The organism is Janibacter sp. DB-40, assembly GCF_029510815.1.
In the GTDB taxonomy this organism is placed as follows: domain Bacteria; phylum Actinomycetota; class Actinomycetes; order Actinomycetales; family Dermatophilaceae; genus Janibacter.
This window is the reverse complement of sequence record NZ_CP120360.1, coordinates 1,700,213-1,812,550: the sequence shown is the minus strand read 5'-3', so window position 1 is coordinate 1,812,550 and position 112,338 is coordinate 1,700,213. Positions and strand designations below refer to the sequence as shown.

At 70.9% G+C, this 112,338-nt stretch carries 115 protein-coding genes, 1 tRNA gene and 1 pseudogene (1 of these 117 running past the window's edge); 73 read left to right on the top strand and 44 right to left on the bottom strand.

What is annotated here, in order from left to right:
- Positions 1-135: the 5' end (the start) of a class I SAM-dependent methyltransferase gene (locus tag PVE36_RS08595; protein WP_277451611.1), read on the bottom strand. Its footprint begins 696 nt before the window's first position; the window shows 135 of its 831 coding nt (coding positions 1-135); the start codon lies at positions 133-135; its stop codon lies off the left edge, out of view.
- A 123-nt stretch (positions 136-258) separates the two neighbouring features.
- Here PVE36_RS08595 and rpsA point away from each other — a divergent pair, with 123 nt between their 5' ends.
- Positions 259-1,779 carry a 30S ribosomal protein S1 gene (gene rpsA / locus PVE36_RS08590; RefSeq protein WP_277451609.1) on the top strand — a complete coding sequence of 507 codons (1,521 nt, stop codon included), beginning with the start codon at positions 259-261 and terminating at the stop codon, positions 1,777-1,779.
- A gap of 73 nt (positions 1,780-1,852) precedes the next feature.
- On the opposite strand, the gene PVE36_RS08585 is transcribed toward rpsA, so the two are convergent.
- Positions 1,853-3,136: a hemolysin family protein gene (locus PVE36_RS08585; protein WP_277451608.1), complete on the bottom strand. Its 1,284-nt coding sequence runs from the start codon at positions 3,134-3,136 to the stop codon at positions 1,853-1,855.
- A gap of 63 nt (positions 3,137-3,199) precedes the next feature.
- On the opposite strand from PVE36_RS08585, the gene coaE reads away from it, so the two are divergent.
- The 4 genes from coaE to PVE36_RS08565 all read left to right on the top strand — a co-directional run bounded on the left by coaE (position 3,200) and on the right by PVE36_RS08565 (position 8,097).
- Positions 3,200-4,399, top strand: coding sequence for a dephospho-CoA kinase (gene coaE / locus PVE36_RS08580; RefSeq protein ID WP_277451607.1), 1,200 nt, complete (start codon positions 3,200-3,202; stop codon positions 4,397-4,399).
- Positions 4,372-4,719, top strand: a complete 348-nt coding sequence (locus tag PVE36_RS08575; RefSeq protein ID WP_277451605.1) for a hypothetical protein — start codon at positions 4,372-4,374, stop codon at positions 4,717-4,719. Before coaE ends, PVE36_RS08575 begins: the two co-directional genes overlap by 28 nt.
- A gap of 80 nt (positions 4,720-4,799) precedes the next feature.
- Entirely contained in the window at positions 4,800-6,890 is a 2,091-nt protein-coding gene (uvrB, locus tag PVE36_RS08570) for an excinuclease ABC subunit UvrB (RefSeq protein WP_277451604.1), read from the top strand.
- Between the two features lie 220 nt (positions 6,891-7,110).
- Positions 7,111-8,097, top strand: a complete 987-nt coding sequence (locus PVE36_RS08565; protein ID WP_277455795.1) for a TerC family protein — start codon at positions 7,111-7,113, stop codon at positions 8,095-8,097.
- Between the two features lie 56 nt (positions 8,098-8,153).
- On the opposite strand, the gene PVE36_RS08560 is transcribed toward PVE36_RS08565, so the two are convergent.
- Genes PVE36_RS08560 through PVE36_RS08550 form a run of 3 tightly spaced genes read right to left on the bottom strand, consistent with a single transcriptional unit; the run spans position 8,154 to position 11,555 of the window.
- On the bottom strand, positions 8,154-9,041 hold the full coding sequence (locus PVE36_RS08560) for an EamA family transporter (RefSeq protein ID WP_277451603.1): 888 nt from the start codon (positions 9,039-9,041) through the stop codon (positions 8,154-8,156).
- Positions 9,035-9,703: an MBL fold metallo-hydrolase gene (locus PVE36_RS08555; protein ID WP_277451601.1), complete on the bottom strand. Its 669-nt coding sequence runs from the start codon at positions 9,701-9,703 to the stop codon at positions 9,035-9,037. The genes PVE36_RS08560 and PVE36_RS08555 overlap by 7 nt, the downstream gene beginning before the upstream one ends.
- Position 9,704: 1 nt before the next feature.
- Positions 9,705-11,555 carry a glycoside hydrolase family 15 protein gene (locus tag PVE36_RS08550; RefSeq protein ID WP_277451600.1) on the bottom strand — a complete coding sequence of 617 codons (1,851 nt, stop codon included), beginning with the start codon at positions 11,553-11,555 and terminating at the stop codon, positions 9,705-9,707.
- Positions 11,556-11,629: 74 nt separating this feature from the next.
- Here PVE36_RS08550 and uvrA point away from each other — a divergent pair, with 74 nt between their 5' ends.
- From uvrA to PVE36_RS08495, 11 genes are all read left to right on the top strand, one after another.
- Entirely contained in the window at positions 11,630-14,707 is a 3,078-nt protein-coding gene (gene uvrA / locus PVE36_RS08545) for an excinuclease ABC subunit UvrA (protein ID WP_277451598.1), read from the top strand.
- 61 nt (positions 14,708-14,768) lie between these two features.
- Positions 14,769-15,158, top strand: a complete 390-nt coding sequence (locus PVE36_RS08540) for a Rieske 2Fe-2S domain-containing protein (protein WP_277451596.1) — start codon at positions 14,769-14,771, stop codon at positions 15,156-15,158.
- Between the two features lie 3 nt (positions 15,159-15,161).
- Positions 15,162-17,126 carry an excinuclease ABC subunit UvrC gene (gene uvrC, locus PVE36_RS08535; RefSeq protein WP_277451595.1) on the top strand — a complete coding sequence of 655 codons (1,965 nt, stop codon included), beginning with the start codon at positions 15,162-15,164 and terminating at the stop codon, positions 17,124-17,126.
- A complete protein-coding gene (rapZ, locus tag PVE36_RS08530; RefSeq protein WP_277451593.1) occupies positions 17,123-18,040 on the top strand; it encodes an RNase adapter RapZ in 918 nt (305 codons plus the stop codon). The genes uvrC and rapZ overlap by 4 nt, the downstream gene beginning before the upstream one ends.
- Positions 18,041-18,042: 2 nt before the next feature.
- Positions 18,043-18,993, top strand: coding sequence for a uridine diphosphate-N-acetylglucosamine-binding protein YvcK (gene yvcK / locus PVE36_RS08525; RefSeq protein ID WP_277451590.1), 951 nt, complete (start codon positions 18,043-18,045; stop codon positions 18,991-18,993).
- Between the two features lie 34 nt (positions 18,994-19,027).
- Positions 19,028-20,008: a DNA-binding protein WhiA gene (gene whiA, locus PVE36_RS08520; RefSeq protein ID WP_277451587.1), complete on the top strand. Its 981-nt coding sequence runs from the start codon at positions 19,028-19,030 to the stop codon at positions 20,006-20,008.
- Between the two features lie 116 nt (positions 20,009-20,124).
- Positions 20,125-21,132 (top strand): type I glyceraldehyde-3-phosphate dehydrogenase, encoded by a 1,008-nt coding sequence (gene gap, locus PVE36_RS08515; RefSeq protein WP_277451586.1) that lies wholly within the window; start codon positions 20,125-20,127, stop codon positions 21,130-21,132.
- 37 nt (positions 21,133-21,169) lie between these two features.
- Complete coding sequence (locus PVE36_RS08510) at positions 21,170-22,378, top strand: phosphoglycerate kinase (protein WP_277451585.1); 1,209 nt, start codon at positions 21,170-21,172, stop codon at positions 22,376-22,378.
- 2 nt (positions 22,379-22,380) lie between these two features.
- Entirely contained in the window at positions 22,381-23,172 is a 792-nt protein-coding gene (gene tpiA, locus PVE36_RS08505) for a triose-phosphate isomerase (protein WP_277451584.1), read from the top strand.
- 100 nt (positions 23,173-23,272) lie between these two features.
- Entirely contained in the window at positions 23,273-23,518 is a 246-nt protein-coding gene (gene secG / locus PVE36_RS08500) for a preprotein translocase subunit SecG (RefSeq protein ID WP_277241170.1), read from the top strand.
- 29 nt (positions 23,519-23,547) lie between these two features.
- A complete protein-coding gene (locus PVE36_RS08495) occupies positions 23,548-23,898 on the top strand; it encodes an RNA polymerase-binding protein RbpA (RefSeq protein ID WP_277451582.1) in 351 nt (116 codons plus the stop codon).
- On the opposite strand, the gene pgl is transcribed toward PVE36_RS08495, so the two are convergent.
- From pgl to tkt, 7 genes are read right to left on the bottom strand one after another with little or no spacing between them, the layout of a single operon-like run.
- On the bottom strand, positions 23,888-24,628 hold the full coding sequence (gene pgl, locus PVE36_RS08490) for a 6-phosphogluconolactonase (RefSeq protein ID WP_277451581.1): 741 nt from the start codon (positions 24,626-24,628) through the stop codon (positions 23,888-23,890). The genes PVE36_RS08495 and pgl overlap by 11 nt on opposite strands.
- A gap of 2 nt (positions 24,629-24,630) precedes the next feature.
- A complete protein-coding gene (locus tag PVE36_RS08485) occupies positions 24,631-24,825 on the bottom strand; it encodes a hypothetical protein (RefSeq protein WP_277451579.1) in 195 nt (64 codons plus the stop codon).
- Between the two features lie 32 nt (positions 24,826-24,857).
- The gene (locus PVE36_RS08480; protein ID WP_277451577.1) at positions 24,858-25,751 is read right to left on the bottom strand and encodes a glucose-6-phosphate dehydrogenase assembly protein OpcA; all 894 of its coding nucleotides are present in this window, start codon (positions 25,749-25,751) and stop codon (positions 24,858-24,860) included.
- Positions 25,748-27,289: a glucose-6-phosphate dehydrogenase gene (zwf, locus tag PVE36_RS08475; protein WP_277451576.1), complete on the bottom strand. Its 1,542-nt coding sequence runs from the start codon at positions 27,287-27,289 to the stop codon at positions 25,748-25,750. The genes PVE36_RS08480 and zwf overlap by 4 nt, the downstream gene beginning before the upstream one ends.
- Entirely contained in the window at positions 27,286-28,908 is a 1,623-nt protein-coding gene (locus PVE36_RS08470; RefSeq protein ID WP_277451572.1) for a glucose-6-phosphate isomerase, read from the bottom strand. Before PVE36_RS08470 ends, zwf begins: the two co-directional genes overlap by 4 nt.
- Positions 28,905-30,038, bottom strand: coding sequence for a transaldolase (tal, locus tag PVE36_RS08465; protein ID WP_277451571.1), 1,134 nt, complete (start codon positions 30,036-30,038; stop codon positions 28,905-28,907). Before tal ends, PVE36_RS08470 begins: the two co-directional genes overlap by 4 nt.
- Before the next feature lie 6 nt (positions 30,039-30,044).
- Positions 30,045-32,135: a transketolase gene (gene tkt / locus PVE36_RS08460; RefSeq protein WP_277455794.1), complete on the bottom strand. Its 2,091-nt coding sequence runs from the start codon at positions 32,133-32,135 to the stop codon at positions 30,045-30,047.
- 322 nt (positions 32,136-32,457) lie between these two features.
- Here tkt and PVE36_RS08455 point away from each other — a divergent pair, with 322 nt between their 5' ends.
- Positions 32,458-33,408, top strand: coding sequence for a heme o synthase (locus tag PVE36_RS08455; RefSeq protein WP_277451569.1), 951 nt, complete (start codon positions 32,458-32,460; stop codon positions 33,406-33,408).
- 163 nt (positions 33,409-33,571) lie between these two features.
- Here the strand turns inward: PVE36_RS08455 and PVE36_RS08450 are convergent, their stop codons facing one another.
- From PVE36_RS08450 to PVE36_RS08440, 3 genes are read right to left on the bottom strand one after another with little or no spacing between them, the layout of a single operon-like run.
- The gene (locus PVE36_RS08450) at positions 33,572-34,477 is read right to left on the bottom strand and encodes a COX15/CtaA family protein (RefSeq protein ID WP_277451568.1); all 906 of its coding nucleotides are present in this window, start codon (positions 34,475-34,477) and stop codon (positions 33,572-33,574) included.
- Between the two features lie 47 nt (positions 34,478-34,524).
- Positions 34,525-35,292: an ABC transporter permease gene (locus PVE36_RS08445; protein ID WP_277451567.1), complete on the bottom strand. Its 768-nt coding sequence runs from the start codon at positions 35,290-35,292 to the stop codon at positions 34,525-34,527.
- Positions 35,282-35,992, bottom strand: a complete 711-nt coding sequence (locus tag PVE36_RS08440) for an ABC transporter ATP-binding protein (protein WP_277451565.1) — start codon at positions 35,990-35,992, stop codon at positions 35,282-35,284. Before PVE36_RS08440 ends, PVE36_RS08445 begins: the two co-directional genes overlap by 11 nt.
- A gap of 87 nt (positions 35,993-36,079) precedes the next feature.
- Here PVE36_RS08440 and PVE36_RS08435 point away from each other — a divergent pair, with 87 nt between their 5' ends.
- From PVE36_RS08435 to PVE36_RS08395, 9 genes are read left to right on the top strand one after another with little or no spacing between them, the layout of a single operon-like run.
- Complete coding sequence (locus tag PVE36_RS08435) at positions 36,080-36,805, top strand: metalloregulator ArsR/SmtB family transcription factor (protein WP_277451563.1); 726 nt, start codon at positions 36,080-36,082, stop codon at positions 36,803-36,805.
- Complete coding sequence (sufB, locus tag PVE36_RS08430) at positions 36,802-38,223, top strand: Fe-S cluster assembly protein SufB (RefSeq protein WP_277451562.1); 1,422 nt, start codon at positions 36,802-36,804, stop codon at positions 38,221-38,223. The genes PVE36_RS08435 and sufB overlap by 4 nt, the downstream gene beginning before the upstream one ends.
- Positions 38,223-39,407, top strand: coding sequence for a Fe-S cluster assembly protein SufD (gene sufD / locus PVE36_RS08425; RefSeq protein WP_277451561.1), 1,185 nt, complete (start codon positions 38,223-38,225; stop codon positions 39,405-39,407). The genes sufB and sufD overlap by 1 nt, the downstream gene beginning before the upstream one ends.
- Positions 39,404-39,754: a non-heme iron oxygenase ferredoxin subunit gene (locus PVE36_RS08420; RefSeq protein ID WP_277451560.1), complete on the top strand. Its 351-nt coding sequence runs from the start codon at positions 39,404-39,406 to the stop codon at positions 39,752-39,754. The genes sufD and PVE36_RS08420 overlap by 4 nt, the downstream gene beginning before the upstream one ends.
- Before the next feature lie 48 nt (positions 39,755-39,802).
- Entirely contained in the window at positions 39,803-40,582 is a 780-nt protein-coding gene (sufC, locus tag PVE36_RS08415; protein WP_277451559.1) for a Fe-S cluster assembly ATPase SufC, read from the top strand.
- A gap of 2 nt (positions 40,583-40,584) precedes the next feature.
- Positions 40,585-41,865, top strand: coding sequence for a SufS family cysteine desulfurase (locus tag PVE36_RS08410; RefSeq protein ID WP_277451557.1), 1,281 nt, complete (start codon positions 40,585-40,587; stop codon positions 41,863-41,865).
- Positions 41,865-42,335, top strand: coding sequence for a Fe-S cluster assembly sulfur transfer protein SufU (gene sufU / locus PVE36_RS08405; protein WP_277451556.1), 471 nt, complete (start codon positions 41,865-41,867; stop codon positions 42,333-42,335). The genes PVE36_RS08410 and sufU overlap by 1 nt, the downstream gene beginning before the upstream one ends.
- On the top strand, positions 42,332-42,661 hold the full coding sequence (locus PVE36_RS08400; RefSeq protein WP_277451554.1) for a metal-sulfur cluster assembly factor: 330 nt from the start codon (positions 42,332-42,334) through the stop codon (positions 42,659-42,661). The genes sufU and PVE36_RS08400 overlap by 4 nt, the downstream gene beginning before the upstream one ends.
- 3 nt (positions 42,662-42,664) lie before the next feature.
- On the top strand, positions 42,665-43,225 hold the full coding sequence (locus PVE36_RS08395; protein WP_277451552.1) for an acVLRF1 family peptidyl-tRNA hydrolase: 561 nt from the start codon (positions 42,665-42,667) through the stop codon (positions 43,223-43,225).
- A gap of 14 nt (positions 43,226-43,239) precedes the next feature.
- Here the strand turns inward: PVE36_RS08395 and PVE36_RS08390 are convergent, their stop codons facing one another.
- Positions 43,240-44,160: a neutral zinc metallopeptidase gene (locus PVE36_RS08390; RefSeq protein WP_277451549.1), complete on the bottom strand. Its 921-nt coding sequence runs from the start codon at positions 44,158-44,160 to the stop codon at positions 43,240-43,242.
- Positions 44,161-44,273: 113 nt separating this feature from the next.
- Here PVE36_RS08390 and PVE36_RS08385 point away from each other — a divergent pair, with 113 nt between their 5' ends.
- From PVE36_RS08385 to PVE36_RS08360, 6 genes are all read left to right on the top strand, one after another.
- Complete coding sequence (locus tag PVE36_RS08385) at positions 44,274-45,872, top strand: ABC-F family ATP-binding cassette domain-containing protein (RefSeq protein WP_277451546.1); 1,599 nt, start codon at positions 44,274-44,276, stop codon at positions 45,870-45,872.
- Positions 45,873-45,948: 76 nt separating this feature from the next.
- Entirely contained in the window at positions 45,949-47,607 is a 1,659-nt protein-coding gene (locus tag PVE36_RS08380) for a nitrite/sulfite reductase (protein ID WP_277451544.1), read from the top strand.
- On the top strand, positions 47,604-48,341 hold the full coding sequence (locus PVE36_RS08375; protein WP_277241130.1) for a phosphoadenylyl-sulfate reductase: 738 nt from the start codon (positions 47,604-47,606) through the stop codon (positions 48,339-48,341). The genes PVE36_RS08380 and PVE36_RS08375 overlap by 4 nt, the downstream gene beginning before the upstream one ends.
- Before the next feature lie 10 nt (positions 48,342-48,351).
- Positions 48,352-48,750, top strand: coding sequence for a CbiX/SirB N-terminal domain-containing protein (locus tag PVE36_RS08370; RefSeq protein ID WP_277451542.1), 399 nt, complete (start codon positions 48,352-48,354; stop codon positions 48,748-48,750).
- Between the two features lie 64 nt (positions 48,751-48,814).
- Entirely contained in the window at positions 48,815-48,997 is a 183-nt protein-coding gene (locus PVE36_RS08365; protein ID WP_277451541.1) for a hypothetical protein, read from the top strand.
- An 81-nt stretch (positions 48,998-49,078) separates the two neighbouring features.
- Entirely contained in the window at positions 49,079-50,980 is a 1,902-nt protein-coding gene (locus PVE36_RS08360) for an ABC transporter ATP-binding protein (protein ID WP_277451539.1), read from the top strand.
- Positions 50,981-50,984: 4 nt separating this feature from the next.
- On the opposite strand, the gene PVE36_RS08355 is transcribed toward PVE36_RS08360, so the two are convergent.
- From PVE36_RS08355 to PVE36_RS08345, 3 genes are read right to left on the bottom strand one after another with little or no spacing between them, the layout of a single operon-like run.
- The gene (locus PVE36_RS08355) at positions 50,985-51,755 is read right to left on the bottom strand and encodes an SURF1 family protein (RefSeq protein WP_277451537.1); all 771 of its coding nucleotides are present in this window, start codon (positions 51,753-51,755) and stop codon (positions 50,985-50,987) included.
- Positions 51,755-51,967, bottom strand: coding sequence for a hypothetical protein (locus PVE36_RS08350; protein WP_277451535.1), 213 nt, complete (start codon positions 51,965-51,967; stop codon positions 51,755-51,757). The genes PVE36_RS08355 and PVE36_RS08350 overlap by 1 nt, the downstream gene beginning before the upstream one ends.
- The gene (locus PVE36_RS08345) at positions 51,964-52,245 is read right to left on the bottom strand and encodes a DUF3099 domain-containing protein (RefSeq protein WP_277451534.1); all 282 of its coding nucleotides are present in this window, start codon (positions 52,243-52,245) and stop codon (positions 51,964-51,966) included. Before PVE36_RS08345 ends, PVE36_RS08350 begins: the two co-directional genes overlap by 4 nt.
- Before the next feature lie 133 nt (positions 52,246-52,378).
- Between PVE36_RS08345 and fabG the strand changes: the two genes are divergently transcribed.
- Both fabG and fabI read left to right on the top strand, forming a co-directional pair.
- Complete coding sequence (fabG, locus tag PVE36_RS08340; protein WP_277451533.1) at positions 52,379-53,089, top strand: 3-oxoacyl-ACP reductase FabG; 711 nt, start codon at positions 52,379-52,381, stop codon at positions 53,087-53,089.
- A gap of 41 nt (positions 53,090-53,130) precedes the next feature.
- On the top strand, positions 53,131-53,886 hold the full coding sequence (fabI, locus tag PVE36_RS08335) for an enoyl-ACP reductase FabI (protein WP_277451531.1): 756 nt from the start codon (positions 53,131-53,133) through the stop codon (positions 53,884-53,886).
- Between the two features lie 10 nt (positions 53,887-53,896).
- Here fabI and serB read toward each other — a convergent pair whose 3' ends face one another.
- Together serB and glgC are read right to left on the bottom strand one after the other, a co-directional pair.
- A complete protein-coding gene (gene serB, locus PVE36_RS08330; protein WP_277451528.1) occupies positions 53,897-54,592 on the bottom strand; it encodes a phosphoserine phosphatase SerB in 696 nt (231 codons plus the stop codon).
- Between the two features lie 10 nt (positions 54,593-54,602).
- Positions 54,603-55,850 (bottom strand): glucose-1-phosphate adenylyltransferase, encoded by a 1,248-nt coding sequence (gene glgC, locus PVE36_RS08325; RefSeq protein WP_277451527.1) that lies wholly within the window; start codon positions 55,848-55,850, stop codon positions 54,603-54,605.
- Between the two features lie 58 nt (positions 55,851-55,908).
- Between glgC and glgA the strand changes: the two genes are divergently transcribed.
- A complete protein-coding gene (glgA, locus tag PVE36_RS08320; RefSeq protein WP_277451525.1) occupies positions 55,909-57,105 on the top strand; it encodes a glycogen synthase in 1,197 nt (398 codons plus the stop codon).
- On the opposite strand, the gene PVE36_RS08315 is transcribed toward glgA, so the two are convergent.
- Together PVE36_RS08315 and PVE36_RS08310 are read right to left on the bottom strand one after the other, a co-directional pair.
- A complete protein-coding gene (locus tag PVE36_RS08315; protein WP_277451524.1) occupies positions 57,078-57,269 on the bottom strand; it encodes a hypothetical protein in 192 nt (63 codons plus the stop codon). The genes glgA and PVE36_RS08315 overlap by 28 nt on opposite strands.
- A gap of 70 nt (positions 57,270-57,339) precedes the next feature.
- Positions 57,340-58,095, bottom strand: coding sequence for a hypothetical protein (locus PVE36_RS08310; protein WP_277451522.1), 756 nt, complete (start codon positions 58,093-58,095; stop codon positions 57,340-57,342).
- A gap of 37 nt (positions 58,096-58,132) precedes the next feature.
- Between PVE36_RS08310 and PVE36_RS08305 the strand changes: the two genes are divergently transcribed.
- The 4 genes from PVE36_RS08305 (at position 58,133) to PVE36_RS08290 (ending at position 61,307) form a co-directional block, all read left to right on the top strand.
- Positions 58,133-58,918, top strand: coding sequence for an ABC transporter ATP-binding protein (locus tag PVE36_RS08305; protein WP_277451521.1), 786 nt, complete (start codon positions 58,133-58,135; stop codon positions 58,916-58,918).
- Positions 58,919-58,992: 74 nt separating this feature from the next.
- Positions 58,993-59,766: a sulfite exporter TauE/SafE family protein gene (locus PVE36_RS08300; protein WP_277451520.1), complete on the top strand. Its 774-nt coding sequence runs from the start codon at positions 58,993-58,995 to the stop codon at positions 59,764-59,766.
- On the top strand, positions 59,763-60,488 hold the full coding sequence (locus PVE36_RS08295; RefSeq protein ID WP_277451519.1) for a sulfite exporter TauE/SafE family protein: 726 nt from the start codon (positions 59,763-59,765) through the stop codon (positions 60,486-60,488). Before PVE36_RS08300 ends, PVE36_RS08295 begins: the two co-directional genes overlap by 4 nt.
- Before the next feature lie 9 nt (positions 60,489-60,497).
- Positions 60,498-61,307 (top strand): RNA methyltransferase, encoded by an 810-nt coding sequence (locus tag PVE36_RS08290; protein ID WP_277451518.1) that lies wholly within the window; start codon positions 60,498-60,500, stop codon positions 61,305-61,307.
- 45 nt (positions 61,308-61,352) lie between these two features.
- Here PVE36_RS08290 and PVE36_RS08285 read toward each other — a convergent pair whose 3' ends face one another.
- Positions 61,353-61,889 carry a YbhB/YbcL family Raf kinase inhibitor-like protein gene (locus tag PVE36_RS08285; RefSeq protein ID WP_277451516.1) on the bottom strand — a complete coding sequence of 179 codons (537 nt, stop codon included), beginning with the start codon at positions 61,887-61,889 and terminating at the stop codon, positions 61,353-61,355.
- 114 nt (positions 61,890-62,003) lie between these two features.
- On the opposite strand from PVE36_RS08285, the gene PVE36_RS08280 reads away from it, so the two are divergent.
- Positions 62,004-63,629: an HNH endonuclease signature motif containing protein gene (locus PVE36_RS08280; RefSeq protein WP_277451515.1), complete on the top strand. Its 1,626-nt coding sequence runs from the start codon at positions 62,004-62,006 to the stop codon at positions 63,627-63,629.
- On the opposite strand, the gene PVE36_RS08275 is transcribed toward PVE36_RS08280, so the two are convergent.
- On the bottom strand, positions 63,626-64,006 hold the full coding sequence (locus tag PVE36_RS08275; RefSeq protein ID WP_277451513.1) for a DUF3037 domain-containing protein: 381 nt from the start codon (positions 64,004-64,006) through the stop codon (positions 63,626-63,628). The genes PVE36_RS08280 and PVE36_RS08275 overlap by 4 nt on opposite strands.
- Positions 64,003-64,770: a HipA family kinase gene (locus PVE36_RS08270; RefSeq protein WP_277451512.1), complete on the bottom strand. Its 768-nt coding sequence runs from the start codon at positions 64,768-64,770 to the stop codon at positions 64,003-64,005. The genes PVE36_RS08275 and PVE36_RS08270 overlap by 4 nt, the downstream gene beginning before the upstream one ends.
- Before the next feature lie 102 nt (positions 64,771-64,872).
- Between PVE36_RS08270 and PVE36_RS08265 the strand changes: the two genes are divergently transcribed.
- The 5 genes and pseudogenes from PVE36_RS08265 to PVE36_RS08250 all read left to right on the top strand — a co-directional run bounded on the left by PVE36_RS08265 (position 64,873) and on the right by PVE36_RS08250 (position 66,723).
- A tRNA-Leu gene (locus PVE36_RS08265) sits at positions 64,873-64,958 on the top strand.
- A 265-nt stretch (positions 64,959-65,223) separates the two neighbouring features.
- Positions 65,224-65,736, top strand: a complete 513-nt coding sequence (locus tag PVE36_RS08260; RefSeq protein WP_277451510.1) for a hypothetical protein — start codon at positions 65,224-65,226, stop codon at positions 65,734-65,736.
- A gap of 151 nt (positions 65,737-65,887) precedes the next feature.
- Positions 65,888-66,073 (top strand): annotated as a pseudogene (locus PVE36_RS08255) (3-deoxy-7-phosphoheptulonate synthase); the annotation flags it as partial.
- A gap of 24 nt (positions 66,074-66,097) precedes the next feature.
- Entirely contained in the window at positions 66,098-66,151 is a 54-nt protein-coding gene (locus PVE36_RS16225) for a hypothetical protein (protein WP_346780643.1), read from the top strand.
- 56 nt (positions 66,152-66,207) lie between these two features.
- Positions 66,208-66,723, top strand: a complete 516-nt coding sequence (locus tag PVE36_RS08250) for an SMI1/KNR4 family protein (RefSeq protein WP_277451509.1) — start codon at positions 66,208-66,210, stop codon at positions 66,721-66,723.
- A 104-nt stretch (positions 66,724-66,827) separates the two neighbouring features.
- Here PVE36_RS08250 and PVE36_RS08245 read toward each other — a convergent pair whose 3' ends face one another.
- From PVE36_RS08245 to PVE36_RS08220, 6 genes are all read right to left on the bottom strand, one after another.
- On the bottom strand, positions 66,828-67,529 hold the full coding sequence (locus tag PVE36_RS08245; RefSeq protein WP_277451507.1) for a TetR/AcrR family transcriptional regulator C-terminal domain-containing protein: 702 nt from the start codon (positions 67,527-67,529) through the stop codon (positions 66,828-66,830).
- A gap of 128 nt (positions 67,530-67,657) precedes the next feature.
- Positions 67,658-68,038, bottom strand: coding sequence for a DUF2267 domain-containing protein (locus PVE36_RS08240; RefSeq protein WP_277451506.1), 381 nt, complete (start codon positions 68,036-68,038; stop codon positions 67,658-67,660).
- Between the two features lie 90 nt (positions 68,039-68,128).
- A complete protein-coding gene (thpD, locus tag PVE36_RS08235) occupies positions 68,129-68,995 on the bottom strand; it encodes an ectoine hydroxylase (protein WP_277451505.1) in 867 nt (288 codons plus the stop codon).
- A gap of 210 nt (positions 68,996-69,205) precedes the next feature.
- On the bottom strand, positions 69,206-70,597 hold the full coding sequence (locus PVE36_RS08230) for an amidase (protein WP_277451504.1): 1,392 nt from the start codon (positions 70,595-70,597) through the stop codon (positions 69,206-69,208).
- Position 70,598: 1 nt separating this feature from the next.
- Entirely contained in the window at positions 70,599-70,787 is a 189-nt protein-coding gene (locus tag PVE36_RS08225) for a hypothetical protein (protein ID WP_277451503.1), read from the bottom strand.
- Between the two features lie 128 nt (positions 70,788-70,915).
- The gene (locus PVE36_RS08220; RefSeq protein ID WP_277451502.1) at positions 70,916-71,401 is read right to left on the bottom strand and encodes a hypothetical protein; all 486 of its coding nucleotides are present in this window, start codon (positions 71,399-71,401) and stop codon (positions 70,916-70,918) included.
- Positions 71,402-71,490: 89 nt separating this feature from the next.
- Here PVE36_RS08220 and PVE36_RS08215 point away from each other — a divergent pair, with 89 nt between their 5' ends.
- Both PVE36_RS08215 and PVE36_RS08210 read left to right on the top strand, forming a co-directional pair.
- Positions 71,491-72,273 carry an alpha/beta fold hydrolase gene (locus PVE36_RS08215; RefSeq protein WP_277451500.1) on the top strand — a complete coding sequence of 261 codons (783 nt, stop codon included), beginning with the start codon at positions 71,491-71,493 and terminating at the stop codon, positions 72,271-72,273.
- 43 nt (positions 72,274-72,316) lie between these two features.
- Positions 72,317-73,642 (top strand): M20/M25/M40 family metallo-hydrolase, encoded by a 1,326-nt coding sequence (locus PVE36_RS08210; RefSeq protein ID WP_277451499.1) that lies wholly within the window; start codon positions 72,317-72,319, stop codon positions 73,640-73,642.
- Between the two features lie 6 nt (positions 73,643-73,648).
- On the opposite strand, the gene PVE36_RS08205 is transcribed toward PVE36_RS08210, so the two are convergent.
- Positions 73,649-73,855: a DUF5703 family protein gene (locus tag PVE36_RS08205; protein ID WP_346780572.1), complete on the bottom strand. Its 207-nt coding sequence runs from the start codon at positions 73,853-73,855 to the stop codon at positions 73,649-73,651.
- A gap of 38 nt (positions 73,856-73,893) precedes the next feature.
- Here PVE36_RS08205 and PVE36_RS08200 point away from each other — a divergent pair, with 38 nt between their 5' ends.
- Positions 73,894-74,223, top strand: coding sequence for a primosomal protein (locus PVE36_RS08200; RefSeq protein WP_277451497.1), 330 nt, complete (start codon positions 73,894-73,896; stop codon positions 74,221-74,223).
- Here the strand turns inward: PVE36_RS08200 and PVE36_RS08195 are convergent.
- Positions 74,196-75,359, bottom strand: a complete 1,164-nt coding sequence (locus PVE36_RS08195; protein ID WP_277451496.1) for an MFS transporter — start codon at positions 75,357-75,359, stop codon at positions 74,196-74,198. The two genes, PVE36_RS08200 and PVE36_RS08195, sit on opposite strands and share 28 nt — an antisense overlap.
- 104 nt (positions 75,360-75,463) lie before the next feature.
- On the bottom strand, positions 75,464-76,465 hold the full coding sequence (locus PVE36_RS08190) for a magnesium and cobalt transport protein CorA (protein ID WP_277451494.1): 1,002 nt from the start codon (positions 76,463-76,465) through the stop codon (positions 75,464-75,466).
- A gap of 40 nt (positions 76,466-76,505) precedes the next feature.
- Between PVE36_RS08190 and PVE36_RS08185 the strand changes: the two genes are divergently transcribed.
- Genes PVE36_RS08185 through mshC form a run of 4 tightly spaced genes read left to right on the top strand, consistent with a single transcriptional unit; the run spans position 76,506 to position 79,793 of the window.
- On the top strand, positions 76,506-77,219 hold the full coding sequence (locus PVE36_RS08185) for an MSMEG_4193 family putative phosphomutase (protein WP_277451492.1): 714 nt from the start codon (positions 76,506-76,508) through the stop codon (positions 77,217-77,219).
- Complete coding sequence (locus tag PVE36_RS08180) at positions 77,216-77,734, top strand: DUF3090 domain-containing protein (RefSeq protein ID WP_277451490.1); 519 nt, start codon at positions 77,216-77,218, stop codon at positions 77,732-77,734. Before PVE36_RS08185 ends, PVE36_RS08180 begins: the two co-directional genes overlap by 4 nt.
- Before the next feature lie 20 nt (positions 77,735-77,754).
- Positions 77,755-78,528: an SCO1664 family protein gene (locus PVE36_RS08175; RefSeq protein WP_277451489.1), complete on the top strand. Its 774-nt coding sequence runs from the start codon at positions 77,755-77,757 to the stop codon at positions 78,526-78,528.
- Positions 78,529-78,551: 23 nt separating this feature from the next.
- Positions 78,552-79,793: a cysteine--1-D-myo-inosityl 2-amino-2-deoxy-alpha-D-glucopyranoside ligase gene (mshC, locus tag PVE36_RS08170; protein WP_277451485.1), complete on the top strand. Its 1,242-nt coding sequence runs from the start codon at positions 78,552-78,554 to the stop codon at positions 79,791-79,793.
- A gap of 19 nt (positions 79,794-79,812) precedes the next feature.
- On the opposite strand, the gene PVE36_RS08165 is transcribed toward mshC, so the two are convergent.
- Entirely contained in the window at positions 79,813-80,670 is an 858-nt protein-coding gene (locus PVE36_RS08165) for a PAC2 family protein (RefSeq protein WP_277451484.1), read from the bottom strand.
- Between the two features lie 34 nt (positions 80,671-80,704).
- Here PVE36_RS08165 and PVE36_RS08160 point away from each other — a divergent pair, with 34 nt between their 5' ends.
- Positions 80,705-81,388 carry an HAD family phosphatase gene (locus tag PVE36_RS08160; protein WP_346780571.1) on the top strand — a complete coding sequence of 228 codons (684 nt, stop codon included), beginning with the start codon at positions 80,705-80,707 and terminating at the stop codon, positions 81,386-81,388.
- An 89-nt stretch (positions 81,389-81,477) separates the two neighbouring features.
- On the opposite strand, the gene PVE36_RS08155 is transcribed toward PVE36_RS08160, so the two are convergent.
- Both PVE36_RS08155 and metH read right to left on the bottom strand, forming a co-directional pair.
- Positions 81,478-82,278, bottom strand: coding sequence for a PD-(D/E)XK nuclease family protein (locus tag PVE36_RS08155; protein ID WP_277451482.1), 801 nt, complete (start codon positions 82,276-82,278; stop codon positions 81,478-81,480).
- Complete coding sequence (metH, locus tag PVE36_RS08150; RefSeq protein WP_346780642.1) at positions 82,275-85,925, bottom strand: methionine synthase; 3,651 nt, start codon at positions 85,923-85,925, stop codon at positions 82,275-82,277. The genes PVE36_RS08155 and metH overlap by 4 nt, the downstream gene beginning before the upstream one ends.
- A 147-nt stretch (positions 85,926-86,072) precedes the next feature.
- Between metH and PVE36_RS08145 the strand changes: the two genes are divergently transcribed.
- Genes PVE36_RS08145 through arc form a run of 3 tightly spaced genes read left to right on the top strand, consistent with a single transcriptional unit; the run spans position 86,073 to position 89,946 of the window.
- Entirely contained in the window at positions 86,073-87,179 is a 1,107-nt protein-coding gene (locus PVE36_RS08145; RefSeq protein ID WP_277451478.1) for a site-2 protease family protein, read from the top strand.
- 11 nt (positions 87,180-87,190) lie between these two features.
- Positions 87,191-88,219 (top strand): tRNA (adenine-N1)-methyltransferase, encoded by a 1,029-nt coding sequence (locus tag PVE36_RS08140; protein ID WP_277451475.1) that lies wholly within the window; start codon positions 87,191-87,193, stop codon positions 88,217-88,219.
- Between the two features lie 56 nt (positions 88,220-88,275).
- A complete protein-coding gene (arc, locus tag PVE36_RS08135) occupies positions 88,276-89,946 on the top strand; it encodes a proteasome ATPase (protein ID WP_277451474.1) in 1,671 nt (556 codons plus the stop codon).
- Positions 89,947-89,948: 2 nt separating this feature from the next.
- Here arc and PVE36_RS08130 read toward each other — a convergent pair whose 3' ends face one another.
- From PVE36_RS08130 to PVE36_RS08120, 3 genes are read right to left on the bottom strand one after another with little or no spacing between them, the layout of a single operon-like run.
- Entirely contained in the window at positions 89,949-90,332 is a 384-nt protein-coding gene (locus PVE36_RS08130; protein WP_277451472.1) for a DUF3054 domain-containing protein, read from the bottom strand.
- Positions 90,333-90,334: 2 nt separating this feature from the next.
- Entirely contained in the window at positions 90,335-91,327 is a 993-nt protein-coding gene (locus PVE36_RS08125) for an alpha/beta hydrolase (RefSeq protein WP_277451470.1), read from the bottom strand.
- A complete protein-coding gene (locus PVE36_RS08120; protein WP_277451469.1) occupies positions 91,324-92,295 on the bottom strand; it encodes an alpha/beta hydrolase in 972 nt (323 codons plus the stop codon). The genes PVE36_RS08125 and PVE36_RS08120 overlap by 4 nt, the downstream gene beginning before the upstream one ends.
- Positions 92,296-92,353: 58 nt before the next feature.
- Between PVE36_RS08120 and dop the strand changes: the two genes are divergently transcribed.
- The 12 genes from dop to PVE36_RS08060 all read left to right on the top strand — a co-directional run bounded on the left by dop (position 92,354) and on the right by PVE36_RS08060 (position 104,715).
- Positions 92,354-93,850 carry a depupylase/deamidase Dop gene (dop, locus tag PVE36_RS08115; protein WP_277451467.1) on the top strand — a complete coding sequence of 499 codons (1,497 nt, stop codon included), beginning with the start codon at positions 92,354-92,356 and terminating at the stop codon, positions 93,848-93,850.
- A gap of 53 nt (positions 93,851-93,903) precedes the next feature.
- Positions 93,904-94,098, top strand: coding sequence for a ubiquitin-like protein Pup (locus tag PVE36_RS08110; RefSeq protein ID WP_277451464.1), 195 nt, complete (start codon positions 93,904-93,906; stop codon positions 94,096-94,098).
- A 38-nt stretch (positions 94,099-94,136) separates the two neighbouring features.
- Positions 94,137-94,922 (top strand): proteasome subunit beta, encoded by a 786-nt coding sequence (gene prcB / locus PVE36_RS08105; protein WP_277455789.1) that lies wholly within the window; start codon positions 94,137-94,139, stop codon positions 94,920-94,922.
- A complete protein-coding gene (gene prcA, locus PVE36_RS08100; RefSeq protein WP_277451461.1) occupies positions 94,919-95,614 on the top strand; it encodes a proteasome subunit alpha in 696 nt (231 codons plus the stop codon). Before prcB ends, prcA begins: the two co-directional genes overlap by 4 nt.
- Before the next feature lie 9 nt (positions 95,615-95,623).
- Positions 95,624-96,994 carry a Pup--protein ligase gene (pafA, locus tag PVE36_RS08095; RefSeq protein WP_277451459.1) on the top strand — a complete coding sequence of 457 codons (1,371 nt, stop codon included), beginning with the start codon at positions 95,624-95,626 and terminating at the stop codon, positions 96,992-96,994.
- An 80-nt stretch (positions 96,995-97,074) separates the two neighbouring features.
- Positions 97,075-98,133, top strand: a complete 1,059-nt coding sequence (locus PVE36_RS08090; protein ID WP_277451457.1) for an FKBP-type peptidyl-prolyl cis-trans isomerase — start codon at positions 97,075-97,077, stop codon at positions 98,131-98,133.
- Between the two features lie 127 nt (positions 98,134-98,260).
- Complete coding sequence (locus tag PVE36_RS08085; protein WP_277451456.1) at positions 98,261-98,647, top strand: FKBP-type peptidyl-prolyl cis-trans isomerase; 387 nt, start codon at positions 98,261-98,263, stop codon at positions 98,645-98,647.
- Positions 98,648-98,722: 75 nt separating this feature from the next.
- Positions 98,723-99,712, top strand: coding sequence for a WYL domain-containing protein (locus tag PVE36_RS08080; protein WP_277451455.1), 990 nt, complete (start codon positions 98,723-98,725; stop codon positions 99,710-99,712).
- The gene (locus PVE36_RS08075; protein ID WP_277451454.1) at positions 99,709-100,671 is read left to right on the top strand and encodes a YafY family protein; all 963 of its coding nucleotides are present in this window, start codon (positions 99,709-99,711) and stop codon (positions 100,669-100,671) included. Before PVE36_RS08080 ends, PVE36_RS08075 begins: the two co-directional genes overlap by 4 nt.
- Before the next feature lie 71 nt (positions 100,672-100,742).
- Positions 100,743-101,015, top strand: coding sequence for a Sec-independent protein translocase subunit TatA (gene tatA / locus PVE36_RS08070; RefSeq protein ID WP_277241036.1), 273 nt, complete (start codon positions 100,743-100,745; stop codon positions 101,013-101,015).
- A 25-nt stretch (positions 101,016-101,040) separates the two neighbouring features.
- Positions 101,041-101,901 carry a twin-arginine translocase subunit TatC gene (gene tatC / locus PVE36_RS08065; protein WP_277451453.1) on the top strand — a complete coding sequence of 287 codons (861 nt, stop codon included), beginning with the start codon at positions 101,041-101,043 and terminating at the stop codon, positions 101,899-101,901.
- A gap of 9 nt (positions 101,902-101,910) precedes the next feature.
- The gene (locus PVE36_RS08060) at positions 101,911-104,715 is read left to right on the top strand and encodes a DEAD/DEAH box helicase (protein WP_277451452.1); all 2,805 of its coding nucleotides are present in this window, start codon (positions 101,911-101,913) and stop codon (positions 104,713-104,715) included.
- 15 nt (positions 104,716-104,730) lie between these two features.
- On the opposite strand, the gene PVE36_RS08055 is transcribed toward PVE36_RS08060, so the two are convergent.
- On the bottom strand, positions 104,731-105,669 hold the full coding sequence (locus PVE36_RS08055) for a 5'-3' exonuclease (RefSeq protein WP_277451451.1): 939 nt from the start codon (positions 105,667-105,669) through the stop codon (positions 104,731-104,733).
- 35 nt (positions 105,670-105,704) lie between these two features.
- Here PVE36_RS08055 and PVE36_RS08050 point away from each other — a divergent pair, with 35 nt between their 5' ends.
- Genes PVE36_RS08050 through PVE36_RS08035 form a run of 4 tightly spaced genes read left to right on the top strand, consistent with a single transcriptional unit; the run spans position 105,705 to position 108,973 of the window.
- On the top strand, positions 105,705-106,127 hold the full coding sequence (locus PVE36_RS08050; RefSeq protein ID WP_277241028.1) for an AsnC family transcriptional regulator: 423 nt from the start codon (positions 105,705-105,707) through the stop codon (positions 106,125-106,127).
- Complete coding sequence (lnt, locus tag PVE36_RS08045) at positions 106,118-107,695, top strand: apolipoprotein N-acyltransferase (RefSeq protein ID WP_277451448.1); 1,578 nt, start codon at positions 106,118-106,120, stop codon at positions 107,693-107,695. Before PVE36_RS08050 ends, lnt begins: the two co-directional genes overlap by 10 nt.
- Entirely contained in the window at positions 107,676-108,476 is an 801-nt protein-coding gene (locus PVE36_RS08040) for a polyprenol monophosphomannose synthase (protein WP_277451446.1), read from the top strand. The genes lnt and PVE36_RS08040 overlap by 20 nt, the downstream gene beginning before the upstream one ends.
- Entirely contained in the window at positions 108,473-108,973 is a 501-nt protein-coding gene (locus PVE36_RS08035; RefSeq protein ID WP_277451445.1) for an FxsA family protein, read from the top strand. Before PVE36_RS08040 ends, PVE36_RS08035 begins: the two co-directional genes overlap by 4 nt.
- Before the next feature lie 70 nt (positions 108,974-109,043).
- On the opposite strand, the gene PVE36_RS08030 is transcribed toward PVE36_RS08035, so the two are convergent.
- Positions 109,044-109,400: an RNA polymerase-binding protein RbpA gene (locus PVE36_RS08030; protein ID WP_277451444.1), complete on the bottom strand. Its 357-nt coding sequence runs from the start codon at positions 109,398-109,400 to the stop codon at positions 109,044-109,046.
- 254 nt (positions 109,401-109,654) lie between these two features.
- Between PVE36_RS08030 and PVE36_RS08025 the strand changes: the two genes are divergently transcribed.
- Entirely contained in the window at positions 109,655-111,010 is a 1,356-nt protein-coding gene (locus PVE36_RS08025) for an MFS transporter (protein ID WP_277451443.1), read from the top strand.
- Positions 111,011-111,019: 9 nt separating this feature from the next.
- Here PVE36_RS08025 and PVE36_RS08020 read toward each other — a convergent pair whose 3' ends face one another.
- Positions 111,020-112,312 carry a D-alanyl-D-alanine carboxypeptidase family protein gene (locus PVE36_RS08020; protein ID WP_277451441.1) on the bottom strand — a complete coding sequence of 431 codons (1,293 nt, stop codon included), beginning with the start codon at positions 112,310-112,312 and terminating at the stop codon, positions 111,020-111,022.
- Between the last annotated feature and the right edge of the window lie 26 nt (positions 112,313-112,338).

Genomic DNA, 112,338 nt, shown 5'->3' with positions numbered 1-112,338 from the left:
GAGGAAGTCCCCGTGCTCGTCGAGGTAGTCCTCGGCCTCGCGGTCCCACCAGGACCGGTTCGCGGCCACCGTCTCGGCCTGCCCGCTCTCGCGCCGTGCCACCGAGTTCGTCCCGTCGGACCAGCCATCACCCATGGACGGACCGTAACCCGGAAGGGGGTTTTGTCCGCATGGCCCACGGCGACTAGCATGGGTGGGCACTCTTTGTGTATCCACCTGTCCGTACGATCAACTGTCCACAATCGGAGTTCCTACTACATGACTGCCAGCACGGTCGACACGACCGCCCCTCAGATCGCCGTCAACGACATCGGCTCTGAGGAAGATCTTCTCGCCGCCATCGACGCCACGATCAAGGACTTCAACGATGGCGACATCGTCGAGGGCCACATCGTCAAGGTCGACCGCGACGAGGTGCTCCTCGACATCGGCTACAAGACCGAGGGCGTCATCCCCTCGCGCGAGCTGTCCATCAAGCACGACGTCGACCCCGCCGAGATCGTCGCCGTCGGCGACGAGGTCGAGGCCCTCGTCCTCCAGAAGGAGGACAAGGAAGGCCGCCTGATCCTGTCCAAGAAGCGCGCTCAGTACGAGCGTGCCTGGGGCACCATCGAGAAGATCAAGGAAGAGGACGGCGTCGTCACGGGCACCGTCATCGAGGTCGTCAAGGGTGGTCTCATCCTCGACATCGGCCTGCGTGGCTTCCTCCCCGCCTCCCTCGTGGAGATGCGTCGCGTCCGCGACCTCCAGCCGTACGTCGGCAAGGAGATCGAGGCCAAGATCATCGAGCTCGACAAGAACCGCAACAACGTCGTGCTCTCGCGCCGTGCATGGCTCGAGCAGACGCAGTCCGAGGTGCGCACCACCTTCCTCAAGGAGCTGCAGAAGGGCCAGGTCCGCACGGGCGTCGTCTCCTCGATCGTCAACTTCGGTGCCTTCGTGGACCTGGGTGGCGTCGACGGTCTCGTCCACGTCTCCGAGCTGTCCTGGAAGCACATCGACCACCCGTCCGAGGTCGTCGAGGTCGGCGACGAGGTCACGGTCGAGGTCCTGGACGTCGACATGGACCGCGAGCGCGTCTCCCTCTCGCTCAAGGCGACGCAGGAGGACCCGTGGCAGCACTTCGCCCGGACCCACGCGATCGGCCAGGTCGTTCCGGGCAAGGTCACCAAGCTCGTCCCGTTCGGTGCGTTCGTGCGCGTCGAGGACGGCATCGAGGGCCTCGTGCACATCTCCGAGCTGGCCGAGCGCCACGTCGAGCTGCCCGAGCAGGTCGTCAACGTCGGTCAGGAGATCTTCGTCAAGGTCATCGACATCGACCTCGAGCGTCGCCGCATCTCGCTGAGCCTCAAGCAGGCCAACGAGGACGGCGCCAACCTCACCGAGTTCGACCCGACCCTCTACGGCATGGCCGCGGAGTACGACGAGCAGGGGAACTACAAGTACCCCGAGGGCTTCGACCCCGAGACCAACGAGTGGCTCGAGGGCTACGAGGCCCAGCGCGAGGCCTGGGAGAAGCAGTACGCGGACGCGCACGCCCGCTGGGAGGCGCACCGCGCCCAGATGGAGAAGGCTGCGGCGGACGACGCCGCCGCCGCCGAGGGTGGCGACGACGTCGCGACCACCTCGTACAGCTCCGACAGCAGCACCCCGGCCCCGAGCAGCAGCAGCAGCAACAGCAGCTCCGGCGCAGCGGCCCCCGCCGCGCCGACCAACGAGGGCACGCTGGCCTCGGACGAGGCGCTGGCCGCGCTTCGCGAGAAGCTCACGGGCAACTGACCCGAGCAGCACCCTCGAAGGGGGCGTCGCACCGAACCGGTGCGGCGCCCCCTTCGTCATGGGATGGGGCCGGTCAGTCGATCGGGGTGATGCGCAGCCGTGCCACGCGACGGCCGTCGACGGAGAGCACCTCCAGTCGCTGCCCGGCCACCTCGACGACGTCGCCGACCACGGCCAACCGCCCCAGCCGGGACATGACGAGCCCGCCGGCCGAGTCCACGTCCTCGTCGGAGACGTCGGTCCCGATGAGCTCGGACAGCTCCTCGACGTTGAGCGACCCGTCGACGACGAGGGTCTCCCCGCGGCGCCGGGCGGTGTCCTCGGGGTCGGGGCCCCGGTCGTGCTCGTCGTAGATCTCGCCGACGAACTCCTCGACGAGGTCCTCCATCGTGATCAGTCCGTCGGTCCCCCCGTACTCGTCGACGACGATGGCCAGGGGCTGTTTCTCCGACCGCAGCCGGGACAGCGCGGCCAGGACCTCCAGGCTGTCGGGCACGGCGAGGATCGTGCGGGTGAGGTCGCGCACGCGGGTGGCCCCGCTCTCCGGCGACGTGAGCAGGTCACGGATGTGGACGAAGCCGATGATGTCGTCGAGGTCCCTCCCGGTGACGGGGAAGCGCGAGTGCGGGAGGTCGAGCACCCGCTCCCTGGCCTCCTCGAGCGTGAGGTCCGCGGCGAGGAACTCCACGTCCGTGCGCGGGCGCATCACCCGCGTCAGCGACCGCTCGCCGGCCCGGAAGACGTCGGTCAGGATCCGTCGTGGGTAGGGGCGCAGCCCCTGATGCCCCTCGATGAGGTCACGGATCTCCTCGGGAGTCATCTCGTCCTCCGAGGCCGAGGGGTTGCCTCCCGCGAGCCGGACGACGGCATTGGTGGAGACCGACAGCAACCAGATCACGGGCCGGACGACCGTGGCGAAGAGCCGCAGGGGGGTCCCCAGGACCCGGGTGAAGGCCAGGTTGTTCTGCATCGCCAGGCGCTTGGGCGCCAGCTCGCCGAAGACGAGGGACAGGTAGGCGATGAGCAGGGTCATCGCGACGAGGGCGAGGGTGGCGGCGGCGGTCTCGGGGATGCCGATGGCGACGAGGCCGGGCACGAGGTCCGGGGCGATGGTGGACCCACCGTAGGCAGAGGAGAAGAAGCCGGCCACGGTCACGCCGATCTGCACCGCGGACAGGAACTGGTTCGGGTTGCGCACGAGGCCGGCCAGTCGCTGCTCGCGCCCACTGCCCTCCTCGAGGGCACGGACCTGGCCCTCGCGCAGGGTCACGATCGCCATCTCGGTGGCGGCGAAGACACCCCCGACGAGGACGAAGACCATCACGAGCAGCAGGTTGACGAGTGTCTGGGAGTCCACGACGTCGACGCTACCCACGACATGCGCGGGTGTGGTCCACCGAGCGCGGTTAGGATCGCCGGCATGCTGCGCGTGGGCCTCACCGGTGGGATCGGTTCCGGCAAGTCGACCGTCTCGAGGCGTCTGGCCGAGCTCGGGGCGGTCGTCGTGGACGCCGACCTCATCGCCCGGGAGGTGGTCGAGCCGGGGGAGCCGGCGCTGGAGCTGATCCGGGCGCGTTTCGGGGACGAGGTCTTCGACGCGAAGGGGGCCCTGGACCGGCCGGCGCTGGGCCGGGTGGTCTTCGGTGACCCCGATGCGCTGGCAGCGCTGGAGGGGATCACCCACCCGGCCATCTGGGAGCGCACGGCGCAGCGGTTCGAGGCGGCGGAGTCGGGAGGCAGCCGGGTCGCGGTGCACGACATGCCGCTGCTCGTCGAGAAGCGGATGGCGGGGGAGTACCACCTCGTCGTCGTCGTCGACACCGCGGAGGAGGAGCGCGTGCGGCGTCTCGTCGAGCTGCGTGGGACGCCGGAGCACGAGGCCCGATCGCGGGTGGCGGCCCAGGCGAGCGACGAGGAGCGACGGGCGGTTGCCGACGTCCTGCTGGACAACAGCGGCTCGCCCGAGACCCTCCTGGGGGCGGTGGACCGGCTCTGGGAGGAGCGGCTGACCCCCTTCGCCGACAACCTCGCCGCGATGCGGCCGGTGACCGCTCCCGACGGGCTCGTCCTCACCGAACCCGATCCCGCGTGGGCAGCGCAGGGCGCGCGGGAGATCGCCCGCCTGCGGCACCGCCTGGGCGACCTCGCCCTCACCGTCGACCACATCGGCTCGACGGCGGTGCCGATGTACGCCAAGCCGATCATCGACCTGCAGGTCGGTGTCGAGTCCCTCGAGGTGGCCGACGGGGCGGACTTCCTGCGGGCCACGGCGGACGGGGGATGGCCGCGGCGGGAGGACATCAGGGAGGACAACCCGAAGGGGGTCGGGCCCTGGCCCAAGCGGTACCACCACGGGTGCGACCCGGCCGTCCCGATCCACCTGCACGTGCGGGAGGTCGGGTCCCCGGGGTGGCGGTGGGCGCTGCTCGTCCGGGACTGGCTGCGCGCCGAGCCCGGCGCGCGAGCCGAGTACCGCGCGGAGAAGGAGCGGCTCGCGACGACGGGTCGCTCCCGCGGGGAGTACGCCGCGGCCAAGGAGCCGTGGTTCGACGGCATCCACGCGCGCCTGGAGGCCTGGGCGCGCGAGACCGGGTGGACACCACCGCGCGGTGGTTCCTGATGCCCTCCTACCGGGTCGCCCTCGACGTGCTGGGCGTCCCTGCCGGGGTGGAGCCGCCGACCGTCCTGCCGCGGGCGGAGGAGCTGCTGGCGCGCACGCAGCTGGTCGAGGACCGCTCCGTGGAGGTCGTGCGGGGCCAGCCGCAGCTGCACCTGCGCTTCCTCGTCCCGGCCAGCCACGACACCCGGGAGGACGATCTCGCCGAGGGGGCCGTCCGGGCGATGGCCCGTGACCTGGGTGCGATCGCCCACCTCGGCCGGTGGACGTTGCGCCGGGGGCCGGGTCGGCACTGGCGCACGGTCCGCTCCGGCCGGGCGTGACGGCGGGGGGAATCCGGGGAACCCGGTCGGCGTTGGTCGGAGGGACTGCCCTGTCACCCCCCTGACATACCGTGAGGACCATGCGCCCGGTAACCGACCTGCAACGCACGGTGGCTCCCTTCGAGGTCGTCTCGGAGTTCGAGCCCGCCGGCGACCAGCCCACCGCGATCGCCGACCTCGCCGCGCGCGTGCGTGCGGGCGAGCAGGACATCGTCCTGCTCGGCGCCACCGGTACCGGCAAGTCGGCGACGACGGCCTGGCTGATCGAGGAGGTCCAGCGACCGACCCTCGTCATGGCGCCCAACAAGACGCTCGCGGCCCAGCTGGCCAACGAGTTCCGTGACCTGCTGCCGAACAACGCGGTCGAGTACTTCGTCAGCTACTACGACTACTTCCAGCCCGAGGCGTACGTCCCGCAGAGCGACACCTACATCGAGAAGGACTCCTCGGTCAACGAGGAGGTCGAGCGCCTGCGCCACTCGGCGACCAACAGCCTGCTCACCCGGCGGGACGTCGTCGTCGTGGCCTCCGTGTCCTGCATCTACGGCCTGGGCACCCCGCAGGAGTACGTCGACCGGATGGTGCCCTTGCGCCTCGGGGACGAGATCGAGCGCGACGACCTGCTGCGCCAGTTCGTGACGATGCAGTACACCCGCAACGACCTGGCCTTCACCCGCGGGACCTTCCGCGTGCGGGGGGACACCGTCGAGATCATCCCCATGTACGAGGAGCTCGCGGTGCGCATCGAGTTCTTCGGCGACGAGATCGAGCGGATCCACACCCTGCACCCGCTCACCGGCGAGGTCGTGCGCGAGGAGAGCGAGATCTACATCTTCCCCGCCACCCACTACGTCGCCGGGCCGGAGCGGATGGAGCGCGCGGTCGCCGGGATCGAGAAGGAGCTCGGCGAGCGGCTGGAGGACCTCGAGCGCCAGGGCAAGATGCTCGAGGCCCAGCGCCTGCGCATGCGCACCACCTACGACATCGAGATGATGCGGCAGATCGGCTCGTGCGCCGGGATCGAGAACTACTCGATGCACATCGACGGGCGCTCGCCCGGCAGCGCGCCCAACTGCCTCCTCGACTACTTCCCGGAGGACTTCCTCCTCGTCATCGACGAGTCGCACCAGACGGTGCCGCAGATCGGGGCGATGTACGAGGGGGATGCCTCCCGCAAGCGCACGCTCGTCGAGCACGGCTTCCGCCTGCCGAGCGCCATGGACAACCGACCCCTGACGTGGGAGGAGTTCCTCGAGCGCATCGGGCAGACCGTCTACCTCTCCGCGACACCGGGCGACTACGAGCTGGCCAAGGGCGACGGCCACGTCGAGCAGGTCATCCGGCCGACCGGGCTCATCGACCCGGAGGTGGTCCTCAAGCCGACCAAGGGGCAGATCGACGACCTCCTGCACGAGATCCGGGAGCGGGCGGAGCGCAACGAGCGGGTGCTCGTGACGACCCTGACGAAGAAGATGGCCGAGGACCTCACCGACTACCTCCTCGACAAGGGGGTGCGGGTGCGCTACCTCCACTCCGACATCGACACGCTGCGCCGGGTGGAGCTGCTGCGGGAGCTGCGGTTGGGGGAGTTCGACGTGCTCGTCGGCATCAACCTGCTGCGCGAGGGCCTCGACCTGCCCGAGGTGTCGCTCGTGAGCATCCTGGACGCGGACAAGGAGGGGTTCCTGCGCAGCGCGCGGTCGCTGATCCAGACGATCGGCCGTGCCGCCCGCAACGTGTCCGGCCAGGTGCACATGTACGCCGACAAGGTCACCCCGTCGATGCAGGAGGCGCTCGACGAGACCAACCGCCGTCGGGAGAAGCAGATCGCCTACAACACCGAACGTGGGCTGGACCCGCAGCCGCTGCGCAAGAAGATCGCCGACATCACCGACATGCTGCAGCGCGAGGACGCCGACACCGACGAGCTGCTCGGGTCGGCCCGCGCCCAGTCGCGGGGCAAGTCGACGCGCACCTCCTCCTCGAGCGAGCCGGCAGGGGGCCGCGAGCGCGACCTGCCGGCGACGGAGCTGGCGCGGCTCATCCAGGAGCTCACCGACCAGATGCACCAGGCGGCGACCGACCTGCACTTCGAGCTCGCCGCCCGGCTGCGTGACGAGATCAGCGACCTGAAGAAGGAACTGCGCCAGATGACGGCGGCCACTCGCTGAGCCCACCGGAAGTGCGCCGCGGCGGTCCTCGTGTGGGAACATGGCTGACGTCGGAGGGGAGTATCCCCGCGCGCTCGCCTCGTCATCACGGTCGGTCCTCACCGCCCCGGGGCAGCGGTCCCATGGGCGGGAGAGACCTCCGGACGTGATGTCCCTGTCCGGAAGGTAACCATTGTCAACGTTCTCCGCACTGCAGCCGACGATCATCAGCGGCGGCACGATGGTCGTGCCCACCTGGGTGTGGCTCGTCACGCTCGGCGTGTTCGCGGCCATCCTGACCTTCGACATCATCTGGGTGGCTCGCAACCCGCACGTCCCCTCCACCCGTGAGGTCTCCGTCGTCCTGGGGATCTACATCTCCGCGGCGATCCTCTTCGGAATCGGCATGTGGGTCATGGCGGGGCCCGAGCGCGGGACCGAGTTCTTCGCGGGCTGGCTGACCGAGTACTCGCTCTCGATCGACAACCTGTTCATCTTCCTGCTGATCATGGCGAAGTTCGGGGTGCCGCAGAAGTACCAGCAGACGGCGCTGCTGTGGGGCATCATCATCGCGATCGTCCTGCGCACGATCTTCATCTTCCTCGGCGCGGCAGCGATCAACCAGTTTTCCTGGGTCTTCTACATCTTCGGTGCCTTCCTCATCTACACCGCGATCAAGCTGGCCACCGAGGGTGAGGCGGAGGAGGAGTACGAGCAGAACCGCCTCGTTCTCTGGATGCAGAAGACCCTGCCCAGCACGACCGAGTGGTCCTCGAAGCTGTTCACGAAGAAGAACGCGAAGCTGGTCGCCACCCCGATGTTCATCGCGGTCTTCGCCCTGGGCATGACCGACCTGCTCTTCGCCCTCGACTCCATCCCGGCGATCTACGGCCTGACCCGTGAGCCGTACATCGTCCTCACGGCCAACCTCTTCGCCCTGATGGGGCTGCGGCAGCTGTACTTCCTCATCGGTGGCCTGCTGAAGAAGCTGGTCTACCTCACGATCGGCCTGTCGGTGCTGCTCGCCTTCATCGGCGTGAAGCTCATCCTGCACGCCCTCCACGAGAACGAGGTGCCCTTCATCAACGGTGGCGAGCACGTCTCGGTCCCCGAGATCCCGATCGGCATCTCCCTCGGCGCCATCGTCGTCATCCTCGGCGTCACGACGGTCGCCAGCCTGTGGAAGACGAAGAAGGACGAGCAGGCCCGGACCCGCTCCGGCAGCTGACCCACACGACGAAGGGGGCCGGTCATCGTGCGGTGATCGGCCCCCTTCGTCCGTGCTCAGGGGGTGGCCGCCTCCTGCTCGCTGCGGGCACCGAGGCCGAGCACCATGGCGCTGGCGAGCACGACGAGGGCCATGCCGCCGAGCTGGACCGGGTCGAGGCGTTGCCCGAGCACGACCAGCCCGGCGAGTGCGGCAACCGCCGGCTCGAGGCTGAGCAGGATGCCGAAGACCTTCGCCGGCAGCCGCCGCAGGGCGTGCAGCTCGAGGGAGTAGGGCAGGACCGAGGACAGCACGGCGACACCGAGGCCGGTGAGGACGACCGCGCCGCTCCAGGCGCTCGTGCCGTGGACGGTGACGTCCCAGAGCCCGAAGGGCAGGACGACGAGGGTGGCCACCACCATGGCCAGGGCCAGTCCCTCGAGCGCGGGGAACTCGGCACCCGCGCGACCGGAGAAGATGATGTAGCCGGCCCAGCAGACCCCCGCGAGGAACGCGAGGACGATGCCGGTGCCCTCGAGCTGCGCCAGGGGGACGCTGAGCGCCTGCGAGATGAGCAGGACGCCGATGGCGGCCGCGGCGACCGCGAACAGGTCCCGTGGGCGGCGGGAGAGCACGGCCGCGAGGGTGAGCGGCCCGGTGAACTCGATGGTGACGGCCACGCCGATGGGCAGGTGGGCGAGCGACCCGTAGAAGGCGAAGTTCATCAGTCCCATGGCCACGCCGAAGGCCACGACGGTCAGCCACGCGCGGCGGCTGTGCCCGCGCCAGCGCGGACGGGCGAAGGCCAGCAGGACCGCGGTGGCGAAGGCGAGACGCAGCACGACCGAGCCGGCCGCGCCGATCTGCGGCACGAGGGTGGCCGCGAGCGCGCCGCCGAACTGGACGGAGACGACGGCCCCCAGCACGAGGAGGGGGGCGGGGACGAGCCCCGTGGCGGTCACCACCCCCGCTCTCGCCACTCCTCCAGGTGGGGCCGCTCCGCGCCGAGCGTCGTGTCCGAGCCGTGCCCGGGGTAGACCCAGGTGTCGTCGTCGTAGACGTCGAAGACGCGCTCGGTCACGTCCGCGTAGAGCGACTCGAAGCTCTGTCCGGGGCGGTGCGTGGCCCCGACGCCTCCCGGGAAGAGGCTGTCGCCGGTGAAGAGGTGGACGTGCCCCTCCGGGTCGTCGTAGGCCAGGGCCACCGAGCCGGGGGTGTGCCCCCGCAGGTGGATCACGTCGAGCGAGACGTCGCCGAAGCGGATGGTGTCACCGTGCCGCAAGCGGTGGTCGGGGCGCACGGGCAGGGCCGGCGCGTCGTCCTCCCCGGCGTACATCTCCGGGGTGTGGTCGCGGCTGATCTCGGCGAGGGCACGGACGTGGTCCCAGTGCTGGTGCGTCGTCACGAGGTGGTCGAGCCCGCTGCCTCCGGAGGCGACGAGCTCGTTGATCCGGTCGGCCTCGTCGGCGGCGTCGATGAGCAGCTGCTCGCCCGTACCGGCGCAGGTGAGCAGGTAGACGTTGTTGTGCATCTGCGAGACGGACATCTTGCGGATCGTCAGCCCCGGAAGCGTGCGTACCGCGACCGGGCCTCCGGGCTGGACGTCGGGGTCGTAGGTGGTGCTCATGTCAGTCGTCCTCCACGGGATGGATGGGGGTGGCGATCGTGTCGGTATCGGGTTCGGCGCCGCGGTCGACGGCGGCGTCGGCGTCCCGCAGGGCGTAGGCGGCGCCGATGAGGGTCAGGTGGCTGAACGCCTGCGGGAAGTTGCCGACCTGGTGGTCGGCGTGCACGTCGTACTCCTCGGCGATGAGGCCGACGTCGTTGAGCAGGGCCACCAGGCGCCGCATCAGCGCATGGCCCTTCTCCCTCTGACCGGTGAGGGCGTAGGCACTCACCAGCCACCAGGAGCAGGCGAGAAAGGGGTGCTCGTCGCCGGCGAGGCCGTCGATCCCGCTCTCCGTGCGGTACCGCAGCAGGAAGCCGTCGCGCATGAGGTCGCGTTCGATCGCCGCGATCGTCCCGAGCACCCGGGGGTCCTCCGGCGGGAGGAATCCCACCATGGGGATCAGCAGCAGGGACGCGTCCACCTCGTCCGTGTCGTAGTGCTGGGTGAAGGTCTGCTTCTCCTCGTTCCAGCCGCGGTCGAGGACGTCGGCGCGCACCCGCTCGCGCAGGTCGCGCCACAGCTCGAGGTCGCCCTCGTAGCCGTGGACCTCCACGGCGCGGATCGCCCGGTCGAATGCCGCCCAGACCATGACCCGCGAGTGGGTGAAGTGACGCCGGGGGCCGCGGATCTCCCACAGCCCGTGGTCGGCCTGGTCCCAGTGCTCGGCGAGGTTGTTGACGAGGGCCCGCTGGATCGCCCAGGACTGGTCGGACTCCTGAAGACCCTGTGCCCGGGCGTCCTCGAGGGCGATCATCACCTCGCCGAGCACGTCCGTCTGCTTCTGGTCGACCGCGCCGTTGCCCACGCGCACCGGGCGCGAGTTCGCGTACCCGGGCAGGTGGTCGAGCTCGCGCTCGGGCAGGTACCGCCCTCCGTCGACGGCGTACATGATCTGCATGTCCTCGGGGTCACCCGCGATCGCCCGCACCAGCCAGTCCCGCCAGAGTCGCGTGGCCCCGACGTACCCCGACTTCAGCAGCGACTCGAGGGTCAGGGAGGCGTCCCGCAGCCAGCAGTACCTGTAGTCCCAGTTGCGCACCCCGCCGAAGTCCTCGGGCAGGCTCGTCGTCGGCGCGGCGACGATGCCGCCACGGCGGGTGTCGGTGAGCAGCCGGAGGGTGAGCAGCGAGCGGACGACCTCGTCCCGGTACGGCCCCTCGTAGGTGCACTGGGAGGCCCACTCCATGGAGGTCTGGTACGTCACGCGGATTCGCGCGCTGATGTCCAACGGCGGCGGGATCGGCTTGTGCGAGGCGAACCACGTGGTGGAGAAGTTGTAGTGCTCCCCGGCCCGGACGGTCCAGCGGTCGTAGTGGTGCCCGTGGTCCGCGTGCGGCAGACGGGACCCGCGCAGCACGAGCATGTCGTTCCCCGCGATCGCCGTGATGACGTCGTGGTCGCGCACGTGCCCGGGGGAGTGGGCGACCCACGGACGGGTCCGGCCGTAGTTCGGGCGCACGATCCACTCGTGCTCCATCTCCACCTCGCCCTCGAGCCCCTCGACGACGCGGATCAGGTCCGCTCGTCCGTCACCGAGCGGCATGAGATCGATCACCTTGACCGCTCCGGTGCCGGTGCGGTGGATCGTCTCGAGGATGAACGTGTCGTCCCGGTAGGAGCGCGTGGAAGTGGCCTCGTCGACGGGGGCGATGAGCCACCGTCCGTGGTCGGGGGTGCCGAGCAGGGCGGTGAAGCTCGAGGGGGAGTCGAACCGCGGGAGGCACAGCCAGTCCACTGACCCGCCGCGGGAGATGAGGGCAGCGGTCTCGGTGTCGCCGACGACGGCGTACTCCTCGATGGGGGTGCTCATCCACCACAGGCTAGGCGGTCCGCACGGCGGAAGGCGGACGTGGGTTGTCAGGGGCGGCACCTAAGGTGTGGTGGGTGACTGCTGCCAAGGCCGCTGGTTCCCGACTGCACGACCGGATCGTCGTCCAGGGGGCCCGCGAGCACAACCTCAAGAACATCCACATCGACATCCCGCGGGACGCGCTCGTGGTCTTCACCGGCCTGTCCGGGTCGGGCAAGTCGTCGCTCGCCTTCGACACCATCTTCGCCGAGGGCCAGCGGCGCTACGTCGAGTCGCTGTCCGCCTACGCGCGCCAGTTCCTCGGGCAGATGGACAAGCCCGACGTCGACTTCATCGAGGGCCTCTCGCCGGCCGTCTCCATCGACCAGAAGTCGACGAACCGCAACCCGCGCTCGACCGTCGGCACGATCACCGAGGTCCACGACTACCTCCGCCTGCTCTTCGCCCGCGTGGGTCGCCCGCACTGCCCTGTCTGCGGTGAGCCCATCACCCGGCAGAGCCCGCAGCAGATCGTCGACCGGCTGCTCGAGCTGCCGGAGCGCACCCGCTTCCAGGTGCTCGCCCCGGTGGTGCGCGCCCGCAAGGGTGAGTTCGTCGACCTCTTCGACGAGCTGCGGACCAAGGGGTACAGCCGCGCCCTCGTCGACGGCGAGGTGATCTCCCTCTCGGAGCCGCCGACGCTGGAGAAGCAGGTCAAGCACACCATCGACGTGGTCGTCGACCGGCTCGTGGCGAAGGGGGCCGAGGACCGGGCGAACAAGCAGCGCCTGACCGACTCGGTCGAGACCGCGCTGGGTCTGGCCGGGGGCGTCGTCGTCATCGACTTCGTCGACCTGGCGGAGGACGACCCGCAGCGCCAGCGTCGCTACTCGGAGACGATGGCCTGCCCGAACGACCACCCCCTCGACATCGACGAGATCGAGCCGCGCTCGTTCTCCTTCAACTCCCCCTTCGGTGCCTGCCCGGTGTGCACCGGGCTGGGCACGGAGCTGGAGGTCGACCCCGAGCTCGTCGTCCCGGACGACGACCTCAGCCTCGGCGAGGGGGCGATCGCCCCGTGGGCGAAGGGGACCCAGTCGGCCCAGTACTTCCAGCGGACGATGGCCGCCCTCGGCGACGACCTCGGCTTCGACATGGACACCCCGTGGCGGGCGCTGCCGGAGCGGGCCCGCGGGGCCCTGCTGCACGGCCACAAGCACAAGGTGCACGTGCGCTACCGCAACCGCTTCGGTCGCGAGCGCGCCTACAGCACGGGCTTCGAGGGGGTCATCCCCTTCGTGAAGCGTCGGCACCTGGAGACCGAGTCGGACTGGAGCCGGGAGCGCTACGAGGGCTACATGCGCGAGATCCCGTGCCCCACGTGCGACGGGACCCGGCTGAAGCCGGAGTCGTTGGCCGTCCTCGTCGGGGGCCACAGCATCGCCGACGTCTCGTCCATGTCCATCGCCCGGGCCGCGGGCTTCCTGGGGACCGTCGACTTCACCGACCGGGAGCTGCAGATCGCCGAGCAGGTGATCAAGGAGATCAACGCCCGCCTCGGCTTCCTCCTCGATGTGGGTCTGGAGTACCTCTCGCTCTCCCGTGCCGCCGGGACGCTCTCCGGCGGGGAGGCCCAGCGCATCCGGCTGGCGACCCAGATCGGGTCCGGTCTCGTCGGGGTCCTCTACGTCCTCGACGAGCCGAGCATCGGACTGCACCAGCGGGACAACCACCGCCTCATCGAGACCCTGACCCGACTGCGGGACCTGGGCAACACCCTCATCGTCGTCGAGCACGACGAGGACACGATCGCCTCGTCCGACTGGGTCGTCGACATCGGCCCCGGCGCCGGCGAGCACGGTGGTGACGTCGTGCACTCGGGGCCGCTGTCGCAGCTGCTGACCAACAAGCGCTCGGCGACCGGGCGCTACCTGGCAGGTGAGCTGGAGATCCCCCTGCCGGCGACCCGGCGGCCGCAGCGGCCCGGTCGGGAGCTGACCGTCAAGGGAGCGCGCGAGCACAACCTGCACGACATCGAGGTCGCCTTCCCGCTCGGGAACTTCATCGCGATCACGGGGGTGTCCGGCTCGGGCAAGTCCACACTCGTCAACGACATCCTCTACCGCGTGCTGGCCAACAAGCTCAACGGCGCGCGGCAGGTGCCCGGTCGGCACAAGACCGTGACGGGGCTGGACCACCTCGACAAGGTGGTCCACGTCGACCAGAGCCCGATCGGACGGACGCCGCGGTCGAACCCGGCGACGTACACGGGCGTGTTCGACCACGTGCGTCGGCTCTTCGCCGAGACGAGCGAGGCCAAGGTGCGTGGCTACCAGCCCGGCCGTTTCTCCTTCAACGTCAAGGGCGGCCGGTGCGACGCGTGCTCCGGCGACGGGACGCTGAAGATCGAGATGAACTTCCTGCCCGACGTCTACGTCCCGTGCGAGGTGTGCCACGGTGCGCGCTACAACCGCGAGACGCTGGAGGTGCACTTCAAGGGCAAGAACATCGCCGAGGTGCTCGACATGCCGATCGAGGAGGCGGAGGACTTCTTCGCCGCGGTGCCGGCGATCGCCCGACACATGAAGACGCTCAACGCCGTGGGGCTGGGCTACGTGCGCCTCGGGCAGCCCGCCACGACCCTCTCCGGCGGCGAGGCGCAGCGGGTGAAGCTGGCGTCCGAGCTGCAGAAGCGCTCCAACGGCCGCACCATCTACGTGCTCGACGAACCGACCACCGGCCTGCACTTCGAGGACATCCGCAAGCTCCTGCTCGTCCTGCAGGGACTCGTCGACAAGGGCAACAGCGTCCTGGTCATCGAGCACAACCTCGACGTCGTCAAGAGCGCCGACTGGATCGTCGACATGGGCCCCGAGGGCGGTGACGGGGGCGGTCGGGTGGTCGCCACCGGAACCCCGGAGGAGGTGGCCGCCTCCGCGGACTCCTACACCGGACAGTTCCTCGCACCCGTGCTGGCGAAGTCGGACACCACCCCGGTCATCGGCGAGCTCGTCGAGGAGGAGGCCCCCGTCCTCCCGGCGAAGGGAGCGCGGAAGAAGGCCGCGAGGAAGCCCGCGAAGAAGGCCCCTCGCAGCGCCGCGCAGGCCACGAAGAAGCCCGAGGTCTCCAGCGCTGCCGGCGCAGCGGCCAGGCGGGCCAAGAAGGCCGGCTGAGGACGTGCAGCCGGCAGTGACAGGATCGTGGCACAACCCGGTGCCGGACAGGGAGATCGATGTGACGACGACACGACGTGGGCTCATCACCGTGGTCGCGACCGCGGGGGCGGCGGTCCCGCTCTCCGCCTGTGGCGGGAGCCAGGAGCCGGCCGACCCCGCCGAGCCAGTCCGTGTCCCCGCCGCAGAGGTGCCCGAGGGCGGCGGGGTCGTCAAGGACGGGGTCGTGGTCACCCAGCCCAGCGCCGGTGAGTACAAGGCCTTCGACGCCAGCTGCCCCCACCAGGGCTGCGCGGTCGACGAGGTCACCACGCGCGCGATCATCTGTCCCTGCCACGGCAGCGAGTTCGACCCACGGTCCGGTGACATGACGAAGGGTCCGGCCACCGAGGGGCTCGGTGAGCGTTCGGTGACGGTCGAGGGTGACGACGTCGTGGTCTCCGGGGCGTAGTCAGTGGCGGATCCCGCAACCTACCGACCCGCAGCCGGGTCGATCCCGACCGATCCGGGCGTCTACCGCTTCCGGGACGAGCACGGCCGGGTCATCTACGTCGGCAAGGCCAAGTCGCTCCGGTCTCGGTTGTCCTCCTACTTCCAGGACATCGCCGCGCTGCACCCACGTACCCAGCGGATGGTGCGCACGGGCGCGAGCGTCGAGTGGACGGTGGTGGCCACCGAGGTCGAGGCCCTCCAGCTCGAGTACTCCTGGATCAAGGAGTACGACCCGCGGTTCAACGTCAAGTACCGCGACGACAAGTCCTACCCGTACCTCGCGGTGACGATGGGGGAGGAGTTCCCCCGGGCGCAGGTGATGCGGGGCGCCAAGCGCAAGGGCACGCGCTACTTCGGCCCGTACACCCATGCCTGGGCCATCCGCGAGACCCTCGACCTGCTCCTGAGGGTCTTCCCGGTGCGGACGTGCAGCAAGGGGGTCTTCAAGCGGGCGGAGCAGTCCGGCCGCCCCTGCCTGCTGGGGTACATCGACAAGTGCTCCGCGCCGTGCGTCGGGTGGGTCAGCCCCGAGGAGCACCGGGCACTGGCCGACGAGCTGTGCGACTTCCTCGCCGGACGCACCGACCGCTTCGTCCGCCGCCTCGAGCGCGAGATGAAGGCCGCGGCCGCCGAGCTCGACTTCGAGCAGGCGGCCCGGCTCCGCGACGACGTGACGGCACTGACCAAGGCCCTCGAGAAGTCCGCGGTCGTCCTGCCCGACGGCACGGATGCGGACGTCTTCGCCCTGGCCGACGACGAGCTCGAGGTCGCCATCCAGGTCTTCCACGTCCGGGGTGGACGGATCCGCGGTCAGCGGGGCTGGGTCGCCGAGAAGGACGCGGAGGACCTCCCTGAGCTCGTGGAGCACCTGCTGCAGCAGGTCTACGGCGGTGAGGAGGTGCCGCGCGAGGTCCTCGTGCCCGTCCTCCCGCCGCAGGGTGAGGACATGGCGGCCTGGCTGGGGGAGCGAAGGGGGAGTCGCGTCACCCTCCGCGTGCCGCAGCGGGGCGACAAGCGGGCCCTCATGGCCACCGTCGAGCGCAACGCGTCCCAGTCCCTGGCCCGCCACAAGGTCGCCCGTGCCGGGGACCTGACGACCCGCAGCCAGGCCCTGCAGCAGCTGCAGGAGGCGCTGGGGCTCGACGACGCGCCGTTGCGGATCGAGGGCTACGACATCGCGCACGTCCAGGGCAGCGACGTCGTGGGGTCGATGGTCGTCTTCGAGGACGGCGTCGCCCGCAAGAGCGAGTACCGACGGTTCATCGTCCGGGGGGACGTCGAGGGGCGCACCGACGACACCGCGTCCATGCACGAGGTGCTCTCGCGGCGCTTCGCCCGGCACGTCAAGGACCGCGACGCTGCAGCCGCGACGCCTGACGCCGCGGCCGCGACCCCGGAGGCGCAGCAGCCGACCGAGGTCAGCCGTTTCGCCTACCCGCCCAACCTCGTCGTCGTCGACGGTGGCGCCCCGCAGGTCGCGGCCGCACAGCGCGTGCTGGACGAGCTGGGGATCGTCGACGTCGCCCTCGTCGGGCTGGCCAAGCGGCTCGAGGAGGTCTGGCTCCCGGGTGACGAGTACCCGGTGATCCTGCCCCGCACCAGCGACGCGCTCTTCCTGCTGCAACGTCTGCGCGACGAGGCACACCGCTTCGCCAACACCTTCCACAGGGAGCGTCGGAGCAAGTCGATGACGCGCAGCGCCCTCGACGGGATCCGCGGTCTGGGGGAGGCCCGGCGCAAGGCGCTGCTGGCCCGATTCGGCTCCGTGAAGCGCATTCGTGCCGCCAGCGCGGAGGAGCTGGGGGAGACCCCGGGGATCGGACCTGCGCTTGCCGAGCGTATTGCGGCAGAGTTGGCCCCGACGGAGTCCACACCCGCCGTGAACCTCACCACCGGTGAGGTCCTCGACGAAGGAGAGCCACGATGAGCGAGCCCGATGCCACCCTCGAGCGGGACCGCGGGGACGTGAGCCGCGAGGTCGTCGTGGTCACCGGCATGAGCGGCGCGGGCCGCTCGACGGTCGGCAAGGTGATGGAGGACCACGGCTGGTACGTCATCGACAACCTGCCCGTGATGCTCCTCGACGACCTGCTGCGCCTGTCCGAGTCCCGTGAGGACGACCCGACCCGGGGGGACGGTCCCGTCCGCATCGGGATCGCCCTCGATGTCCGGGCGCAGGGCTTCACGGCCCTGACCTCCTCGCTCCAGCGACTGCGGGAGGGCGGGTGGCGCACCCACCTCGTCTTCCTCGACGCGACCAACGAGGCCCTCGTGCGCCGCTTCGAGAGCGTGCGGCGCCCCCACCCCCTGCAGGGCGACGGGCGCCTGCTGGACGCCATCCTGAAGGAGCGCGAGGTGCTCGCCGACATCAGGTCGAACGCCGAGATGGTCATCGACACCTCCGGGCTCAACGTGCACCAGCTCGGGCGCAAGATCAGCCCGATCTTCCGCAGCGACTCCGTCGAGCGGTTGCGGCTGGCCGTCCTCTCCTTCGGGTTCAAGTACGGCGTGCCCCTCGACGCGGACTTCGTCTTCGACATGAGGTTCCTGCCCAACCCGTTCTGGGTCCCGGAGCTGCGCCCGTACACGGGACGCGAGACCCAGGTCGCCGAGTACGTGCTGTCCCAGCCGGGGGCCCAGGAGTTCATCGACGGGGTGGAGACCATGCTCACCCCGGTCATCGCGGGGTACCTCCGGGAGAACCGCCGGTACGTCACGCTGGCCGTGGGGTGCACCGGTGGCAAGCACCGGTCCGTGGCCGTCGCCGAGGCCCTGGCTGCGCGGCTGGGGTCGAAGGAGATCGCGACCTTCGTCGTCCACCGCGACCTCGGTCAGGAGTGAGCGTGGTCGATCGCCTGCGCTCGTCGAAGGTGGTCGCCCTCGGGGGCGGCCACGGTCTCGCGGCCTCGCTCTCCGCCCTGCGTCTCGTCTGCGAGCAGGTGACCGCCATCGTCACCGTCGCCGACAACGGCGGCTCCTCCGGTCGCCTCCGCGAGGACTTCGGTGTGCTGCCCCCGGGCGACCTGCGGATGGCGCTGACGGCGCTGTGCGACGACAACGAGTGGGGGCAGACGTGGGGGGACGTCCTCCAGCACCGCTTCACCGGGGACGGGGACCTTGCGGGCCACGCCCTGGGCAACCTGCTCATCGTCGCCCTGTGGCAGCTGCACGACGACCCGGTGACCGGTCTCGACCTCGTGGGGCGGCTGCTCAGCGCCCGGGGTCGGGTCCTGCCGATGGCGGCGGTGCCCCTCGAGCTGCGTGCGCGGGTGAGCGGCCTCGACCCGAGTGACCCCTCGGCCATCCGGACCGTGCTCGGCCAGGTGGCCATCGCCAGCACCCACGGTCTCGTCGAGTCGATCTCCCTCGAGCCGCACGACCCGCCGGCACGACCCGAGTCGGTGGCGGCCGTGAGCGAGGCGGACCACATCATCCTCGGACCGGGCTCCTGGTACACCTCGGTGCTCACGCACCTGCTCGTGCCCGAGCTGCGCACGGCACTGGCCGAGGCGAGGGCGCGCAAGGTCCTCACGCTCAACCTCGACATGAACACCGCGGAGACGCGTGGCTTCTCCGCCACCCGGCACATCGAGACGCTGCACGAGACGGCTCCGGAGCTGGCGGTGGACGTCGTCCTCGCCGACCCGAGCACCATCGAGAACATGAGTCGGCTCACCGCGGCGTGCGAGAAGCTCGGTGCGCAGCTCGTCGTGACCCCGCTCGCACAGCCCCAGTACGCGGACCGCCATGACGCGCTGCGGCTCGCGGCGGCCTATCGTGACATCCTCGCGTGAACGTGCTGGCGACCACCCCGGAAGGACGGACCCCATGGCGATGACCGACAAGGTCAAGGACGAGCTGAGCAGGTTCCAGATCACCCGGACCTGCTGTCGCAAGGCCGAGGTCGCCAGCGTGCTCCGATTCGCCGGCGGACTGCACAAGGTGGGCCGGCAGATCGTCGTCGAGGCCGAGCTCGACACCGCCAGTGCGGCGCGACGGGTGCGCAAGGACATCATCGAGCTGTACGGCTACGAGACCGAGCTCATGCAGCTGGCCGCCGGCGGCCTGCGCCGGGGCAGTCGCTACATCGTGCGCGTGAGCAAGGACGGCCAGGCGCTTGCCCGGCAGACCGGGCTCGTCGACGCCGAGGGTCGGCCCGTGCGGGGCCTGCCTCCCCGAGTCGTCGGGGGAGCGGTCTGCGATGCGGAGGCGGCCTGGCGAGGCGCCTTCCTCGCCCACGGGTCGCTGACGGAGCCCGGGCGCAGCTCCTCGCTCGAGATCACCTGCCCCGGCCCCGAGGCCGGGCTCGCACTCGTCGGTGCGGCCCGTCGGCTGAGCATCCCCTCCAAGGCGCGCGAGGTCCGTGGCGTCGACCGCGTCGTCATCCGTGACGGAGACGCCATCAGTGCCATGCTCACCCGGCTCGGCGCGCACGAGGCGGTGCTCGCGTGGGAGGAGCGGCGCATGCGCCGGGAGGTGCGGGCGACCGCCAACCGCCTGGCCAACTTCGACGACGCCAACCTCCGGCGTTCGGCCCGCGCAGCGGTGGCCGCGGGAGCCCGCGTCCAGCGGGCCATGGAGATCCTCGGGGAGGAGATCCCCGACCACCTGCGCGAGGCCGGCCAGCTGCGCCTGCAGCACAAGGAGGCCTCGCTGGAGGAGCTCGGTCAGCGGGCCGAGCCCCCGATGACCAAGGACGCCGTCGCGGGCCGCATCCGCCGGCTGCTGGCCATGGCGGACAAGCGTGCCGAGGACCAGGGGATCCCCGGCACCGAGGCCTCCCTCACCTCGGACATGCTCGACGGCTGAGACACCTCGCCGCAGCACCCTCCCGGGCCCGCGCAGGGCTCCGACAGGCAATAGGGTGGTCGGGGAGCCGCGATCCGCGGCCGTCAAGTGCGCAACCACCTTCGGGAGGCACCACAGTGACTGTACGAGTTGGCATCAACGGCTTCGGCCGCATCGGCCGCAACTTCTTCCGCGCGATCCATGCGTCCGGGGCCGACGTCGAGGTCGTGGCCTTCAACGACCTCGGTGACGACGCGACCCAGGCCCACCTGCTCAAGTACGACTCGGTCCTTGGTCGCTACGACGGCGACGTGAAGGTCGTCGAGGGCGGCATCGAGGTCGACGGACGGCTCATCAGGTCCCTCGCCGAGACGGACCCGGCCCAGCTGCCGTGGGGTGATCTCGGCGTGGACGTCGTGATCGAGTCCACCGGCCACTTCACCGACGCGACCAAGGCCAAGGCGCACGTCGACGCCGGCGCGAAGAAGGTCATCATCTCGGCCCCGGCCAAGAACGAGGACCTCACGGTCGTCATGGGTGTCAACGACGACCTGTACGACGCGGGCAAGCACACCATCATCTCCAACGCGTCCTGCACGACGAACTGCCTGGCCCCGATGGCGAAGGCCCTCAACGACACCCTGGGGATCACCAAGGGCCTGATGACCACGATCCACGCCTACACCGCCGACCAGAACCTCCAGGACGGCCCGCACAAGGACCTGCGACGGGCGCGCGCCGCGGCCCTGAACATCGTGCCGACCACGACCGGCGCCGCCAAGGCCGTCTCCCTGGTCCTGCCGGAGCTGGAGGGCAAGCTGGACGGCTTCGCCCTCCGCGTCCCGGTTCCCACCGGGTCGGCCACCGACCTGACCATCGAGACCGCTCGGGACACCTCCGTGGAGGAGGTCAACGAGATCATGCGCAAGGCCGCGGCCGAGGGGCCGATGAAGGGGCTGCTCACCTACACCGAGGAGCCGATCGTCTCCACCGACATCGAGACCGACCCGGCCAGCTGCATCTTCGACGCGGGCCTGACCCGCGTCATCGGCAACCAGGTCAAGGTCGTCGGTTGGTACGACAACGAATGGGGCTACGCCAACCGCCTCGTCGACCTCACGTCCCTCGTCGGCTCCTCGCTCTGAGCCCCACCTCCTCCATCGACGGCAACGAAAGGCATCCGTGAAGACCCTCGCTGACCTCGGCGACCTGCGCGGCCGGCGCGTGCTGGTCCGGTCCGACCTCAACGTCCCCCTGGACGGGCAGACCATCACCGACGACGGACGCATCAGGGCCTCGCTGCCGACGATCACCCGTCTGGTCGAGGAGGGAGCGCGCGTCGTCGTGTGCGCCCACCTCGGTCGGCCGAAGGGGGAGCCGGACCCGCGCTACTCGCTCGCCCCGGTCGCCGCGAGACTGGGGGAGCTGCTCGGTGCCGAGGTCGCCTTCGCCACTGACACCGTCGGCGACTCCGCGCGCGAGACCGTGGCCGGCCTCGGTGACGGCCAGGTCGCGGTGCTGGAGAACCTGCGCTTCAACGCAGGGGAGACGAGCAAGGACGAGGACGAGCGGGGAGCCTTCGCCGACGCCCTCGCCTCGCTCGCCGATGCCTACGTCTCCGACGGCTTCGGTGTCGTGCACCGGGCGCAGGCCTCCGTCTACGACATCGTGACCCGGCTCCCGGCTGTCGCGGGTGGCCTCGTGGAGACCGAGGTGGAGGTGCTGCGTCGCCTCACGAGCGACCCGACGCGGCCCTACGCCGTCGTCCTCGGCGGCGCCAAGGTCAGCGACAAGCTCGGGGTCATCGACAACCTCCTCGGGACGGCCGACCGCCTGCTCATCGGCGGTGGCATGGTCTTCACCTTCCTGCGCGCGCAGGGTCACGAGGTCGGCAGGAGCCTTCTCGAGGAGGACCAGCTCGAGGTCGTGCGCGAGTACCTCGAGCGCGCCGAGCGGGACGGCGTCGAGATCATCCTGCCGACCGACGTCGTCGCCGCGACCGACTTCGCGGCCGATGCCGAGCACGAGGTCGTGGCGGCCGACGCGATCCCCGCCGACCGGATGGGGTTGGACATCGGCCCCGATTCCGGTCGCCTCTTCGCCGAGAAGCTCCTGGACTGTCGCACCGTCTTCTGGAACGGCCCCATGGGCGCCTTCGAGATGGAGCCCTTCGCCGCCGGGACCGCGTCCGTCGCCCGGGCCCTGGCCGACGTGACCAGGGCGGGCGCGCTGACCGTCGTCGGCGGTGGCGACTCCGCCGCGGCCGTGCGCCGGCTCGGCTTCGCCGACGACGACTTCAGCCACATCAGCACCGGTGGTGGTGCCAGCCTCGAGTACCTCGAGGGCAAGGACCTCCCGGGGCTGTCCGTCCTCGAGCAGCAGGAGAACTGAACATGACCAGCCGCAAGCCGCTCATGGCGGGCAACTGGAAGATGAACCTCGACCACCTGCAGGGCACCCACCTCGTGCAGAAGCTGGACTGGACCCTCCGCGACGGCAAGCACGACTACGGCGCCGTCGAGGTGGTCGTCCTGCCGCCCTTCACCGACCTGCGCTCGGTGCAGACGCTGGTCGAGGGTGACCGGTTGCTCATGGCCTACGGCGCCCAGGACCTCAGCCCGCACGACTCCGGTGCCCACACCGGCGACATCTCGGGGGCCTTCCTGTCCAAGCTCGGCTGCAGCTACGTCGTGGTGGGCCACAGTGAGCGGCGCGAGGGGCACGGTGAGACCGACGACGTCGTCGCGAGCAAGGCGGTCGCCGCCTACCGGCACGGCATGGTGCCGATCGTCTGCGTCGGCGAGGGGCTCGAGGTCCGCCGGACCGGGGGGCACGTCGCGCACGTCGTCGACCAGGTCAGGGGCAGCCTCGAGGGCATCACCGCGGAGCAGGCGGCCACCGTCGTCGTCGCGTACGAGCCGGTCTGGGCGATCGGGACCGGTGAGGTCGCGACCCCGGAGGACGCCCAGGAGGTGTGCGCGGCCATCCGCAGCACGCTGGCGCAGATGTACTCTACCGAGACTGCGGACGCGGTCCGCGTGCTCTACGGCGGATCGGTCAAGCCGGGCAACGTCGCCTCGATCATGGCCGGTGCCGATGTGGACGGAGCGCTCGTCGGAGGCGCCTCCCTCGCCGCCGACGACTTCGCCTCGATCTGCCGCTACCAGCAGCACCTCACCGCCTGACCCGGGTTGCCGGGTCGGAGAGGTATCCTGTCGCGGGGCCCTCTCACGGAGGTGCCCGACAGAACCAACCGACCGTCCCGACCGACAAGGACCTGATCGAGTGAATGCCGTCCGCATCGGACTCCAGGTGATCCTCGTGATCACGAGCCTGGTCCAGATCCTGCTCATCCTCATGCACAAGGGCAAGGGTGGTGGCCTCTCCGACATGTTCGGTGGGGGCATGTCGGCGTCCCTGGGCAGCTCATCGGTCGCGGAGCGCAACCTCACCCGGTTCACGATCGTCGTGGGGCTGGTGTGGTTCACCTCGATCGTCGGTCTCGGTCTCGTCGACCGCTTCGACGCCTGATCCCCGACTCGACCACGTAGGAGTTCGTCATGGCAGGTGGCAACGCAATCCGCGGCAGCCGCATCGGCGCCGGCCCGATGGGTGAGGCCGAGCGCGGCGAGGCCGCAGCACGCGGCTTCGTCTCCTACTGGTGCGCCAACGGCCACGAGATGACTCCGTCCTTCTCCGTCGACGAGGGCGTGGAGATCCCGGCCGAGTGGGTGTGCAAGCGCTGTGGCCTGCCCGCCGGTCGCGACAAGGACAACCCTCCGGCCGCCCCGACGGCCGAGGTCTACAAGACCCACCTGGCCTACGTGAAGGAGCGCCGCTCCGACTCCGAGGGCGAGGCCATCCTCGAGGAGCGGCTCGGCGAGCTGCGCGACCGCGGCCTCATCCGCTGACGGGCTCCACGTCCGAGGCGGCCGCCTCGTCGACGAGCCACAGCGTGCGTTCCTGGCCACGGACCAGCCCCGTGCTGTCCTGCGCGGGAGGGGCGCCCGACACCCCCTTCGCCACGGCCGCGGCCTTGTCCTCGCCCGAGACGACGAACCACACCTGACGCGACCGGGAGAGGCACTCCGCCGTGAGCGTCACCCGGGTCGGCGGCGGCTTGGGGGAGTCGTGGACCGCCACGGCGATGGCCGAGGCCTCCTGCTGCACCGGATGGCCGGGGAAGAGCGAGGCGATGTGCCCGTCCGGCCCGACGCCGAGCAGCACGATGTCGAAGGACCCGCTGCCGTGGGTCCGCAGCTCCTCCTCGTACCTGCGCGCGGCCTCCTCGGCGGAGTCGACCTCGTCAGGCCCGGGGACGCGGTGGACGTTCTGCGAGTCGGGGACGAGTGACCGCAGCCCGGCCTCGTCGTTCTGGGCGTCGTTGCGCCCGGCGTCTCCTGCCGGGAGGTACCTCTCGTCGCCCCACCAGAAGTGCACGCGCGACCAGTCCACGGCGTCGTGGGCCGGGTGGTCCGCCAGCGCGGCGACGACGGCCGAGCCCATGGACCCACCGGTGAGGGCGACGTGCGCCTCGCCACGGGCTGCCAGGGCATCCTGGACGGCGGTGAGCAGGCGCCCGCCGGTGATCGTGACCAGACGACTGGGGCTGGGATGGATGACGAGCAGCGGGTCGGTCATGGTCACTCCCCGTCGTCGAGCCGATCGCGGACGGCTGTCCTGACGGCGTCGGTGCTGGTGCTCGCGGACTCCGGCTCGGCGTCGACCATCGCACTGCGGATGGCGTCCTTGGACTCCTCGGCGAGTCGCTCGGCGGTGCGTCGGGCGTCACTGGGGGAGGGGACGAGGCCCTCCTCGACGGCCTCGGTCATCGTCATCCGGCGTCGGGTCACCGCGGGCAGGCCCGTGATCAGGGCCTCCTCGTAGACCTCGTCGGCGTCGAGTCGACGCAGCTCGTCGGCGAGGCACTCGGCATCCGACCGGGGGCCATGGCGATGGCCCGCCGCGGCTGGCCCGGCTGGTCGAGGGCCGCGGTGTCGCCCTGCAGTGGCCGGACCAGGTCGATGGGGCCGGAGTCGCGGTGGAGCCGGACGCTGACGACACCGCTGCCGGTCCGGGAGCGCACGAGGGAGACCGGGCAGCGCAGACGGGCCCGCAGCCAGCCGGCCAGCAGGTCGGCCGACGGGGAGTCCTGCGCACCGACGACGGTGGCGGCGGTGACCGGATCGAAGGGGGGCCGGTCCAGGGTCGTGGCGAGCAGCCCACGCCAGAGCGTGATCCGGCTCCACGCCAGATCGGTGTCGCCGGCGGTGTAGGTGCGGGCCAGACGCCTGAGCGTGGTGGTGATGGATCCCGTGGAGGCGGCACTGTCGGTGATGCGGCGCTGTGCCATCGCGCCGACGGGGTCGGTCCCGGGGTCCTTGGGTGCCTCGGTCGGCCACCAGGCGACGACGGGGGAGTCGGGCAGGACGAGTGGTGTCACGACGCTGCGGGCGTGCCCCACGAGCTCGCCGTACAGACGCAGCACGACGACCTCCGAGGCGCCCGCATCACCGCCGACCCGCAGCTGCGCGTCCAGGCGTGCCTTGCCGCGGGCATTGGACAGGATCACGCACACGATCCGGGCGGGGTGCTGGTGGCTGGCGGTGTTGGCCACGGCGAGCGCCTCCTCGGCGTCCTCCTCCGGCACGACGAGGACGAGCGTGAGCACCCGGCTGAGGGCCATCGCGCCGACGTCCTCACGGATCTCGATCAGCCGCTGGGCCACCTGTGCCGTGCTCGCGGCGGGAAGGTCGACGATCACGGCAGCCTCCAGGTGCGTCCGTCCCGATGCATCATCGTGTCGGCGGCGTCCGGGCCCCAGGTTCCTGCTGGGTACTCCTCGACGGTGTCCTGCTTGGCCCAGAACTCCTCGATCGGGTCGAGGATCTTCCAGGAGAGCTCGACCTCCTCGTGCCGGGGGAAGAGCGGCGGGTCCCCGAGGAGCACGTCGAGGATCAGCCGCTCGTAGGCCTCCGGGCTGGACTCGGTGAAGGCGCGTCCGTAACCGAAGTCCATCGTCACGTCGCGCACCTCCATCTGGTTCCCCGGGACCTTCGCGCCGAAGCGCATGGTCACGCCCTCGTCGGGCTGCACGCGGATGACCACGGCGTTCTGGCCGAGCTCCTCGGTCTCGGTGTCCGTGAAGGGCAGGTGGGGGGCCCGCGCGAAGACGACGGCGATCTCCGTGACTCGTCGGCCGAGGCGCTTGCCGGTCCGCAGGTAGAAGGGGACCCCGGCCCACCGGCGGGTCTCGATGTCCAGTCGCATGGCCGCGTAGGTCTCGGTGGTCGACCCGTCGGCGACCCCCTTCTCCTGGCGGTAGCCCCGGACCTTCTCACCGCCCTGCCAGCCGGCGGTGTACTGGCCGCGGACGGTGGCGGCGCCGAGGTCGTCGGGGACGCGCACGGCCGCCAGGATCTTCTCCTTCTCCATCCGCAGGGCTCCGGCGGCGAAGCTCGTGGGCTCCTCCATGGCGGTGAGGGCCAGGAGCTGGAGCAGGTGGTTCTGGATGACATCGCGTGCGGCGCCCACGTCGTCGTAGTACCCGGCGCGCCCACCGATGCCGATGTCCTCGGCCATGGTGATCTGCACGTGGTCGACGTAGTGGCTGTTCCAGACCGGCTCGAACATCTGGTTCGCGAAGCGCAGCGCGAGCAGGTTCTGGACGGTCTCCTTGCCCAGGTAGTGGTCGATGCGGAAGATCGAGTCCGGGGGGAAGACCGCCTCCACGATGGCGTTGAGCTCCTGGGCGCTCTCGAGGTCGTGGCCGAAGGGCTTCTCGATGACGACGCGCCGCCACGAGTCGTCCTCCGGGGTGGCCAGCCCGCTGCGCTGGAGCTGCTCGCAGACCACGGAGAAGAAGTCCGGGGGGATGGACAGGTAGAAGGCGTGGTTGCCGCCCGTGCCGCGCTCCTGGTCGAGGTCGCGCACGGTCTGTGCGAGCAGGTCGAAGGCGGCGTCGTCGTCGAAGTCCCCGGGGACGAATCGGAAGCCCTCCGAGAGCGAGCGCCAGACCTCCTCGCGGAACGGGGTGCGGGCGTGCTCGCGCACCGCGTCGTAGACGACCTTGCCGAAGTCCTGGTCGGCCCAGTCGCGGCGGGCGAAGCCGACGAGCGAGAAGCCCGGCGGCAGCAGACCGCGATTGGCCAGGTCGTAGATCGCCGGCAGCAGCTTCTTGCGGGCCAGGTCCCCGGTGACGCCGAAGAGGACGAGGCTGCACGGGCCGGCGATGCGGGGCAGGCGCTTGTCCCGCGGGTCCCGCAGCGGATTGCTCTCGGCCGTGACGGGGACGGGACTCATGCGCGGCCCCCTCGCAGGGCGGCGTCGACCGCGGCCAGTCCGCGATCGTGGTCGGTCAGGTGCAGCCGGAGGACCGGACGCCCGTGGTCGGCGAGGACGGCGGCGTCGCCGCCGGCCTGGGCGGCGATGAACTCACCGAGCGTGAAATCGCGACCGGGGACGGGCAGGTCCTCCTCGGGTGCGCCGGTGATCTGCAGGTAGACGCCGGTGCGGGGACCTCCCTTGTGGTACTGCCCGGTCGAGTGCAGGAAGCGGGGGCCCCACCCGAGGGTGCTCGGCCGCTGCACGCGGGCGGCCAGGGCATCGACCGCCTCGGCGAAGGGGGCATCGGCCTCCCGGTCGAGGTAGGCCATGACGGCGACGTACCCGTGCTCGGGGTCGAGCTGCGCGAGCAGGGCCTCGAGGGCGGACTCGATCGTGTCCGCCCCGCCGAGCCAGTCGCCACCGAGGTGGCGGATCTCCACCGGGCCGTCCACGGCGTCGGCCTCGGTGCCGGTCGCCGCGGACTGGGACATGAGGTCACGCGCGGCCTGCTTGGCGCTCTCGACGTCGGGCTGGTCGAAGGGGTTGATCCCGAGCAGTCGACCGGCCACGGCCGTGGCAACCTCCCACAGCAGGAACTGCGCGCCGAGGGAACCACCGACATCGAGCGTGGAGGCGGCGGCCGTCGGGGCGGGCCGGTCGTCCTCGCCGACCTCGACGAGTCGGCACAGGGTCGCGTCGTCCGGCAGCTCGGTCCGCCCGGGTGCGTCGAGGACGACCGGGAGGAGACCGCGCTCCTGCTTGCCGGTGGACTCGGCGATCAGCTGCTCGACCCAGTCACCCAGGCCGCGGACCGTCGTGCCGTGGTCGACGAGGTAGAGCTTGTCGCGCAAGGGGTGCGTGCCGGCGATGGCCGCACCGAGGCGCAGCCCGGGGTTGGCCTCGTCGTCCTCGGCGAGCAGGTCGGTGACCGCCTCGGCGTCGTCGAGCAGCTCCTCGACGTCCACGCCGGCCAGCCCGGAGGGGACGAGGCCGAAGGCGGTCAGGGCGGAGTACCGGCCACCGACGTCGGGGTCTGCGGTCACGACCCGCTGGCCCTTGCTGCGGGCGTCCTCCTCGAGCGGGCTGCCCGGGTCGGTCACGACGACGATCCGGCTGGCCGCATCGATCCCCGCGGCGGTGAAGGCCTCCTCGAAGACCCGTCGCTGGCTGTCGGTCTCCACCGTCGACCCGGACTTGCTCGAGACGACGACGGCCGTGCGGGCCAGGTCGGTCGCGGCGGCGCGCACGACGTCGGGGTGGCTGGAGTCCAGGACGGTCAGCGGGACACCGGCCGTGGCGCAGATGACCTCCGGCGCCAGGGAGCTGCCGCCCATGCCGCAGAGGACGATCCGGTCGACGCCCTGCTCACGCAGCTCCTCACGCACGGCACCGATCTCACCGACGAGGTGTCGCGAGGTGCGGCCGAGGCCGACCCAGGCCAGGCGCTTGGCCGCCTCCTCCTGCGCCGCCTCTCCCCAGAGCGTGGCATCACCGTCGAAGAGTCGACTGGCCACCCGGTCCGACACCAGCTCGGGCACGTGGGTGCCCACCGCGTCCGCGGCGGCACCCGAGGCGAGGACGGCCAGGCTGGTCACCGGGCGGCCGCCTTGCCGAGCTCGGCGCGCACGCCGTCGAGCAGCTCCTCCCAGGCCTTCTCGAACTTCTCGACGCCCTCGGTCTCGAGGGTGGCGGTGACCTCGGTGTAGCTGATGCCCAGGCCCGCGAGGGCGTCGAGGACCTCCTGGGCCTCCGCGTAGGAGCCGGTGATGGAGTCACCGGTGACCGTGCCGTGGTCGATCGTCGCGTCGAGCGTCTTCTCCGGCATCGTGTTGACGGTGTTGTCGGCGACGAGCTCGGTCACGTACAGCGTGTCCGGGTACTCGGGGTCCTTCACGCCGGTGGAGGCCCACAGCGGACGCTGGCGGCGTCCCCCTTCGTCCTCGAGGCGCTGCCACCGGGGCGTGGAGAAGACCTCCTCGTAGGCCTGGTACGCCAAGCGGGCGTTGGCCAGGCCGGCCCGGCCCCGCAGGGCCAGCGCCTCCTCGGTTCCGATCTCCGCGAGCTGGCCGTCGACCTTCGCGTCGACCCGGGAGACGAAGAACGAGGCGACCGAGTGGATCGTCGACAGGTCCCTGCCCGCCTCGAGCGCCTGCTCGAGGCCCTCGATGAAGGCGTTCATCACCGCGCGGTAGCGCTCGAGGCTGAAGATCAACGTGACGTTGACGCTGATGCCGGCCGCGAGCGTCTTGGTGATCGCGGGCAGACCGGCCTCGGTCGCCGGGATCTTGATGAAGACCTGCGGCCGGTCGACGGTCTCGGCCAGCTGGCTCGCGACCGTGACGGTCTCGTCGGCGTCGTGCGCCAGGCGCGGGTCGACCTCGATCGAGACGCGACCGTCGACGCCGTCGGTGACCTCGTGGATCGTCCGGAAGGCGTCACAGGCCTCGCGCACGTCGTCGGTCGTCAGGGCGAAGACGACCTCGTCGACGCTCTTGCCCTCGGCGGCGAGCGCGTTGAGCTGCTCGTCGTAGGCGTCACCCTCGGCGAGGGCGGCCTGGAAGATCGAGGGGTTCGTCGTGACACCGACGATGCCCTTGGTGTCGATGAGTTCCTGCAGGTTGCCCGAGCGGAGCCGCTCGCGGCTGAGGTCATCGAGCCAGACCGACACCCCTGCGCGGTAGAGGGCCTCGACCGGGGCGGGCTTGGTCGGGAGATCTCCAGCCATGTTCACTCATCCCTTCACGTTGTCGATGGACGTCCGGGCCGCCGAGACGACGGCCTCGGGCGTGATGCCGAACTTCTCGTAGAGGGTCGCGTGGTCCGCGGAGGCACCGAAGTGGTCGATCCCCACGCTCTCGCCGGCATCACCGACGATCTCGCGCCAGCCGAAGGGGGTCGCGGCCTCGACGGAGACGCGGGCTCGGACGGCGGGCGGCAGGACCTCGTCGCGGTACTCCCTCGGCTGCTGGTCGAACCACTCACGGCAGGGCATGGAGACCACCCGGGTCCCGGTGCCCGCCTCCTCGAGCGTTGCGCGGGCGGCCAGGGCCACGGCGACCTCGGTTCCGGTGGCGACGAGGACGACCTCGGGCACGTCGGTGCTGGACTCCGCCAGGACGTAGGCGCCCTTCGCCGCGCCGGCCGCCGGAGCGAACTCGTCGCGGTCGATGACCGGCGTCCCCTGGCGGGAGAGGGCCAGGGCCGCGGTGGAGGTGTTCTTCAGGACCTGGCCCCAGCAGACGCTCACCTCGTTCGCGTCGCCCGGTCGGACGACGTCGAGGCCCGGGATGGCGCGCAGGGCGGCGAGGTGCTCGATCGGCTGGTGCGTCGGGCCGTCCTCACCGAGGCCGATGGAGTCGTGGGTCCACACGTACGTCACCGGCAGCTGCTGGAGGGAGGCCAGGCGCACGGCCGGGCGCATGTAGTCGGAGAAGACGAGGAAGGTGCCGCCGTAGACGCGGGTCAGGCCCTCGAGGGCGATGCCGTTCATCGCCATGCCCATGCCGTGCTCACGGATCCCGAAGTGCAGGGTGCGGCCGTACTCGTTGCCGGACCAGGACTCGGTCTGCTTGCCCTTGGGGACGAAGGAGGGCTGCCCCTCCATCGTCGTGTTGTTGGAGCCGGCGAGGTCGGCGGAGCCGCCCCACAGCTCCGGCATGACGTCGGCGAGGGCGGTGAGGACCTCGCCGGAGGCCTTGCGCGTGGCCATGCCCTTCTCGGAGGCCTCGAAGGTCGGCAGGGCCTCGTCGAGACCCTCGGGGACCCGGGCGTCGACGACGCGGTCGAGCAGCGCCGCACGCTCGGGGTTGCTCGACCGCCAGGCGGCCATGCGCTCGTCCCACTCGGCGTGGGCGCTCTGGCCGCGGGTGACGACCGCGCGGGTGTGCTCGAGGACGGCCTCCTCGACGGGGAAGTCCACCGTCGTGTCGAAGCCCAGCAGCTCCTTGGTCGCCGCGACCTCGTCCTCGCCGAGGGCCGCGCCGTGGGCGGCCCCGGAGTCCTGCTTGGTCGGGGCCGGCCAGCCGATGATCGTGTGCAGCACGATCATCGTGGGCGCGGAGGTGTTCTCCTTCGCGGCGGTGCACGCGTCGAGGAGCGCGTCGACGTCCTCGACGTAGGCGGAGCCGTCTCCCGTCCTGCGCCAGTCGACGTCGATGACGTGCCAGCCGTAGGCGCGGTAGCGGGCGCCGACGTCCTCGCTGAAGGAGATGTCGGTGTCGTCCTCGATGGAGATCTGGTTGGCGTCGTAGATGACGTTGAGGTTGCCCAGCTCCTGGTGCCCGGCGAGCGAGCTCCCCTCGGAGGAGACCCCCTCCTGGAGGTCACCGTCGGAGGCGAGGCACCAGATGGTGTGGTCGAAGGGGGAGGTGCCCGGCGCCGCGTCCGGGTCGAACATCCCGCGCTGGCGGCGCTGGGCCATGGCCATGCCCACCGCGGAGGCGAAGCCGGAGCCGAGCGGGCCGGTCGTGATCTCCACACCGGGGGTGTGGTGCACCTCGGGGTGGCCGGGCGTGAGCGAGCCCCACGTGCGCAGCGCATCGAGGTCGCTCAGCTCCATGCCGTAGCCGGAGAGGAAGAGCTGGATGTACTGGGTCAGCGAGGAGTGGCCCACCGAGAGCACGAAGCGGTCGCGGCCCAGCCACGTCGGGTCGCTCGGGTCGTGCGTCATCACCTGCTGGTAGAGCAGGTAGGCGGCGGGGGAGAGGCTCATGGCGGTCCCGGGGTGACCGCTGCCGCACTTCTGCACCGCATCCGCCGCCAGGACCCGGCCGGTGTCGACCGCGCGCACGTCCAGGTCGCTCCACCCCGCCTTGGTTGCGATCGGGCGAGGGAGCTGGCTGGAGCGCGAGGACGTGCCCGCCGGGCCGTCCGGGTTCGCCGAGGCGACGGTGCGGGTGGTCCCCCTGGGAGCCGCGGCGCCGGCCGACTTCTTGGCGGGTGCGGTGGGGGATGTGTCGGTGTCCGTGCTCACGGAAGACCTTTCTCTGCAGACGCGGTGGGTGCTCGCCTCCACACTAGTGGGATCGCGAGTGTGTGCCACGCCGCGCGGGGGCGGCCCCGAGGGCCCGTTCGGCACGGGTAGACTGCGGGCACGGTCGGCGCCCCGCGCCGCCATGTCCCACCCCCTTCGGCAAAGGCAGTCCGTGACCACTCTCGAGTCGACGCGCGAGCTGTCGCCGGCGACCCGCCCGTGGCGGCGCACCGTGCGTGCGTACGTCGCGCTGACGAAGCCTCGGATCATCGAGCTGCTCCTCGTGACGACGGTGCCGGTGATGTTCCTCGCCCAGCGCGGCGTCCCCTCCCTGGGCCTGATCGTGCTCACCCTCGTCGGAGGTTCCCTCAGCGCCGGTGCGGCCAACACCTTCAACATGGTCTACGACCGTGACATCGACGCGAAGATGGGCCGCACGATCAACCGGCCCCTCGTGACCGGGGAGGCCACGCCCACGGGTGCGATGGTCTTCGGCGTCGTCCTGACGCTCGTCTCCACCCTCTGGTTGGGGCTGCTCGTCAACTGGCTGTCCGCGGCGCTGTCCTTCGCCGCGATCCTGCTCTACGCCGTCGGCTACACGATGGTCCTCAAGCGGCGCACGGCGCAGAACATCGTCTGGGGCGGCGTCGCCGGCTGCATGCCGACGCTCATCGGGTGGTCCGCCGTGACCAACTCGGTCGGGTGGCCGGCGATCATCCTCTTCCTCGTGATCTTCTTCTGGACGCCGCCGCACTACTGGCCGCTGTCCATGCGCTTCACCGACGACTACTCCGCCGCCGGCGTACCGATGGCCCCGGTCGTCCAGGAGCAGACGACGGTGGCCAAGCAGATCGTCGCCTACTCATGGCTGATGGTCCTCACCTCGCTGGCGCTCGTCCCCGTGGCCGACATGGGCTGGATCTACCTGGGTGCCGCGGTGCTCTCGGGTGGGCTCTTCGTCGCCGAGGCCCACCGGCTGATGTCGGCGGCCCGCAAGGGCGCGAGCCCCCAGGTGCTCAAGCCGATGCGGCTGTTCCACTTCTCGATCACCTACGTGACGCTGCTCTTCCTCGGCGTCGCGATCGACCCGCTGCTGCACCTGCCCCTGCCCGGCCTGGCCTGAGTTCGGCTCGGCCTGCGTAGTCTGCGGACGAAGGGAGCGCACGGGCCTTGGCGCGTCGTCCGGACGCCTCGTTCTTCGCCTGCACCCGTGTCGGTCGCTCCGGCCGCCGGCCTGAGTCGGCCCGCACCCTCCCTTCGTCCGCTCTCTGGTGCCCGACGTGGCATCAGGCCGGGGACTGCACCGGCTCGCGGGAGAGGACGAGGGCGCGGGCGATGACGACGACGAGCGCGGCCGCGCCGAACATGTGGGCCAGGACGAGGACCTCGGGCAGCTTCGTCAGGTACTGCACGTAGCCGACGAGGCCCTGGGCGAGGGTGACGAGGAGGACGACGCCCCAGGCGCGGGCGGAGCCCTCCGTGCGCTCGGTGAGCCGGGCCCCGAGCCAGACGGCGACGACGATCCCGATGAAGAGCATGACGGCGTCGGCGTGCAGCCAGGAGATCGTGCGGGGATCGAAGCCGGTACGGGCGGGGACGTCCGCGTCACCGGAGTGCGGGCCGGAGCCCGTCACCATGGTGCCGAGGACGAGCACGACCACGGCCACGACACAGAGCGCCCACGTCGTGAGGTCCACCAGCGGGTGGACAAGTGAGCGGGTGGGCCCGGGGCCCTGGGGGTAACGCCACAGCAACCACGCCGAGACCGCGATGATCGCCATCGAGCAGAGGAAGTGGAAACCGACGATCCACGGGTTGAGTCCGGTGAGCACCGTGATGCCCCCGACGATCGCCTGCGCCGCGACGCCACCGAGCACGACCCAGGTGCCGCGGATCAGCTCGGGGCGGTCGCGTGCCCAGCGGAGGAGGGCGATGAGCAGGACGAGGGCGGCGATGCCGACGACCCCGGTGAGGGTGCGGTTGCCGAACTCGATGAACTTGTGGAACCCCTCGGCCTGCTCGACCGTGGGGACGTAGGACCCCGGTGTGCACTGCGGCCACGTGGGGCACCCGAGCCCGGATCCCGTGAGACGCACGAGGCCACCGGTGAGGACGATGCCGATCTCGACGACCAGGTTGAGCAGGAGCAGGCGAGGCAGCCACGTGCGCGCGGCTGCGGGGTACTCGGACACGCCACTACGGTATGTCGCGGTCCGGTGGGACCCGTCGCCGGGCCGGGTCAGTCGCGCCAACGGAAGGTGCGCAGGACGGCCAGGCTCAGACCGACGCCCCACACGAGCAGGACCAGCCAGGGCAGGAGCGGCACGCTGCCGTGCGCCAGCTGCGCGCGGAAGGCGTCGCCGAGGGCGCCGGAGGGCAGCCACCGGACGACGGCGGCGACGCTGCTGCCGAGGGTCCCTCCGGGGAGCAGGAGCCCGCCCGCGCCGGCCAGGAGGACCCACGCGAGGTTGGCGACCGCGAGGACGGCCTCGGCGCGCATGGCCCCGGCCACGAGCAGGGCGAGGGCGACGAAGACCCACACGCCGAGCGCTCCCGTCACCGGCGCGAGGAGCAGTCCCAGGGGGTCCGGCCGCCAGCCCATGACGACCGCGAGGAGCCCGAGGACCGTGAGCTGGCCGGCCGCGACCGCGCCGATCGCCAGGGCCTTGCCCGCGAGAAGGCCGTCGGTCCCGACCGGGGTGGTCGCGAGCATGCGCAGCACGCCGTAGCGACGGTCGAAGGCGGTCTGGATCGCCTGGCCCGTGAACGCAGTCGAGACGAGGGCCAGGGCGAGGACGCCGGGTGCGACCACCGCGATGCGCGGCGTCGACAGGTCCGGGTAGGACACCGTGACGAGCGCGACCAGGGCCAGCACCGGCAGGACGAGGGAGACGAGCAGCTGCTCGCCGTTGCGCAGGAGGATGCTCGCCTCGAAGCGCGCCTGGGCCACCACCCGCTGCCCTCGCGGGGCAGGTGTCGGGACGTGGGTCGTGGCCTCAGCGATCACGCGTGCCTCCGGTGAGCGAGAAGTAGGCGTCCTCGAGACGGCCGCCGGCGGCGATCTGCTCCGGCGTCCCGTCGGCGACGACGCGACCGTGGTCGAGGATCACCACGCGCGCCGCCAGGCGCTCGGCCTCCTCGAAGCTGTGGGTGGTCACGACGAGGCCGACACCGGCGTGCGCCTGCTCGCGCAGCAGGTCCCACACGTCCATCCGTGCGTGCGGGTCGAGCCCGGCGGTGGGTTCGTCGAGGAAGGCGACCCGGGGTCCGCCGACGAGCGCGGCGGCCAGGGCGACCCGCTGGCGTTGACCGCCGCTGAGCCGCCGGATGGGGGTCGTGGCGAAGGGGGCGATGTCGAGGCGCTCGACCAGCTCGGCCGCCTGCTCGCTCATGTGCAGTCGTCCGAGGTGGGTCAGCAGGCGCCGGGCGTTGACGCTCTGGGGGAGTCCGCCGTCCTGGAGCATCACGCCGACCCGGGCGCGGTGGGTCGCGTCCGCCTGCCACGGGTTCGTGCCGAGGACGCGGCAGGTGCCGGAGTCGGGGCGCAGGAGCCCCTCGAGGCACTCGATCGTGGTGGTCTTGCCGGCGCCGTTCGGTCCGAGCACGCAGGTGATCTCACCCGTGTCGGCGCCCCACGTGGCCCCGTCGACGGCGACCACGTCGCCGAAGACGCGGCGCAGGTCCTCCACGACAACGGCTCGAGTCACGAGGGACAAGTCTAGGCAAGCGCAAGCGCGGCCCACGGTTAGGGGTGCCTTTGTTGTCTCCCGCCCATAATTACGTAACATGGGAGTGTGTTTAATTCAGCGCGGGAGACCTCGACGTCGCACGGCGACGCCGAGACCCGTGATGCGAGCACCCGCGAGCGCGTGCTCGCGGTGATCAGCGAGCACGGGCCGATCACCGCGGCGGACATCGCCCACCGGCTCGGCCTCACGGCCACCGGGGTGCGGCGACATCTCGACCAGCTGGCCGAGGACTCCTCGGTCAGCAGTCGGGCGCCCCACCAGGGCAAGCGGGGCCGCGGCCGTCCGGCCCGGGAGTGGGTCGTGGCCGACTCCGGCCACGACCACCTCGTGTCCGAGTACGACGAGCTGGCCTCCGAGGTGATGCGCTTCCTGCGCGCGCAGGGCGGCGAGGACGCAGTGCGTGCCTTCGCCGACACGCGGGTCGCCGGTCTGGAGGAGCGTGTCCGGGAGCGGCTCGATGCCGCAGGGGAGGATCCCCGCGCCCGTACGCAGGCCCTCGTCGAGGCCCTGCGCCTCGAGGGCTACGCTGCCAGCGCCCGTCCGGTCGGCGAGGACAGCAGCGTCGGTGTCCAGCTGTGCCAGGGACACTGCCCGGTCCAGCACGTCGCCACGGAGTTCCCGGAGCTGTGCGAGGCGGAGACCGACGCATTCAGCCGCCTTCTCGGCGTCCACGTCCAGCGCCTGGCCACCCTGGCCCAGGGCAACCACGTCTGCACCACCTTCGTCCCCACGCCGGGGGCGCGACCCAACACAGAGAGGTCCACCCGATGAGCACCAACATCGAAGAGCTGAACCCAGGGCTCAAGGACATCGGCCGCTACGAGTACGGCTGGTCCGACAGCGACGCGGCCGGTGAGTCGGCCAAGCGGGGCCTCAACGAGGACGTCGTGCGGGACATCAGCGACCGCAAGAACGAGCCGCAGTGGATGCGTGACCTGCGCCTGAAGTCGCTGCGTCTCTTCGGCAAGAAGCCGATGCCCAGCTGGGGGAGCGACCTCACCGGGATCGACTTCCAGAACATCAAGTACTTCGTGAAGTCCACCGAGAACCAGGCCAGCTCCTGGGAGGACCTGCCCGAGGACATCCGCAACACCTACGACAAGCTCGGCATCCCCGAGGCGGAGAAGCAGCGCCTCGTCGCGGGCGTCGCGGCCCAGTACGAGTCGGAGGTCGTCTACCACCAGATCCGGGAGGACCTGGAGGAGAAGGGCGTCATCTTCGTCGACACCGACTCCGGCCTGCGTGAGCACGAGGACCTCTTCCGGGAGTACTTCGGCACCGTCATCCCGGCCGGGGACAACAAGTTCTCGGCGCTGAACACCGCCGTCTGGTCGGGTGGTTCCTTCATCTACGTGCCGCCGGGCGTCCACGTCGACATCCCGCTGCAGGCCTACTTCCGGATCAACACCGAGAACATGGGCCAGTTCGAGCGGACGCTGATCATCGCCGACGAGGGCTCCTCCGTGCACTACGTCGAGGGCTGCACCGCACCGATCTACACGACCGCGTCGCTGCACAGCGCCGTCGTCGAGATCGTCGTGAAGAAGAACGCCCGCGTGCGGTACACGACGATCCAGAACTGGTCGAACAACGTGTACAACCTCGTGACCAAGCGCACCACGGTCGAGGAGGGCGGCACGATGGAGTGGGTCGACGGCAACATCGGCTCCAAGGTGACGATGAAGTACCCCGCCTGCTTCCTCATGGGTGAGTACGCCAAGGGCGAGACCCTCTCCGTCGCCCTCGCCGGCGAGGGCCAGCACCAGGACGCCGGGGCCAAGATGGTCCACGCCGCGCCCAACACCTCCAGCTCGATCATCTCCAAGTCCGTCGCCCGCGGTGGTGGACGCACCTCCTACCGCGGACTGGTCCAGGTCCTCGAGGGAGCGACGAACTCGAAGTCGAACGTGGTCTGTGACGCGCTGCTCGTCGACACCATCAGCCGATCGGACACCTATCCGTACGTCGACGTCCGCGAGGACGACGTGCAGATGGGTCACGAGGCGACCGTGTCGAAGGTCTCCGCCGACCAGCTCTTCTACCTCATGTCCCGCGGGATGAACGAGGAGGAGGCGATGGCGATGATCGTGCGCGGCTTCGTCGAGCCGATCGCGAAGGAGCTGCCGATGGAGTACGCCCTCGAGCTGAACCGCCTCATTGAACTCCAGATGGAAGGAGCCGTTGGCTGATGAGCCTGCTGGCTGACACCCCGAGCCGACAGGCTCACACCCACTCCGGCGAGACGATGGTCCCGGACCAGTCCCGGGCGGAGCGCACCCGCTCCTGGGAGGTCGCCGACTTCCCGATGCCCGAGGGCCGCGAGGAGGACTGGCGGTTCACCCCGATCAGCCGCCTGACGACCCTCCTGGCGGACGAGCCGAGCAGCGCCACGCTCGAGTGGACCACGCACCTGCCGGAGGGCGTCACGCTCACGACGAGCTCCGTGGAGGAGCTGGGTCGCGACTCGCTGCCCAAGCCGGTGGACCGGCCGGCGGCGCTGGCGGCGGCCCACGGTGAGGGCATCGCCCTCGTCGACGTGCCGAAGGAGGCCGAGCTCACCGAGCCGGTACGCATCCACCTCGATGGCGTCCAGCGCGAGACCGTCCACGGCCACATGGTCGTGCGGGTCGGTGCCTTCGCCTCGGCGACGATCGTGCTCAACCACACCGGCTCGACCGACTTCACCGAGCTGGTGACGGTGCTGGCCGGCGACGGCTCCACGGTCACGGTCGTAAGCCTGCAGGACTGGGAGGACGACACCCACCACCTCGGCCAGCACGACGTCGTGGTCGGCCGGGACGCGTCGGTGCGGCACATCGCGGTCTCCATCGGCGGCGGCATCGTGCGCCTGAACACCAACGCGACCTACGCCGGCCCCGGTGGGTCCTTCGAGGGCCTGGGTGTGTACTTCGCCGACGCCGGACAGCACCTGGAGCACCGGCTCTTCGTCGACCACGAGGCCCCGCACTGCCGCAGCAACGTCGAGTACAAGGGCGCGCTGCAGGGCGAGACGGCGCAGACGGTCTGGGTGGGCGACGTGCTCATCCGGGCTGCCGCGGAGGGGACCGACACCTACGAGCTCAACCGCAACCTCGTCCTCACCGACGGGGCGCGGGCGGACTCGGTGCCCAACCTCGAGATCGAGACCGGCGAGATCGTCGGTGCCGGCCACGCCTCGACGACCGGACGCTTCGACGACCAGCAGCTGTTCTACCTGCAGTCCCGCGGCATCCCGCAGGAGCTGGCGCGTCGCCTCGTCGTGCGCGGCTTCTTCCACAGCATCGTCCAGCGCATCGGTGACGCCGAGATCAGCGAGAAGGTCATGGCCGCCATCGACGAGGAGCTCGAGGCGAGCTCGGGGGCGAGCGCATGAGCACCGCGACCGAGGCCGACTTCGTCCGCGTCTGCCGGCTCGACGAGCTGCCGGACGTGGGCGCTGCCAAGGCGGAGATCCAGGGACGGATCGTCTCGATCATCCACACCGAGGACGGCGACGTGCACTGCATCGACGACGAGTGCACGCACGGACGGGTGTCGCTGTCCGAGGGCGACGTCGAGGGCTGCGAGATCGAGTGCTGGCTGCACGGCTCGCGGTTCAACCTCCTGTCCGGCAAGCCGACCAGCCTGCCGGCCACGGTCCCCGTGGTCGTGCACACCACGCGAGTCACCGACGGCGAGGTGTTCGTCGCGCTCTCCGACGAGGCGCCGCGCACGGTCTGACGGTCGCCGGCCCACCACACTTATTTCGACTTACGAAGGACGAACAGAATGGCAACGCTCGAGATCAAGGACCTGCACGTCAGCGTCGACACCGAGGAGGGCTCCAAGGAGATCCTCAAGGGCGTCACGCTGACCCTCAAGTCCGGTGAGACGCACGCGATCATGGGGCCCAACGGCTCCGGCAAGTCGACCCTCGCGTACTCCATCGCCGGTCACCCCAAGTACACGGTCACCTCCGGGTCGATCACCCTCGACGGCGAGGACGTGCTGTCGATGAGCGTCGACGAGCGCGCCCGTGCGGGACTCTTCCTCGCCATGCAGTACCCCGTCGAGGTCCCCGGTGTCACGGTGAGCAACTTCCTGCGCACCGCCAAGACCGCCATCGACGGCGAGGCCCCGAAGCTGCGCCACTGGGTCAAGGACGTGCGCACGACCATGGGTGAGCTGCGCATGGACCCGGCCTTCGCGGACCGCAACGTCAACGAGGGCTTCTCCGGCGGGGAGAAGAAGCGCCACGAGATCCTCCAGATGGAGCTGCTCAAGCCGAAGTTCGCCGTCCTCGACGAGACGGACTCCGGCCTGGACGTCGACGCGCTCCGCGTCGTCTCCGAGGGTGTCAACCGCGTGCAGGACAAGACCGACTCCGGCGTCCTGCTCATCACCCACTACACGCGGATCCTGCGCTACATCAAGCCCGACCAGGTGCACGTCTTCGTCGACGGCCGCATCGCCGAGCAGGGCGGCGCGGAGCTGGCCGACCAGCTCGAGGCCGAGGGCTACGACCGCTTCGTCCCGACGGGGGAGCCCGCCGCGGTCACCGGGGCGTGATCATGACGGAGAAGCTGATCCCCGACACGGAGCTGGCCGCCCTGCGCGAGCAGTTCCCGATCCTCGGGCGCAGCGTGCGCGGGGGCAAACCGCTGGTCTACCTGGACTCCGGGGCCACCTCGCACAAGCCGCTGGCGGTGCTGGACGCCGAGCGGGAGTTCCTCCTCACGGCGAACTCCGCACCGCACCGCGGCGCGCACGCGCTGTCCGAGGAGGCCACCGAGGCCTACGAGCAGGCACGTGCGGACATCGCCGCCTTCATCGGCGCCGCCGAGCGCGAGGTGGTCTTCACCAAGAACGCCACCGAGGCGCTGAACCTGGCGGCCTACGCCTTCTCCAACGCGGAGGTGGGTTCCCCCCTTCGCGTCGGTGAGGGGGACGAGATCCTCATCACCGAGGCCGAGCACCACGCCAACCTCGTGCCGTGGCAGGAGCTGTGCCGTCGCACCGGCGCGACCCTGCGCTGGATCGGGGTCACCGAGACCGGCCGCCTCGACATGGACCAGCTCGAGGAGATGGTCACCGAGCGCACGAAGGTCATGGCCTTCACCCATGCCTCCAACGTGCTCGGTGCCGTCAGCGACGTCCCGCGGTTCGTCGCCGCGGCGAAGTCCGTGGGCGCGATCACGGTCCTCGACGCCTGCCAGTCGGTGCCCCACCTGCCGGTGGACGTCACCGACCTCGGCGTGGACCTGCTCGCCTTCTCCGGCCACAAGATGTACGGCCCGAGCGGCATCGGGGTCCTGTGGGGCCGTTACGACCTGCTCGATCAGATGCCGGCCTTCCTCACCGGGGGCTCGATGATCGAGGCCGTGCGGATGGAGGGCAGCACCTACATGCCGCCGCCGACCCGCTTCGAGGCCGGCGTGCCGATGACCAGCCAGGCAATCGGTCTGGGCGCCGCCGTGCGCTGGATCCGCGAGATCGGCATCGAGCGCATCGCCGCCCACGAGCGGGCGCTCACGGCGCAGCTGCTCGAGCAGGTCGCGGCCCGTGACTGGGTCCGCCTCATCGGTCCGCCGGACACGGTGCACCGGGGCGCCGCGGTCAGCTTCGTCGTCGACGGTGTGCACGCGCACGACGTCGGCCAGGTCCTCGACGACCACGGCGTGGCCGTGCGCGTCGGGCACCACTGCGCGTGGCCGCTGCACCGCGCCTTCAAGGTCGCGGCCACCACGCGCGCCTCGCTGGCCGTCTACAACACCCCGGACGAGATCGACGCGCTCATGAGGGCGCTCGACACCGTGCCCGGCATCTTCGGCGTGGACAAGGGGGCTGCCTGATGGACCTCTACCAGGAGCTGATCCTGGACCACTCGAAGCGCCAGGTGGGGCACGGCCTGCGCGAGGGGCACCAGGCCGAGGTCAGCCACGTCAACCCGACCTGCGGTGACGAGGTCACCCTGCGGGTGCACCTCGACGGCACCGGGCCGGACGCCACGATCACCGACATCTCGTACGAGGCGATGGGGTGCTCGATCTCGATGGCGAGCACCTCGATCCTCGCCGACGAGCTGACCGGCGAGTCGATCAACGACGCGATGGAGATCCACGCCGCGATGCGGCAGATGCTCACCAGCCGCGGCCAGGAGAGGGGCGACGAGGAGGTCATCGGCGACGGCGTCGCCCTGGCCGGCGTCGCGCAGTACCCGGCGCGCGTGAAGTGCGCGTTGCTCGGATGGATGGCCCTCACCGACGCCCTGGCCCAGGCAGGCGTCGATGTCGCGAACGAACCCGAAGGAGAGAGCGCATGACCGCCCAGGCACCGACCCCCAGCAATGTCGCGGACGTCGAGGAGGCGCTGCGCGACGTCGTCGACCCCGAGCTCGGCATCAACGTCGTCGACCTCGGCCTCGTCTACGGCATCACCGTCGACCCGCAGAACCACGCCGTCATCGACATGACGCTCACGTCCGCGGCCTGCCCGTTGACCGATGTCATCGAGGACCAAGTGACCCAGGCCCTGTCGGACCTCGTCACGGACTCCCGGATCAACTGGGTCTGGATGCCGCCGTGGGGCCCGGACAAGATCACCGACGACGGGCGAGAGCAGCTGCGCGCCCTCGGCTTCAACATCTGATCGATGACCCGCCGCGTCGAGGTCGGTGCCCATCGCCTCGACCGGTGGGTCGACGGTTTCGCGGCCCGGCACGACGGCGTCACCACCGCCGTCGAGCCGGGCCGAGTGCTGCTCACCGGGGGTGATGGCGTCCGCGCGGTGGGGGAGACCTTCGACCACGCGAGGATCGGGCTCGTCCTCGTGCGTCGCGGTGGTCACGCCGTCGGTGTGGACGAAGGGGGTGAGCTCACCTCCCACAAGTGCGGCACCCGGTACGTGCAGTCGCGCACGAAGGCGGGCGGGTGGAGCCAGCAGCGCTACAGCCGCCGGCGGGGGAACCAGGCCGATGCCGTCGTCACCGCCGTGGCCGAGCTCGCGCTCAGGCACCTGCCACCCGGGCGCGTGGACGCGCTCGTGCTGGGCGGTGACCGCTCGTTGGCCGAGCAGGTGCTCACCGACCCCCGGTTGGCCCACCTGGGTGACCTCGAGCGACGCACCCTGTGGGACCTGCCCGACCCGCGGTTGACCGTCCTGCGGGAGGCGGCCCGACGGGCCAGGGCCGTGCGCTTCGTCCTCGACGACTGAGCGACCCCGGGGCCTCAGACGGCGTTGGGCTCCGCCACGGCGAAGGTGTCGCAGGCGGTGATCGACTCGGCCCCCATGCCGCGCAACAACCATGCCTGACGCGCCCGCGCGGAGCCGTGCGTCCAGGCCTCCGGGTCGACGCCGCCCCCGGACTTCTTCTGGATCTCGTCGTCGCCGACCGCCTTGGCCGCGCCCATCGCGTTGCGCACATCGGCCTCGGTGACGTCGGTCAGCAGCGGCCGTCCCTCGGCGTCGGTGGTCCGGGTCGCGCCCCGGATCCACATCCCGGCGAAGCAGTCGGCCATGAGCTCCACCCGCACCGCCCCCGAGGAGGGTCCCTGCGGGTCCTTCTGCGCCTCCTCGAGCACCCCGTAGACGTTCTCGACGTGGTGCCCGTACTCGTGGGCGAGGACATACAGCTCCGCGAGCGTGCCGTCCTCGGCGCCGAGCCGGCGCTCCATCAGGTCGAAGAAGTCGGTGTCGATGAAGATGGACTCGTCGAGTGGGCAGTAGAAGGGCCCGATCTGGTTGCTCGCGGTCCCGCACTGCGACTGCGTCCGGCCCCGGTAGACCACGACCTGGCGCGGACCGCGGAAGTCCGCACCGGCCTCGGACAGGTCGCGGGCGAGGTCGGGCTGGCTGCTCCAGAAGTCGTGCAGGCTGTTCTCCCCGAGCACCATGAGGCACTCCCGGTCCTGGGCGGCGTCCGCGCCGGTCCGGCACTTGTGCGTGAGGCGGTCGTCACCGCCGGCGGTGGGCTGGCCGTCACCACCCGAGGTGAGCACGTCGCCGTTGCCGGTGAGGACGAGGATGACCGCGACGACCAGGCCGAGGGCACCACCACCGCCGGCGAGCATCGGACCGCGGCCTCCCGTGCGACCGCCGCCCCCGCCCATCCGCGAGGTGTCGAGCGAGGCGTTGTCGTTGATGCTCATCAGCAGGCCTCCACGCGGCATGGTCCGGGGTCGACGAACGGATGCGGGAACCCGCTGGTCCGCGACCTACACTAGCCGCCGACCCCCCTTCGACATCTGCAGGAGAACCACCCGTGATCACAGCAACCGGGATCGAGCTGCGCGCTGGCTCCCGGATCCTTCTCGAGGGCGCGACCTTCCGGGTCGCGCCGGGTGACCGGGTGGGCCTCGTCGGGCGCAACGGTGCCGGCAAGACGACCCTGACGAAGGTGCTCGCCGGTCAGGGGCAGGCGGCCTCGGGCGAGGTCACCTCCGGTGGGGGGATCGGCTACCTGCCGCAGGACCCGCGCACGGGCGACCTGAGCGTCACGGCCCGCGAGCGCATCCTCTCCGCGCGCGGCCTCGACCGCATCGTCACCGACCGCCGCACCGCGGAGCAGCGGATGGCCAGCGCCGACACGGAGACCCAGGAGCGGGCGATGTCCCGCTTCGCGCGGCTGCAGGAGGAGTTCGAGGCCGTCGGTGGCTACGCGGCCGAGTCGGAGGCGGCGAGCATGGCGTCGGCCCTCGGGATCGACGAGGACCGTCTCGACCAGACGCTCGAGACCCTCTCCGGTGGTCAGCGGCGACGGGTGGAGCTGGCTCGGATCCTCTTCTCCGGCAACGAGACCCTGCTGCTCGACGAGCCGACCAACCACCTCGACGCCGACTCCATCGCGTGGCTGCGCGAGCACCTGAAGAACTACAAGGGCGGGCTGATCATCATCAGCCACGACGTCGAGCTGCTCGAGGTCGTCGTCAACCGCGTCTTCCACCTCGACGCCAACCGGTGCGAGCTCGACATCTACAACATGGGGTGGCGCAACTACCTCCAGCAGCGCGAGACCGACGAGCGCCGTCGCAGGCGTGAGCTGCAGAACGCGCAGAAGAAGGCCGACGCCCTGCTGCAGCAGGCGGACAAGATGCGCGCCAAGGCCACGAAGGCCACTGCGGCCCAGCAGATGATCAAGCGTGCCGAGAAGATGCTCGCGGGTGTCGAGGGTGAGCGGGTCAACGACAAGGTGGCCAAGCTGCGCTTCCCGGACCCGGCTCCCTGCGGGCGGACCCCCCTTCGCGCCTCGAGCCTGTCCCGCTCCTACGGCAGCCAGGAGATCTTCACCGACGTCGACCTGGCGATCGACCGGGGGAGCAAGGTCGTGGTGCTCGGGCTCAACGGTGCGGGCAAGACGACGCTGCTGCGGATGCTCGCCGGCGTGGACACCCCCGACACGGGGCAGGTCGAGCCCGGGCACGGGCTCAAGCTCGGCTACTACGCGCAGGAGCACGAGAACCTCGACGTCGACCGGACCGTGCTGGCCAACATGAAGTCCGCCGCACCGGACCTCGGCGAGACCGACGTGCGCAAGGTGCTGGGGTCCTTCCTCTTCTCCGGCGACGACGTCGAGAAGCCGGCGGGGGTCCTCTCCGGCGGGGAGAAGACGCGCCTGTCCCTCGCCCTGCTCGTCGTCTCCAGCGCCAACGTCCTGCTCCTCGACGAGCCGACGAACAACCTCGACCCGGCCAGCCGGGAGGAGATCCTCGGCGCGCTGGCGTCCTTCAAGGGCGCCGTCGTCCTCGTCACCCACGACGAGGGTGCCGTCGACGCGCTGCAGCCGGAGCGGATCCTGCTGCTGCCCGACGGGATCGAGGACTTCTGGAACGCCGACTACCGCGACCTGGTGACCCTGGCCTGAGGGGCATCGCCCAGTCGGTGAGACAACCATAACCATGGGTTATGGATTGCATAAGTGACGCCGTAGGATAGGCGTCGTGACTGTGACGACCCGCCCCACCCGCACCAAGGCCACCGGCGCCTGGGCCGACGGCGACCGGACCCCGCTGAACCACAACGAGGCGTTCAAGCAGGAGGACGACGCGCTCAACGTCCGCCAGCGGATCATCGACGTGTACTCGAAGCAGGGCTTCGACTCGATCGCGCACGACGACCTCACCGGTCGCTTCCGGTGGATGGGCCTGTACACGCAGCGCAAGCCCGGCCTCGACGGCACGCACACCGGCGAGGAGGACATCTCCGACAATCGCTTCATGATGCGGGTGCGCAGCGACGGCGGCCAGCTGACCACGCAGCAGGTGCGCACCATCGCCGACATCAGCAATGACTTCGCCGAGGGCAGCGCCGACATCAGCGACCGGCAGAACATCCAGCTGCACAACGTGCGGATCGAGGACGTCCCCGAGATCTGGCGGCGACTCGAGGCGGTCGACCTGGGCTCGACGGAGGCCTGCGGCGACTGCCCCCGCACCATCATCGCCTCGCCCGTGGCCGGGGTGGAGAAGGACGAGATCGTCGACGGCACGAGCGCGATGCAGGAGATCAAGCGTCGGTGGATCGGGAACCCCGAGTTCTCCAACCTGCCGCGTAAGTACAAGACCGCCATCTCCGGCTCCCCGGTCCATGACATCGCCCACGAGATCAACGACATCTCCTTCGTCGGCGTCCACCACCCCGAGCACGGACCGGGCTTCGACGTCTGGGTCGGCGGCGGGCTGTCGGTCCAGCCGATCTTTGCCCAGCGTCTGGGCGTGTGGGTCCCGTCGGAGGAGGTGCCCGCCGTCTGGGAGGGCGTCACCTCGATCTTCCGCGACCACGGCTACCGCCGGCTGCGCAACAAGGCGAGGTTGAAGTTCCTCGTCAAGGACTGGGGGGCGCAGAAGTTCCGCGAGGTGCTGGAGAACGACTACCTCGGTCGCCGTCTCCTCGACGGACCGGCGGCGACGGTCGCTCCGGGTACGCGCCGCGACCACGTCGGGATCCACGAGCAGCAGGACGGTCGCGTGTGGGTCGGGGCGGCGCCGATCGCCGGCCGGATGAGTGGCGACAAGCTGGTCCGGCTGGTCGAGCTCGCCGAGGGCGTCGGGAGCCGGCGCATCCGCTTCACCCCCCACCAGAAGGTCCTCGTCCTCGACGTCCCGCCGCAGGAGGCGGACCAGCTCGCGCAGGACCTGCGTGGGATCGACCTCGTCGTCCACCCGAGCGAGTGGCGCCGCAACGTCCTGGCCTGCACGGGGCTGGAGTACTGCAAGCTCGCCCTGACCGACACCAAGGAGCGCGCACGCTGGACGGTCGAGGAGCTGGAGAAGCGCCTGCCGCACATCGACATCCCCTTCAGCATCCACATCAACGGCTGCCCCAACGCCTGCGCCCGCAGCCAGGTCGGCGACGTCGGTCTGAAGGGCATGATCGACCAGAAGGCCGACGGCTCCTACCAGGAGGTCTTCCAGGTCCTGCTCGGGGGCTCGTTGGCCGAGGACACCGCGCTGGCGCGCAAGACCCGGGCCCTGAAGGTCGCGGCCGAGGACCTGCCCGACTACATCGAGCGGCTCGCCCGCACCTACCTCGACCAGCGCGAGCCGGACGAGTCCTTCCACTCCTGGGCACGTCGCGCCGACGAGGACGACCTGCGATGACGACCACGGCCACCGGTCACCTCCGCGACCAGGCCGATGCGGGTCGCGACCGATTCGCCGCGCTCGAGGCCGAGCTGTCCGGGACCCACGAAGGCAGGGTGGAGCTCGCCCGCCGGGCGCTCACCTGGGCCGACGAGACCTTCGGCGCCGGCCTGACCGTCGCCAGCTCGATGGGGGACGAGGTCCTGGTGCACCTCGTCGGCACGACGCTGAGCGGCACGGACGTGTTCTTCCTCGACACCGGGTACCACTTCGCCGAGACCCTGGGCACCCGGGACGCCTTCCAGGAGATGCTCCCGGTGCGCATCCGCACCATCCTGCCGCTTCTGACCGTCGCGCAGCAGGACGCCGAGCACGGTCCGCGACTGCACGACCGGGACCCCAATGCCTGCTGCGCGATGCGCAAGGTCGAGCCGCTCAACCGGGCGCTGGCCGACCGCGACGCCTGGGTGACCGGGATGCGCCGCGAGGACGCACCCACCCGCACCGACATCGCCGTCGTGGGCTGGGACGAGGCGCGGGGCATGGTCAAGATCAACCCGCTCGCCGGCTGGACGCAGGAGGACGTCGATCGTTTCGTCGCCGACGAGGAGGTGTTCCTCAACCCCCTTCGCCAGAGTGGCTACGCCTCGATCGGGTGCGCCCCGTGCACCCGGCCGGTCGCCGAGGGCGAGGACCCCCGCGCCGGTCGCTGGTCCGGGCAGGACAAGGTGGAGTGCGGGCTGCACACGTGAGCCGGCGGGCATGACGACCGTCCTGCTGGCCCACGGCTCCCCGGACCCGCGGCACGCCCTCGCCCTCGAGCGCCTGCGGGAGCGGGTCGCTGTCCCCCTGGCGGAGGCCGGTCGCGGACCGACCCACCTGGCCTACATCGAGGAGTACGGCACCCGTCCCCACGAGCTGGCGCGTGGCCTCTCGGGCGAGGTGACCCTGCTGCCCCTGCTCCTGACCCCCGCCTTCCACTCACGGGTCGACGTCCCGGCAGCCGCGCGGGAGCTCGCCGCCCACGGCGCCCGGGTCCGCACCGTCCCGGCGCTGGGTGGGCACCCCTCCTGCTCGAGGCGGTCGAGGAGCGTCTGTCCGGCGCCGGCCACGACCCGTCGGCGCCGACCCTCCTCGTCGCCGGGGGTCGAGCTCCGGTGAGGCGGCAGCCGGCCTGGCCCGCCTCGTCGCCTCCGGCAACCGGCCCACGTGGACCACGACCACCTTGGCAGCACCCCGCACGGGCGCGGCGACCGGCCGCACGGTGGTGCCGGTCGTCCTCGCCGAGGGCGTCCTCCACGACAAGGCGGCGGCCTTCGCCGACGAAGGGGGAGCCCCCTTCGTCCGGGGTGGGCTGACCGACACCCGCGCCGTCGCCGACCTCGTCCTGCACCGCGTCCTGGCCTGAGACCATGGCCCCGGGGGAATCCCCGGGACGATGCGGTGGTTGACGCTCCCGGGAGCAGGCGACGCGGGAGGAGACCGACGGATGTCGATGAACAACGCGTGGGGGCTCATGCGGTCCATGAGCCGCGGCGACGACGTCGTCTCGACCCCGTTGCCGCCCGGCACGGCCCGTCGGGTGCTCGGCTACGCCAAGCCCTTCACGCGCACGATCATCGCCTTCCTCGTCCTCGTCGCCCTCGGCTCCGTGACCGTCGTCGCGGTGCCGCTCCTGCTGCAGCGCCTCATCGACGACGGGGTGACCCCGCAGAACCGCCAGGTCGTCATCACCCTCTCGCTGCTCGTCGCCGCCATGGCGCTCGTCGAGGCGGTGACGACCCTCGTGCAGCGGTGGCTGTCGGCCCGCATCGGCGAGGGCCTGATCCACCACATGCGCACCCAGGTCTTCGAGCACGTGCTGCACCAGCCGATCGCCTTCTTCACCCGGGCCCAGACCGGCGCGCTCGTCAGCCGCCTCAACAACGACGTCATCGGGGCACAGCAGGCCTTCACCACGGTGCTCTCCTCCGTGGTCAGCAACGTCATCTCGCTCGTGCTCATCCTCGCCGCGATGTTCTCCCTGTCCTGGCGGCTGACGGTCGCGGCCCTCGTGCTCGTGCCCTTCTTCATCCTCCCCGCGAAGTGGATGGGCCGGCGCCTGGCCGCGCTCTCCGGCGAGCAGATGAACCTCAACGCCGAGCTCGGCACCCAGATGACCGAGCGGTTCAACGTCGCCGGTGCCCTGCTGGTGAAGATCTTCGGCCGTCCCGCCCGCGAGGTGGCCGAGTACGACGTGCGCGCGGCGAGGGTGCGCGACATCGGCGTGCGGATCGCCGTCAACCGCGCCTTCTTCTTCGTCACCATCACCGCGCTGGCCTCGCTGGCGACGGCGATGGTCTACGGCTTCGGCGGCATCATGGCCGTCGAGGGCACGATGACCGTCGGTACCCTGCTGGCCCTCGCTGCGCTGCTGGCCCGTCTGTACGGGCCGCTGACGGCGATCTCCAACGTGCACATCGACATCCTCACGGCGCTGGTCTCCTTCGCCCGCCTCTTCGAGCTGCTCGACATGCCCTCGAGCATCACCGAGGCGCGCGACGCCCGCCCCCTCCCGCGGGGGGAGGCGCTGTCGGTGGAGCTGGACGACGTCCACTTCACCTACCCGGGTGCCGACGAGATCTCCCTGCTCTCCCTCGACGGGGGCCGGACGGGGGACCGCGAGGGCGGGGGACCCGTCCTGCGGGGCGTGGACCTGCGCGCGGAGCCGGGGCAGCTCATCGCGCTCGTCGGTCCGAGCGGCGCCGGCAAGAGCACGATCACCTCGCTCGTCACGCGCTTCTACGACCCGACCGACGGCGCCGTGCGCATCGGGGGAGTGGACCTGCGGGAGGCGACGCTGGAGTCGGTCGGCGACACCGTCGGCATGGTCACCCAGGAGGCGCACCTCTTCCACGACACGATCCGCGGCAACCTCGCGTACGCCCGTCCGGAGGCGACCGAGGAGGAGATGCTCGCGGCGCTCGACGCGGCGCAGGTCCTCCCGCTCGTCGCGGCGCTGCCGGCCGGTCTGGACACCATCGTCGGGGATCGCGGCCACCGCTTGTCCGGCGGCGAGAAGCAGCGCTTCGCCATCGCGCGGCTGCTGCTGAAGTCACCCGGCGTGATCATCCTCGACGAGGCCACCGCGCACCTCGACAGCGAGTCCGAGGTGGCCGTGCAGCGGGCCCTCGACACCGCGCTCGAGGGGCGCACCGCCATCGTCATCGCCCACCGGCTGTCGACGATCCGTGCGGCCGACCAGATCCTCGTCGTCGACCAGGGCAGCATCGTCGAGCGCGGCACCCACGAGCAGCTGCTCGGGCAGGGCGGGCTCTACGCCACGCTCTACGCGACGCAGTACGACGGGCCGGCCGTCGAGGAGCCGGACAGCATCGAGGTCGCCCGCTGACGGGTCAGCCGTCCTCCTCGTCCCAGATGCGCACCTTCTTCTCCCGGGGGGCGCGGGTCCCGCCCACGCCCGCCTCGCGGCGCAGCGCCACGACGTAGAGGACGAGGACGGCCGGCCCGACGAGCCACCACTGGATCGCGTAGGCCAGGTGCGGCCCGGTCCCGGTGTCGGGGACCTCGAGCGGGGCCGGGCGCTCCACGGAGGGGTCCTCGGACTGGAGGGAGACGTAGCCGCCCAGGACGGGCCCGCCGACGCGATCGGCGACCTCCGGCAGGTGGATGCTGGCGACCTGCCCGGCGGGCAGGTCCCGGCCGAGGTCGGGCTCGCCCTGCAGAGCCCAGCCGGTGATCGTCACCGGGCCCTGCGGCGGCGAGGGGACCTCGGGGGCGACATCGGCCCCCTTCGGACTGTTGCGCACCCAGCCCCGGTCGACGACCAGCAGCTCCCCGCCCTCGAGGCGAAGGGGGACGAGCACCTCGTACCCGTAGGTCCCCTCGAGCGGGCGGTTGCGCACGAGCAGCTGCTCGTCGGGGAGGTACTCGCCGGAGGCCGTGACCCTCGTCCACTGCCGCTCGGTCGGGAGGCGCTCCTGCGTGAGGACCTCGTCGGCGGGCACGGGGTCGGCCTCGTAGTGCGCCTCGATGCGGTCGGCCCGGGCCGCCTTGTCCTCGTACCGGGACCACTGCCACTGGCCGAGCAGGGTGCACACGATGGCCACCACGGCGGCGAGGGCGAGCCACCCGAGCCATCTCGGGGTCAGGAGGACGCGCAGCATCAGCCGGCGTCGGCCGGGATCTCGTCGATCCCGCAGGTGCGGACCGGGAAGCCGCGCACCGACAGGTGGTCACGCAGGACGGGCTCGTGCTCGTCGCAGGCGAGCCACACCTTCTGGCGGGTCTCGTCGTGGATGCGCGGGTTGCGCCACAGCACCGCGCGGGTGGCCTGCTGTCGGCAGGCCTTGCGGCTGCACACCAGCTCCTCGCTCATCGCGACTCCAGCTGGCGCTGCCGGTGCTGCCCGGCGGGGGTGTCGATCTCGGCGACGCCCCGCGGTCGGACCGCGTTGACGAGGACGACGGCGACGTACGGCAGGACCACGGCGAGGGCGACGCAGGTCCAGCGCAGCCAGCCCTCGAAGAAGTAGGCGCCGATGAAGCAGGCGGTGCGCAGGGCCATGGTCCACAGGTACTGGCGCATCCGCCCGGACTGCTCCTCCCGGAGGGTGACCGGGGCAGTCGTGATCGACGGGACGGCAGGTCGTGGCACGTCTCCAAGGGTACGCCCGCACGGTGTGTGCACGTCCGTGGGCCGGACCCGTTGCCGGCTACCCGGCGGTAGTGCTCTAGCGTCGATCCCGACGTGATGTGACCCACAGAGGGATGACGACGAAGGAGAGGCGATGACAGCGCGCCGCGTGCTCGTGACCGGGGGCAACAGGGGGATCGGTGAGGCGATCGCCCGTCGGATGCAGTCCGACGGCCACCGTGTCGTCGTGACCTCCCGGTCCGGCGACCCCGTCGAGGGCCTGGACGTCGTGGCCTGCGAGATCACCGACAGCGACTCGGTCGACGCCGCCTTCGCGGAGGCGAAGGAGCGGCTCGGCGGGGACGTCGAGGTGCTCGTCGCCAACGCGGGGATCACCAAGGACACCCTGCTGATGCGCATGTCCGACGACGACTTCTCCTCCGTCGTCGACACCAACCTGCACGGCACCTTCCGTTGCGTGCGCCGGGCGGCGACCGCGATGGTCAAGGCGCGCTTCGGGCGGGTCATCCTGCTCTCGAGCGTCGTCGGGCTGTACGGCTCGCCGGGGCAGGCCAACTACGCCGCATCGAAGTCGGGGCTCGTCGGGATGGCGCGGTCGATGACCCGGGAGCTCGGTGCCCGGGGCATCACCGCCAACGTCGTCGCGCCCGGCTTCATCGAGACCGACATGACGGCCGAGCTCCCCGAGAACACCCGCGCCGAGTACCAGGCCGCCATCCCGGCCAAGCGCTACGGGCAGGCGGAGGAGGTCGCCGGGGCGGTCTCCTTCCTCGCCTCCGACGACGCGGGCTACGTCTCCGGCGCGGTCATCCCCGTCGACGGCGGCCTCGGCATGGGCCACTAACCGGGCTCGCGTCCGACACACCACCTGACGAAAGGCAGCAGATGCTCACCGGCAAGACCTTCCTCATCACGGGCGTCCTCATGGAGTCCTCGATCGCCTTCCACGTCGCGAAGCTCGCGCAGGAGCAGGGGGCGCAGGTGATCCTGACCAGCTTCGGCCGGACCATGAAGATCACCCGCTCGATCGCCAAGCGTCTGCCGCAGGAGGCGCCGGTCATCGAGCTCGACGTCACCAGCGACGAGGACCTCGCGGCCCTTGCCGACCGTGTCGGCGAGCACGCCGAGACGCTCGACGGGGTGCTGCACTCGATCGGGTTCGCGCCCGAGGGTGCCTTCAACTTCCTCGAGGCCGACTGGGAGGACGTCGCGACCGCGGTCCACGTCTCCGCCTTCTCGCTCAAGGCGCTGGCCGTCGCCGCGCTGCCGCGGATGGCCGAGGGTGGTTCGGTCGTGGGCCTGACCTTCGACGCCTCCTATGCCTGGCCGGTCTACGACTGGATGGGCGTGGCCAAGGCGGCCTTCGAGTCGACCAACCGCTACCTCGCGCGCGACCTCGGACCGAAGGGCGTGCGCTGCAACCTCGTCGCCGCCGGCCCGATCAAGACCACGGCCGCGAAGTCGATCCCCGGCTTCGAGCAGTTCGAGGAGAACTGGGACGACCGCGCACCGCTCGGCTGGGACGTCGGCGACCCGGTGCCCACCGCCAAGGCGTGCACGATGCTGCTGTCCGACTGGTTCCCCGCCACGACGGGGGAGATCCTGCACGTCGACGGCGGCGTGCACGCGATGGGTCTCTAGCCCGCCCCACTCACGCGAGAGGGTGGCCACCCTCGTCGTCCGCCTGGGGCAGGGGATCGATACCGAGCAGCTCGAGGATCCGCCGAAGGTCCCGCTCGTCGACGGCGACGTCGGCGTGCTCGCGGACGGTGGGCTTGGCGCAGAAGGCGATGCCCAGATGGGCGGCGGCCATCATCTGCAGGTCGTTCGCGCCGTCACCGACCGCGACCGTGCGGTCCATGTCGATGCCCGCCCCGGCCGCCAGGCGGGTGAGGAAGTCGGCCTTCGTCGTCGGGTCCACGACGTCTCCGAGCACGGCCCCGGTGAGGTGCCCGTCGACCACCTCGAGGGTGTTGGCCCTGAGGGTCTCGATGCCCAGCTGCTCGGCGAGTGGGGCGACGACTTCCATGAAGCCGCCGCTGACGATCCCCACGACGTGGCCGGCCTCGGTGAGCGTCGTGACGAGGGTGCGTGCGCCGGGGGTGAGCCGCACGGCTGCACGCACCTGGTCGAGGACCGTCGCCGACAGGCCCTCGAGGGTCGCGACCCGCGCGTGCAGGCTCCCGGTGAAGTCCAGCTCGCCCCGCATGGCGGCCTCGGTGACGGCCGTGACCTCCTCACGGGTGCCCGCGTGGTCGGCGATCAGCTCGATGACCTCGTCCTGGATGAGGGTGGAGTCGACGTCGAGGACGACGGCGATCGGGCCCTCGCCGGGCAGTGGAGTCATGCGCCGCAGTCTAGGTCTCGTCGAAGACGTGTCCCTTGCCGACGACTGTGATCCCTGATGCAGTCACGTGCAGCCCGCGTGCCCGGTCCGCCTCGGCGTCGACACCCAGGTGCATCCCGTCGGGCACGCGCACGCCCTTGTCGACGATGACCCGCTCCAGCCGGGCGTGCCGACCGATGTCGACCCCGTCGAGGAGGACGCTGTCGCTGATCGAGCTGTAGGAGTGGACGAAGACGCCGGGGGAGAGGACCGAGTTGTCCACGTGGCCCCCGGAGACGACGACGCCGGGGGAGACGATCGAGTTCGTCGCCCCGCCGGCGCGTTCACCGTCCGCGTGGACGAACTTCGCCGGGGGGAAGGCACCCTGGTGGGTGTTGATCGGCCAGTCGTAGTTGTAGAGGTTGAAGACCGGCAGGACTGAGGTCAGGTCCATGTGCGCGTCGAAGTAGCTGTCCATGGTGCCGACGTCGCGCCAGTAGCCCCGGTCGCGGTCGGTGGACCCGGGGACGGTGTTGTCCGCGAAGTCGTAGGCGTACGCGCTGCCGCGCTCGACGAAGGCGGGCACGATGTCGCCGCCCATGTCGTGCGTGGACTCGGTCTCGGCGTCGGCGCGGATCGCGTCCATGAGTGCCTCGGTGCTGAAGACGTAGTTGCCCATCGACGCGAACACCTCGTGCGGCGCGTCGGGCAGCCCCTGCGCGTCGCTCGGCTTCTCCCGGAAGGCGGTGATGCGACGTCCGTCCTCGCCGACCTCCATGACCCCGAACTGGCCCGCCTGCTCGATCGGCTGCCGGATCGCGGCCACCGTGCAGTCCGCGCCCGACTCGCGGTGCTGGGTGACCATGTCGGAGAAGTCCATCCGGTAGACGTGGTCGGCCCCGACGACGACCACGAGCTCGGGTCGCTCGTCGACGATCGCGTTGAAGGACTGGTAGATCGCGTCCGCACTGCCCGTGTACCAGCTCTTGCCGCGGCGCTGCTGGGCCGGCACGGGCGCGACGTAGTGCCCCAGCGGCGAGGCCAGCCGCCAGGCCTGGCTGACGTGCCGGTCGAGGCTGTGCGACTTGTACTGGGTGAGCACGATGATCTTCGCGTAGCCGGAGTTGACGACGTTGCTCAGCGCGAAGTCGACGAGGCGGTAGATGCCCCCGAAGGGCACCGCCGGCTTGGCCCGATCCGCCGTGAGCGGCATCAGGCGCTTGCCCTCGCCACCGGCGAGGACGATCGCAAGGACCTTCGGGTGCTTTCCACCAGGCATCGGACACACTCCCTTCGCTCACCGCCGAACCTACTCGGTTCAGGCCTACGCTGTGCAGGTGCGCGTCGACATCCTGACCAAGGAATACCCTCCGGCGATCTACGGCGGTGCGGGGGTCCACGTGGCGGAGCTCAGCCGCGCCCTGCGCGAGCGCGGCGACACGGACGTGCGGGTGCGCTGCTTCGGCGAGCCCCGGGACGAAGTGGGGACGACCGCCTACCGAGAGCCGGACACCCTGTCGGGGGCCAACGCGGCGTTGACGACGATGGGTGTCGACCTCGCCATGGCCGCGGACTGCGGCGGTGCGGACCTGGTGCACAGCCACACCTGGTACGCGAACTTCGCCGGGCACACCGCCTCGCTCCTGCACGGCGTCCCGCACATCGTGTCCGCGCACAGCCTCGAGCCGTTGCGGCCGTGGAAGGCCGAGCAGCTCGGCGGTGGCTACCGGCTCTCCTCGTGGGTGGAGCGCTCCGCCTACGAGTCCGCCTCCGCGGTCATCGCCGTCAGTGCGGGGATGCGTGCGGACATCCTGCGCAGCTATCCGGCCATCGACCCGGCGCGGGTGCACGTGGTGCACAACGGCATCGACTCGCAGCTGTGGCAGCCCGGGGAGGACCTCGACGTCGTGCGTCGGCACGGGGTCGACCCCGAGCGTCCGTCCGTCGTCTTCGTCGGGCGGATCACCCGGCAGAAGGGTCTGCCGCACCTGCTCCGCGCGGCGAAGGACCTGCCCGCGGACGTCCAGCTCGTCCTGTGCGCCGGGGCGCCGGACACCTCGGAGCTGCTCGCCGAGGTCGAGGGGCTCATCGCCGACCTGCGCCGGGAGCGCGACGGGGTCGTCTGGATCCCGGAGATGCTGCCGCGGCACGAGGTGATCGCCCTGCTGACCTCGGCGACGGTCTTCGCCTGCCCCTCGGTCTACGAGCCGCTCGGCATCGTCAACCTCGAGGCGATGGCGTGCGGGCTGCCCGTCGTCGCGACCGCCACCGGTGGGATCCCCGAGGTCGTCGTCGACGGCGGGACCGGGTGGCTGGTGCCCATCGAGCAGGTGCAGGACGGGACCGGGACGCCCGTGGACACCGCGGTCTTCGAGCGTGACCTCGCGGCTGCGCTCACCGAGGCGCTCGCCGACCCGCAGCGCGCCGCCGCGCGGGGTGCCGCGGGCCGGCAGCGCGCGGTGGAGCAGTTCTCCTGGGCGAGTATCGGTGACCGCACGATGCAGGTCTACGCCTCGGTGCTCGACCACTCCTGACGGGTGACCTCGGCGATGACCTCGCCGAGCTCGGCCCCCGGCAGGGGGTCCTCGACGACGGACCCGGCCCCCTTCGCGCGGCCACAGCGCCCACCAGCCCACCGGACCGGAGTCGAGGTGGCCGATCCACTGCGGGCCCGGGATGCGCGGCGTCCAGAAGTCACGGGCCTCCTGCCGCGTGCGGGCGTACCGGGAGCAACCGCAACCGCGCGGTCCGCAGCTCCCGGACGCCCGTCACCGCGTGGGCACCCAGCCGGCGAAGGTGGCGCAGGCGGCGTTGGTCGCGTCGGCGAGCGTCCGCTCGGCGTCCCGGTGCAGGGAGCGCAGGGCACTCGCGCGCGTGTGCTCGTGGGCCGCGGAGAGCGCGCCGGAGTGCTCCAGGCCGAGCGTGGCGGCGACGGAGAGGGTGGCCGCCATCCCGATGACGCTGCGCGCCCGGTCGGGGAGCTGCGGCGGCAGGGCCCAGTCGGCGCCGAGGCGGTCGTCGACGAGGTCGTGGGCGATGTCGCTCGACCACGGCCGACCGTCGATGTCCTCGAGGTCGTCGACGGCGGCGAGCACCCGCTGGCGCAGGTGGCGCTCGAGCTGGGAGTGGTCGAGCGCCTCGATCCGGTGGACCGGCACCGGGTCGGAGTCGTGGGCCACCCAGTCGATCCGGTGCGCCGTGGCGCCCGCGGAGCCGTACGAGGAGTGCTCCGGCACGAGCATGCCGCCCAGACCGGGCACGAAGAGGGCCTCGCCCGCCTCGACCGCAGCCTCGGTGGCGACAGGCCCGCACCGGGGCAGACCGGCGGTGTGCCCGGGACCGGGGAGGGCGACGAGCACGGCCGCCTCGCCGAGGTCGCGCCACAGGTCGAGCTGCTCGCGCAGGCCCTCGGTGTGGTCGACGTCCGGCAGCGCCCGCCGGAGGGCATCGGGCATCCTCGTGCCGTCGGCCCAGGCGTGGGTGACCCACAGGGCGACACGGACGGAAGCGGGCAGTTCGTGCATCTCACCGATGATAGGGACCGGCGGTTAGGGTCGGGGCATGAGTGATGTCCTCGCCCTCGCCGGTGCCACCGTGGTGCGTGGCGCCACCACGCTGCTCGCCGACGTCGACTGGGAGGTCGAGGAGGGGCAACGCTGGGTCATCCTCGGCCCCAACGGAGCCGGCAAGACCACCCTCCTCCAGCTCGCCGCCGCCCGCATGCATCCGACGAGCGGTGTCGTCGGCATCCTCGGCGAGGTGCTCGGCACCGTCGACGTGTTCGACCTGCGTCCGCGGATCGGCCTGTCCTCGGCGGCGCTCGCCGAGCGGATCCCGAAGGGGGAGAGGGTCCAGGACGTCGTCGTCACCGCCTCGTGGGGAGTCGTCGGCCGGTGGCGGGAGTCCTACGAGGACCTCGACCACGGACGCGCCCGTGAGCTGCTCGACGTGCTCGGGGTGGCGCACCTGGCCGAGCGGCCCTTCGGGACGCTGTCGGAGGGGGAGCGCAAGCGCGTGCAGATCGCGCGGGCCCTGATGACCGACCCCGAGCTGATGCTCCTCGACGAGCCGACCGCCGGGCTCGACCTCGGCGGCCGGGAGGACCTCGTCGCCCGGCTCGGCGAGATCGCCGCCGACCTCGAGGCGCCCGCGGTGGTCATGGTGACCCACCACGTCGAGGAGATCCCGCCGAACTTCACCGACGTGCTCATGCTGCGCGAGGGCCGCGTCGTCGCCCAGGGGCCCATCGAGCTGACGCTGACCGAGGCCAACCTCTCGGAGACCTTCGGCCTCGACCTCGTGCTGGAGCAGCACGGGCAGCGCTGGTCCTCCCGTGCGCGGGGCTGACAGGCGGACCGGCGCGCGGGGCTGACAGGCGGACCGGCGCCGCCTCCGTGGTCCACGCGGTCTAGGGTGACCGGGTGTCCTGGCTCGAGATCGGTGCAGTGGTGCTCGCTGCCGTGTGGGCGGGCGGCATCAACACCCTCGTGGGGTCCGGCACGCTCGTGACCTTCCCGACGCTGCTCGTGCTCGGCGTGCCGCCCCTGACGGCCAACATCTCCAACTCCGTCGGCCTCGTCGCCGGCGGCATCAGCGGGACGATCGGCTACCTGCCCGAGATGAAGGGCATGGGACGCAAGGTCGCCCAGCTGATCCCCATGTCGGTCCTCGGCGCCATCATCGGCGCCCTGCTCCTGCTCGTGCTCCCGCCGGAGGCCTTCGCCACGGTCGTCCCCGTGCTCATCGCCATCGGCATCCTGCTCGTCGTCCTCGGCCCGCGACTGTCCGCCTGGGCCAGGCGACACCACCACGAGGGCGGCAGGGTCCCCGTCTGGCAGGTCGCGGCCCTCATGGCGGGGGTGCTCCTGGCCGGCGTGTACGGCGGCTACTTCGGCGCGGCGCAGGGAGTCATCCTCATCGGTCTGCTCTCGGCGCTGTCGACGGAGCGGCTGCAGGCGCTCAACGGGCTGAAGAACGTCCTGGGCACCATCGTCAACGCCGTCGCGTCCCTCGTCTTCATCATCGTCGAGCCCGACCTCGTCGACTGGCGGATCGCGGGTCTCGTCGCCGTCGGCGCGATCATCGGCGGTGTCCTCGGGGCCCGCTACGGCCGGCGGCTGGCGCCGAACGTCCTGCGCGCCGTCATCGTCGTCGTCGGTCTCGTCGGCCTCGTCAAGTTCGTCTTCTTCCCGTGACGGCCTGGCTCGACCCGACGATCCTCGCTCTCGGGATGGCCGTGGGGATCGGAGCGTTCGTCCAGTCCTCGATCGGCTTCGGCATCGCGGTCGTCTCGGCGCCGCTGGTCGTCGTGGTCGAGCCGCAGCTGATGCCGGTGTCGTTGATGGTGTGCGCGATCTTCCTGCCCTTCGTGCAGCTCGCGAGCGGACCGCGGGAGATCTCCTGGCAGCCGCTCGGCTGGTCCCTCGTGGCCCGCCTGCTGGCCACACCCCTGGGCATCGTCATCGTGGCCGTGACCTCCGCCGACGCCATCGCCCTGCTCGTCGGGGTGCTCATCCTGGTCACCGTGGCCGTCTCGGTCAGGGCCGTGGACATCCGGCCCACCAGGGGCAGCATGCTGACCGCTGGGGGCATCAGCGGGGTCTCCGGGACCGCCGCGTCGATCGGTGGCCCCTTCATGGCGCTGGCGATGCAGCACGAACCACCGCACCGCCTGCGCGCCACCCTGGCCGTCTTCTTCATCGTCGGGACGGGCGTGAGCCTCGCGGGACTGGCCCTGGCCGGTCAGGTGAGCGCCGAGCAGCTGCGGGCCGGGGTCACGTGGTGGCCCTTCGTCGTCGCGGGGCACCTGCTGGCGGGGCCGGTGCGCTCGCGGCTGGACGCGAGGGCCCTGCGCCGGGTCGTCCTGGCCTTCTGCGTCGTGGCCAGCCTCGGCGTCATCCTCCGCACCCTGCTCTAGCCTCGTCCCGTGCCGATCACCATCACCGACCCCGGGGACGAACGCCTGCGCGACTTCGTCGGGCTGACCGACGTGAAGATGCGACGCCTCCTCGAGCCGGCCGGGGGGCTCTACCTCGCCGAGAGCGAGAAGGTCATCCGCCGCGCCCTCTCCACCGGTCACGAACCACGCGCCTTCCTCATGGGGGAGCGGTGGTTGACCGACCTCGCCGACATCGTCGAGGAGGCGGAGGCGAAGGGGGTCCCGGTCTACACCGGGACGGCGGAGGTGATCGAGGGGATCACCGGGTACAACCTGCACCGCGGTGCGCTGGCCTCGATGCACCGACCGCAGCTGCCGTCGCTGGCCCAGGTGCTCGACGGAGCCCGCCGCGTGCTCGTGATCGAGGACGTCGTCGACCACACCAACGTCGGTGCCGTCTTCCGTTCTGCTGCGGCGCTGGGGACGGACGCCGTCCTCGTGACACCCAGGTGTGCCGACCCGCTCTACCGGCGGGCCATCCGGGTCTCGATGGGCACGGTCTTCCAGGTGCCGTGGACACGGATCGACCCGTGGCCCGGCGGCATCGAGGCACTGCGCGAGGCCGGGTTCACGGTGGCGGCACTGGCGTTGGCGCCGGACGCGGTCGGGCTCGACGAGCTGTCGGCCGACCCGCCCGAGCGCCTCGCGCTGGTCCTGGGCACCGAGGGCGACGGGCTGGCGCGCCGGACACTCGGGCAGGTCGACCTCACGGTGACGATCCCGATGACCGGCGTGGTCGACTCGCTCAACGTCGCGGCCGCGGGAGCCGTGGCCGCGTGGGAGCTGCGGGTGCGCTGACCCGCAGCCCCGTCGGCCCACGGCCCCGCCGGACTGCAGCCGCGCTCAGGCCTGGTAGGTGCCGGTGATGACGGCCCGGCCGAGCGTGTGTGGCAGGTAGGTGAACGCCGCGACCGTGCAGCTGACGTCGCCGTCGATGCCGAGACCACCCGGCTCGACGTCGAGGGCGTGCACAGCGAAGAAGTAGCGGTGCACCATGTCGCCCTCCGGCGGGGCGGCCCCGCCGAAGTCCCGAGTGCCGTTGTCGGTGGTGGTCATGAAGGCGCCCTCGGGGAGGTTCGCGCCACCCTCGGCCCCGGCGTCCGCCGGCAGCGAGGTCGTGTCCGCGGGCAGGTCGACCACGGTCCAGTGCCAGAAGCCGGCCGGAGTGGGGGCGTCCGGGTCGAAGCAGGAGACAGCGAAGCTCTTCGTCCCCTCCGGCGCGCCGGACCAGGACAGCTGCGGACTGCGGTTGCCGCCGGAGGCGACCTGTGCGTCGGGCAGGGTCCCGCCGTCGACGAAGTCCTCGCTGGTGACGTCGAAGGACGCCGTGGCCGGGAGCATCTCGTAGGGGTCTGGTGCAGTCGGTCGTGTGAAGTCCATGGTCCCGACCCTAGATGCTCCACTCGGTGGTTCGGAGGATGCCGCTCTTGACATCGACTCGAACACCTGTTCGAATGGACCATGAGCAAACCCATCCCATGAGGAGGGACGATCGTGACCGTGCCAGTCGACACCGACAGTCCGCGTGGTCTTGCGGCCGAGGGCGGGACGGCCGACGTGGTCGCGGGTCTTCCCGGGATGGCGGAGCTGTTGGGCGATACCCGTGAGTGGCTCTCGGGGCTGACGGACGTGGTCGGACTGACCCGGGCGGAGTGCCTGCAGGTGGTCACGGTGGCGGAGGAGATCAAGTCCGCTGTCTCGGCGGTCCAGGCGCGGGCGACGGTGCACTTCGTGGAGCAGGTGGAGCAGGACGCGTCAGCCGCTCGGGTGCGTGAGGAGATCACGCGCGGCGAGGCGCGTCGGCGGCACAGCGCGGCGCGCAGCGAGGTCGCTCTGGCGCGGCGGTGCTCGCCGGTGCAGGCCGATCGGCACGTGGCCACGGCACGGGCCTGGTGCTCCGTCCTGCCACAGACGATGTCCGCGTTGACTGCCGGACGGGTCAGCGAGTCCAGGGCGGGTCTCGTCGCCCAGGAGACGACCTGCTTGTCACCACAGGACCGCAGAGAGGCCGATCGCCGCCTGGCCGGGGACCTGACCGGGTTGGGGGACCGCGCGCTGCGGGGCGCCGCCCACCGGGCGTGCACCGGGATCGACCCGGCCAGTGTGGTCAGGCGCAACGAGAGGGCCGTGGCCTCCCGCAGGGTGAGCACGCGCCCGGCGCCGGACGGGATGGCGTGGCTCTCGGTCCTGGGTCCGCTCACCGACGTCGTCGGTGCCCACGCGTCGCTGACTGCGGCGGAGGCGACGCGATTCGTCGTGACGGGTGATTCGCAGGTGGACGCTGAGCGCGCTGCAGACGAGCGCAGCCGGGGTGCATGGATGGCCGACACCGCACTGGAGCGTCTGTCCGGACGGGACGAGGGGCGGGCCCAGCCCGTCGAGGTCGGTCTGGTCATGAGCGACACGACGTTCCTGCCCACCCATGGGGACCCGGGCGACGACGACCCGGTGGCCGGCAATGCGGGCGGCGGAGTCGCGGGCCACGGGACCGGGGGTGATGGCGCGACCGGGCATGGCGCGGGCCGCCGAGCCCGGGGCGACGGGGCGGTCGAGGTGCCCGGATGGGGCGCCCTTCCGCCGCACAGCGCCCGCGAGCACCTGACCCGCCTCCTGGACGAGTTGGAGTCTGCCGAGTCAGAGGACGAGCGCAGCTCGGGGATCTGGTTGCGCCGGCTCTTCACCACACCGGACGGACGGAACCTGGTCGCGATGGAGTCACGACAACGGTTCCACAGCGGCGCTCTGCGCGCTCTGATCGCCCTGCGGGACGCCACCTGCCGCGTCCCATGGTGCGATGCCCAGACCAGGCAGGTCGACCACGCCCACCCCGCGGCGGACGGCGGCCCTACCAGTGCGGGCAACGGGTGGGGTCTGTGCGAACGGCACAACCTCGACAAGGAAGCCCGGGGCTGGCGAGCCACTGTCACGTCCACCGGGCTCGATCCCGGCGACCGGCCCCACGAGGTCAACCTGACCACCACCCACGGACAGGACCATCCCTGTCCCGCGCCACCCCTGCTCGGGGTGGGGCGCGACATCCCGCATCCGCGTGAGCCGGTGCCGCCGGCCCTGACCCACTCCCGCCTCGAGGTACACCTCGACGGACTCCACGCGGCCTAGCGCACGAGCCGGTCGAGGAGCCGTTGCACCTCGCTCGCCGGGTCCTCGGTCAGGCCGCTGTGCACCGGCCCGGGCCGCACCACCGTCGAGCGGGGCGCACTGAGCCAGCCGAAGCGCCGTCCGTCGTCCCCGAGGCGGGGGCGGCCGCCCCCTTCGCGTCCGGCCGCGACGTCGCAGACGACCTGCAGCGCCGCGTCGAGCTCATCCGGGTCCAGGCTGGGCGCGAAGGCCGCCAGCCGGGCGTGGTCGACGGCGAACGCGGCCTCGAGGTGGTCCGCCGCCTGGCAGCGCAGCACGATGCCGACGTTGATGAACTCCTCGCGCTCGGCGTCGGGGACGCAGCGGAGCACGACGTACTGGTAGGGCATGCGGGTCATCGCCCACCTCCGGGCAGCCAGGCGTCGGGGCGGTCACGACGGGCGACGAGGTGCTCGAGGTAGGCCGAGCGCACGGCGCCGGTCGTCGTGAGGTGCTCGCTCGTCTCGAGCCACTCCTCGGGCACGAGGTCGATGACGCCCCTGAGGGTCTCGTCGTCCAGGGTCGCCTCGGCGCGCTCGTGCACCGCCGCCAGGTCGTCGGTGAGGTCACGCAGGACGTGGTCCTCGACGGAGAAGGGCTGGTCCGCGAAACGCCCGGGATCGGGTGCGCGCCGCCGCCACGAGTGGTGGAAGTACAGGGCCGCACCGTGGTCGATGGCCCACGGGCGCCCGCCCCACACGAGCAGGTTGGGGTTGGCCCACGTCCGGTCGACGTTGGCCGTGAAGGCGTCGAGCCAGACGATCGGCTCCGCCTGCGCACGTGTCGCCGGACGAGATCCGTCGTAGCCGAAGGATCCGGGCAGGTAGTCCAGACCCAGGTTGGTGCCGACCGAGGCCGTGAGCAGGTCCTGGACCTCCTCGTCGGCCTCGTAGCGGGCGATGTCCTTGGTCAGGTCGACGACGGCGAGCCGGGGGACCGGGATGTCCAGGCGCCGGGCGATCTCCCCGACGAGGATCTCGGCGACGAGCACCTTCAGGCCCTGGCCGGCGCCGCGGAACTTCACGACGTACATCCCCAGGTCGTCGGCCTCGACGAGTCCGGGGAGGGAACCCCCTTCGCGCAGGGGGACCGCGAATCGGGTCGCGGTGACGGTCTCGAGCACGGGTGCAGCCTATGTCCCGCCCCGGATTTCATCGTGGGCGCATCCCCGTGTAAAGTTTCTCGTCGTTGCCCCGGTGGCCCCAACCACCGGTCAGCACCACTCGTCCGGGTGGCGGAATTGGCAGACGCGCTAGCTTGAGGTGCTAGTGCCCGTATTAGGGCATGGGGGTTCAAGTCCCCCCTCGGACACAGATGCGGGTTCACGACAGTCGTGGATCTGGTTCACGAAACCTCGGTCAGACATTGGGTCTGACCGAGGTTTTTTCGGTTTCAGGGCGTGCGACGGAGTGGATTCAAGACAGGTGTGGCCCCGTGGGCTCCGGGGCCGAGGTGTGGGGATCGGCCCCGGAGTCCAGCGGCCCCAGCCGTCGTCCGACTGCGCGCATCGAGGCCGCACATGCGATCTCTGCGTTGCCCCACCACTGGCTGCTCACCTTCGCCGCGGCTGGCGACGATGTCTGCCCGGCTGACACACCGGCGTACCGACTCCGGCGGCTGCGACGCGGTGCAATACATCCTTGGCCACATCGCTGTGCGGTCGCGAGAGGAGCATTCGGTGCGGACGTTCTGGTTCGCTGACGAGGAGTCGGTTCCCGAGTTCTGGGAGACCCGGCACGAGCCCACGGGGTTCGGTATCAATCGTGCGGTGGTGGCGCCGGAGAGTGGCGTCAAGGGTGTGCGGGCGGTGGAACTGTCGACGTTCTCGTTCCCGGTCGGCGAGGAGGCCGAGGACGCGCGCAGCATCCCCGGTGTTCAGGCGTCCGGCTTGGTCGATCAGCTGGTTGAGTCCGGGGTTCGCTTGCCGAAACGGGTCGTCGACTTCGCCTACCGCGACGAGCCGGGCGAAAGCGTCACCAACCGTGCCCGCACCGATCTGCTGGTCATCGACGGGGTGACGTACTACGCGAGCACATGGCAGATATGGGTTACCAGCTCTCGGTCACCGTCATCGACGATGCGTGGTTGACGATTCTGCAGCCGGTCCGCCCCGATGTGACTCGTCTCGTGGAGGTCTGACGCGCGCTCGTCCTCGAGGGGTTCGCGTCCGCTTGCCCGATCCGGTGAGGTACGTGAAGGCGGTGCTGAGGACTTCGCTCCCGGCTGGGCCGCTGTGGGCCGTCTCCAACGCGGCCAACCGCCGGTACGAGGGCCTGGCCCGCGAGATCGACAAGGCGATGCGCTTCATGGCGGCCTGCGGGGTCGACTTCGACGCGATGAAGACCACCGAGTTCTGGTCCGCCCACGAGGCACTGCTGCTGGACTACGAGCGTCCGATGACCCGCGTGGACTCGCGCACCGGCGACCTCTTGGCGGAAGAGGCTGAGTGGATGGACTTGGCATCATGTCGAGGATGCGAAGACGGTGCAGCTGATCCCGAATGACCTGCACACAGCTATCGGGCACGCTGGTGGCGTGGCCGTGAGGAAGTGAGGCACTGATGACGTTGGAGCTTGATCGCACCGGCCCGCCGCTGTCGGCGCAGGCGCTCGAGGAGTTCGAGGAACGGGTGGGGGTGACGCTGCCCGACGAGTACCGGCAGTTCCTGCTCACGGTCAACGGCGGGTGGGCGACCACGGACTTCCACCACCCCCTGACGGCGGACGGCGACTTCGGCATCGACTGCCTGTACGGGATCGGTATCGAGGACGAGTACCGATCCATGGAGCGGAGCCTGGAGGCGTACGAGGGCCGCTACCCGAGCGAGTTCCTCCCGGTCGGTGAAGACCCGGGAGGGAACCTGGTTCTCATCCAGTGGCGAGGAGACGACGTCGGGTCGATCCACTTCTGGGACCACGAGGAGGAAGCCGACGAGGACGAGCCTGCGACGCACCGCAACCTCACCCGCATCAGCGACGGGTTCGCTGCGTACCTGGAAGAGCTCGAGCCGTACGAGCTGCCCGAGGAGGACCTGGCGATGATCGCGGAGCTACGCCGCAAGAACGGCTTGGAGTAGCAGTACCTGCGACGGTGGGCAGATCCTCCACGGACTTCCTCGCCCCCCTGCACAGGCGTGTCGCGTGTTGGGGGCGTCGGCGCCCGTGACGACACGGCCGTGGCTCAGGAACGGCGGATGCGCTCCATGATGTGGGCGAGTCCCTCTGCGAACTCACGCTCGGACTCGTTCTTCGCCAGCTCACCCTGCAGGTGCTCGAGATGGGGGAAGGACGCCAGCTCGTCCCGTCCGCCGGTGGGCTCGTGCTGCCCCTCGTCGGCGTGGACTGCCGCCTCCAGCAGCAGGTATCCGAGCAGGAAGCTGGTGAAAGTGCGGTAGGCAGCGACGGCCTCCCGGTCCCCGAAACCTTCGGAGATCAGGCCGTCGAGAAAGATCTCGACCCAACGCAGGCTGCGCATGGGTGGGCGCAGCCACGGCGCCTGCGGGGGGCGCGAGACGAGTATCGGAAAGATGGACGGGTGCGTGAGCGCGACCCGACGGAATCCGTGCGCGAGTCGCTCGAGGAAGTCCTGCCACCCGTGCTCGGGTGTGGTCAGCACCTGCGGGTCGTCGTCCATCGTGTCGACGATGCGGTCGACGATGCCATCGAGGAGATCGTCGCGATCGGCGACGTGGCGGTAAAGCGCCATGGCCTCCACGTCGAGTTCGTGCCCCAACCGGCGCATCGTCAGGGTGCGCCACCCGTGCTGGTCAACGAGGTGGATCGCCGCGTCCAGGACCCGTTCACGGGTCAGGCTGGAGGAGCGCTTCCTGGCGTGCCGCGTGTCTGCGGCGCTGTCCGGACCGCGCTTGGGTCGCTGCGTCATGCGCTCTCCACTGGTGGATGAGACTGGGGGCACCACCCTCTCACCCGGTCCCGGCTCCGGCCCGGGGTGCGCCGTGGCCGGTGCCGGCCAGCGCTACCCCGGACCGGGCTCGCACACACGGTCGGTTCCTACTCGAACAGGACCGAGAAGCCTGCAGGCAGCTGCGACCGCAGATCGGCGATCTCGCCGGCCGAGACGAATGTGGCCATCGAGGACAGCACCGCTCGTGCGTGTGCCAGGGCCTCCTCCGGGCCGCATCCTCGGCCCTCGTGCTCGGCGACCCGGCGAAGGAACTCATCCAAGTCGTCGCCGGTCTCCTGCTGACCGTTGTGCTCGAGCAGCGGCTGCTGCATCTCGCTGGGCAGCTGGCTGGCCAGATCACGCGGCTCGTTGCCGACCAGTCGCTTGCCCAGGTCCTCCAGGACGGTGCGGGTGGCAGTGGCTGCGTGCTCGCGGTCAGTGGGACCGCCGTGGCTGGCCACAGTGGCCAGGAACTCGTCGTATCGCATGATGACTCCTTCTCGTCTATCTGTTCTGAGCACATGGGCTCGTGCAGCACCCCCACGGTCCGGGGGTGCCCCAGCAGCACCATGTGCGTGTCAGGCGGGGGCGTGGTGGGCCAGGTGCTCCGGCCGGTGACGCGCTGCGGCAAAGGGTGCCTGCAGGGCGTTCGACCGGGCGTTGAAGACCACGAAGAGGTTGTTCCGCGGGTCGGGAGAGATGTTGCCGGCCGAGGCGTGCAGGCAGTTGGAGTCGAAGTACAGCGCGGACCCGGCAGACCCGGTGATCATGTCGATGCCGTGCTCCTCGGCGAGCGTGCTCACATCGTCCTCGTCAGGGGTGCCGACGGGCGGACGGTACGAGGTCAACGACTGCTGGTGGTAGTCGTCAGGCGTCTGGCCCACGCAGCTGACGAAGTGCTTGTGTGATCCGGGCACGATCATCAGCGCGCCATTGGTGGTGTAGTTGGGCGTCAACGACAGCGAGACGCTCAGAGCGCGTGGTGCGGGCATCCCGTCCTCGGCGTGCCAGGTCTCGAAGTCGCTGTGCCAGTAGAACGGTCCTCCGCCGAAACCGGGCTTGAGGTTGACTCGACTCTGGTGGATGTAGACCTCGTCACCGAGGATCTGCTCGGCCACGCCCATGATCTCCTCGCGAGCGCAGATGCCGGCGATGGCGTCGCTGAACCGGTGGGCGTCGAAGAGCGATCGCACCTCACCGTTCGTGGACTCACGCACGACGCGCTCGTCGTCCCCCAGGTGAGAGGTGACCGAGTCGACCTCGGACAGGCACGTGGTGATGTCCGTGTCGCTGAGGACGCCCTCGGCGGTGTGGTAGCCGTGCTCGTCGTAGGCGAGCACCTGCTCCGTCGACAGCGGACCCGAGGGGTCCGCTCCCCACACGACCGGGTGCACGCGCGGCTCGATCTGGCTGCGCGCCTCGAGCCGCGTGCGGTAGACGTCCACGGGTGGAGCTGTTGTCTGGATGGTCTTGGTCTCGATGAAGAGTCCTTTCGTCCTGTTCGGCGTCTCGGCCGAAGCGATTTAGCGATGTTTACACTGTAAACAGCCTCTTCCGGGTTGTGTCAAAGAGCCTTCGAAGCCACGTGCCGACCGCCGCGAGCGTCGGCCCGGTGCGGTGGCGCGTAGGAGGGCGACTGCCCCGGGGAGGGGCGCTCAGGACATGGGCGCCAGACGGGGCCACTGCGTGGACATCTCGTAGGCGTGCCCGACATTGAGGACGGTCGTCTCGTCGAAGGGGCGACCGATGATCTGGATTCCGGTCGGCATGCCGTCCTCGGTGAAGCCGGAGGGCATCGACAGTGAAGGCAGTCCGGTGACATTGCCCGGGGCGCTCAACCGCACGTAGGTGATCGTGGCGGACTCGGTGCTGCCGTCCGGCCACGTGACCTCGAGGTCGTCCAGCGGCAACCCGGGGGAGCTGACCGTCGGTGCGACGAGCACGTCGATGTCCCGGTAGAGGTCCTTGAAAGCGGCGCGAATCAGGGTCCGCACGCGCAGTGCCTTGATGTAGTCGGTGGCCGGGACCAGCTCACCTGCTTCGAGGAACGTCCTCACCTCATCGGTGTACAGATGGCCCTTCTCCCTGAGCATCTGCTGGTGGTACGCGCTCGCCTCCGGTACCAGCAGGCCCCATTCGGTGGCGAGGATTGCCTCCGCCATGGGGATCTCGACCTCGCGGATGGCCGCCCCGAGGTCCCTCAGCGTGGCAACGGCGGCCGCGGCGCGCTCGGCGACCTCGGGGTTGACGTTGTCGGTGAAGTAGTTGGTCGGTATCCCGATCCGCAGACCGGTGATGTCGCCGGTCAAGCCGGCGGAGTAGTCCGGGATCGGTACGTCGACCGAGGCGGGGTCGGCAGGGTCGTAGCCCGCGACGTGGCCGAGCATGATGGCCGCATCCTCAGCCGTCCTGGTCAAGGGACCAGCGTGGTCGAGGGACCACGAGAGGGAAGTGAGACCGCGGCGCGGTACCCGCCCGTACGTTGGCTTGAGCCCGACCGTGCCGCACACCGCGGCAGGGATGCGGATGGACCCACCGGTGTCGGTGCCCATGCCTGCGTAGATCAGCCCGGCCGCCAGGGCTGCGGCGGTTCCTCCGCTGGATCCGCCCGCGGTCATGGCGGTGTTCCACGGGTTGCGCGTGGTGGGCGTGGTCGCGCCGTAGGCGAACTCGTGGGTGTGGGTCTTACCGATCAGCACGGAGCCGGCCCTCGCCAGCATCTGGGTCACGGCGCCGTCCTCGTCGGGCACGTAGTCGGCCCGCACCTTGGAGCTGGCAGTGTTCGGGACCCCGGCAACTTCGTAGAGATCCTTCAGCCCGATGGGCACACCGTGCAGAGGCCCGCGGTACCGGCCCTTGCTGATCTCCTCCGCCGCTACCCGCGCGGACGCCAGCGCCCTGTCGCGAGTGAGGGTCGCAAAGGCCGAGATGGCCGGCTCGACCTCGTCCACGCGGGTGAGGATCGCTTCCGTGACCTCGACCGGCGAAACGTCCTTGGCGCGCACCTTCGCGGAGACCTGCGCCAAGGTCAGCTCGTGAAGGGCCATGTCACTCCCACCTGGCGTCGTAGGCCGGTGACATGGGGGTCTCTCCGAGGGGCACCGCGTCCAACGAGTCCGCAAGACCGAAGACGAGTTCGGCGGCCGCACTGACCACGTCGCGGCGCTCCTCGGGCAGTTCCAGACGAGCCAACGCCAATGCGTGGTCAAGCGCAGCGGGGTCAAGGGTGCGAGCCATGCTCTCTCCACTCAATCCATGGTGATGCCGATCACATTGGGCCAAACTCTGGCCATCACCCCTCACGTTGTCAACAGCCCCTCACCAGAGCATGTACCCGTTGCCCGGCGAGCGCGTGGCCCTGTGGCTCAGGTGTTGCCGGTGGTGGCCGCGCCGTGGCGGGCCAAGCGCTCCACCCACGCACGGGCGTGCGCCTTCACGTCAGCGTCAAGGAGCTCCTGGCGGGCCGTCACCAGCCTCCACGAGGTACCGGGCGGCAGGTCGATGTAGTGCGTGAGGGTGATCGTGGTCGAGTTGTCGATCCAGCTCTTGAGGGCCAGGAGCCCGCCGCTGCCGGTCGTGCCGGTGTCGGGGTGGGCGTCCCGCCACCTGAGCCTCGACGGACGTTCATGGCCCGTGACGACGACCTCCCGACCGGTGGGCAGGACCAGCTGGTGCCCGTCCTCAGCGCTGTCGAGGCTGCCTCCGGTCGTCACGTCGATGATGTACCAGGCCCGGGAGTCGGAGACCGAGGCGGTCACCCGCGACTCGGCGGTCAGCCGCAGCGGCGTGCGGGTGTGGGTCGGTGCCGAACTGGTGCGTCGGCGTCGTCGGCGAAGGGGGCGTGACCACATGGTGCAGATGCTGCCTTCTCGCCGGGGGAGCGCAAAGGCGCCGGGATGCTTCGGTGCGCACCTGTAACCGTCTTTGACATGCTCGAGGCATGGACGCCGAAGAGATCAGTTTCACCGGATCCGGCGGCGAGACCCTCGCCGGCACCCTCGACCTGCCCGGCAAGGAGCCCGAGGGGTACGCGCTGATGGCGCACTGCTTCACCGGCGGACGCAACCACCACGCCACCCGCCGGATCGCGCGGCAGCTGTGCGAGCGGGGTCTGGCGGTGCTGCGCTTCGACTTCACCGGGCTGGGGGACTCCGGTGGCCGTTTCGCGGAGTCGACCTTCTCCTCCAATGTCTCGGACATCGTCCGGGCAGCGGACTGGATGCGCTCGGTGCACGGTGCTCCGCAGCTGCTCGTGGGGCACTCCCTCGGTGGTGCAGCGGTGATCCCGGCGGCCCAGGAGATCCCGGAGGTGGCGGCGGTGGCCACGATCGGTGCTCCGTCGGACCCGGCCCACGTGACCCATCTCTTCGAGGGAGTGCTCGACGAGGTCGAGCGCGAGGGACGCGCCGAGGTCGTCCTCGGCGGGCAGCGGCTGAAGGTCTCCCGAGCCTTCGTCGACGACCTGCAGGCCTTCAACCCCGTCGGCACGACCGAAGCCCTCGAGCGACCGCTGCTCGTGATGCACTCGCCGCAGGACGAGGTCGTGGAGCTGGAGAACGCGAGCAGCATCTTCCGCGCGGCCAGGCACCCGAAGTCCTTCATCGCCCTCGACGGGGCCGACCACCTGCTGCGTCGGGCCGCCGACTCCCGCCGGGCGGCCCAGCTGATCGCGGCCTGGGCCGACCCGTACCTGCCGGAGACCTTCACCCCCGAGGTCGACTGACGCCGACCGGGACGGCGGGTCGACCACCAACTACTCTGCCGACATGAGCGAGATCACGGCGCCCGAGCAGGAGGTCGTGCGCATCTGCCGCGAGCTGCTGCAGATCGACACGAGCAACTACGGCCCCGGGCAGGACGGGCCGGGCGAGCGGGAGGCCGCCGACTACGTCCTCGCGCAGCTGCGCGAGGTCGGCCTCGAGCCGCAGGTCTTCGAGTCGGAGGAGCGCCGCACCACGGTCTCCGTGCGCATCCCCGGCGCCGATCGCGAGCGCGGTGCGCTGTGCATCCACGGGCACCTCGATGTCGTCCCGGCCCACGCCGAGGACTGGACTCATCCCCCCTTCGCCGCGGTGGAGGCCGACGGCTGCCTCTGGGGCCGCGGCGCGGTCGACATGAAGGACATGGTCGCGATGATGCTCGCGACGGTCCGCCACCTCGCCCGCACGGCAACCGTCCCGCCGCGGGACCTGCTCTTCGTCTTCTTCGCCGACGAGGAGGCCGGGGGAGTGCTCGGCAGCCAGTTCATGGTCAGGGAGCACCCCGGGGTCTTCGACGGCGTCACCGAGGCCATCAGCGAGGTCGGGGGGTACAGCGTCACCGTCGAGGACGCGAAGGGGGACCCCCGCCGGGCCTATCTCCTCCAGACCGCGGAGAAGGGCATCGCCTGGCTCCACCTGCGGGCCAGGGGGACGGCCGGGCACGGGTCAGTCCCCACGGACGACAACCCGATCGTCCACCTCGCCGAGGCCATCGCCCGCATCGATGCGCACAAGTGGCCGCGTGAGTTCATCGCCTCGGTCAGGGGGCTGCTCGACGGGCTGTCCGAGGTCACCGGGGTCGGCTACAGCGACGAGGACGCCGAGACGCTGCTGGAGCGGATCGGTACGGCGGCCGGCTTCGTGCGCGGCGCCCTGCAGGACACCGCCAACATCACGATGCTCGACGCCGGCTACAAGCACAACGTCATCCCGCAGGACGCCACGGCCGCCCTGGACTGCCGCTTCCTGCCCGGCCACGAGGAGGACCTCATGGCCACCATCCGGGAGCTGGCGGGTGAGCACGTGGACGTCGAGGTCGGCCACGCCGACACCTCGCTCGAGTCGCCCTTCGAGGGGGAGCTCGTCGAGCGGATGAAGGCGGCGCTGCTCGCCGAGGACCCCGGGGCGGCGATCCTGCCGTACTGCCTCTCCGGCGGCACGGACAACAAGGCGCTGTCCACGATCGGGGTCACCGGCTACGGTTTCGCACCCCTGCGTCTGCCGGCGGACCTGGACTTCGCGCCGATGTTCCACGGCATCGACGAGCGGGTGCCGCTGGACTCCCTCGAGTTCGGCGCGAAGGTGCTCTGGCGCCTCGTCGAGGACTGCTGAGGGGCGTCAGCGCACCCTCTCGGGCAGGTGGCTCGGCCGCGGGACGCGGATGATCTTGCGGCGCAACCACGCCTTCTGGACCCCACCGAGGTAGACGACCTTGCGGTGCAGCTCCCAGTGGCCGTACTCGGCGTGATCGGCCAGTTCCTGGCGGATCGCGGCGCGCGCGGCACCCCGTGGGAAGACGACTGTGCGGAACTCGTACTCGGGCATCGGCACCATTGTGGCCCAATGGCGGTAGCGTCGTCCCCATGAGCGACCCGCGCCCCGCCCTCAACCAGCTGATCGCCGCCCTCGAGCGACACCTCGAGGCCTCGTCCCAGCGCCGTGGCGAGGACGACCCCACCGTCGTCGCGGCCTACGAGGACCTCGCCGATGCCTTCGAGGCCTATGACGACGCCCTCCACGACGCCACGGGGGAGATGACGCCGCTCGTCGTCGTCGACGAGCAGTTCATGGTCGACGAGGAGGACTCGGACGGCGGGGACTCCGATGACGAGGACTACGACGACGACGAAGACGACCAGTCCTACGGCGGCCTCGACGACGAGGACTACGACGAGGAGGACACCGGGCGCTGACGGGACCGCCGGCGCAGAGCCAGGGTCCAGAGAGCGCCGAGCGCCGCGATGGCGCCCCCTGCGGCGAAGGCCCAGGGGATCCCCCACCCCGAGGCCACCAGCCCGAGGGTGATGGGGCCGATGCCCAGGCCGAGGTCGATGGCGGCGGTGGCAGTCCCTGAGGCGAGGCCGCGATCGGATGGCGTGGCCGTGGCAAAGATCGCCGAGAAGAACGCGGGGGTGCTGAACGCGACGCCCACCGCCAGCACGACGGTCCCCACGAGCAGTCCCGCCGGGTGGCGCACCGTGGCGGCCACCAGCAGCCCGACCGCGATGGCACCCAGCGAGGCGGAGCCGAGGGTGAGTGGCGGCACCAGGTCCGGGACTCGGGCCAGAGCGGTCCGGCACAGCACGACGACGCCGCCGTAGGCGAAGAGGGCCACGCTGGCATTGGCGAACCCGAGGTCCGTGGCGTACAGCGACACGAACGCGATGAAGCCACCCGCCGCGACCAGCGTGGCGAGGAAACCCAGGACGATCGGCAGCGACGGCCGGTGGATGAAGCCGTGGACCGCGTCCTCGGCGGTACCCGCCCCGCGGGTCTCTCCGACGAGGACGAGGACGACACCCGCCAGAGCACTCAACGCGCCGGCACCCACCCACACCGCCGGGAAGCCGCCCTCCCGCAGGAGGGTTTCCGCGAGCACCGGTCCCATGGCGATCCCGACGTAGAGCCCCAGGGAGTTGTACGACAGTGCCTCTCCCATCCGCTCCGGTGGTGCGAGGTCTGCCAGTGCCGCGAAGCCGGCGACGAAGAAGGCGGCCTCCCCGAGACCGGCCAGCAGACGGATCGCGATGACCAGCGCAAAGGTGTCCGTGACGCTGAGCAGGGCGAAGCACACCGTCGCGACTGCGGCTCCGCCCAGGAGCAGGGGCCGCCGTCCCACCGTGTCGGCGAACCGACCGGCGAACGGCCTCAGCACGAGGGCCGAGATGGCGAACACCCCGACCGCGACGCCCGCTCCGACCTCGTCGCCCCCTAGGGGGCCGGTCACGAAGAGCGGTAGGGCGAACAGGGCCATGCCGGTGGCCGTGAAGTACCCCAGCTCCGAGACGGACAGGGCGATGAAGGCCCTGGTGAAGAGCGGTGCGGCCATGGGCGGCCTCCCCGTCGCGGTCACGCGTCAACCGTGGTGGTGTCCAGCCTCCCACGCCGCGAAGGTGCGGGAGCGACCGCTGAGCGACCTCTGCGCCAACCGGCTCACAGCCAGCCGGACCGCTTGAACGAGCGGTAGAGCAGGGCGAGCGCGGCGATGATCAGCAGCATGACCACCGGGTAGCCGTAGTAGATCTCACGACCTCCGAGGTCCACACTCGCCGACAGCTCCGGCATGCCCTTGAAGTTCATCCCGTAGATACCCGCGACTGCCGTGGGCAGCACTGCCATCGCCGCCCACGCCGAGATCTTGCGCATGTCCTGATTCTGCTGCAGGCCGACCTGGGCGAGATGAGCGCTGAGGACGTCGGAGAGCAGCCCGTCCTGCGACTCGGTGTTGTCGATGACCAGGGACAGGTGGTCCTGCACGTCCCGGAAGAGGAAGCGCAGGTCGTCGGTGGGAACCGGTGACCGCTCGCTGACCAGATGGGCGAGCGGGCGCACGAGCGGCGTCGCTGCCCGCTTGAACTCCAGCACCTCGCGCTTGAGCGCGTAGATCGTCGCGGTGTCCACGTCGTCGTCCGTCGAGAACACCTTGGTCTCGATCTCCTCGAGGTCGACCTGCAGCTCGTCCTCGATCGCCAGGTACTGGTCCACGACGAGGTCGAGGATGGCGTGGAGGACTCCCCAGGGGCCGCGCGTGAGGGCCTGCGGGTCCTCCTCGAGACGGGTCCGCAGGCCGGCCAGGGGCGCGGCCTCGCCCCGGCGGATCGTCACGAGGTAGTCCTCGGCGAGGAAGATCATGATCTCGCCGGACTCGACGTCGGAGGTCGCCTCGACGTAGCGCAACGGACGCAGGACCACGAAGTACCCGTCGTCGTACCGCTCGATCTTGGGTCGCTGGTCCCCGGTGACCGAGTCCTCGATGGCCAGGGGGTGCAGGTGCAGGGCGTCGGAGACGCGAGCGAAGGTCTCGGTCGAGGGGTCCTTCATCCCGATCCAGAGGAAGTCGGAGGATCCGCGCGAGCGGATCTCCTTGAGCGCCTCGCCGATCTCGGAGAAGGGCAGACGGCGTCCGTCGCGATAATGGGCCTGGTCGACGATCACGCGGGCATCCTCGCAGGTGATGGGCGCCTAGGGTGGAGCCGTGGCCTACTGCATCCTCATCCGACACGGCCGGTCCACGGCCAACACCCAGGGCGTCCTGGCCGGGTGCGCCCCGGGCATCGCTCTCGACGAGATCGGCCGCGACCAGGCGGACGCCCTCGTGGACCGGCTGGCGGGGACCCCCTTCGTCCACCTCGCGTCGAGCCCGCTGCAGCGGTGCCTGGAGACGGCCCGGCCGCTGGCCGCCGCCCACGGGCTGACCGTCCAGGAGCACGAGGGGATCGGGGAGTGCCGGTACGGCGCCTGGACCGGCCGCCCGATCAAGGACCTCGCCGAGGAACCTCTCTGGCGCGTGGTGCAGGACCGACCGACGGAGGCGACCTTTCCCAGCAGCGACGAGTACCCGGGCGAGTCGATCGCGCAGATGGCGGCGCGGGCCGTCGCCGCCGTCGCCGAGATCGACGCGGCGGTCACCGCCGAGCACGGGCCGCACGCGGTGTGGGGTGCCTTCAGCCACGGCGACATCATCAAGTCGATCCTCGCGCACGCGGTGGGCACCTCCCTCGACGACTTCCAGCGCCTGCACGTCGACCCCGGATCGATCTCGGCGATCCACTTCACCGACACGCGCCCCATGCTGCTGCGCACCAACGACACCGGCACCTCCACGCTGCAGCCGCCAAGACCCAAGGACGCGTCGACCGCGGGTGACGCCACGGTCGGTGGCGGCACCGGGCTAGGGTCGCAGTCATGAGCCTCGTCGAGTTCAACCCACCCGAGCGCTTCATCGTTGGCACGGTCGGCCCGCCCGGACAGCGGACCTTCTTCCTCCAGGCCAGCGATGGCGAGCGTCGGATGCAGGTGGCCATGGAGAAGCTGCACGCCCAGGTGCTCGCGGAGCGCGTCGGTGAGCTGCTCGACCAGGTCGCCGGGGTCGAGGCGACCATCGCCGCGGCTGCCGCGGCAGCGGACAACGCGCCCCTCGACACGCCCATCGAGGAGGACTTCCGGGTCAGTGCCCTCGCCCTGTCGTGGGACGAGGACCGGCACGTCGTCATCATCGAGGCGCACGACCAGGACCCCGACGAGGTGGAGGACGGCTCCGTCGTCAACACCCTGCGGGCCTCACTCCCGCCTGCGCAGGCGCGTGCCTTCGCCCGGCGGTGCGAGACCGTCGTGCACGCCGGCCGGCCGGCCTGCCCCTTCTGCGGCGGCCCGGTCGACGCCGACGGTCACATCTGCCCGCGCGCCAACGGCTACAAGCGCTGACCGGGGGAGTGTGGGACGCGATGCTCGACGACGGTGACCTCGTCGTCCTGGGCCGTCACCCCTCCGCGAGCAACATCGTGACGGTCGCGGAGATCCGTCGCGCGGACCTCGAGCCGGTGACCGTCGCGTACAAGCCGATCGCGGGGGAGCGGCCCCTGTGGGACTTCCCCGACGGCTCGCTCGCCGCGCGTGAGGTCGCCGCGGCACGGATCGACGCGCTGGGTGGCTTCGACCTGATCCCCGAGACCCTGCTGCGCGACGGCCCCCTGGGGCCCGGGTCGGTGCAGCGGTGGATCGGGCGGGCGACGGTCCAGGCGCCCAGCCCGGTCGTGGTGACACCGCCGGACGCGGTGCCCGAGGGCAACCTCGTCGTGCTCGCCGGGGAGGACGAAGGGGGCGCCCCCCTCGTCCTCTCCCACCCCGACCTGCCGCGACTGCGCTCGATGGCCGTGCTCGACGCGGTGCTGAACAACTCCGACCGCAAGGGCGGACACATCCTCGTGCAGGGAGAGCGGCTGTGGGGGATCGACCACGGGGTGAGCCTGCACGCCGAGCCGAAGCTGCGCACGGTGCTGTGGGGCTGGGCCGGGGACGCGCTGACCGAGGCGGACGCGCGTCGGCTGGAGCGGCTGGCGGCAGCCCTGGAGGAGGAGGCCGTCGAGTCCGACCTGCTCGCCCTGATCACCCCCGAGGAGCTGGCCGCGCTGCGCCAGCGGACGAGCGAGCTGGTGGCCTCCGGGATCCACCCGCAGCCGTCGCCCGGCTGGCCGTCGATCCCGTGGCCACCGCTCTGACAGCCACCTCGTAGGCTGTCCGCGTGAGAGCCTGGCCGTCCCCCCACCTTCCCCTCGTCCCCGGTGACCCCGTCCCCCTTCGCCTGCACGACGTCGCTCGCCAGAGCGTCGAGCCGGTGGAGTACGACGGCAGAGCCACCCTCTACGTGTGCGGTGTGACGCCCTATGACACGACACACCTGGGCCACGCGGCCACGTACGTGACCTTCGACCTGGTCGGGCGCGCCCTGCGCGACGGCGGCCGGGAGGTGACCTACGTGCAGAACGTCACCGACGTCGACGACCCGCTCTTCGAGCGTGCCGCGCGCGACGGGGTCGACTGGCAGCACCTGGGGCAGGAGCAGATCGACCTCTTCCTCGAGGACATGACCGCACTCGACGTCCTCGCCCCGGACCACTTCATGGGCGTCATCGAGTCGATGCCGACGATCATCGAGTCGGTCCGCACGCTCGTGGACCGGGGGATGACCTACGAGGTCGTCGAGGACGGCATCCGCGACACCTACCTCGACCTCGCTGCGGCCGGGGGCCTCGGGGAGCTGAGCCACCTCGACCGCGACACGATGCTCGCCTTCTCCGCCGAGCGCGGCGGTGACCCGGAGCGCCCCGGCAAGCGCGACCCGCTCGACCCGATGCTCTGGCGTGGTGAGCGTGCCGGCGAGCCGGCCTGGGACGGCGGATCACTCGGTCCCGGGCGGCCGGGTTGGCACATCGAGTGCACGGCCATCGCGATGGAGCACCTCGGAGAGCGGATCGACGTCCAGGGCGGCGGCACAGACCTCGTCTTCCCGCACCACGAGATGTCGGTCATCCAGGCCGAGGCGATCACCGGCCACCGTCCCTTCGCCACGCACACCGCCCACCAGGCGATGGTGGCCTACGAGGGCGAGAAGATGAGCAAGTCCAAGGGCAACCTCGTGCGCGTCTCGACGCTGCGCGAGGAGGGTGTGGACCCGCGGGCGATCCGCCTGGCGCTGCTCGACAACCACTACCGCACCGAGTGGGAGTGGACCGACAAGGTGCTCGCGACGGCGGAGGCTCGGCTGGACCGGTGGCGTTCGGCGATGTCGACGGACGGGGGCCCCGACTCGACCGCGACGATCGCCGCGGTGCGGGCCGCCCTCGCCGACGACCTCGACTCCCCGAGCGCACTGGTGGCGGTCGACGAGTGGTGCGAGGAGTCCCTCGGTACGGGCGGAGACGTCGCCAGCGCCCCGGGCGACCTCGCCCGTGCCGTGGATGCCCTGCTGGGCGTGCGCCTCTGAGCCCGACGGCGTCCGGCGCTCAGCCCGGGCCGTTGGTGTCCTCGCCGCGCCGGCGCAGGTAGCGCTCGAACTCCTTGGCGATGGCGTCACCGCTGGCCTCCGGCAGCTCGGAGGTGTCCTGGGCGCTCTCGAGGGCGGAGACGTACTCGGCGATGTCCTCGTCGCTGGTGGCCAGCTCGTCGACGCCCCGCTCCCACGCACGCGCCTCCTCCTCGAGCTCACCGTGCTCGATGACCGTGTCGAGGAGGTCCTCGAGCTGGCCGAGCAGGGCCAGGCTCGCCTTGGGGCAGGGGACCTGCGCGGCATAGTGCGGCACGGCGGCCCACGAGGAGATCGAGACCATGTCGGCCTGGTGCGCGCCGTCGGCGACGACCCCGGTGATGCCCGTCGGCCCCTCGTACTGCGAGGGCTCGAGCTCGAGACGGTACGAGGTCATCTCGTCGGGGCTGGACGAGGAGACCGGGATCGGCCGCGTGTGGGCGACGTCGGCCAGCAGCGCCCCCAGGCAGATGACGGTCTCGACACCGTGGGCGACCCCCAGGTCGAGCAGCTCGGTGGTGAAGGCCCGCCAGCGGAAGGAGGGCTCCGTCCCGGTGACGAGCAGGACGTCGCGGCCGAGGCTGTCGGGGGAGGCCAGGAGGATGCGGGTGGTGTTCCAGTGGATGCCACGACCCTGACCCTGGTTGGTCACCTGCGGGCGGTTGACCTGGAAGTCGTAGTAGTCCTCGGGATCGATCGCGGCGACGGTCTCGGCGTCCCACAGCTCGATGAGGTGCTCGATGACGCGTGAGGCGGCCTCACCGGCGTCGTTCCATCCCTCGAAGGCGAGGATCATCACCGGGTCGTGCAGCTCGGGCAGGTCCTCGATCTCGATCACGCTCCCCAGCCTACGACGCGTAGCCTCGGACCCCGTGGACATCGTGAACTCCCTGCCCGCCGCCGTCCTGTGGGACATGGACGGCACCCTCGTCGACACCGAGCCCTACTGGATGCGTGCCGAGCACGAGCTCGTCGAGTCCTTCGGCGGGACGTGGACCCACGAGCTCGCCCTCGGTCTCGTCGGGAACCCGCTGCTGGTCTCGGCACAGGTCATCCTCGACAACTCCCCGGTGGACCTGCCGGCGGAGGAGGTCGTGCACCGGCTGCAGAGCCGGGTGGTCGAGCAGGTCGGTGACGCCGTGCCGTGGCGGCCCGGTGCCCGCGAGCTGCTCGCGGCCTGTCGTGAGCAGGGCGTGCCGTGCGCGTTGGTGACGATGTCGTGGACCGACCTCGCGGGTGCCGTCGTCGAGGCCACGGAGCCGGGGTCCTTCGTCCTCTCGGTCACCGGGGACCGCGTCACCCACGGCAAGCCGCACCCCGAGCCCTACGAGACGGCCGTTAGCGAGCTCGGCGTCACGGCGGGGGGGTGCGTCGCACTCGAGGACTCGCCGACCGGGGTCCGGTCCGCCGTCGCGGCGGGCGTGCCGACCATCGCGATCCCGCACGTCGTCGACATCCCGCAGATCGCCGGTGCCGTGCAGATCCCGAGCCTGTCCTCACTCACGCCGACCGATCTGCTGTCCACCGCGCTCGGCGAGGCGGGCGCAAGAGCCTAGGCAGTTGCGAAGGGGGAGTGCAGGAGCCTAGGCAGTTGCGAAGGGGGAGTGCAGGAGCCTAAGCACTTGCGAAGGGGGAGTGCAGGGGTCTAGATGGACGCGGAGGTGTCCGGCATGGGCGGGGGAGTCCCGCCGAAGGAGGGGCACAGCGGCTTGAAGTCGCACCAGCCGCACAGTCGGGAAGGGCGCGGACGAAAGTCCCGGTCCGCGACCGCCTTCTCGATGGCCGCCCAGACGGCCTTGACGTTGCGTTCGAGGGCGAGCAGCTCCCCTTCGTCCGGCTCGTAGCGGATGACGGTGCCGTCGCCGAGGTAGACCAGCTGCAGCAGGTCGGGCACCCGACCGGTGCGGTGCCACATGACCAGACCGTAGAACTTCATCTGGAACAGGGCCTTGCCCTCGAAGCCGGGGCCCGGTGTCCGGCCGGTCTTGTAGTCGACGACCCGTACCTGCCCCTGCGGGGCCACGTCGACACGGTCGATGATGCCGCGCAGGAGCAGCCCGTCCACCTCGACCTCGACCTTGAGCTCACGGTCAGCCGGCTCGAGCCGCGAGGGGTCCTCGAGGGTGAACCACCGGTCGGTGAGCTTCCCTGCCTGGGCGAACCACGACTCGAGGGTCGACGACTGGTCGTCGGCGAGCATCGCGGCCAGCTCCGGGCGCTCCTGCACGAGCGCGTGCCACCGGCCGGGCACGAGCGACCGTGCGGCCGCGGGCGTGCGCTCGGGCGCAGGCAGGTCGAAGATGTCCTCGAGCACTGCGTGCACGAGCGTGCCGCGCACGGCCGCCGGTGACGGTGCCTCCTGAAGTCGGTCGATCGTGCGGTAGCGGTACTTCAGCGGGCACTGCTTGAAGTCCGCAGCCCGCGAGGGGGAGATGGCGGGAGTCACTCCGGCGCGTAACCGAGGTTGGGGCCCAGCCAGCGCTCGGCCTCGGGCATCGTCCAGCCCTTGCGCTCGGCGTAGTCCTCCACCTGGTCCCTGGCCACGCGCCCGACGACGAAGTACTGGCTGTCGGGGTGGGCGAAGTACCAGCCGGAGACCGCTGCCCCCGGCCACATGGCCATCCCCTCGGTCAGCTCGATGCCGATCTCGTCGACGTCGAGGAGCTTCCACAGCGTCCTCTTCTCGGTGTGGTCGGGACAGGCGGGGTAGCCCGGGGCCGGTCGGATGCCGGCGTACCGCTCCTTGATCAGGGCCTCGTTGTCCAGGTCCTCGTCCGTCGCGTAACCCCAGAACTCCTTGCGCACCCGCTCGTGCAGCCGCTCGGCGAAGGCCTCGGCGAAGCGGTCGGCCAGCGCCTCGAGGAGGATCGCGTTGTAGTCGTCGTGCTCGGCCTTGAACTCGGCGATCTTCTCCGCGGCGCCGATGCCACCGGTGACGGCGAAGGCCCCGATCCAGTCCTTGAGGCCGGTGTCCTTGGGCGCGACGAAGTCGGCCAGGCTGCGGTTGGGCACCCCCGGCCGGTGCTTGCCCTGCTGGCGCAGCATGTGCAGCGTGTGCGCGACCTCGGAGCGCGACTCGTCGGTGTAGATCTCGATGTCGTCGCCGACCGCGTTGGCCGGGAAGAGCCCGATGACTCCCTTGGCGGTCAGCCACTTCTCCTCGATGATGCGGTCGAGCATCACCTGCGCCTCGTCGTAGAGCTTGCGGGCCACCTCACCCGTCTGCGGGTTGTTGAGGATGTCGGGGAAGGACCCCTTCAGCTCCCAGGCGTTGAAGAAGGGCTGCCAGTCGAAGTACTCCCGCAGCTCGGCGAGGTCGTAGTCCGCGAAGACCATGCGGGTGGGGGAGACGCCCGACAGGTGGGGCTGCTCCCGGCCCCAGTCGATCGGGGTGCGCGCCTCCTGCGCCTCCTCGTGGGTGAGCATCGGGCGGTCGTTGTTCTTGGCCGCGTGCCGCTTGCGCAGGGCGTCGTAGTCGGCGCCGACCTCGGCCAGCAACGGCTCCTTGCCGGTTCGCGAGAGGAGCTGGCTGACCACCGGGACGGACCGGGAGGCGTCCTTGACCCACACGACGGGCCCGTCGTACTGCTGGTCGACCTTGACGGCCGTGTGCGCGCGGGAGGTGGTCGCGCCGCCGATGAGCAGCGGGATGTCGAAGCCCTGGCGTTGCATCTCGGAGGCGACACCCACCATCTCGTCGAGCGAGGGCGTGATCAGGCCGGAGAGACCGATGACGTCGGCGTCGTGCTCGCGGGCGGTCTCGAGGATCTTCTGCGTCGGGACCATCACGCCGAGGTCGATGACGTCGTAGTTGTTGCACTGCAGGACGACGCCGACGATGTTCTTGCCGATGTCGTGCACGTCGCCCTTGACGGTGGCCATGATGACCGTCCCGTTCGAGCGTTCCGCGTCACCGGGCTGCTTCGACTCCTCGATGAAGGGGATGAGGTGGGCCACCGCCTTCTTCATCACGCGGGCGGACTTGACCACCTGGGGCAGGAACATCTTGCCGGCGCCGAAGAGGTCACCGACGACCCCCATGCCGTCCATCAGCGGCCCCTCGATCACCTCGATCGGCTGGCCGCCCTCGTCGTCGATCTCCCGGCGCAGGGCCTCGGTGTCCTCGACCACGTGGTCGTCGATCCCCTTGACCAGGGAGTGCGTGATGCGTTCGCGAAGGGGGAGCTCGCGCCACTGCTCGTTGGCCTCCTCGGCCTTGTGGCCGTCACCGCGGAACTCCTCGGCGATCTCCAGCAGGCGCTCGGTGGAGTCCTCACGACGGTTGAGCACGACGTCCTCGATCCGCTCGCGCAGCTCGGGGTCGATCGTGTCGTAGGGGACGAGGGCGCCGGCGTTGACGATCCCCATGTCCATGCCGGCGCGGATCGCGTGGTACAGGAAGACCGCGTGGATGGCCTCTCGCACGGCGTTGTTGCCGCGGAAGCTGAAGGAGACGTTGGAGACGCCGCCGGAGACGAGGACGCCCGGCAGGTTCTCCTTGATCCAGCGGGTCCCCTCGATGAAGTCGGTCCCGTAGGCCGCGTGCTCCTCGATGCCCGTGGCCAGGGCGAAGATGTTGGGGTCGAAGACGATGTCCTCGGCGGGGAACCCGACCTCCTGCGTGAGGATCGTGTACGCCCGCTGGGCGATCTCCGTGCGGCGTTGCAGGTTGTCCGCCTGGCCCTCCTCGTCGAAGCCCATGACGACGACGGCGGCGCCGTACTTGCGGCACAGCCGGGCCTGCTCGATGAAGGGCTCGACGCCCTCCTTCATCGAGATCGAGTTGACGATCGCCTTGCCCTGGGTGCGCTGCAGCCCGGTCTCGATGACCTCCCACTTGGAGGAGTCGATCATCAGCGGCACCTTGGAGATGTCCGGCTCGGAGGAGACGAGGTTGACGAAGGTGCCCATCGCGGCCACGCCGTCGAGCATGCCCTCGTCCATGTTGATGTCGATGGCCTGGGCGCCGCTCTCGACCTGCTGGCGCGCCACGGACAGGGCCGCTGGGTAGTCGTCGGCCTCGATGAGCTTGCGGAAGCGTGCCGACCCGGTGACGTTGGTGCGCTCACCGACGTTGACGAAGAGCGACTCGCTGGTGACGTTGAAGGCCTCGAGCCCGGACAGTCGCAGGGCCGGCTCGACCTCGACCGGCACGCGCGGCGGGGCTCCCTCGATCCCCGCGGCGATGGCGGCGACGTGCTCGGGCGTGGTGCCGCAGCAGCCGCCGAGGATGTTGACCAGGCCCGACGTGGCGAACTCCGAGACGAGCTCGGCCATGTACTGCGGGTCCTGGTCGTACTCGCCGAAGGCGTTGGGCAGGCCCGCGTTGGGGTAGGCGGACACGAAGGTGTCGGCGACCCGGCCCAGCTCGACGAGGTACTGGCGCATCTCCTCGGCACCGAGGGCGCAGTTGAGTCCGACGGCCACCGGCTGCGCGTGCCGGATGGAGTTCCAGAAGGCCTCGGTCGTCTGGCCGGTGAGAGTACGGCCCGAGGCGTCGGTGATCGTGCCCGAGACGATGACCGGCCACCGGCGGTCCTGCTCCTCGAAGAGGGTCTCGAGGGCGAAGATCGCGGCCTTGGCGTTGAGCGTGTCGAAGATCGTCTCGAGGAGCAGCACGTCGGCACCGCCCTCGACGAGACCGGATGCCTGCTCGTGGTACGCCTCCACGAGCTGGGGGAAGGTGATGTTGCGCTTGCCCGGGTCGTTGACGTCGGGGGAGATCGAGGCCGTGCGCACGGTCGGGCCCATCGCCCCGAGCACGTAGCGCGGCCGCGACGGGTCGGCGGCCATCGCCTCGTCCGCGGCCTCCCGCGCCAGTCGGGCCGCGGCGACGTTCATCTCGTGGGCCAGCTCCTCCATGCCGTAGTCGGCCAGGGAGATCCGCTGGGCGTTGAAGGTGTTGGTCTCGATCAGGTCGGCGCCGGCGTCGAGGTACTGGCGGTGGAGGTCCTTGACGATGGCCGGCTGCGTGAGCGAGAGCAGGTCGTTGTTGCCGCGGACGTCGCTCTCGCGGTCGGCGAAACGCTCCCCGCGGAAGTCGGCCTCCGACAGGCCCTGCTGCTGGAGCATCGTCCCCATGCCGCCGTCCATGACGAGGACCCGCTCGCGCAGGGCCTCCTGCAGGACGGCGGTGGCGTCGGGACGAAGGGCGGCGTGGGACACCGGGGACTCCTGATCATCGGGGGTGGGAGACCTCCCATTATCAGGCATCCCCCTCACTCGCCTAGGGTCAGGTCCATGGCCGAGCCCATCCAACCGCCCCCGCGTGGGATCCGTCTGGCCACGGTCGGCTCGGTCCCCGTCTACCTCGGGTGGTCGTGGCTGCTGCTCGGCGTCATCATCGTGGTGATCATCGGGCCCGGCACCGCCGCCCGGTTCGGGACGGTCACCGGGTACGCCATCGCGGCCGTCTACGCGCTCGCGCTCCTGCTGAGCGTCCTGGCGCACGAGGCCGCGCACGCGGTCGCGGCCCGGGCCCACGGGCACACGGTGCACCGCGTCGTGGCCGACCTGTGGGGCGGCCACACGGCCTTCGACGCCTCGCACGGCACCGCGCGGAGCGCGGCGACGATCGCGATCGTCGGCCCGCTCACCAACGGACTCATCGCGGTCCTCGCCTTCGCCGGGGTCGTCACCCTCGGCTCGGAGATCACCGTGGCGTTGCTCACGGGTGTGGCCTTCGTCAACGGCGCGCTGGCCGTCTTCAACCTCCTGCCGGGTCTGCCCCTCGACGGGGGCCAGGTCGTGGAGTCACTGATCTGGGCGGCCACGGGCGACCAGTCCCGTGCCCGGGTCATCGCCGGCTGGTGCGGACGCGTGCTGGTCGTGCTGATCCTCGTGGCGATCATCGGCGTCCCCCTCGCGCGCGGGACGTCGCCGGACCTGTCGATCGCCTTGTGGACCGCGCTCATCGGGGCCTTCCTGTGGTCGGGGGCCACGAGCGCCATCGCCCAGGGCGAGGCGCTGGGCGCCCTGCGGGGCCTCGACGTCGGCTCCGTCCTCGAGCCGGCCGCTGCCATCGGTGGCGACCGACCACTGACGGAGCTGACCTCCCTTCGCGCCCTGCCGGTCGTCGTCGACGACGCGGGCCGGCCGGTCGGCCTGATCGACCACGACGCACTCCGCTCGGTGCCACCCGGCGCGGTGGCGAGCACCCCGGTCTCCGCGGTGACCACGCCGGCGCCGGAGGCGTGGACCACCGAGCTGCGGCCGGGGCACGAGGCGCTGGACCTGGTGCGCGCCTTCCAGTCCTCCGGCTCCTCGGTCGTCGCGGTCACCGCGGACGGCCGGCTCCGGGGGGTCGCGCGGGCGGCGCGGGTCAATGCGGCCCTCTCCCGCAACTAGACTCGCTCCCCATGAGTGCCACCGGATCCGCCTATCGCCGTGGACCCTTCCGTGAGGGGGACCGGGTGCAGCTGACCGACCCGAAGGGGCGGATGCACACCATCACCCTCACCCCGGGGAAGCAGTTCCACACCCATCGCGGCCACGTCAAGCACGACGACCTCATCGGGGAGCCGGACGGGTCCACGGTGACCCACACGTCCGGGACCGAGTACCTGGCCCTGCGCCCGCTGCTGTCCGACTACGTCATGTCGATGCCCCGCGGCGCGGCCGTCGTCTACCCGAAGGACGCCGGGCAGGTCGTCCAGATGGCGGATGTCTTCCCCGGCGCGACCGTCGTCGAGGCGGGTGTCGGCTCCGGTGCGCTGTCGATGTCGTTGCTGCGCGCCGTCGGGGACACCGGGCGGGTGCACTCCTTCGAGCGGCGGGAGGACTTCGCGACGATCGCCCGGGCGAACGCCCAGGCCTTCTTCGGCGAGGACCACCCCGCGTGGACCGTGACCGTGGGGGACCTCGTCGAGTCCCTCCCGGACGCGGTCGAGCCGGGCAGCGTCGACCGGGTCGTGCTCGACATGCTCGCCCCGTGGGAGTGCCTCGAGGTCGTCGCCGACGCACTGGTCCCCGGGGGCGTGCTCATCTGCTACGTCGCCACCGCGACGCAGCTGAGCAAGGTCGCCGAGGCGATGCGGGACCACGGCGGCTTCACCGAGCCGGAGGCCTGGGAGTCGCTCGTACGTGGCTGGCACCTCGAGGGACTCGCCGTGCGTCCGCAGCACCGCATGCACGGCCACACCGGCTTCCTCATCTCGACGCGCCGCCTCGCGCCGGGCGTCACCCCGCCGGTCCGCAAGCGCCGGCCGGGTCGTGGCTACGCCGCCCAGGAGGAGGGGACGGGCGAAGGGAGTGCCCCGGCTCCCGCGGAGCCGCCCCCCGGCGCGGACGACGCGGAGTGGACCTCCGAGGCGCTCGGCGAGCGGGTCGCCTCCGCGAAGAGGATGCGCAAGCTCGCCCGAGGAGTGGTCCCCCCTTCGCCCAGATGAGGACTCGGGGGAGACTGGGGAAGACCGCCCACCCGGCGGGAAGGGAGCAGACGTCGATGACCACCGAACCGACCCCCCAGCGCGATCGCGAGCTGCGTGACCTGCGTGAGGACCTCGCACGCCAGAAGTCGCAGTCAGCGACCGTCGCCTCGCAGAACGAGCGCCTCGTGCGCACCCTCAAGGACGCGCGCCAGCAGATCGTGACCCTCCGCGAGGAGCTCGAGCGCCTGGCACAGCCGCCCGCGTCGTACGCGGTCATCGTCGAGGTGCACGCGCAGGACCAGGCCGTCGACGTGCTCAGCGGTGGACGCAAGATGCACGTGGCCGTCAGCCCGGCCGTCGCGCCCGAGGATCTGGGTGTCGGCCGCGAGGTGCGGCTCAACGAGGCGATGAACGTCGTCTCGGTCCACGGTGAGGACGTCGCGGGCGAGGTCGTCGTCGTCAAGGAGGTCCTGGACGAGGACCGCCTGCTGGTGATCATGCGCCAGGACGAGGAGCGGGTGGTCCGGCGCGGCACCCGGGTCAGGGAGAAGCAGGTGCGCGTCGGGGACGCCGTGCTCGTCGACCAGCGCAGCAACATCGCCGTCGAGCGCATCCCGCGGGCGGAGGTCGCCGACCTCGTCCTCGAGGAGGTCCCGGACCTGGGTTACGACGACATCGGCGGCCTCTCGGCCCAGATCGAGGCGATCCGCGACAGCGTCGAGCTGCCGTACCTGCACGCCGACCTCTACGAGCGCCACCAGCTCAAGGCGCCCAAGGGCGTGCTGCTCTACGGCCCGCCGGGCAACGGCAAGACGATGATCGCCAAGGCCGTCGCCTCCTCGCTCGCCCGCAAGGTCGCCGAGCGCACGGGCCAGGAGAGCGCCACGGCCTACTTCCTCAACATCAAGGGTCCCGAGCTGCTCAACAAGTACGTGGGCGAGACCGAGCGGCACATCCGGCTGATCTTCCACCGCGCCCGGGAGAAGTCGAGCGACGGCACCCCGGTCGTCGTCTTCTTCGACGAGATGGACAGCCTCTTCCGCACGCGCGGGTCGGGCGTCTCCTCCGACGTCGAGACGACGATCGTGCCGCAGCTGCTCGCCGAGATCGACGGCGTGGAGGGCCTGGACAACGTCATCGTCATCGGCGCGACCAACCGCGAGGACATGATCGACCCGGCCATCCTGCGCCCGGGCCGCCTGGACGTGAAGATCAAGATCGACCGCCCCGACATCGAGGGGGCCCGCGACATCTTCAGCAAGTACCTCACCGCCGACCTGCCGCTGCACCCCGAGGACCTGGGCGAGCACGACGGCAACCCCGAGGCGACGGTCTCGGAGATGATCGACGCGGTCGTCGAGCGGATGTACGCCGAGTCCGACGAGAACCAGTTCCTCGAGGTCACCTACGCCGGCGGTGACAAGGAGGTCCTCTACTTCAAGGACTTCAACTCCGGTGCGATGATCCAGAACATCGTCGACCGGGCGAAGAAGGCCGCGATCAAGGACCTCCTCACCACCGGGACCGAGGGCCTGCGGGTCGGGCACCTCCTGGACGCCTGCGTCGCGGAGTTCAAGGAGAACGAGGACCTGCCCAACACGACGAACCCGGACGACTGGGCGAAGATCTCGGGCAAGAAGGGCGAGCGCATCGTCTACGTGCGCACCCTCATCGGCGGCAAGTCCGGCGCCGCCGAGCCGGGTCGCTCGATCGACACGGGGCACCGCACCGGCCAGTACCTCTGACGTCAGCGGCGCCCGGCGGCGAGGCCGACGAGCGCGCGCCAGCCGATGAGGGCCGCCGCCAGGAAGAGCGTCGCGACGACGACGAAGGGCAGGGCCGTGCCCTGGCCGCTCAGGGCACGCAGCGCCATGCCCCCGACGAGGGTGGCCAGCCACACGGGGACGCCCTCGACCCACCGGGTCGGCCACGTGTGCCTGCTGAGCACGACGAGGGCCCAGCCGATGCCCAGCCCGACGAGGAAGGGCCATGCGGTGTGCGCCCACCCGAGCAGGTCGAGGCCCTCCTGGTGGGTGCGGCGACCGATCCCCGTGAACACGATGACGAGCACGACGTCCAGCACCGCAGCGACGGCGGTGCGGCGGTCGGGGCGGGGGAGAGGGCCCGTCACGCTCACACCCCGTCGACCAGGTGCCGGCGCAGCTCGGAGACGAGCTCCTCGCGATGCTGCGCCCCGGCCCGGGCGACCCCGGGGAAGCTGGCGAAGCCGTGCGGCAGCCCCACGTAGTTCGTCAGGCGCACCGGCACCCCGGCCTCGCGCAGCACGTCGGCGTAGCGCGTGCCGTCGTCACGGATCGGGTCGAGGTCGCCGGTCTGCACGAGGGCCGGCGCGACACCGCTGACGTCACCGAAGAGTGGTGAGACCAAGGGGTCGGTATCCGGTAGTGCCTCTGGCCCGCTGCCGAGGTAGTGGGCCCGGAAGGCGTGGACGTTCGCCTCGGTGAGGACCGGGGCGTGGGCGTGCTCCCGGATCGAGGGCGAGGCGAGCGTCATGTCCGTCGCCGGGTAGATCAGCGCCTGGTGCCGGATCGCGGTGGTCCCCTCGACCGTCAGGCCGCGCAGCTCCTGCGCGACGACGGCCGCGAGGTTGCCACCGGCCGAGTCACCGCACAGGGCGACGCGCGAGCGGTCGTGGTCACGCCCACCCACCTCGACGAGCCAGCGGGTGGCGTCGACGGCGTCGTGCGCGGCCGTGGGGGCCCGGTGCTCCGGGGCCAGGCGGTAGTCGACGCTCACGACGAGCGCGTCGAGCTCGGCGGCCAGGTGGCTGCACAGCGGGTCGTACATCCGGGTGGATCCCTGGACCCACCCGCCACCGTGGAGGAAGACGACGAGCGGACGTCCGGGCCGGTCCCCGGCAGGGGTGTACCAGCGCAGCGGGATCGCCGCCCCGTCGCGGGCGGGGGCGCTGCCCTCGTCGATCGTCACCGAGGGCACGACCCCGCCGGTGATCCAAGAGAAGGGAGGGGAGGTCGGGTAGACCGTCGCCCGGCTGCGCGCGATGTCCTCCGCGGTCGCCTCGGAGATGGGCGTCCGGCCCACGTTGTCGAGGTAGCTCGTCAGCAGGGTGATCAGCGGGGCCATGCCGGGGTAGGGCTTCTTCATCGGTCCTCCGGGTGCAGGTGGTGGCGGAGCTCGCCCACGAGCTCCTGGAGTGCGGGCTGCGCCGCGGGGGCGAGCCCGGGGAAGTTGAGGAAGCCGTGCGGTGCGCCGCGGTAGCTCGTGTGCCGCACCTCGACCCCGGCTGCGCGCAGGGCGTCGACGTACGCCTCGCCGTCGGGGCGAAGGGGGTCCAGCTCGGCCGTCTGCACCAGCGCCGGCGGCAGCCCGGCCAGGTCGCCGTGGGCGGGGGAGACGAGCGGGTCGCGGTCGTCCGCGTCGTCGCCGAGGTAGAGGCCCCGGAAGCTGCGCAGCATGGCCGGCGTGAGGATCGGGTACCGCTGGTCGAGTGCCTGCAGGTCGTCCAGCTCGCGCTCGGTCAGGTCCGGGGCGGGGTAGACCAGGGCCTGGTGACGCAGCCCCACGAAGGCCTCGTCGCGCAGGTGCTGGGCGATCCCCGCCGCGAGGTTGCCGCCGGCCGAGTCGCCGGTGACCCCCACGGAGTCGGTGCGGGCCCCGAGTGCCTCGGCGTGCTCCAGGGCCCAGGCGGTGGCGTCCCGACAGTCGTGCGCGGCGATCGGCGCGCGGTACTCGGGCGCCATGCGGTAGGCCACGGTGACGACGACGGCCCGGGCCGCCGCGGCGACCCGGGTGAGGTACGGGTCGTAGACGCCGATGTGGCCGATGACGAAGCCGCCCCCGTGGAAGTGCAGGAGCAGCGGCAGCCGCTCCGCCGACGCCGGCCGGTGCACGCGCACCTTCACCTCGTGGCCGTCGCGCACGGTGATGCGGTGGTCCTCGCTGCGCACGCCGCGGTGCGGTGCCCCCACGACCCAGGTGTAGGGCGGCCGCATCGGCACCGTGCTGCGCATCCTCGAGAGCCGGTCGGGGGTCATCTCGTCGGCGGTGACCGAGAAGCGCGTGAGGAAGTCGAGGATCCTCGTACCCATGGGCATCCACGTCTGATCGTCCACGCGCCCATTCAACACGCTGCCCCTCGGTCGCAGGGTGGGGGGCGCCTACCCTGTGGCCATGAGCGTGCGACGGGTGATGGGTGTCGAGACCGAGTACGGGATCGCGGTGCCGGGGCAGCCGCAGGCCAATCCGATGGCCGCCTCGGGAGACGTCGTCACGACCTACGCGCGGGCGCACGGCCTCCGGGCCGCCCACGGCGCCTGGGACTACAGCGACGAGCACCCGCTCATCGACGCGCGCGGCTTCGAGGTGCCGCGCTCGCGCGCCGACCTGTCCCAGCTGACCGACATCGAGGACCCCACGCTCGCCAACGTCGTGCTGGCCAACGGGGCGCGCCTGTACGTCGACCACGCGCACCCCGAGTACTCCAGCCCGGAGGTCACCTCCCCGCGGGACGCCGTCGTGTGGGACCGCGCGGGGGAGCTGGTGATGCGCGAGGTCGTGGAGCGGCTGGCGGAGCGCCCACCCGGCATCAACCTGTACAAGAACAACACCGACGGGAAGGGCTCCTCGTACGGCACCCACGAGAACTTCCTCGTGTCGCGGCGGACCCCCTTCGAGCGGATCATCGCCGGGCTGACCCCCTTCTTCGTCGCCCGCCAGGTCATGTGCGGCGCGGGCCGTGTCGGCATCGGGCAGGAGAGCGAGCACACCGGCTACCAGATCTCCTCCCGCAGCGACTTCTTCGAGGCACCCGTCGGCCTGGAGACGACCTTCAAGCGCCCCATCATCAACACGCGCGACGAGCCGCACGCCGACCCCGACATCTGGCGCCGGTTGCACGTGATCATCGGCGACGCCAACCAGGCCGACGTGGCCAACCTCGTCAAGACCGGCTCGACCTCGCTCGTGCTCTCCCTCATCGAGGCGGACGCGATCGACAACCGCCTCGAGGTGCTCCACCCGGTCGAGGCGCTCAAGGTCATCTCGCACGACCCCACCTGCGCGGCGACGGTGCGGATGCGCGACGGACGTGACCTCACGGCGGTGCAGATCCTGACCGAGTACCTGGAGATGGCCACCGCCTTCGTCGAGCGCGAAGGGAGCGACCCGGCCACCGACGAGGTGCTCGCCCACTGGGAGCGGCTCCTCGGGCTCCTCGCGCACGACCCGATGGACGCGGCCGCCGACATCGACTGGGTCGCCAAGCTCAACCTGCTCGAGCGCTACCGCCAGCGGGACGGCATGCAGTGGGGCGACCCCCGCCTGGCGGCGATCGACATCCAGTTCTCCGACGTGCGCGCCGACAAGGGCATCTTCCACACGCTCGAGCGGGCCGGTCGGGTCACCCGCCTGACGACCGACGACGAGGTCCGCGCGGCCGTCTCCACCCCGCCCGCCGACACCAGGGCGTGGCTGCGCGGCGGCACGGTCGAGCGCCTCGGGGAGCACGTCGTGTCCGCCTCGTGGGACAGCCTCGTGCTCCGCCTGCCCCGGGCGGGACGGATCGCGCGCGTGTCGATGCTCGACCCGCTGGCCCACGGCCGCGACGAGACCGAGACGTTGCTGTCCGCCGGTGACGTCGACGACCTCGTGGCCGGACTCGGGGCATAGGCTCGCAGGTACCGGGTGCCGGCAGCTGCCGGCCGCGACGAGAAGGAGCAGCAATGGCGCAGGAGCAGACCCGTCCCGAGCGTTCCGGTGGCGGCGAGGAGGGTCCCGTCGACGAGGGGACCCAGGTCGCGGCGCAGAACGCCGCCCGTGACGAGGACGTCGACTCGGTGCTCGACGAGATCGACGGCGTCCTGGAGTCCAACGCCGAGGAGTTCGTCAAGGGCTTCGTCCAGAAGGGCGGGCAGTGAGTCCCGAGCGCACCCACGGGCGGTTGCCGCAGGCCTTCATGACCGCCGGCGGGGCGTCCTTCACGGAGTTCGTCGGTCGGCACGAGCCCCAGCTGCTGCCGGGCCGCCGGAGCCTGCCGAGCACACCCGCGCTCGAGGCGCCCCACGGGACGACGATCGTCAGCCTGGCCTGGCCGGGTGGGGTCCTCATGGCCGGTGACCGGCGGGCGACGACGGGCCACGTCATCGCCAACCGGGACATGGACAAGGTCTTCGCCGCGGACGACCTCTCGCTCGTCGGCATCGCCGGCACCGCCGGCGTGGCGATCGAGATGGTGCGCCTCTTCCAGGTCGAGCTCGAGCACTACGAGAAGATCGAGGGCACGCACATGTCGCTCGAGGGCAAGGCGAACCGCCTGGCGGCGATGCTGCGCAGCAACCTCGGGCTGGCGATGCAGGGCCTGGCCGTCGTCCCCGCCTTCGGTGGGTACGACCCCGGCGCCGGCACGGGCCGGATCTTCTCCTACGACGTGACCGGCGGCTGCTACGAGGAGCACCGCCACCACAGCGTCGGCTCGGGGGCGGCCTTCGCCCGCGGTGCGCTGAAGAAGCTGTGGCGCCCCGACATGGGCCACGAGGAAGCGGTCCGCGTGGCCGTGGAGGCGCTCTACGACGCCGCCGACGACGACTCTGCGACGGGCGGGCCCGACGTGCACCGGCGGATCTGGCCGACGGTGGGTGTCGTCGGTGCCGACGGCGTGACCTTCCTCGACGAGTCGGTGCTCGAGGAGACGGTCGCGACCGTGCTGGAGACCCGCCGCGACAACCCGGGAGGTGCACGGTGACCCAACCCCCCTTCTACGTCTCACCCGAGCAGGTGATGAAGGACCGGGCGGACTTCGCCCGGGCCGGGATCGCCCGCGGCCGCTCGGTGGTCGTCCTCGCCTACGACGGCGGCATCCTCTTCGTCGCCGACAACCCGAGCAGCCGCTCGCTGAACAAGGTGAGCGAGATCTACGACCGCATCGGCTTCGCGGCGGTCGGCAAGTACAACGAGTTCGAGAACCTGCGCGTGGCCGGCATCCGCTACGCCGACCTGCGCGGCTACTCCTACGACCGCTCGGACGTGACCGCACGCGGGTTGGCCAACGCCTACGCCCAGACCCTGGGCACGGTCTTCACCGAGGACCAGAAGCCCTACGAGGTCGAGATCGTGGTCGCCGAGGTCGGGCGCACCCACGAGAGCGACCGGATCTACCGGCTCACCTACGACGGGTCCGTCTCGGACGAGGCCGGGTGCGTCGTCATCGGCGGGGCCAGCGAGCAGCTGAACGAGACCCTGCGCGCGCGGTGGCACCGCGGGATGGCACTGGGCGAGGCCTTCGACCTGGCCGTGGAGGTCCTCTCGCTCCTCGGCGAAGGGGAGGGGTCGGGTCCGCGGGTGCCGCTCGACGCGCTCGAGATCGCCGTGCTCGAGCGCGACCGGCCGCGCCGGTGCTTCCGTCGGCTCACCGGCGACGCGATCAGCGAGGGTTAGCCTGCTGAGGTGGAGCGACGCATCTTCGGCATCGAGACCGAGTTCGGGATCACCGCCGTCACCGACGGACAACGACGACTGACGCCGGACGAGGTCGCCCGGTACCTCTTCCGCAAGGTGGTCACCTGGGGGCGGTCGAGCAATGTCTTCCTGCCCAACGGCTCCCGGCTCTACCTCGACGTCGGCAGCCACCCCGAGTACGCCACGGCCGAGTGCGACGACGTGCGCACCCTCGTCGCCCACGACCGGGCGGGGGAGCGGATCGTGCAGGACCTGGTCGAGGACGCGCAGGCACGTCTGGCGGAGGACGGCGTCGCCGGGGACATCTATGTCTTCAAGAACAACGTCGACTCCGCCGGCAACTCCTACGGCTGCCACGAGAACTTCCTCGTCGCCCGCACCGACAACTTCCCCGCGGTGACCGAGGGGCTGCTGCCCTTCCTCATCACCCGCCAGCTGATCGCCGGCACCGGCAAGCTGATGACGAGCAGCCGGGGGACCACCTTCTCGGTGAGCCAGCGGGCCGACCACATCTGGGAGGGCGTCTCGTCCGCGACCACCCGCTCGCGGCCGATCATCAACACCCGGGACGAGCCGCACGCGGACGCCGAGCACTACCGTCGCATGCACGTCATCGTCGGTGACTCGACGATGACCGAGACCACGACCCTGCTCAAGGTCGGCTCCGCCCACCTCGTGCTGCGCATGCTCGAGGACGGTGTCGCCATGCCGGACATGACGCTGGACAACCCGATCCGGGCGATCCGCGACATCAGCCTCGACCGGACCGGCCGCACCCCGGTGGCCCTCGCCGACGGCCGTCGCATGAGCGCCCTGGAGATCCAGGGCGAGTACCTGGCCCGGGCGCGCGAGTACGCCACCCGGGAAGGCGTCGACGACGACGTCACCACGCAGGTCCTCGACCTGTGGGAGCGGACCCTGCGGGCCGTGGAGACCGACGACCTCTCGCTCGTCGACACCGAGATCGACTGGGTGATCAAGTACCGCCTCCTCGACGCGTACGCCGCACGGCACGGTCTCGACCTGGACGACCCGCGGCTGGCACAGCTCGACCTCGCCTACCACGACATCGACCCCTCCCGGGGGGTCCACCACGTGCTCCAGCGGGCCGGCCGGATCGCGCGAGTGGTCACCGACGAGGAGATCGCGACGGCCGTCGACACCCCGCCGCAGACGACGCGGGCCAAGCTGCGCGGCGACTTCGTGCGCACCGCCCGGGAGCACTCGCGCGACATCACTGTCGACTGGGTGCACCTGAAGGTCAACGACGAGGCGCAGCGGACGGTGCTGTGCAAGGACCCCTTCCGGTCCGTCGACGAGCGTGTCGAGCGCCTCATCGACATGATGAGCGGCCCCTGACGGGTGACGCACACCCGCAGGTCAGCGGACACCCAGCATTCGTGGTTAGGGTGACCCGGACCCGTTACCCCACACCATCGATGAGGTTGATCGTGCCCAAGGCCCGTCCCCGCCTGACCACTGCCGTTGCGGCATCGCTCGCATCGCTGATGCTCCTGACCGCCTGCGGCAGTGACTCCGAGAACGACTCGTCGGGCGAGGGGTCCAGCGAGTCGGCGTCGGGCGCCGACGACTCGAAGGAGTCGACCCCGACGCTCGCGGAGCCGAAGGAGGAGGACCTCGAGAAGGTCGAGGACATCGAGGTCACGGCGGCCGAGGGCAAGAAGGGCCCCTCCGTGGAGCTGCCCGAGAAGCCGCTCGAGGTCTCCCAGACGACCCGGACGACCCTCGAGGAGGGCGACGGCAAGGACCTGGCCGATGACGCCTACGCCACGGTCGACCTCGCGATGTTCTCGGCCAAGGACGGCAAGGCCGTCGAGGGCTCCGAGACGTACACCAGCTCGCCCATCGTGCTCGACCTGGGCAACAAGCAGTCCCTGCCCGGGCTCGTCAAGGCCATCAAGGGCCAGCCCGTCGGGACCAGCGGTGTGGCCGTGCTCCCGCCCGAGGACCTCTTCGGCGAGCAGGGCGCGCCGCAGCTGGGCATCAGCGGCAAGGACAACCTCGTGCTCGTCTACGACGTGCGCGGGGAGCTGCCGCCCAAGGCCCAGGGCAAGAAGGTCGAGCCGAAGAAGGGCCTGCCGACGGTCGACTGGAAGGCCGACGCCCCCGCCGACATCACCATCCCCGAGGGTGAGGAGCCGCCCAAGGACCTCGTCGTCGAGAAGCTCATCGAGGGTGACGGCGAGACGATCAAGAAGGACGACTACGTCTACGTCTCCTACACCGGCGTGAACTGGAAGGACGGCAAGGTCTTCGACTCGTCCATGAAGGACGGCCGCGGCCCCTTCGCCTTCCCCGTCGGCCAGAACGCCGTCATCCCCGGCTGGGACAAGGCCGTGGAGGGCGCGAAGGTCGGTGACCGTCTGCTCGTCGTGGTCCCGCCGGAGGAGGGCTACGGCAAGGAGGGGACCCCGGACGGGTCGATCAAGGGCGGATCGACGCTCGTCTTCACCGTCGACGTCCTCGGCGCCCCCTGAGGTCTCGAGGCATCGCCCGCAGGGCGGACTCGCACCTCGACCACCGGTGGTTGAGGTGCGTAGGCCGCCCGCGGCCGTAGCCTCGAAACCAGGACGACCACGATCACACGACACCAAGGAGCAGCACATGCCGTTCGACCCGAACACCACCAAGCCGGAGATCGACTTCCCCGGGGACACCCCGCCCAACGATCTGGTCGTCGAGGACGTCACCGTCGGTGACGGCGCCGAGGTGACCCCCGGTTCGCCGATCCAGGCGCACTACGTCGGAGTCGCCCACTCGACCGGCGAGGAGTTCGACGCCTCGTGGAACCGCGGTGCGCCGCTGGCCTTCACCGCCGGTGTCGGCCAGGTCATCCAGGGCTGGGACCAGGGGCTGATCGGCATGAAGGAGGGTGGTCGACGCAAGATCACCATCCCGCCCCACCTCGGCTACGGCGACCAGGGCGCCGGCAATGTCATCAAGGGCGGCGAGACCCTGATCTTCGTCGTCGACCTGGTGCAGGTCGGCTGACACCACGCCGACCGTTGCCGCTGCACCGGAGGGTCGCGCGGGCACGTTAGCCTCGCGGTGACGAAGGGAGCGGATGTGGCGGCACCCAACACACCCAAGGCCAAGGCCGAGCGCCTGCTGAACCTGACGATGAGCCTGCTGTCGTCGCGGATCCCGCTGCCCAAGCAGCGGATCCGGCACCTGGTCGAGGCCTACCGCAGCGTCGAGTCGGACGAGGCCTTCGACCGGATGTTCGAGCGCGACAAGGACGACCTGCGGGCCATGGGCGTGCCACTGGTCACCGAGGACATCGGTGTCTTCGAGGACGAGCAGGGTTACCGGATCGACCGGCGGGACTACGACCTGCCTCCGATCGAGCTCACCGCGCAGGAGCTGGCGGTCGTCGGACTCGCCAGCCGGGCCTGGGCGCACGCGGCGATGGCGGGGACCGCGGCGACCGCGTGGCGCAAGGTCGCTGCCGGGGACGAGGTGAGCGAGGACCCCTTCGTCGGTCTCGAGCCCCACGTCGGGGGCGGCGAGCCCGCCTTCGAGCCACTCAAGGACGCAGTCCTGACGTCGGCCACCGTCCGCTTCGACTACGCCCGGCCGGGGGAGGGGGAGCCCCGCTCCCGCCACGTCGAGCCCTGGTACCTCACCGCGTGGCACGGCCGCTGGTACCTCGTCGGCCACGACCTCGACCGGTCCGCTCCGCGCGTCTTCCGTCTCTCCCGCGTGGCCTCCGCGGTGACCACCACGGGCGAGGGCGCCACGCAGCCCGTACCCGGTGACCTCGACCCCGTCTCGATGATCGCGGCGACCGACGGCGGGGAGCCGCAGGCCGGTCCCGCCGTGCTGCGGGTCCGGGTCGGGACCGGGCACGTGCTGCGCCGGCGTGCCCGCACCGTGACCTCCCTCGACGACCAGTGGGACCGCGTCGACCTCGACCACGGTGACACGGCCACCGTTGCCGCGGAGATCGCCAGCCACGGCCCGGACGTCGTGGTCGAGGAGCCCGCGCAGCTGCGCCAGGACGTCGTCGAGCGCCTCCGGGCCGTCGTCGGTGCGCACGAGGAGGTCCCGGCATGAGCACCCGCCAGCCCGTGGAGTCGGCCACCAGCCGCGTCGAGCGGCTGCTGACGATGGTCCCGTGGCTCGCCAGCCGCCAGGGGATCGAGATCGAGCGCGCGGCAGCCGGGCTCGGCATCACCGAGAAGCAGCTGCGCGCCGACCTCGACCTGCTCTTCATGTGCGGGTACGGCCCGATGCCGGACGAGCTCATCGAGGCCAGCTACGAGGGCGGTCGTGTCTTCGTCACCAACGCGGACGCGATCTCCCGCCCCCTTCGCCTGACCGTGGACGAGGCCATCTCCCTCATCGTGGGCCTGCGGTCGCTCGCCGCGTCCGGCGCGGGGGAGACCAGCGCGGTCGAGCGTGCCCTGACCAAGCTGGAGGGCGCCGCCGGAGCCATCCCGGGCGTCGAGCGCGTCGTCGTCGTCGAGGACGACACGGAGACCGGTCACGTCCTCGCCGACCTGCGTGACGCCCTCACGGCCGGACGTCGGGTGCACCTCGGGTACCACGTGCCCAGCCGGGACGAGCACACCGAGCGCGACGTCGACCCGATGCGCCTGGCCCGGGTCGAGGGGCACTGGTACCTCGAGGGCTGGTGCCATCGTGCGCAGGACGTGCGGCTCTTCCGGGCCGACCGCATCGAGGACGTCCGGGTGCTCGACCAGCCGGCCGAGCTGCCCGAGGGCGTGACCGGCCGCGACCTCAGCGCCGGCGCCTACCAGGGGGGCGCCGAGGACGTGGCCGTCCGCCTGCGTCTGGCACCCGGGGCGCACTGGGTCGCCGAGTACTACCCGGTCACCGACCGCACGCCGGACGGCGCCGACCTCCTGGTCACCCTGCCCTCGAGCAACGAGGGATTCATCCAGCGGCTCGTGCTGCGTCTGGGGGGCGACGTGCGGGTCGTCGAACCCACCTCGTTGAGAGCCTCGGTGGTCGACCGCGCCCGGTCCGCACTGGAGGCCTACCGGCCCTGAGCGTCGTGGGGGGCGAGGACCCCCCGAGCCGTACACTGGTGAGCGAACGTACCAACGCGAAAGGTGCCGTCATGCCCAGCCTGGGTCCCATGGAGATCATCCTCATCCTGGTGGTCATCCTCCTCCTCTTCGGTTTCAAGAAGCTGCCCGACGCCGCGCGGAGCATCGGCAAGTCGGCCCGCGTCTTCAAGGCCGAGGTCAGCGAGATGAAGGAAGAGGACCGCCAGCGCGAGGCGGAGAAGTCCGCCCGCGAGTCCGGCACGGTCGAGTCGACCACGAGCGAGCGCAGGCCCGCCGACGACGCCAAGCCGCGTACGGACAACGAGTCCGGCCCGGTTGCCTGACTCACCCCCGTCGTCCACGCACCGCATGACCCGACGCGACCGCATGCCCAAGGACCCCGAGGGGCGGATGCCCCTGAAGGAGCACCTCCTCGAGTTCCGCAACCGCTTGATGGTCGCGGCCACCGCGATCGTCGTCGGGGCGATCGTCGGGTGGGTGCTCTACGACGGGGTCACGGTCGGTGACCTCACCTACGCCGGAGTCTACGAGCAGCTGACGCTGCCCTTCGACCAGTACAAGGACTCCAACCCCGAGAGCGCCGCCGCGCTGCTGAACTACGGCAATGCCACATCGGCGTTCACGACGCAGCTGGGGATCTCCATCTTCACCGGAGTCATCATCTCCAGCCCGATCTGGGTGTGGCAGATCTGGGCGTTCATCCTCCCCGGGCTGACCCGCCGGGAGAAGCGGATCTCCCTCGGCGTCTTCTTCACGGCGATCCCCCTCTTCCTCACCGGGTGCTTCTTCGCCTACATCACCCTCCCGAAGGCCCTGATCATCCTCTTCGGCTTCACCCCGGAGGACGGCAAGTCGAGCAACATCCAGCAGGCGAGCGACTACTTCGCCTTCGTCACCCGGTTCATCCTCGCCTTCGGCCTCGCCTGGCTGCTGCCGGTCTTCCTCGTCGGCCTGGTCGCGATCGGGGTCCTCTCGGGACGCACCCTGCTCAAGTCGTGGCGGGTGGCCATCCTGCTGATCTTCGTCGCGTCGGCGATCATCACCCCGACACCGGACCCGTTCACGATGTTCCTGCTCGCCGGTCCGCTGTGCGTCCTCTACTTCATCGCCCTCGGGGTCGCGCTGCTAATCGACCGGCGACGGGTCCAGCGCGGCGAGGAACCCGACTGGTCGCACCTGTCCGACGACGAGGCCTCACCGCTGACATAGCGTGGGGGCATGTCCTCGCCCGCCGAACGCTATGCCGCGTCCCGCCGCAGGGGGCGCGGGGAGCTGGCCGCCTTCACCGCGACCTACGACTTCGACCTGGACCCCTTCCAGCTGGAGGGGTGTGAGGCCGTCGAGGCCGGGAACGGCGTGCTCGTCGCCGCCCCGACCGGCGCCGGCAAGACGGTCGTCGGGGAGTTCGCCGTCCACCTGGCCCTCGCGCGGGGCCAGAAGGCCTTCTACACCACCCCGATCAAGGCGCTGAGCAACCAGAAGTACCACGAGCTCGTCGCCACGCACGGCCAGGACAACGTCGGCCTGCTCACCGGGGACGTCTCGGTCAACGGCGAGGCACCGGTGGTCGTCATGACCACGGAGGTGCTGCGCAACATGATCTACGGGGGATCGACCACCCTCGACACCCTCGCCTTCGTCGTCATGGACGAGGTCCACTACCTGGCCGACCGCTTCCGGGGTGCCGTGTGGGAGGAGGTCATCATCCACCTGCCCCGCTCGGTGCAGGTGATCTCCCTGTCGGCGACGGTGAGCAATGCCGAGGAGTTCGGCGACTGGCTCGCGGAGGTCCGGGGCGGCACCGAGGTCGTCGTCTCGGAGGAGCGGCCCGTCCCGCTGTGGCAGCACATGCAGGTCGGTCGTGACGTGTACGACCTCTTCGTCGACGAGGAGGACGCCGCGGCCGGGTCGCCGGCCAAGGTCAACCCCGAGCTGTTCGACGCCATCCGCGACAGGGTGCGCGGCACCGAGGACGACCCGCGGATGCACCGCGGCGGTGGTCGCGGGGGACGCGACCGCCGAGGTGGCCGCGATCGACGCCGCGGCCAGGGCCCCGGCGGTCGGCCCCGCGCAGGAGGCGGCCGGTTCGGTGGTGCGGCCTCCCGCACGGAGGTCATCCGCGAGCTCGACCGCGACGGCCTGCTGCCGGCGATCACCTTCATCTTCAGCCGCGCCGGCTGTGACGGCGCCGTCGGGCAGCTACTGGCGAGCGACATGCGCCTGATCTCCGAGCGCGAGGGCGAGCGCAACCGCCGCACCGTCGAGGAGCGCGCGGCCGTCCTCGAGGGCGAGGACCTCGACGTCCTCGGCTACCACCAGTTCGTCGCCGGCATCTCGGCCGGCTTCGCCGCGCACCACGCCGGGATGCTGCCGCTCTTCCGGGAGATCGTCGAGGAGCTGTTCACAGCCGGCCGGATCCGGGCCGTCTTCGCCACCGAGACGCTCGCCCTGGGCATCAACATGCCCGCGCGCACGGTTGTCCTCGAGAAGCTCGTGAAGTTCAACGGCGAGTCGCACGTCGAGATCACGCCGGCGGAGTACACCCAGCTGACCGGCCGTGCCGGCAGGCGAGGGATCGACGTCGAGGGCCACGCGCTCGTCGTGTGGTCGCGCGGACTGGACCCGATGGCGGTGGCCGGTCTCGCCTCGACCCGGACCTACCCCCTTCGCTCCAGCTTCAAGCCCACGTACAACATGGCGGTCAACCTCGTCGCCCAGGTGGGGCGGCAGACGGCCAAGGAGGTGCTGGAGACCTCCTTCGCCCAGTTCCAGGCCGACCGCGCGGTCGTCGGGCTGGCGACGAAGGTGCGCGAGCAGCAGGAGTCCCTCGACGCCTACGCCGAGGCGATGCACTGCCACCTCGGTGACTTCCGCGAGTACGCGGCCCTGCGACGCCGGATCACCGACGTCGAGAAGGAGGGCAAGCGTCGCCGGGGTGCCAACCGGCGGGCCGAGATCGCCGTCTCCCTCGAGGCCCTGCGGGTCGGTGACATCATCCGCATCGGCGGACGCCGCTCCGGCCTGGCGCTCGTCATCGCACCGCCGCGCTCGTACAAGGGGGAGGAGTCCGCCCCGACCGTGCTGACCGAGCACAAGCAGGTGCGTCGCCTCGTGCCGGCCGACCTGGACGGTCCCGTCAGTGCCTTCGGGAAGCTGGCGATCCCGCGGGGCTTCAACCCCAAGTCGACCAAGCAGCGCACCGACCTCGCGACCACGCTGCGGATCAAGGCGCCCGACGAGCAGGCCCCGAGCGTGCGCTCCCGGGCCACGGAGGCGGCGCAGGGTGAGGACGAGCGCCTCGAGCAGCTGCGCCGGCAGCTGAAGGACCACCCCTGCCACCAGTGCCCGGAGCGCGAGGTGCACGCGCGGTGGGCGCAGCGGTGGTGGAAGCTCAAGCGCGAGACCTCGTCGCTGCAGCGCAAGGTCGAGCACCGCACGAACTCCGTCGCCCAGACCTTCGAGCGCATCTGCGTCGTGCTCACCCGGCTGGGCTACCTCGACGTCGACGGCGAGAGCGTGACCGACCTGGGTGGGCGACTGCGGCGCCTCTACACCGAGAAGGACCTCCTCGCCGCGGAGTGCCTGCGCGGGGGAGCGTGGTCGCGGCTCGACCCCGCCGAGCTGGCCGCCGTGGTCTCGATGCTCGTCCACGAGCCCCGGCGGGAGGAGCACGATCCCTTCCCGCGCCTGCCGACCGACGGGGTGTCCGACGCGTGGCAGGACATGCTGCAGCGCTGGAGCGAGCTGGAGGACCTCGAGAGCGAGCACGCGCTGCCCGCGACCGGGGAGCCCGACGGCGGCATCGCCTGGGCCGTGCACCGGTGGGCGAGCGGTCGCCGGCTCGACGAGGTGCTCAGCGGGTCGGACCTGACGGCCGGGGACTTCGTGCGCCGGTGCAAGCAGGTCGTCGACCTCCTCGGGCAGGTCGGGGACGCGGCGCCCGAGCCGCACCTGAGGACCGTGGCGCGCACGGCCGTCGACAAGGTGCGCCGGGGAGTCGTTGCGGCCGATCGGTTGGACTGATCCCCCCTTCGCCGGTCAGTCGGAGCGAAGGGCGCTGCCCACCCGCTCGAAGGGGCCGGTCAGGGCGTGGTCGAGGGCGAGCCGGCTCATCGCCGCGGGGTCGGCGATGTCGCCGGGCAGGTGAAGATCGAGGTCACCGACCGGGACGTCGTGGGCGACGCGCACGACGAGCGGTGCGACGTCGAGGTAGTCGGAGGCCGCCTCCAGATTCGACCGTCGGGCGCCCTTGAGCCGCGGGTCGCCGGCCGCGAGCGCCTCGCGCACACCGGCGAGTGAGCCGAACTCGCGGATGAGGACGGCGGCGGTCTTCTCCCCGATGCCCTTGACCCCGGGGAGCCCGTCGCTGGTGTCCCCGCGCAGGGCCGCCATGTCGAGGTAGGCGTCACCCGTGGAGACCCCGTACTTCTCCTCGAGGAAGGCCTGCGTGATGACATCGGGCTGGCGGACCCCGCCACGCGCGGTGTAGAGCACCCGCGTGGCCGACGCGTCGTCCACCAGCTGGAAGAGGTCCCGGTCGCCGGTCACGACGTCGACGGGCATGCGTCCGCGGTAGCGCATCGCGAGGGTCCCGATGACGTCGTCGGCCTCGTAGTCCGCAGCCCCGATGCGGGGGATGCCGATCGCCGCCAGTGCCGCGGCGATGACCGGGACCTGTGGCTCGAGCTCGTCGGGGACGTCCTCCCCGTCGGCGGCGTCCTCGGCGACACGGTGGGCCTTGTAGGTCGGGATCGCGTCGACCCGCCACTGCGGCCGCCAGTCGTCGTCCCAGCAGGCCGCCAGGTGCGTGGGCCGGTAGCGGGTGACGAGGGTGGCGATCATGTCGAGGAAACCGGCGACCGCATTGGTGGGGGTCCCCGAGGGACCACCGCTGCGGGCCGGGACCCCGTAGAAGGCGCGGAAGTACAGGGATGCGGAGTCGAGCAGGAGCAGGCGTTCACTCGCCGGGACGGACATGCCTCGACGATACGTGGGTCGCATATGGTTTGGTCATGGAAGCCGCTGACCGCCACATCGTCGATCTCCTGCGCCAGGACGGTCGGATGAGCTTCACCGACCTCGGCAAGGCCGTCGGTCTGTCCACGTCGGCGGTGCACCAGCGCGTGCGGCGACTCGAGGAGCGCGGGGTGATCTCCGGGTACGCCGCGGTGGTCGACCCGACCGCTCTGGGGACGCCCCTGACGGCATTCGTCTCCGTGACACCGCTCGACCCCCGCGACCCCGACGACATCCCCGACCGGCTGCGCGGCATCGAGCAGATCGACGCCTGCTACTCCGTGGCCGGGGACGCCAACTACATGCTGCGCGTGCGGGTCGGCACGCCGCAGGACCTCGAGGAGCTGCTGGCCAGGGTGCGGACGGCAGGCGGGGTCTCCACCCGTACGACCATCGTGCTGACGACCCCGTGGGAGTGATCGCCCTGCCCCTGCCCGCACGCCTTCTCCTCGCCCTCGCCGCTGGACTCCTGCTGTGGCTGTCCTTCCCGGACCACGACATCGCGGTGGCAGCCATCGGGGGAGTGGTCCTCCTCGGCGTCGCCATGTGGGACGTGCGCGCCCGACTCGGCGCCCTCCTGGGCTTCCTGGCCGGCTTCGCCTGCTTCGTCCCGACCCTCAGCTGGTCGGGGATCTACGTCGGGGCCTTCCCGTGGTTCGCCCTGGCGACCTTCCAGTCGCTGTACGTGGCACTCATGGGTGCGGTGCTCGTGTGGCTGCAGCGTCCGCTGATCCGAGCGGGCCGGGTGCTCCCTGCCGCGCTGCTCATCCCGGTGCTGTGGGTGCTTCAGGAGCTGGTGCGGGGGACCGTCCCCTACGGCGGCTTCCCGTGGGCCCGGATCGCCTTCAGCCAGGCGGACTCCCCGCTGGCGCGGTGGGCCGCGATCGGTGGTGCGCCGCTGATCACCCTCGTCGTGGCCCTGGTGGCTGTGCCCCTGGTGCTCCTCGTCGTCACCCGCCGCCTGCCCGTCGTGGCCCTGGCCCTCGCGCTGGTGGTCGGGCTCGGCTCGTGGGCGGTCCCGGTGCCCACGAGCGGCGACAGCTCCGCCCGCGTGGGACTCGTGCAGGGCGATGTCCCGCAGCCCGGCCTCGACTTCAACGCCGAGCGCCGGCAGGTCCTGGACAACCACGTGGCCGGGACCGAGGACCTGGCAGCGGACCACGACGACCTCGACCTGGTGATCTGGCCGGAGAACGCCTCGGACATCGACCCCCTTCGCAATCCCGACGCGAAGGCACAGATCGAGCGTGCGGTCGACGCCGTGGACACGCCGCTGATGGTCGGCGCGATCCTCGACGAGCCGTCGCCGGCGGTGTCCAACGCCTCCCTGCTGTACCGGCCCGACGGTGGTGAGCCGGAGCGGTACGTCAAGCAGCACCCGGTCCCCTTCGCCGAGTACGTGCCGCACCGCGAGTTCTACCGCCTCTTCAGCGACAAGGTCGACCTCGTCCGGGTCGGTTTCGCGAAGGGGGATGAGGACGTCGCCTTCCGCATCGAGGGCGAGGGCGGTACCTTCTCCGCGATCCCGACGATCTGCTTCGAGGTCGCCTACGACGGCTTGATGCGCGACGCCGTGCGGCACGGGGAGGATCAGGGGTACCCGAGCCTGCTCGTCGTCCAGACCAACAACGCGACCTTCGGCCACACCGCCGAGTCGACGCAGCAATACGCCATCTCCCGCATCCGGGCCATCGAGCACGGTCGCAGCGTGGCCCACGTGTCCACGGTCGGTGTCTCCGGATTCGTCAACCCCGACGGGAGCTCCACGCCCACGACCGAGCTGTTCACCGCGGCCCAGCCGGTCGACGAGGTCGTGCTGCGCAGCGGCCTGACCGTCTCCGACCGCCTGGGGCCGTGGGTCGAGTGGGCCAGCGGCCTCCTGGTCGTCGGGGCCGGTGCACTTCGCCTGCGCAAGCGACTCGCGGGTAGGCTCGGAGACCGTCGACCCTCCACCCCGCAGACCGAGGATGTCACCACAGGTGCCTGATCGTCCCCCCGAGCCGCGCCCGCCGATCGAGCGGATCGCCGTCCTCGTCCCCACGTACAACGAGCGTGAGAACCTGCCCGTCATCGTCGAGCAGGTGCGTCGGGCCGTCCCCCTGGCAGATGTGCTGGTCATCGACGACAGCTCGCCCGACGGCACCGGCGACGTGGCCGACGCGCTGGCCGCGGCCGACGAGCACGTCGCCGTCCTGCACCGGGCGACCAAGGAGGGGCTCGGCGCGGCCTACCTCGCGGGGTTCCGCTGGGCCCTGGAGCGTGACTACGACGCGATCGTCGAGATGGACGCGGACGGCTCGCACCGCCCGGAGCACCTGCCGGTCATGCTGGACGCGGCGACGGAGGCCGACCTCGTCATCGGCTCGCGGTACGTGCCCGGCGGCCGGGTCGTCAACTGGCCGGCGCATCGCAAGGCCATCAGCGTGGCCGGCAACGTCTACATCAAGGCCGTCCTCGGGATGCCCGTCAACGACGCGACGGCGGGGTACCGCGTGTACCGGGCCGAGACCCTGCGCACCATCGGCCTGGACGACGTGGAGAGCGCAGGGTACTGCTTCCAGACCGACCTGACGGTGCGCACCGTCCGAGCCGGCCTGACCGTCATCGAGGTGCCGATCACCTTCGTCGAGCGGGAGATCGGTGACTCCAAGATGGACGGTGACGTCGTGCGCGAATCGATCTCGCGGATCACCGTCTGGGGCGCACGGCACCGGATGGCGCAGATCCGCTCACTCCTGGACCGCGAGCCGAGGTGGCACCGACTGTGACACTCCCACCGGGCAACCGCCGCCCACGCCGACGCAGGGTCCGCTGGATCCCGCTCGTCATCGTCCTCGTCGTGATCCTCGAGATCGCGGTCTTCGTTGGTGCCGCCCGGCTCGTCGGCGTCTTCCCGGCCATCATCGCCGTGCTCACCCTCTCCACCCTCGGTGCCCTCCTCGTGCGTCGGGAGGGACGGCGTACGTGGCGGGCGCTCGAGGAGGCCCTGCGCTCGGGCACGATGCCCAACCGCGAGATCGCCGACGCCGTCCTCGTCGTCTCCGGGGGAGCGCTGCTCCTCGTGCCCGGCCTCGTGACCGGTGTCATCGGCTTGCTCGCCGTCCTTCCCTTCACCCGCCCCGTTGCCCGCATCGGTCTCGAGGTCGTCGTCGCACGGCGACTGCTGGCGGCCGGCGTCGGGGGAGAGGTACGCGTCCGCCGCACACGGCGCACGGGGGACGACGACGACGTCATCGAGGGCGAGATCATCGACGACGACGAGTAGGCCCCGCCCCAGGACGAAGGGGCTGCCCGCCGTGCTGGCGGGCAGCCCCTTCGTCATGGGGCGGGGGAGATCAGGCGCTGCGCTTGCGCGGCTTCTCCCCACGCTTGGCGCGCAGCAGCGCCAGACGCTCCTCGAGGAGCTCCTCGAGCTCGGGGACGGAGCGACGCTCGAGCAGCATGTCCCAGTGGGTGCGGACGTGCTTGGCGGGCTTCGTCTCCGGCTCCGGGCCGTCGACGAGCTTGCCGAGCTTGCCGCAGCGGCACTCCCAGGTGCCGGGGATGTCTGCCTCGACGGAGAACGGCAGCTCGGTGCGGTGGCCGTCCTCACACACGTAGGCCGTGATCTGACGGTCACTCGGGACGACGTTGTCCGTCGTCTCCATGCTGAAGCTGACCATGCGCGTGCCGCGCAGCGTGCGCTCTGCCATGTTTGCAAGTCTCCTGGTGTCTCTCGCGATGTTCACACGCTCCTGCAGCGCGGACCTTCACGTGTGTGCCAACGCCCGGTAGGCACCGGATGTTCCACACGACGCGTCATTGCGGTGGTGAGGCCCGTCTCCTCCCGACCCGGAACGGTCTGGGCTGCGGCCAGTCGTGGCTGGCCAATGGAGCGACCCCACAGGATAGCGCGAACCACCCCTGTGACGCACATCGGCAGACCCACCCGGGTTACTCTCGGGTCGTGACCGCCTCGACACCCCGCGCAGCCGAGCCCCAGACCGCCCTGCGCGCCCAGGAGCACGGTGGCAGGGGACGCATCGTGGCCTGGGCGATGTGGGACTGGGGAGCGCAGCCGTTCAACACGGTCATCACGACCTTCGTCTTCTCCGTCTACCTCACGAGCGAGAGCTTCGGCAGTACCAACACCACGTCGACGGCGCTGGCGGTCGCGACGGCGCTCTCCGGGGTGCTCGTGGCCGTGCTCGCGCCGGTGCTGGGGCAGAACTCGGATCGCTCGGGTCGCACCGTGCGCAACCTGCGCCTCCAGACCTGGCTCCTGGCCGCGCTGTCGGCCTCGCTCTTCCTCGTCGAGCCCGACCCGTCGTTCCTGGTCCTCGGACTGGTGCTCCTGGGTGCGGGGTCGATCATCTCGGAGATCGCCGGCGTCAACTACAACGCCTCGATCGAGCAGGTCGCCTCGCCGCGCAACGTCGGCCGGGTGTCGGGTTTCGGCTGGGGGATGGGGTACCTCGGCGGGATCCTCGTCCTGCTCCTGATCTTCTTCGTCCTCATCCAGCCCGAGGTGGGGCTCTTCGGCGTCACCGACGAGGGGGCCCTGGACATCCGGGTCTCGATGCTCGTCTGCGGGCTGTGGATCCTGCTCTTCACCATCCCGACCTTCGCGGTGCTCAAGGACTCGCCTCGCGAGCGGGTGCCCCGCATCGGGATCGTCGACTCCTACAAGCTCGTGTGGGGGTCGCTCCGAGGGCTGTGGGCCAGCTCGAGGCACACGGTCTACTTCCTGGGGGCCTCGGCGCTCTTCCGGGACGGGCTCGCCGGCGTCTTCGCCTTCGGGGCGGTCCTGGCGGCCGGCACCTTCGGCCTCTCTGCCGGCGACGTCATCATCTTCGGCGCTGCGGCCAACATCCTGGCCGGGGTGAGCACCATGGCCTTCGGCCTCCTCGACGACCGGTTGGGTCCCAAGCAGGTCATCGTCATCTCCCTGACCGCCCTGGTCGTCCTGGGTATGGGCGTGTTCTTCCTCCACGACGGCGGGACGGTTGTGTTCTGGACCCTCGGCCTGGCGATGACGGCCTTCGTCGGGCCGGCCCAGGCAGCCTCGCGCAGTTTCCTCGCCCGGGTGATCCCGGACGGCCACAGCGGCGAGATCTTCGGCCTCTACGCCACGACCGGTCGCGTCGTCTCGTTCCTCTCGCCGGCCGCCTTCGGGCTCTTCATCTGGCTGGGCTCGGTGGTCACCGGTCAGGAGAACACGCAGTACTGGGGCATCCTGGGCATCGCGTTGGTGCTCCTGGCGGGCCTGCTCGTCCTGCTTCCGGTCAAGGCTCCGGTCGGCCCCGGGACGGGCAACGACTGACCGATCGGGTCAGCCCGAGAACTCCCAGTGCCACGGCTCGGGGAGGGAGCCTCCGGCGGCCGCCCACGAGGGATGGAACCAGCCGTACAGCGGGGCGTTCTGCTGCATCCACAGGTGTGCCGGGTGGCCGAAGCTGTTGACGCCACCGCACAGGTCGAGGGCCACACCGACGCCGTGGTTGCTCGTGCCGGGGGCGGCGGCCCAGCCGCCGCGGGAGGCCTTGGTGACCACCTGGTTCGCGTACGAGCGGTAGCTGTCGGTGACGCACAGCAGGTGTCCGGTGTCGCGCTGGTAGGCCAGACTCATCGCGTTGAAGGCGGCCGCGGCGCCGGGCCGCAGTGACTCACCCGGGGCCCCGAGGAGTGGGCACAACGCGTCCGGCGGGATCTGGCCGTTGGCGTACGTCTGCGTGTTCGTGGAGCAGGGCTTGGCGTCCTCGAACTCCGTGACGTCCTGGCCGAGGTTCTCGAGCGTCTCGGTCAGCTCGTCACCGGCGCCCTGTGCGGCGTCGTCGGGCAGACCGATGAGCGCGGTGATGACCGGACCGGCCTCCGCCAGGTCCTCGGCGTGCTTCTCCCGCAGGTCGTCCAAGGACGTCTTGCGCTCCGCGAGCACCTCGTCGGCCTCCTCCTTGGCCCGGGTGGCCTCGTTCTTGGCCTGGGAGGCCGACCTCACGGCCGACTCCTTCTTCTCGGTCAGCGCGGCCTGGATGTCGGTCTCCTGCTGGACCACGTCGACGGAGCGGATCCGCTCGTCGGTGAGGAACCTCAGATCACCTGCGCTGGTGCTGCCCGACTTCTTCGTGAGCGACTCGAACAGCGTCCACGTGTCGCTGTAGCCGCCGGACTGCGTGTAGGTGTCGAAGGCCCAGTCCCGCAGATCTGCCTCGCCATCGGCGAGCCGCTGCTGGAACTGCTCGAGCTGCTGCTGCGCCTCGTCCACGTCGCGCTTGGCCTGCTCGTACTTCTCCCGGGCCTCCGCCTGGCGTTGCAGCAGGCTGTTGACGCGCTCCGAGTACTCCTTCAGACCCTTGACCGCCTCGGCGATCTCCTCGTTGTCCTCGGCCAGCTTCGCGGCGAGACGCTCCGCCTCGGCCACCTGCTCCTCGAGGCCCTTCCCGCTCAGCGGTGCTCCGTGGTCACCGTCGCCGGGGTCCCCGTCGGCGCTCCACGCCGTGGTGGGGGACGGGTCGTCGCTCGGAACCGTCGCCGCAGCAGGGGGCGCGAAGGCAATGCCTGCGGTCAGGCACAGGGCGACCACTGTCCGAACGGTGCCGTTCGGACGTCGCCGAAGCTGGGGCATGGAGTCTCCTCGAGGGTGTGAACCGC

Coding starts and splice junctions, on each gene's coding strand:
- rpsA (WP_277451609.1), top strand. CDS start 259: ATGACTGCCAGCACGGTCGACACGACCGCCCCTCAGATCGCCGTCAAC.
- coaE (WP_277451607.1), top strand. CDS start 3,200: ATGCTGCGCGTGGGCCTCACCGGTGGGATCGGTTCCGGCAAGTCGACC.
- uvrB (WP_277451604.1), top strand. CDS start 4,800: ATGCGCCCGGTAACCGACCTGCAACGCACGGTGGCTCCCTTCGAGGTC.
- PVE36_RS08565 (WP_277455795.1), top strand. CDS start 7,111: ATGGTCGTGCCCACCTGGGTGTGGCTCGTCACGCTCGGCGTGTTCGCG.
- PVE36_RS08555 (WP_277451601.1), bottom strand. CDS start 9,703: ATGAGCACCACCTACGACCCCGACGTCCAGCCCGGAGGCCCGGTCGCG.
- PVE36_RS08550 (WP_277451600.1), bottom strand. CDS start 11,555: ATGAGCACCCCCATCGAGGAGTACGCCGTCGTCGGCGACACCGAGACC.
- rapZ (WP_277451593.1), top strand. CDS start 17,123: ATGAGCGAGCCCGATGCCACCCTCGAGCGGGACCGCGGGGACGTGAGC.
- whiA (WP_277451587.1), top strand. CDS start 19,028: ATGGCGATGACCGACAAGGTCAAGGACGAGCTGAGCAGGTTCCAGATC.
- tpiA (WP_277451584.1), top strand. CDS start 22,381: ATGACCAGCCGCAAGCCGCTCATGGCGGGCAACTGGAAGATGAACCTC.
- PVE36_RS08495 (WP_277451582.1), top strand. CDS start 23,548: ATGGCAGGTGGCAACGCAATCCGCGGCAGCCGCATCGGCGCCGGCCCG.
- pgl (WP_277451581.1), bottom strand. CDS start 24,628: ATGACCGACCCGCTGCTCGTCATCCATCCCAGCCCCAGTCGTCTGGTC.
- PVE36_RS08485 (WP_277451579.1), bottom strand. CDS start 24,825: ATGACGATGACCGAGGCCGTCGAGGAGGGCCTCGTCCCCTCCCCCAGT.
- zwf (WP_277451576.1), bottom strand. CDS start 27,289: ATGAGTCCCGTCCCCGTCACGGCCGAGAGCAATCCGCTGCGGGACCCG.
- tal (WP_277451571.1), bottom strand. CDS start 30,038: ATGGCTGGAGATCTCCCGACCAAGCCCGCCCCGGTCGAGGCCCTCTAC.
- sufB (WP_277451562.1), top strand. CDS start 36,802: ATGAGCACCAACATCGAAGAGCTGAACCCAGGGCTCAAGGACATCGGC.
- sufD (WP_277451561.1), top strand. CDS start 38,223: ATGAGCCTGCTGGCTGACACCCCGAGCCGACAGGCTCACACCCACTCC.
- PVE36_RS08420 (WP_277451560.1), top strand. CDS start 39,404: ATGAGCACCGCGACCGAGGCCGACTTCGTCCGCGTCTGCCGGCTCGAC.
- sufC (WP_277451559.1), top strand. CDS start 39,803: ATGGCAACGCTCGAGATCAAGGACCTGCACGTCAGCGTCGACACCGAG.
- PVE36_RS08410 (WP_277451557.1), top strand. CDS start 40,585: ATGACGGAGAAGCTGATCCCCGACACGGAGCTGGCCGCCCTGCGCGAG.
- sufU (WP_277451556.1), top strand. CDS start 41,865: ATGGACCTCTACCAGGAGCTGATCCTGGACCACTCGAAGCGCCAGGTG.
- PVE36_RS08400 (WP_277451554.1), top strand. CDS start 42,332: ATGACCGCCCAGGCACCGACCCCCAGCAATGTCGCGGACGTCGAGGAG.
- PVE36_RS08395 (WP_277451552.1), top strand. CDS start 42,665: ATGACCCGCCGCGTCGAGGTCGGTGCCCATCGCCTCGACCGGTGGGTC.
- PVE36_RS08390 (WP_277451549.1), bottom strand. CDS start 44,160: ATGAGCATCAACGACAACGCCTCGCTCGACACCTCGCGGATGGGCGGG.
- PVE36_RS08375 (WP_277241130.1), top strand. CDS start 47,604: ATGACGACCACGGCCACCGGTCACCTCCGCGACCAGGCCGATGCGGGT.
- PVE36_RS08370 (WP_277451542.1), top strand. CDS start 48,352: ATGACGACCGTCCTGCTGGCCCACGGCTCCCCGGACCCGCGGCACGCC.
- PVE36_RS08360 (WP_277451539.1), top strand. CDS start 49,079: ATGTCGATGAACAACGCGTGGGGGCTCATGCGGTCCATGAGCCGCGGC.
- PVE36_RS08355 (WP_277451537.1), bottom strand. CDS start 51,755: ATGCTGCGCGTCCTCCTGACCCCGAGATGGCTCGGGTGGCTCGCCCTC.
- PVE36_RS08350 (WP_277451535.1), bottom strand. CDS start 51,967: ATGAGCGAGGAGCTGGTGTGCAGCCGCAAGGCCTGCCGACAGCAGGCC.
- fabG (WP_277451533.1), top strand. CDS start 52,379: ATGACAGCGCGCCGCGTGCTCGTGACCGGGGGCAACAGGGGGATCGGT.
- fabI (WP_277451531.1), top strand. CDS start 53,131: ATGCTCACCGGCAAGACCTTCCTCATCACGGGCGTCCTCATGGAGTCC.
- serB (WP_277451528.1), bottom strand. CDS start 54,592: ATGACTCCACTGCCCGGCGAGGGCCCGATCGCCGTCGTCCTCGACGTC.
- glgC (WP_277451527.1), bottom strand. CDS start 55,850: ATGCCTGGTGGAAAGCACCCGAAGGTCCTTGCGATCGTCCTCGCCGGT.
- PVE36_RS08310 (WP_277451522.1), bottom strand. CDS start 58,095: ATGCACGAACTGCCCGCTTCCGTCCGTGTCGCCCTGTGGGTCACCCAC.
- PVE36_RS08305 (WP_277451521.1), top strand. CDS start 58,133: ATGAGTGATGTCCTCGCCCTCGCCGGTGCCACCGTGGTGCGTGGCGCC.
- PVE36_RS08285 (WP_277451516.1), bottom strand. CDS start 61,889: ATGGACTTCACACGACCGACTGCACCAGACCCCTACGAGATGCTCCCG.
- PVE36_RS08275 (WP_277451513.1), bottom strand. CDS start 64,006: ATGACCCGCATGCCCTACCAGTACGTCGTGCTCCGCTGCGTCCCCGAC.
- PVE36_RS08260 (WP_277451510.1), top strand. CDS start 65,224: ATGTCTGCCCGGCTGACACACCGGCGTACCGACTCCGGCGGCTGCGAC.
- PVE36_RS08250 (WP_277451509.1), top strand. CDS start 66,208: ATGACGTTGGAGCTTGATCGCACCGGCCCGCCGCTGTCGGCGCAGGCG.
- PVE36_RS08245 (WP_277451507.1), bottom strand. CDS start 67,529: ATGACGCAGCGACCCAAGCGCGGTCCGGACAGCGCCGCAGACACGCGG.
- PVE36_RS08240 (WP_277451506.1), bottom strand. CDS start 68,038: ATGCGATACGACGAGTTCCTGGCCACTGTGGCCAGCCACGGCGGTCCC.
- PVE36_RS08230 (WP_277451504.1), bottom strand. CDS start 70,597: ATGGCCCTTCACGAGCTGACCTTGGCGCAGGTCTCCGCGAAGGTGCGC.
- PVE36_RS08225 (WP_277451503.1), bottom strand. CDS start 70,787: ATGGCTCGCACCCTTGACCCCGCTGCGCTTGACCACGCATTGGCGTTG.
- PVE36_RS08220 (WP_277451502.1), bottom strand. CDS start 71,401: ATGTGGTCACGCCCCCTTCGCCGACGACGCCGACGCACCAGTTCGGCA.
- PVE36_RS08215 (WP_277451500.1), top strand. CDS start 71,491: ATGGACGCCGAAGAGATCAGTTTCACCGGATCCGGCGGCGAGACCCTC.
- PVE36_RS08210 (WP_277451499.1), top strand. CDS start 72,317: ATGAGCGAGATCACGGCGCCCGAGCAGGAGGTCGTGCGCATCTGCCGC.
- PVE36_RS08205 (WP_346780572.1), bottom strand. CDS start 73,855: ATGCCCGAGTACGAGTTCCGCACAGTCGTCTTCCCACGGGGTGCCGCG.
- PVE36_RS08200 (WP_277451497.1), top strand. CDS start 73,894: ATGAGCGACCCGCGCCCCGCCCTCAACCAGCTGATCGCCGCCCTCGAG.
- PVE36_RS08195 (WP_277451496.1), bottom strand. CDS start 75,359: ATGGCCGCACCGCTCTTCACCAGGGCCTTCATCGCCCTGTCCGTCTCG.
- PVE36_RS08180 (WP_277451490.1), top strand. CDS start 77,216: ATGAGCCTCGTCGAGTTCAACCCACCCGAGCGCTTCATCGTTGGCACG.
- PVE36_RS08175 (WP_277451489.1), top strand. CDS start 77,755: ATGCTCGACGACGGTGACCTCGTCGTCCTGGGCCGTCACCCCTCCGCG.
- metH (WP_346780642.1), bottom strand. CDS start 85,925: ATGGACGGCGGCATGGGGACGATGCTCCAGCAGCAGGGCCTGTCGGAG.
- PVE36_RS08145 (WP_277451478.1), top strand. CDS start 86,073: ATGGCCGAGCCCATCCAACCGCCCCCGCGTGGGATCCGTCTGGCCACG.
- PVE36_RS08140 (WP_277451475.1), top strand. CDS start 87,191: ATGAGTGCCACCGGATCCGCCTATCGCCGTGGACCCTTCCGTGAGGGG.
- arc (WP_277451474.1), top strand. CDS start 88,276: ATGACCACCGAACCGACCCCCCAGCGCGATCGCGAGCTGCGTGACCTG.
- PVE36_RS08125 (WP_277451470.1), bottom strand. CDS start 91,327: ATGAAGAAGCCCTACCCCGGCATGGCCCCGCTGATCACCCTGCTGACG.
- dop (WP_277451467.1), top strand. CDS start 92,354: ATGAGCGTGCGACGGGTGATGGGTGTCGAGACCGAGTACGGGATCGCG.
- PVE36_RS08110 (WP_277451464.1), top strand. CDS start 93,904: ATGGCGCAGGAGCAGACCCGTCCCGAGCGTTCCGGTGGCGGCGAGGAG.
- prcB (WP_277455789.1), top strand. CDS start 94,137: ATGACCGCCGGCGGGGCGTCCTTCACGGAGTTCGTCGGTCGGCACGAG.
- PVE36_RS08090 (WP_277451457.1), top strand. CDS start 97,075: ATGAGGTTGATCGTGCCCAAGGCCCGTCCCCGCCTGACCACTGCCGTT.
- PVE36_RS08085 (WP_277451456.1), top strand. CDS start 98,261: ATGCCGTTCGACCCGAACACCACCAAGCCGGAGATCGACTTCCCCGGG.
- PVE36_RS08075 (WP_277451454.1), top strand. CDS start 99,709: ATGAGCACCCGCCAGCCCGTGGAGTCGGCCACCAGCCGCGTCGAGCGG.
- tatA (WP_277241036.1), top strand. CDS start 100,743: ATGCCCAGCCTGGGTCCCATGGAGATCATCCTCATCCTGGTGGTCATC.
- tatC (WP_277451453.1), top strand. CDS start 101,041: ATGACCCGACGCGACCGCATGCCCAAGGACCCCGAGGGGCGGATGCCC.
- PVE36_RS08060 (WP_277451452.1), top strand. CDS start 101,911: ATGTCCTCGCCCGCCGAACGCTATGCCGCGTCCCGCCGCAGGGGGCGC.
- PVE36_RS08055 (WP_277451451.1), bottom strand. CDS start 105,669: ATGTCCGTCCCGGCGAGTGAACGCCTGCTCCTGCTCGACTCCGCATCC.
- PVE36_RS08050 (WP_277241028.1), top strand. CDS start 105,705: ATGGAAGCCGCTGACCGCCACATCGTCGATCTCCTGCGCCAGGACGGT.
- PVE36_RS08040 (WP_277451446.1), top strand. CDS start 107,676: ATGTCACCACAGGTGCCTGATCGTCCCCCCGAGCCGCGCCCGCCGATC.
- PVE36_RS08030 (WP_277451444.1), bottom strand. CDS start 109,400: ATGGCAGAGCGCACGCTGCGCGGCACGCGCATGGTCAGCTTCAGCATG.
- PVE36_RS08020 (WP_277451441.1), bottom strand. CDS start 112,312: ATGCCCCAGCTTCGGCGACGTCCGAACGGCACCGTTCGGACAGTGGTC.